Below are 106,371 nucleotides of genomic sequence, written 5' to 3' on the forward strand. Positions count from 1 at the left end.
TTAGGGGCGTCGCCAAGTGGTAAGGCACCGGGTTTTGATCTCGGCATCCGTTGGTTCGAATCCAGCCGCCCCTGCCATCTATTTAATTACATACCAACCGCCAAGGGTGCTTCATGCCCAATCTTGTCGTTTTTAGTGGAAATGCTCATCCACAGTTCGCTCAAAAAGTCGTAAGTCACTTACATATCCCTCTAGGTGCTGCATCAGTCGGTCACTTTTCTGATGGAGAAATTTCAGTAGAAATTACTGAAAATGTTCGTGGTAAAGACGTATTTATCGTTCAGCCTACTTGTGCCCCTACCAATGATAACCTTATGGAAATCTTGGTTATGGCAGACGCTTTGCGTCGTGCAAGTGCTGGTCGTATTACCGCTGTTATCCCTTATTTTGGTTATGCTCGCCAAGACCGTCGTCCACGTTCTGCACGTGTACCGATTACAGCTAAAGTTGTTGCAGACATGCTTACCACTGTTGGTATTGATCGTGTCGTAATGATTGACTTACATGCTGACCAAATTCAGGGTTTCTTCGATATTCCAGTCGACAACATCTACGGTACTCCTGCTTTGCTTGCTGACTTACGTCAACAACAGCATGACAACCTTATGGTGGTTTCTCCTGACGTTGGTGGTGTAGTACGTGCTCGTGCCGTTGCCAAACAGATGGGTGACATCGATTTAGCAATTATTGACAAACGTCGTCAAAAAGCCAATGAGTCGCAAGTTATGCACTTAATTGGTGACGTTAAAGATCGTGATTGCGTTATCGTAGATGACATGGTTGATACTGCCGGTACATTGTGCAAAGCAGCTGATGCGCTTAAGCAATTTGGTGCACGCCGTGTAGTTGCATACGCAACTCATCCTGTACTTTCTGGCAAGGCTATTGAAAACTTACGTAATTCAGTTATTGATGAATTGGTTGTCACTGACACTATTCCTCTTTCTGAAGAAGCATTAACCTTGGGCAAAATCCGTCAGGTTTCTGTTGCTAGCATGGTTGCTGAAACGATTCGTCGTATTAATAACGAAGAATCTATCAGTGCGATGTTCGATAGTTTATAATACCGCAGCTTTTATGAACCCTGGCCTTGGCTGGGGTTTTCTATCACTAAACTGGTCGCAAGTTTAGTATATTTAAACTTTAATGAGGATTTACTCATGGCAAACTTCGTATTAAACGCTCAAGCGCGTGCTGAAGACAAACAAGGGAAAGGTGCGAGCCGCCGCCTTCGTCACGAAGCATTAATTCCAGCTATCATTTATGGTGGCAATGCTGAGCCTGTAGCTATTACTTTAGAACTTCGTGAGCTTGTAAAAGCTTTAGAAAACAATGCTTTCTTTGAAGAAGTTGTAGAAATCAAAGTGGGCGATAAAGTTGAAAACGTTAAAATCCAAGCGTTACAACGTCACCCATCTAAAAACACTCCTATGCACGCTGACTTTAAACGCGCATAAGTGTTGAAAGGCGTAGATTAGTGTCAAATATTTCGCTAATTGTTGGTTTGGGCAATCCTGGTTCAGAATATGCTCAAACCCGCCATAATGCAGGCTTTTGGTTCATTGAACAGCTTGCTAATAAATATGGCATTACATTAAAAAATGATCCGAAATTTCACGGAATTAGTGGACGTGGTAATATAGAAGGACACGATGTCCGTCTACTTCTACCTACTACATTTATGAACCGTTCTGGACAAAGTGTAGTTCCATTTGCAAAATTTTATCAAATTGCTCCCGAAGCAATTTTGATTGCTCACGATGAACTTGATATGAACCCTGGTGTAATTCGTCTTAAAACAGGCGGTGGACATGGTGGTCATAACGGTTTACGTGACATTGTCCCTCATATTGGTCCAAATTTTCATCGTTTACGTATTGGTATCGGACATCCTGGCTCAAAAGAAAGAGTTTCAGGTCACGTACTTGGAAAAGCACCAAGTAGTGAACAAAATCTGATGGATGCAGCAATTGATCATGCCCTTTCTAAAGTGAAACTACTTGTTCAAGGACAAGTTCCACAGGCCATGAATCAAATTAATGCATATAAACCCACTTAAATTGTTGAACAATCATGCTTGCTATCTTGCTTTTTTAGGAGCAAAATGCGCATCAGCCACTTTGCCAACCGCAAAAGCTAAAGATTTCACCATAAGATCTACATCTTAGGTCTACTCAGGAGACGCTAGCCATGCTATCTCGTTTATTAAAATGCAAAATTCACCGTGCAGTTGTAACCCATGCTGAACTTCACTATGAAGGTTCTTGTGCAATTGATGGCGTATTGATGGACTTAGCTGGTATTCGTGAATATGAAGAAATTCATGTTTGGAATGTAACCAATGGCAAACGCTTCACGACTTATGCGATTCGTGGTGAAGATAACTCTGGAATTATTTCAGTAAACGGCGGTGCTGCACATCAAGCAGACGTTGGTGATCTAGTCATTATTGCTACATTTGGTGATTTTACTGAAGCTGAAGCAAACATTCATAAACCACGTTTGGTCTATGCAAACCCAAATAATACAGTCAACCACACAGCGAATTGTATCCCTGTTCAAGTTGCCTAACTTCTTCTAAGAATAAAAAAGCCCGCATTGACGGGCTTTTATAATTTTATAAATCCTAAATCGTTCCTTTCCACCAGTTCTTTTGCTGTTTGCAGTTTAATGGTTGAAGCCCCTCTCCTCGCAAATCAAACAGAATCGCCTCTCCTTTTGTATTTACCTTAAATTCAGCATACTTTGCTTTCTGATAGCATTGAGCTAGACCTTCGGCAAACAAAAAACTTCGTGAAGCAGGATATAAAGCCTGTAAACGATTTTCAGGATTTTTTAAAATTAAACTTTGCCCAACAAATGAATTGTTATTATCCAAAATTGTACGAACTACTCGATTTTGTGAATCCAAAATAACTTTTGCTGGAACAGAAGGATGATTAAAAATTACCTGCTCTAGAGCCTCACTCTCACTTCCTGCAAGAGCTTTAAGAGACTGTAAATTTAACTCATAAGCCAGTGCCATATAGTCACCTTGTAAAATTGAACGCGGGTCGACTGGTCTAAGCTCAATAAAAATACTTTTACTATGATGCAAATGCCATTCGTTTTTTGCCACTAATCCTACAAAGATTAATATGGTGGTTAATGCAAGAATAAGAGAAAAATACTTTTTCATTCTTTCTCTCCTTCAACAAGACCATCTTTATTTTCACGATGAAGTAGCCATGACAGAGCCAAGAGAACAGCACCAGAAATAAAAATTGAGGCACTTTTGGCTAGAAAAGTTATTTGTAAGTTGTAGTAGAGCTGCCAGAACACTAAAACTAATACAGCCAAGCTAACTCCATAAACAATATAATCTTTCTTTTTTAATGCCCACGTTAAAATAATGAACAGGATAAAAATTTCAAAATAACCAAGTGTAATAAGCAATATGCCAAAAATTAAAAAAGCGAAAAAAGTGATTCCCTGAAGTTGTCTATATAAATGAAAAACACTAAAGCAAAGTAACCAAACACTAGGCAGAAAATATAGAACCCACCTATGTTGATCTATCGAATTTTCTGGAACAAGTCCCATAAAAGTATCGAAAAAAGAAGCGACTAGAATGATGACTAGCACACATAAAAAAATACTACGCTCATATAGAGCTAGTGACTTTCTCTTAGGTAAGAGCACCAAACTAAAAACAAAATAATTGAGCAAAGTTAAATTTAAATAGGTTTGAGTAGAATGTATTGACCACAACGAATGGTCTAGTTGTAGCAAATAGACAAAAGCGATGCCATATGTAGCAAGCATTTGAATTAAAATGAAGAACCAATGCGGTTTAAGAAAATAACTGATACATAGAATAAAAATCTGTGCAATTAAAACCCATAGAATTTGATCTGTTTCTGAACCAAGATGAAATAAGAAAGCAGTCTGTCCACTAATAAATAAACAATAAGCAAATTGTCGAAAGAAATAGCTTTGTGATTTCTTTAAAAGAATAAAAGCTAATCCAACAAAAATAATTCCAATGACTAAAGAAATGGCCTCCCAAAACACGAGTGTAAATGCTGCAAGTGCTAAACCAGCAAGCCAAGCACCAATTGCTAAAGGAATGACATAAAAACGGCTTTGGCGAAAAATTCTTATTAAGAAATAACTAATAAGTGCAAACCAAGTAAAAATAATGCCCGCAATCAGTAAAAAAATGAACTCATTAGAATCTTTAAATAAATGATTAATCCCATCTACAAGCCATATTGTTGCAGTCACGCCAAGAACAGCAGCCATTAAACTGGCACATAATTGATCATTTTTTTTGAAGAAATAATAAAAAGCGATTATTCCTAAAAAGAAAGCCGAGATCAGATAAGGAATGTTTGTATTCGATAAATATTGAATCATTCCAATGATTGAAATAACGGCTAACCAAGCGATAAAGACAAACCTTAAAGCACGATATTTCTTTATACATATCCAAAATTCTATAAGGCTTAATAAATTTAGAATGAATAGGTATAAATACGGAAATTTTTCTAACCAAAAAGTCTGCTTAAAAAATAAAAAAAGTGTAAGTTGGCTGGTAATACAAATTAAAGCGAAGATGCCAATATTCGGGCGGTATAACCACGGTAATAAAAGCAATGTCCAAATTAAAAAAAGCAAATAACTGTCTGCCCCAGTTTGATAAACTTGTCCAATTACAGCCAGACTTAGGCCTATCATCAAACCACAAACGCTATGTAAGGTCTGCCTAACCCCATCACTTAAAGTATCTTTTATGCTAAACCAAGCTGTGACAACTAATATAGCGGGCGGGATAGCGAGTTGAATACTGTCTGGAAGCATCAACCAGTTAGCAGCAATTAAGTACAGAATACTTACCGCCATAAATACATAACTGAAAATATGGAGATGCTGAATAAATGAGCTACTGGTAAGAGGGTAATCATCTCTTATCTGCATGAAACACCTATTTTATTTATAATTTTCTATAAAAAACATAGCATTCCATTTTCATATCAACAAGTAAGCTCTTGTTAAAAAGCCTAATTCTATTTATGAAAATACTTATTCATAAAGAAACTTAGCATTCTATAAAAGCATCTAGCCAATTTTATCAAGCGCGCTATAATAAAACCCATCGCTTCAGGGCGGGGTGTAATTCCCCACCGGTGGTAAAGTTAATTTTTATAAATAGATTAACAAGCCCACGAGCTTAAATTGTGTAATTTGAGCAGATTTGGTGAAACTCCAAAGCCGACGGTATAGTCCGGATGAAAGAAGACGACGAACTGGGATAAATCCGTTTTATGTCAGTGCCAGCCTGTTTTTACATCAGTCCTGAAATGTTCAACCGTATTTTTACGAGAGCGTTTCATTATGTCTAGCTTAATTCAACCAGAACTTTTTTTCTCAGCCCTCTCTCCTGCTGAACAACGTATTCAACAAGCATTAGAAGATATCCGTCAAGGCAAACCTGTCTTGGTTATGGATGACTTTGACCGCGAAAATGAAGCAGATTTAATTATTGCAGCCGAAACTTTAACAGTAGAAACAATGGCACGTATGATCCGTGATGGCTCGGGTATCGTATGCTTATGCCTTACAGAAGAGCTAGCAGACCACCTAGAACTACCACCAATGGTTTCTCAAAACTCCAGCCAGTTTCATACCGCTTTCACAGTAACCATTGAAGCAACTCAAGGTGTTACTACAGGTGTTTCTGCTAAAGACCGTGTTACTACCATTCAAACTGCAATTAAAGATGGTGCTGTCGCAAGTGATCTTAATCGTCCAGGTCACGTTTTCCCATTACGCGCACGTAATGGTGGCGTGCTTACTCGACGCGGTCATACTGAAGGAACAATTGATCTCGCAAGATTAGCCGGTTTAAAACCTGCTGGTGTGTTATGTGAATTGACTAACCCAGATGGCACTATGGCATCTGGCATTCAAGTTTTGGCTTATGCGCAAACTCATCACTTAACTGTGATTACCATTGAAGAACTTGTTCAATACCGCCAACAACATGGTGTTTAAATAAAAAAAGGTTTGGCTTTATATCAAAGCCAAACCTACAAATTAGAATTTAATAATATTTAAGAAACTTTCTTTTGTGCTGCTACTTCTTCAACATAGTCCAAGAGTTCAGAGAATTGATTAATCATTGCTTTTGGCTGTGCTTGAGCAAGCTCCTCTGCTGTTCCATAACCATAAGTCACAGCGACTGCCTCAATACCATTATGACGTGCACCTAAAACATCATATTGACGGTCACCTACCATTAAGCATTCTTCTGGGTTTAATTGCTCATGCTCAAGAATATAATGAATGAGTTCAGCTTTATTGGTGCGCTCACCTGTCAATTCACTGCCATAAATATGTACAAAATATTGGCTTAATTCAAAATGATCTAAAATTCTTTTCGCATAAATCGTTGGTTTAGCAGTGGCAACAAATAAACGATACCCTTCCTCTTTTAACGCTTTGAGTGTCTGTACAACAGAAGGATATACTTCATTTTCAAATAAACCAATCACCGAGAAACGCTCACGATAAGCAAGCAGAGCTTGTTCAGCTAACGCATCATCTTGAGTAGCTAATAATTTTGCGAGTGATGGCTTTAAAGGAGGGCCAATTGTCCAATCAATATCTAAATCGGCAGCCAATGGATAGCCTAATTTCTCCATTGCATAGCGAATTGAAGTATGGATTCCAACTTTTGGGTCTGTTAAGGTTCCATCTAAATCAATCAAAATATGTTTTATAGCCATTCAATCACTAACCCAGTAAAGTATTTAATTCAATTGGTCGAGAGTTTAATCAAACTCTCTTATACTAACGTAAATTTAAATTGAAAAGGAAATAACCGTGCGTCCAACCGTACTTTGTTTCTCGGGTTTAGACCCTTCAGGTGGTGCAGGTTTACAAGCCGATATCGAAGCAATTGGACAAAGTGGTGCCCATGCAGCAATTGCATGTACTGCCCTCACCATTCAGAACTCACAACAAGTATTTGGCTTCGAAGCAACCTCAAAAGAACTCTTATTAGCACAAGCAAATGCAGTTGTAGGTGACTTACCCATTAAATGTGTTAAGTCAGGCATGCTTGGCACGACAGATAATATTGCTGCATTAGCTGAATTTTTACGTGCTCATCCTGACTATCAATATGTACTTGATCCTGTTTTAGTCGCAAACAGTGGTGGCTCTTTAGGTGATCAAGCAACTCTCGTTAAAGCGTTCGTTGAACTTATCCCCCTAGCCACAATTATTACTCCAAATACCGTTGAATTACGTGCTCTAACAGGTATTACTGATTTAGATCAAGCCACTCAAAAGCTTTTTGAAATGGGTGCTAAAGCTGTTCTAGTGAAAGGTGGACACGAAGATACACCAGATCATATTAAAAATAGTTTATATATCGATGGTGAACTAGTAGCGAGTAGTAGCTGTCCTCGCCTTGAAGGTGAATATCACGGCTCAGGTTGTTCTTTAGCTAGCTTTATCGCTGGCCGTTTAGCTTTAGGTGATTCCTTAAAAATTGCAGTACAGCATGCTGAAACATGGTTATTCGGTGTTTTAAAAAATGCAGACACCCCTGTACCAAACGGACAAAAGATTCCAAAGCGTTTTTAAAAGCACAAAAAAGGCGCTTAAAGCGCCTTTTTTATTACCCTCAATTATTGAGGAATACGTAAAACCTGTCCAGGGAAGATCTCATCTGGATCTTTTAGCATTGGCTTATTTGCTTCAAAGATTTTTGGATACTGATTTGCATCACCGTACAACTCTTTCGCAATTTTTGAAAGATTGTCACCAGATTTCACTGTATAGAACTTACTTTCTGGTTCAGGAGTTGCAACAGTCATCTGGTCATCTACTTGCGCCACATGATCAATGTTTCCAACAATAAGAATAATTTTCTCTTTATCTGCTTGGCTTTTTACCTGCCCTTTAATAATTGCAGTATCTGTAGCACCATTATAGGTTACAGATAAGCCTTCTACCCCTAAGCCTAAACTTTTAATTAAACCTAATAATTTATTTGCAACTTCTTGTGCAGAAGGTTCTGCTGGTGTTGCCGGAGCTGGTTGTGGTTCTGCAGGAGCGGTATTTTTCTTACCAATACCTTTTACAAAATCAAAAAGACCCATCTTTTAGTCCTCATATTATTGTTTATAGTAAAGTCATTAAACTGACCTTTATTGTTATACTTCAAAAAAGTTATGCCTCTGCTATCAATTGAGGTTGATCTTGTAAAAATATGTATCTCTTAAATTTTTTCACAAATAAAAAAAGCCACCTTACGGTGGCCTTCTTTTATTCAGCAATATGCGAATTAACCAAGTTTTTTAGTTACATAGTCAATTGCAGATTGAACTGTAGTGATTTCGTTAGAATCTTCATCAGGGATAGTGATGTCGAAGTCATTTTCGAAAGACATTACAAGCTCAACTAAATCTAAAGAGTCAGCACCTAAGTCATCCATAAAAGATGCTTCGTTTTTAATCTCTTCAGCTTTAAGACCAAGTTGTTCTGCAACCGCTTGTTTAACGCGTAGTTCGATATCGCTCACAGGAATTCTCCTCATTGCTTGTGGCGTTTGATTTGCCACTAGTTTAATTGAATATAAAAATTTTTAAAAGTTTATACATCAGCCTTAGGCCATGTATAAACCACCATTTACATGTAATACCGTACCGGTAATGTAACCTGCTTTATCACTTGCAAGGAAACTCACCGCATTTGCGATATCTTGTGGCTCACCTAAGCGATTTAAAGCCACTTGATCACTCATTTTTTTGCGAATGTCTTCACTAAGTGCATCTGTCATTTCTGTTGCGATGAAACCTGGTGCCACACTGTTCACAGTGATTTGGCGGCTACCCATCTCTTTTGCAAGACTACGGCTAAATGCTTCAATACCTGCTTTTGCAGCAGAGTAGTTCGCTTGGCCTGGGTTTGCAAAGTGCGCAACAACAGAACTAATATTAATAATGCGGCCAAAGCGCGCTTTTGTCATACCTTTAAGCACACGTTTAGATAAACGATATACAGCTTTAAGGTGAATGTTGAGAATGTCATCCCAATCATCTTCTGACATGCGTAGCAATAGATTGTCTTTCGTGATACCCGCATTATTAACCAAAACAAGCACTGGGCCATAGTTCTGTTCAATATGAGAAACAACTGCTTCAATCTCATCGAGATTACGCACATCGAGAGCTAAACCTGCACCTTGCTCACCAAAGCTTTCACTTAACTTTTGTGCACCAGATTCAGATGTCGCAGTACCTACAACAAAATAACCGTCTTGAATAAGTTGCTGGGCAATTGCAGCGCCAATGCCCCGACTCGCGCCCGTTACTAATGCAACTTTGCGTTCTTGTGTCATGCAATTTTTCCTTCTGCCACTAAAACAGCATTTAGGGCATCTTCCATTTTACTCTTGCTATCAATCGCAAAAGCTTTTTCTATATTTGGTAAACGCTTCGCGAGATTACTCAATACTGTACCAGGGCCACACTCAACAACGTAGTGAATACCTTGGTCTTGTAAGAACTGCATCGTGTCTGTCCATTGTACAGATTGGTACAATTGAGCAGTCAACGCCTGACGCAATTGAGCAACATCGGTAGCTATTCCCGCGTTGACATTTTGTATTACAGGTATGGTAGGCAGCTCAATGGCAGTTTGTTCCAAAGCTTCTGCAAATTTTTCAGCAGCAGGCTTCATCAATGAACAATGCGAAGGAACTGACACAGGTAAAGCAATTGCCTTAGCAGATTGCTCTTTTGCCAAAGCCATTACTTGTTGTACAGATGCTGTACTTCCAGCAATTACGACTTGGCCTTGTGAATTATAGTTTGCAGCTTCTACTGAGCCTTCACCTGACGCACTCACAGTTTGGCAAAGTTCAACCACTTTTTCATCAGCCAAACCAAGGATTGCAGCCATAGCTCCTTCCCCTTGAGGAACAGCGCTTTGCATGAGTTTGCCACGCAAATTCACGAGTTTCACTGCATCTGCCAAGCTCATAGATCCTGCAGCAACCAAAGCGCTGTATTCACCTAGAGAATGTCCTGCAAGGTACTTAGGTGCCAGACCACCTAAATCAAGCCATACACGCCATAAAGCGATACTGGCAGTTAATAACACAGGTTGGGTATTTTCTGTTTGGTTGAGACCTTCACCACTTTGCGCGATATGCCACAGATCGAATCCAAGCGCATCTGAAGCTTCCGCAAAGGTTTGCCCAACCCCACTAAACTGTTCTGCTAGTTCAGCAAGCATACCGACTTTTTGTGAACCTTGACCTGGAAACACAAACGCAGTTTTTGTGGCTAAAGCTACTTGTTCAAGACGTTTAGCAGACATAAGAAATCCTTTTTTGGGTTTTCACTCATTTCTGGAGCGGAAATTTAACATGTTATTTATATTTTTATAATTGCGAAAAACAACAAAAAAAGGGAGCTTTCGCTCCCATTTTTTCTATACTTAAGCATCACGCTTAATGCATATCATACAATTATTCAGCATCAGCTGCTTTAGCGAATAATTGACGACCACGGTAGAAACCGTCTTTAGTCACGTGGTGACGACGATGAGTTTCACCAGTTGCTTGGTCTACTGTTAATGCATTCTCGGTTAAAGCGTCATGTGAACGGCGCATGTCACGGCGAGAGCGACTTTTACGGTTTTGCTGAACGGCCATGATGGCTCCTTACAAAGATCGAAAAAATGGATCAGAACAAATTCAGTTGTCTTATCTCACAATTATATCACAAATTATGAGTTAAGTTTACCCTTCAAACCTGCCAAAACATCAAACGGGTTATCCCGTTTTTCTTCAACAACATTTTGAATGGTAGGTTGATGTTTATTTTCACAAGCATCATGCTTGGGAGATAAAGGCATCAACAATAACAGTTCATCTTCTAGTAATGCGAGCAAGTTAATCGAGGCTGGCGTATCATAATCGCCTTTCGTCGAAGACTCACTTTCACCTAAAACGATGAAATCAGCATCCTCATCCAAGCGCTCTATCAGTGACTCATCATCCACTAATGCAATATGAAAGTCTAAGACAAGAGGCATTTCAACAGGTTCCAAACAACGTTGGCACTCCATTGGAACTATCGTGTCCATATGACCATCCATCCACACAATGCGATGATATGCATCCATTGATAGCTTACAGTCTATGTTGATCAATTGGTTATCAATTGATCCAACAGCTTCACGAGCGATACGAGCAAAGCGAGACAAGGGCAGTTGACCTGACCATGTAAAGCCTTGTTCAGCCCATTTAAACGGCTCAATCTGTGCCGGAAAGGTATTTGCTGACATAATTAAGGCGGCAATTCTACAAATTCATCGGTACTCTGTCAAAGATTAAGATACAATTTTGCACTTCTTTAGACAGAACTCGGGGTAAATTAAGCAATGCACCTGTTGCAGCCGCAACCTGAAGTTAACACTTCATTACTCGTTTGCACCCATTCAACCCATCAGAACACTCTTGTACCTGACATAGTGCAACTCTCACCATGGTCAAGCTCAAAATCGGAGTCTGAGCAAGTTGATTGGCTTATTTTACACTTTAATCACTGGTTTTCCCACCATAATGTGACATTAGTTCGTGGAGATTTTGAACCAGAATATTTCCCTGCAACAAATAAAGAACCTGCCAAGATTCAATTTGCCCATGGTTTCTTTAATAGTGCCTTGCATGAAATTAGTCATTGGTCTATTGCAGGTGAAAAAAGACGTCTATTACCAGATCTAGGATATTGGTACGCTCCCGATGGCCGTACGCAAGAACAGCAAAGTCTATTTGAACAAGTCGAAGTTAAGCCCCAGGCAATTGAATGGTTGTTTGCACAGTCTTTTGGTAGAAAATTTAGAGTCTCGCTTGATAACCTGACAGGTGATGGCGGAGATGGCAAAATATTTAAAGATAATGTCTATGCTCAAGTACAACGTTACTTTTCAGGTGAAGCCAAGTTGCCACGTGATGCAGCAGCATTTATTGGTTTTATTTGCCAATGTACACGTTCAGGCCTAGCATTACAATTAAATGAATTTAAACGTGAACTCCTTGATTAATTGACAAAAAAACCACGTTAATTACTTGCATAGGTTACTTAAAAAGCCTAATAATTATTTTAACACTGGCGTGATGGAGTCTCTAAAATATGATGCATTTACATGTACATCCTGAAAATCCACAGCAACGCCTTATTAGCCAAGCGGTTGAACGCATTCGTGCCGGAGATGTTGTGGTTTATCCTACCGATGCAGCCTACGCAATTGGGTGCCAAATCGGTAATAAAAATGCCATGGAACGTATTGCGCAGATTCGCGGTTTAGGACCTAAACATCAATATGCCATTATGTGCTGTGACTTATCAGATATTGCAACGTATGCAAAAGTTGATAATGCAACATATCGTTTATTGAAAGCGAATACCCCTGCTATAACGACATTCATTTTACCTGCAACAAGTGAAGTTCCTCGTAGGTTAATGCATCCTAAAAAGAAAACGATTGGCTTACGCATTCCAAGTAATCCAATTTGTCAGGCTTTATTACAAGAGCTTGGCGAACCTCTACTCACTAGTACATTAATTTTACCGGGCCAAGAAGACCCTCTAGATGATCCTTACGATATTGAAAATCAGCTAGATAAACGAATCGATGTATTTATTGATGGTGGTTTCGGTACTTTAACAAGCACAAGTATTGTCGACTTATCGGGTGAACATCCTGAAATTATCCGTCGTGGTATTGGCGATGTAAGTGCTTTTGAATAAGCACTTACAATTTTTACCAATAGTTTTAAAAAAAGTATTATCACTCAAAAAAATACTCTTTATTTATTTTGGATTTTTTTTACACTTTAGTCGTTAAGTAATTTATTAAAAGGCACAATTCATTTAGAATGATTTTCACTATCTGCTGTTCTTCTGTTTACAGCTCTCTTTGACTTGAATAACAAGTCTCATGCTTTTGAAAATTCGCGTGGCTTATAATCGTAATGAATCAATCACTTCATCAATCCATGGAAGACGCTCCACACATCCGTGTTTTAGATGAGTGGCATGACAAGCTTCCTGAAGATCTCTATATCCCTCCTGCTGCATTTGAGATTTTGCTCGAACAGTTTGAAGGTCCACTAGATTTTTTAATTTATCTGATTCAAAAAAACGGTTTTGATTTAATTCACGTCGATATTGCGCCTATAGCAACTCAATATTTAACTTATATGGATAGTATGAAATCTTTAAATATTGAGCTAACCGCTGATTATATGGTGATGGCAGCTTTATTGGCAGATTTAAAATCTCGCCTACTTTTACCAAAGCCAACAATCATCAGTATTGAAAAAGACCCTAAACAAGAACTTATTGACCGACTTGAAACCTATCTACGTATCAAGCAAGCGGCTGAACGTTTGGGTCAAATGCCAATTCTTGAGCGTGATACATTCAGTGCAAATGTGAGCTTAGGTCATATTGCTCCTGTTTATGAAGGCTATGATATTTCAGCACTACATGACGCATTGTTCTGTGTGTTTAACCGACCAGAACCTATTACACATGTTGTGGCTCAAGAGCCTGTCTTACTAGAAGAACGCATTGCATATATTGAAGAGAAATTAGAGTCTGGTGACGTGTTAAGTTTTAAAGAATTACTCAATCCTCTGCAAGGTCGCATGGGAATGGTTGTTACATTTATGGCTGTTTTAGAGTTAACCCGACAACAGCGAATTAAAATTATTGCCTCAGGTATTGAAGCTCCGTTAGCAATTCAAGGATCTTCAATATGAGCTTTGAACAAAATAATACGGATTTGTCATTAGCTGACATTCACCACGAAGTCTTATTACAACTTGAAGCTATTATTTTTGCCAGTGAAGCACCCGTTTCAATTGCCCGTTTAAAAGAAGCATTTAATAATCAATATAATAAACAACAGCTTCGTCAACTTTTACAACAGCTCGCGCTATTACAACATGGCCGATCTATTGAGTTGATTGAAACAGCGCAAGGGTTTCGCTTTCAGGTACGATCTAAATATCGTAGTATTATTGCTCAAATTTGGCCAGAGCGACCAACAAAACTGTCGCCTTCATTACTAGAAACCCTGGCTGTCATTGCTTATCATCAACCGGTTACCCGCGCTGATATTGAACAAATTCGTGGTGTGTCTAATAATAGTCAGATTCTTAGAACACTATTTGACTGGAACTGGATTAAAGAAGCCGGTTTTAGAGATTTACCCGGAAGACCCGCGTTGCTAATTACAACGCCTCAGTTTCTGAATGCTTTTGGTCTAGCATCGCTAGGCCAATTGCCTCCCCTACAGAACGCCAAGGAAGCCTTTATGGCTCTCGATGCAAATGCACCGAAATCATAAAGAGGTGGACTGTTGATCATTATGTCTAAGGTTGTGCTGTCATGAGTGAAAAATTGCAAAAAGTATTAGCGCGAATCGGATTAGGTTCCCGCCGATATATGGAAGAGGTTATTGCCGCAGGACGCGTGAGTGTAAACGGTCGTGTTGCCCAAGTGGGTGAGCGCATTGAACCAGGCGATGAATTACGCATTGATGGCCGTAAAGTTCAGTTTCAAATTGAAGACGAAATTCGTCGCCGTGTATTGATTTACTATAAGCCAGAAGGCGAAATCTGTTCACGTAATGATCCTGAAAAACGCCCGACTGTATTTGATCATTTGCCACAAATTGCGAATGACCGCTGGGTAATGGTAGGTCGTCTAGATATTAACAGTACTGGTTTATTACTATTTACAAATGATGGTGAGCTTGCTAACCGCTTAATGCACCCGTCAAATGAGGTTGAACGTGAATATGCTGTTCGAGTTATGGGTGAAGTAACACCTAAAATACGCCAAAACATGGTCAATGGTGTAGAACTTGAAGATGGTCCTGCTAAATTTGAATCTTTCTCGGAAATTGGCGGTGAAGGTATTAACCGCTGGTACCAAGTTGTGGTGAAAGAAGGCCGTAACCGTGAGGTTCGTCGTATTTTTGAATCACAAGAACTTAAAGTAAGCCGCTTATTGCGTACGCGCTACGGTACAGTTATTTTACCACGCGAATTACGTACTGGCCGCTGGATGGAACTCGATAAAACTGACATCGATAATCTAGCAAAATCTGTTGAGTTAAAACCACGCCAAGGTACAGGTTTATTTGGTATGGCAAAACGTCGTACTGACCGTATGACTGAAAAGCCAATGGCTGCTCGTCGTGGCGGTTACTTACGCCAACAACGTCGTGATGAAGAAAAAGAAGCTCCGGCTAACACGGGTAACCAACGTAAATCGACTGGTTTTAACCGTGGTTCTAAGAAGTTCTAAGATTTATTGATATAAAAAAACCGCTCAAATCAGAGCGGTTTTTTTATATCATTTTTTAACTTAATTCATTTTTTCCAGTTCAATCCATTCAGCTTCAGGGAAATGAACTGCTAAATAATCTTTCAGATAATTTGAAGTATCTTGAGAAATTAATGGATCTTTTGATTCATCTTTTAGGTTATAAACCAAAGCCTTTAATTTCAATCCACGAGACTTAAGTGCTTCAAGACTAAGTAAAGTATGGTTAATACTTCCTAAACGGCCTGATGTTACTAAAATAACGGGGAACTGGTGCTGAGCCACATAATCAATTGTGAGTAGACTGGTAGTTAATGGCACCATTAAACCACCTGCACCTTCTAACAATACAATTTCAAAACGCTCTGCCAATGTTTGCATCGCATTTTCAATTTTTTGAAAATCAATTTCTCGGTTATCTAGGCGTGTTGCAAGGTGAGGCGAAGCAGGATAGCTAAAAATTTCAGGCATGGTGAGCTTGTCATGATCTTCTTGAAACCAACCTTGCCCCATAATTTCACGATGTTTTTCAATATCTTCAGAAATATCAGCATTACCTGTTTGAATGAGTTTTTGGGTAATTACTTTTTCACCTTGTTCAGTCCATAATTTTGCTAAAAATCCTGTTGCGTAAGTTTTACCAATTTCGGTATCAATCCCGCTCACAAAATAGATCTGGCCACTCATTTACTTCACTCTCCGGGCAATACAATAAATTGGATGATATGTTAGGGAATATCCTTCGGCATGCTTAAACCGATCATAATCTTGATAAAATTGTTGTAACGTTTGCTTAGTCCAACGGTGCTGAGCAGTTGCCGTTACACCTGTTGCTTTTAAATGCTGCAACACGGCTTTAGGCGAATCAAAATAGAGTTGAGTTTCTGACTCTGACAAATGAAAAATCTCAAAACCAGCCTGAATTAAGGCACTATTCCAATTTTCAACTGACCAATAACTTAAACCCTGTCCTGTTAGCTCTTTAATTTCTCTTAAATTCTGAGAGCCGAATGTTGAAAAGCATAACCAGCCTTGATCAACTAAAGCCTCATTACTATGCTTAAGCAAAAGCGGCAAATCTTGCATCCACTGTAAAGCTGAACCTGAAACAATCATATCGAGCTGCTGGGGAAACTCTAAAGTTTCAATATCCCCAATTAACCATTTCAAATTTTCTTGATGATTAAAGTGCTGCTGCACATCTGCATACAGGTCATTTAAAATTAACTCTTCAATCTGAAAAGATGCGGAAATAAGATGCGTTAAATTGCCAGAACCACAACCGATTTCAAAGACACGTAACATCTTACTCGGACAAAATTGCTGGAGTAAACTCATTAAATTTTGGCAAATTTGTTTTTGAACAATTGCATGCTCTGAATAGCTTTGCCCTGCTTTGGCAAAACGCTGGGCAACCAAGTTTTTATTCAAACTCACAGAAAACTCACCAATTCTTCAAGCTCATGTTGCTGCACCATTGACGTTAAAGAAATACGCAAACGGGAACTGTTTTTAGGGACTGTAGGTGGACGTACAGGCATCGCATAAAAACCACTTTCCTGAACTTGCTTCGCTTTATCAATCGCAGCCTGACTCTCTCCAACAATGACAGGAATAATATGGCTGGTCGATGGGCTTACATAACCCTTTTGCACAACAGCTTGTTGAAGATATTGGCTAATATTTTTTAAATGTTCACGCTGAGGTTGAGCAAGTAATACTTTTTGAAAAATAAAGTTTGCCCATGCCATCGCAATCGGGGGCTGTGCAGTACTAAAAATAAGTGGGCGCATTTTATTAATGAGATAATCTTTAATAATTGGATCACAAATAATGTAACCACCAACTGCTGCTAACGCTTTACCTAATGTGCCAACTAAAAAATCAATTTCTTGAATGACATTATATTGTTCAGCACATCCTAAGCCTTGCTGACCTCGCACACCAATTGAGTGTGCTTCATCGACATATAGCATGGTTTTAGCAAAATGTTTTTTGAGCTGGACTAATGCAGCTAAATCCGTTTCATCACCATCCATACTAAAAATGCTTTCTGTGACCACAATGATACGTTCAATCTTTTCATCATCATGATATTTTTGGAGAAGTTGTTCCAAATGCTGTAAATCGTTATGTCTATAACGCACATACTGCGCACCAGATAAACGTATACCGTCAATCATGCTCGCATGGACTAACTTATCTGCCAAAATTAAAGTTTTGCTATCAGCAACAGCAGGCAAAATACCAATATTCATGTGATAGCCACTATTAAATAGCAGAGCCGACCGACCACCAAATGCTTGGCTTAGGCTATTTTCTAATTGTTCATATTCTTCAAAATTGCCCGTTAATAAACGTGAAGATGACGAACTAAAATAGCTTCTTTCTAGTGGATAGTTATCTAGAAATTCTTGGCGAAGATTGATATCAGCCGCCAACCCAAGATAATCATTTGAAGCCAAGTTAAGCATCGTTTTATTTTGAATCGTAATAAAACGGTCATGCTGCACATTTTGAGTAAAGTGTCTAAAGTTACCTTGTTGTTTTAACTCATCTAACTCGGCAGCAAAATGATTGAGCAATGACATCTTAATACGCTCCCTGCATCGTTTGAACAACCTCAACCAATTGTTCAAGCAAATCATTTAACTCTTGATGAGTGATGACATACGGTGGCATCACATAAACCAATTTTCCAAAAGGACGAATCCAGATTCCGCGGTCTACAAATTGTTGCTGTAAAGTTTTCATATCAACATCAAAGGTGAGTTCTACTACACCAATTGCACCGAGCACTCGCACATCAGCAACATAATCAAGCTGACTTAAAGGCGTTAAATATTGGCTAAGCTGTTGCTCAATTCGCTCAATATTGGCCTGCCAATCTTGTTCAATTAACAATTGCGTACTTTTTAAAGCAACCGCACAGGCAAGTGGATTGGCCATAAAAGTTGGGCCGTGCATAAATACCCCAGCCTCACCGCGACTAATGGTTTCTGCAACATGCTTTGTGGTTAAGGTAGCAGATAAGGTCATATAGCCGCCTGTTAAGCCTTTACCTATACACATAATGTCTGGCTCAACTTGGGCATGCTCCCACGCAAAGAGCTTACCAGTACGGCCAAAACCAGTGGCAATTTCATCAAAAATTAAAAGCAGGTTATATTTTTCACAAAGCACTTTAGCCTGACGTAAATATTCAGGATGATAAAAACGCATGCCCCCTGCACCTTGTACAATTGGCTCAATAATCAGTGCAGCAAGGTTTTCATGATTTTGCTGAATAGCCTGTTCTAGTTCGGCAATATCTTCTTGGTTCCACTCTTGATGAAATTTGGTTTGCGGTGCTGCTACAAAAAGACGGTTTGGTAAACTTGTACCAAAAATCTGATGCATGCCTGTTACTGGATCACAAACAGACATCGCATTCCATGTATCACCGTGATAACCAGAACGTGTAGTAATAAAATTTGTTTTTTGTGGTTGGCCTTGTGCTGTCCAAAATTGCACAGCCATTTTCAAAGCAACTTCAACAGCAACCGAACCCGAATCTGCATAAAAAATTTTGTCGAGACTTGGCGGCGTAATTTTTAAAAGAATTTTACCAAGTTCAATCGCAGGATCATGGGTTAACCCACCAAACATAATATGTGACATGTTTTGTAATTGATCTGTCACTGCTTGATTGAGTTCAGGGTGGTTATAGCCGTGAATTGCACACCACCAAGATGACATACCATCAATTAAAGTCTTACCATCGTCGAGTTCAATCGTTGCTCCATAGGCACGTTTAACTTTAAAGGTCGGTAACGGTTGGGTCATTGAAGTATAAGGATGCCAAATATGTTCTAAATCAAAATTATCGGTCATCCTATTTACCCTTTTACAGCAATTAAATCTCTCATTTAGCACATGTTAAACCTGTTAAGAATGAAAGAAAATTGCGAGATCAATCAAAGCTTATTAACTTTACTGATGAATTGTTAAAAATTGGCAGATTTCTTCAATTGTTCGGTCTACTTCGAGGTATGGAAAAGCATGAGTAGCACCTTTTAGCACTTTATAATTCATGTTTTCTGTCACGATCTCCTCAAATTTTTCGATAATTTTGCAAGGAATGACATTATCTTGCTCAGCAAAGAGGTGAAGTTGTCGGCCAGAATAGTTTTTTAAGTTATCTACCAAGTTTAGTTGTTCAAGCATTTGCAAACCTTCTATTAAAAGTTCATTTGAAGGCGGGCTTGCTATATTTTGTACGCTTATCCAATCTTGTTTAGCTTGGGTTGAGCCAAGTGTAATCAAATAATAAAAGCGCTTTAAAGTGGCTTGCGGGTTCTGTAAAAAAAACGCTTTAAATTGACTAAATACATCAGTAGGCATTGCTGTTTGCCAATTGTGATTGGCAACGAAACAAGGGTTTGAAGCGAGCGTAATTAAAGTTTTTGTTTGCCCTGTTTGCTTGTAAAAAATATCAACCAGTTGAGTGGCTAACTGTCCACCTAAAGACCAGCCTATTACCACATCAACTTCATCCACTAAATCAAGCTGCGCTTGAAAGTTACACTCTAAAACATTAAAAATATTAATAAGTTGAGTTTCAAAACCCTCTTTTTCCAAATGCAATTTTAGAGATTGCAAAGGTTCCACGCCTACTCCCCAACCCGTAATTAATAAAATTTTATTTTGTAACTTCATATGCCTATCCAAAGCCGATTTTATAAAGATTATATAATAATATTGATTTAAAATATCCTTTAAAATCAATATTAAAAACAATTTACAAGTCACAAAATCAAGTATTTATAATACATTAATATTCTGAAATATATTGATAAATAAGACCGGCATTATTCATATTAAATATACAAAACTTTAATTAACTAAACCTTGAAGCCAATCAAAAAACAACATACTCCACACTTCGCCTATAAATCCATTATGCAATGTAATTAATGTTAATACTTATGTTTTTTTATTAAAAGAAATGACTCATCAATTCATTTTAATGTTAGAAGAATAATTATTGATCAAAAAATATTGGGAAGGCTAATATGAAAAGTCAAAATACAATATCTGATGGGAGAGAAAAAGATACATATTTTGTTACACCCAATCATATTATAAGTAATTTATCTTTAGATAAAAATTATTGTTTATTTTTGGATATTGATGGGACATTAGCACCCTTTCAAATTAATCCTGAGCATAGTTTTATTCCAAACACCACACTTGAAATTATAAAAAAAATTATTCAATTAAATATACCTGTTATTGCTGTAACAGGTCGTGATGTCAATACAGCTAGTAAACTCTTATATCCTATTGAAGTTCCAATTGCGGGCTTGCATGGTTTAGATATTTGTCTTGATTCAGATCATTATATTCGGCCAGATTTAACTCAGATTAATTTTAAACAATTAAAACAAGATATTCAAGAATCTTGTGAAAAATATCCCGATTTATTAATTGAGGACAAAGGTTATTCTATTGCTGTACATTATCGTAAAAAACCAGATTTAGAAAATCACGCTATTAATATTATGCAACAGATTAGCTCTGATTATCCTCAATTAAAATTAAATAAGGGGAAATTTGTTATTGAATTAATACCTCATCAAGCTGATAAAGGTAAAGCCATTAAAACCATATTAAATCATCTTAATTTACCTTCTGTTTTACCTATTTTTATAGGCGATGATTTAACAGATGAATCTGGTTTTGTATTTATTAATCAACAATCTGGTCTCACGATTAAAGTGGGTTGTGGTGAAACACAAGCTGAATATAGATTAAAAGATATTGATAGTGTCGCGAATTTTCTTTTTTTATTTCAAAACAGAATAAAAAGCTTATATGTCAAAAATAGCCAAAATCAGAATGGAGAAAAAATATGTCTAAATTAATCGTATTATCGAACCGGATAAGTATGCCTTCAGGTAAAGCTTCAGCTGGTGGTCTCGCCGTGGCTGTACAAGATGCTTTGAATGATAGTAATGGCATTTGGTTAGGCTGGAATGGCCAGCAAATTACCGATAGCGAAGCGCCAGAGTTTGAACAAGCCTCTTCTCAGGGAATTGATTACATTACCTGCCCTCTTACTCATCAACAATATGCGCAATATTACTGTGGTTTTGCAAATAAGGTTCTCTGGCCAGCAATGCATAGTCGCGAAGATCTAATTGAATATGATGCGCAAGAATATAGCACCTACCAAAAGGTCAACCGTTTGTTTGCTGAAAAGTTAAAACAGCTTGCTCAACCTGAAGATCTTATTTGGATACACGATTATCACTTTTTTAGTGTAGCGCGTTACTGCCGTGAATTAGGCATGCAAAATAAAATTGGTTTCTTTTTACATATTCCTTTTGCTAGCCTAAATATCTGGCACAAAATTCCAGTAGCTCGAGAATTAATTCAAGACTTGAGTCAATATGATGTTATTGGTTTACAAACCCAAATCGATCAAAATGCATGTATGCAAACTTGTCTAAATTTACTCGAAGCTCAGAAAATTCAAAGCAATAGTATTAGCTATAAAAAACGTCAAATATTAATTAAGTCGTACCCAATTGGTGTTCAGCCAGAGATTATACAAACGCAAGCACAACAAGATTTGGCGACCTCTTCTGTGTTTAATTTTGAAGAAATCCCACGCCAAAGAACAATTATTGGGGTTGATCGTATTGATTACTCAAAAGGTTTACTCGAAAGATTTAATGCATTTGCAACCTTTTTGGAAACCAGCCCCGAATATCATGGTTTAGTTCGACATCTTCAAGTTGCAATACCATCTCGTACCGATATTCCAGCTTATCAGCGTTTATTCCAACGTTTTAAAACCAAGCTCGAGTTAATTAACGAAGAGTTTGCACATGAAGACTGGCGACCTGTAGATTGCTGCTATGACACGGTTCAACACCATAATCTCATGCACATTTACCGCCATTCAGATATTTGCTGGATCAGTTCACTACGCGATGGTATGAACTTGGTCGCTAAAGAATATATTGCAGCCCAAGACCCAGAAAATCCAGGGGTACTCATTTTATCTAAATATGCTGGAGCTGCTGAGCAGATGTCTCAAGCCTTGATTGTTGATCCGCAAGATAGAGCGGCAATGATGGATACTTTAAAAATGGCTTTAGAAATGTCTAAAACTGAGCGTATTAATCGTTATCAGCAATTGATAGAGGGATTAACAACTTCTGATCTTACCCATTGGCGAAATAACTTCTTGGATGATTTAGAAAAGACACCGACTCTACTGATGAAGCCTCAGCGATTATTACAAGATAATTATCAATCGATCTATCAGGTTTTATAAATCTAAATAAAAGAACATCGAGGAATTAAATTTCTCGATGTTCTTTGAGGATCTCTAATATTTATAAATTAATTTGTCTTGATTAATGTAAAACGGTTAAGTAAAGCAATGACAAATAGCAATACAGCTACGCCTGTTAAAACAGTACTTAAACCCGTCCATTCACCAATTAAACCAATTAAAGCTGGGCCGCTTAAAGACCCCGTATAGGCAATCGTTGATACTAAAGAAAGTGCAGCTGCTTTTGGCATATTGTTTTGTCGACCAACCCGAGAAAACATCACTGGTACAATATTAGAACAGCCTAGTCCTAACAGTGCATAACCTAATATAACTACTTGCCAGACTGGCGCAGTCACAATAATAGCCATACCAATCGCAGCCACAATTGCACTATAAGTTACAATATTCTTTTCGCCCCATTGCTTAAGCAACACATGACCTGCAAAACGTCCAGTGGTCATGCTAAGTGCAAAGAAAGTATATGCGAGACCAGCAAAAGCAGGGTTAAGCTGATATTTACTTGTTAAATAAATACCACCCCAGTCCATTGCCGCACCTTCAGATAAGAAGGCAATAAAACACATCATACCAATAAGCAAAATAATGCCATCGGGACGATAGAATTTTTTCGGTGCTTGCGTTGTATCTTCATGTGTCTTTTCATCCTGTTCAAAAGACGTTAAACAAGATGGAATCGCAACACCACCAATAACAAGTAAAATCATAACAACTGATAATGTACTCATTAATGGAGAAAGGCCCACTGCCAATAATGCAGTCACAAGCATAGCGCCTGTTAAGCCACCTAAACTACACATTCCATGGAAGCTAGACATAAGAGCTCGCAAGCTATGCTTTTCTACAACCACTGCTTGTAAATTGATGGCCACTCCAAGACATCCTGCTGCCGATCCAAAGACAAACAATGCTACAGCCATAGTCACAATGCTGCTCCACATCGTAAGACTAGGCAATAAGACCATTAACAGCATCAATGCTAAAGCAATTAATGGACGACATCCCCAGCGCTTGACTAAAGCACCTGTCGCAGGCATAGCAATCATTGAGCCAATACCCATACACAGCAAAAGTAAACCAAAATCGGCATGATTTAAGTTTAAACGCTGCTGCGCAAAAGGAATGAGAGGTGCCCAAGCTGCGGTCGCAAAACCTAAGCTAAAAAAGCTTAGTCGTGTTGCAAGACGCTGTGTGCTTAAGAGAGTAGCTGTGTCTAAAACAGCAGGTTTGGTAAATAACATATTTCGCGAACTCACCATAAAATCATTGGCGATCCATACCAACCGATTTTCCATAGAAAAACCCTTGCCTCATTAAATTTCTAGGCAAGGGTTTTGTTGGCGAAATTATATCCAATTCCATAAAAAAAACAGGGGGTGTGATACAATTTTTCTGACTTTTTTGTAACTGCCAAAGCCTTATATAGTAAGGCTTTGAATATATTCAATTTGACAAAATTAACATTTAAGCGATGAGTTAGTTTTATTAAAATAAGCCCATAAAAAACCCAGCTTAAGCTGGGTTTTTTTATTAAATTTGAGATTGAATATAATTTTGTAAGCCAATCAACTCAATTAAACGTAATTGCTTTTCTAACCAGTATGTATGGTCTTCTTCAGTATCTGATAATTGTTGACGTAACATATCACGGCTAATGTAATCGCCCTTCTCTTCACAAAGTTTGATACCTGTCGCTAACTTTTCACGAACATGATATTCAAGCGCCAAATCAGCTTTTAAACAAGTTACAACGTCTGTACCGACATTGATATCTTCACGATGCATGTTTGGTTTAGCGCCTAGGAACAATACACGGCGAATGATCGCATCAGCATGAGAAGCTTCTTCTTGCATCTCATGATCAATACGTTCATAAATTTTATTTAGGCCCCAATCCTCATACATACGAGAATGGATTAGATATTGATCACGGGCAGCCAATTCTCCGCCAATGAGCATATTTAAATAGTCTATGACTTCTGGATTGCCACGCATAATAAATCTCCTATCGTATGAAGACTATTATGGGCAATCTTAAAAATGATTGCAAAATAAAAAATAGTTAAGTTTATGATTTTTATCAAATTAAAATGAGAAACATACGCATTTGCAGTTTAAGTTATTTAAATTTCCTGTGCAAAAAGAAACGCTTGTCTGATTTATAAGTTCAAACAAGCGTTAAAATATAACTTAAACCATCAATTTATAAATTTGTAACTAAAATCAATGGTTCTTATTTCGGTAGACCTATTCGCTTAAAGTCTGCCCGTAGCTCGCCATAAGTGATAAGAAATCAGTCTCATTCATAACAGCAATACCAAGTTTTGCTGCTTTTTCTAATTTCGAACCAGCCTTCTCGCCCGCAACCACACATTTAGTTTTGCTTGATACACTACCGCTTACACGCGCACCTAATGCTTGTAGCATTTGAGTCGCCTGATCACGGGTCATTTGCTCTAATGTGCCTGTTAACACCCAGCTTTCGCCATTTAATGGCTGGCGTGTTGGTGCAGTCGGTGCATCCCAATGAATTCCTGCTGCAATTAAGCGATCAAGCACTTCAATGTTGTGCGGTGCCAAGAAAAAGTCAGCAATCCACTCTGCGGTAATATCACCAACATCTGGGGTTTTCTTTAAAGCTTCAACATCCGCAGCTTTAAGCGCTTCTAAAGTTTGGAAAGTATTGGCCAACATTCTAGCTGTTGTTTCACCCACCCCACGAATACCTAAAGCATAAATAAAACGAGCAAGCGTTGTCTTCTTACTGGCTTCAATGGCATCAATCAGATTTTGTACCGATTTCTCACCCATTTTTTCAATACCGAGCAAAGTTTCTCGGTGCTCATGCAAATGGTAAATGTCAGCAACATCTTTAAGTAAATCGAGATGCAATAAAGACTCTACCCAGCGTTCACCAAGACCTTCAATATCGAGAGCTTTACGTGATACGAAGTGACGAATGGCTTCAATGCGCTGCGCAGCACAATAAAGTCCACCGGAACAACGTGCTAAAGCTTCTCCTTCAGGCATTACAACTGGTGAGGCACAAACAGGACAGTTTTCAGGTAAATGTACAACTTCGGCATCAACAGGACGGAACTCTGGCCAAACTTTTTCTACTTTAGGAATAACATCGCCTGTACGATAAACACTCACCGTGTCACCAACACGTACATCTAGGCGATGGATCTCACCAATGTTGTGTAAAGTTACATTGGAAACCGTAACTCCCCCTACAAATACAGGGTTTAAACGCGCTACAGGGGTTAAAGTACCTGTACGCCCTACTTGCCAATCAATCTGATCAACTGTAGTTAATGCAGCTTGTGCAGGGAATTTATAGGCCGTTGCCCAACGTGGCTCACGACTTAAGAAACCAAGTTGTTGTTGTTGTTTTAAATCATCAACCTTTACGACCATTCCATCAATTTCAACTTGTAGATCTGGACGCTCTTGCTGAATTTGCTCATAACGCTGCTGTACTTCTTGAATCGAATTACAAAGATATTGACGCTCAGCAATTTCAAAGCCAAGTTGTGTGAGCCATTGTAGGCTGTCGTGCATGGTCGTTAAGTTATGATTTGGTTCGCACTGGGCAATACCATACGCATAAAATGCTAAAGGTCTACTAGCAGCAATATTCGGGTCGAGCTGTCTTAAACTACCTGCTGCGGCATTACGTGGGTTCGCAAATGTTTTATCACCTTTTGCTTCCTGATCAGCATTAAGTTTTTCAAAGCCAGACTTTGGCATGAGCACTTCACCGCGGACTTCAAGCAAACGTGGAATTTCAAAATGATGTGAATGCAACACTTTAGGCAAGTTACGAATCGTTTTAACGTTTTGAGTAATGTCTTCTCCAGTTTCGCCGTCACCACGTGTAACACCACGTATTAACACACCGTTTTCATACCAAAGCGAAATCGCAAGACCATCAAGTTTTAATTCTACTTCGTACTGTACTTTTTGGTTAGGCAAACGCTCTTCAACACGGCGAGCAAATGCAAATAAGTCTTCCTGATTAAAAACATTCCCCAAAGAAAGCATCGGAACGACATGAGTCACGCTTTGAAATTTAGAGAGTGCTTGGCCGCCTACCTTTGTCGTTGGAGAATCTGATTGAACCTGATCAGGATATTGCTCTTCTAAAGCTTTTAACTGGTGAAATAAATGATCATATTCACTGTCCGAGATTGTCGGCTGATCCATCACATAATAGGCGTGGTTATGCTTTGCAATCAGTTGAATAAGCTGACGCATCTGTTCGATCACGGAAGTTGTTGCCATTATGTTATTCACCATAAAAAAGGGTGGAAATTTCTCCACCCTGAGCTGCGACTAGATATATTGCAATTATCGCAACGAACGTAAAAAATTAAAACTAGGCAGTCGCATGTGCCGGACGATAATCAATCACATGATGACGCCAATGCTCTTTTAACTGTGGTGTAAATTCAAGATTATTTTCATCATAAACTTTGCCATCAATTTCACGAGCAATTAAACCAGCAATACTTGCCATCATGTCAAAACCAGTTACGGCTTTACTGTTTGGAAGCGCAAGGAAAAATGCCAGCCCTTGAACTTGTTCACTAGATAAGGTTTCAAGATCAAACCCAGCTGGTCCATTGTCTGTCATACGTAGTACTGAAAACATCAGTACGCTCGGCTCATCCGTATTTTCATAACGATGGAAACATGACATTTCGCCATAACGTAAACCGTATTTTAACAATACTTTAAGTGCTTTATCGCCAGACAACGCGCGACGCGGGTTCGGATAGACATTTAAAGCAATAATCTGTTCAGCCATAGCTAATGCACTTTCATCATCATAGCGTTGCTGTTCATGCAAATGTACATCCAGAATATTACTCTCGCCTTCAAATTCAGCAATTTCGGCAGTTTCAATATTTGGGTTTAGACTCAACTCAGGCTCAGTTTTTTCACTTTCAGATTTCAAGTTTTCTTCTGATAAAGCTTCAATTTCTGATTTAACAGAAACCGTATCAACTAACTCAGCTGAACTGTCTGTGTTAATGGTAGAGCTTGCTACAGTTTCTTCAGATTGAATTTCTTCTATTACAGAAGTATTTTCAACAGAAGTTTGAGTTTGCTCAGATGAAGTCGTTGGAGCAGACTCTGTACCGAATGTCTTTTCTTGAGCTGTTTCACTAACTTGCGGTTCTACCGATTCATTTAAGGTTGGCTCTACTCGCGCTACCACAGCCTCTACTTCTGCTTCAGGTTGCTCAAGCTGATTTCGCACGTGACGAGGTATAACCGGTTGATTACTATCAGGATTAATATGCAAATCACTATCTAATGAGGGTTCAGCATGGTTTGGCTTTTTTAAAATCATTTTTAAGCCAATTAGCATAATAATAATGGCGACAACGATGCCAATAATCGTATTGATTTCCATTCTATGACTCCGAAACTAACCCGTATTCTTTTGCCTGTTCTAAATCGACAGTGACTAATTTTGATGTACCCGGTTCAGGCATGGTCACACCCAACAAATCAGTTGCCATGGTCATCGCCAGCTTATTATGTGTAATGTAAATGAATTGTACATGTTCAGAAAGCTCTTTTACCAAATTACAATATCTCTGAACATTCGCATCATCAAGTGGTGCGTCCACTTCATCTAATACACAGAACGGTGCTGGATTTAATCTAAAAATCGCAAATACTAATGCTAACGCTGTTAATGCCTTTTCTCCACCGGAAAGTAATGCCAGAGAACTATTTTTCTTACCCGGTGGTCTTGCCATCAGTTTAACACCAGATTGCCAATCATCTTCAAGGCTTAAACTCGCTTCACCACCATTAAAGACCTTTGGAAACAGATTTTGCAACTCTTGATTAATCTGATCAAACGTTGTCATAAACAACTTACGGGTTTCCTGATCAATGCTTTTCATCGCATCTTTCAGTTGAGTTACCGTATTTTCCAAATCTTGGATCTGGTGACTCAACTCATCAAAACGCTGAGAAACCTCTTCAAATTCTTGTGAAGCAGCAAGGTTCACCGCTCCGATTTTTTCAAACTGTTTCTGTACTTTTTCCAGTTTTTGCTGGTGCTCAGTTAAATCGATTTGTAAGCCATTTTGGACTTCGGCATTTAGCTCTTTAAGCTGATCTTGGTAATGTTCACGATCTGACTTAGCCGCTTGCCATGCTAAACGCTTCTCTTCAAGCTGTTCTCTGAGTTGTTCATCTTTTTGTTGATATTGATGACGCTGATCTGTCAGGGTTTGTTGTTTTTCCTGCACACTATTGAGTTCAAGCTGCCATTCATTCCAGTTCTTTTGCAACTTTTCAGTTTGAGCAAATTGTTGCTGAAACTCCGACTCAAGATTTGGTAACTCTAACTGAATAGGGTCAACAAATTTTTTCGCTTGTTCCATTTGAGCATTAATTTGCTGATATTGACTCTGCAAGAACGAGATATCTTTTTCAAGCAACTCGATTTGTTGAGTGGTTTGCGTACTACTACGGCGTAAAATCTCACGTTCTTGTTGCTGATGCTGTAGAGCTTGTTGCTGTTCTTCTAACTGCTCCGTTAACTCTTCTACCCGAAATTGCATAGTTTTATAATCAGGTAAAATAGTTTCAAGTTTGATTGCTAGAGCATGCAAATCAATTTCCAGATCGTCTTTTTGCATTGCATCTTCTTCAAGCTGCATGTCTAGCTGAGCTAACTGATCTTTCAATTGTTGTTTTTGCAGTAAAAATGCTTGTGCTGCGGTTTGCTGTTTAGCAATTTGCACATCAAGCTGTTGTAAGTCTTTTTGTTTTTGTTTAACAACTTGCTGTTTCTGCTGCAAGTCAGACTGCAACTGCCCTAGTTCATCTTTTTGCTGAACTAAAATTTGATCTAATGCTTGTAATTCAGGTTGTTGCTTTTCAAGGGCTTGTTCAATTTCATCTAGACGAATGCGATGGCTCAGCATACCTTGTGCACTTTGACTTTCATCATCATACATAAGGGCAATCACCCAATCCTGCCCGACATGATAACCATCTAAAGTCAAAATAGACTGACCATGTTGTAATTGCTTTTGCTCATTTAAAGCAACTGTCAAATCTTGTGCAATCGCTACATTCGAAAAGATTGATAGTTGCGGAGATGCAATCCAGTCATTTAAACAGGCTAAATTACCTTTAAATTGACTTGTTTGCTCTGAAGGTTTTAACTGACGAGCAATTCCTTCCTGAAAGACTTGTTCAGTTTCAACAATATGAGCTTGTAACCATTTTGCTAAAAACTTCTCAACAATCTGCGCATGCGGTTTGCCTTGCTCGGTTAACTGTAGAGCCTGCATTAAACGTAGCGCATTTTGATGTTGCTTTGGGCTTTGCTTTGCAACCAGTTGGCTTAAATTTTTCTGCTCTGATAATAAAACCTGAATTTCGGTTTTTAGCGTTTGTTGTTGATTTTTGCTTAACTGATGTTGCTGTTGAGATTGCTCTAAACTTAGCAATTGTTGCTCAATTTCAGTCTCTAACGTCGAGATTTCACGACGTAATTGCTGCTGTAATTGCTCAAACTCACCCTGCTCATCTTCATGAACATGCGATTGAATCTGACTTGCTTGATGTTGCAACGTTTCTTTTTGCTGTTCAATGCGTTGAACATTTTTGCCTAACTGCTCAATTTGAGCAGACATTTGCATTTTTTGCTGCTGTTGTTTTTCAACCTGAGCTTTTACTTGTTCAAACTGTTGCTGTGTTTGTTTTTGCTGAGATTGTAAATCAGCAAAGTTTTGTTCAGCTTCCGTTGCAGTATGCTCAATTCCATTTAATGATTCAGTTTGTTCATCTAACTGATTATTCAGTGTTTCAAGTTGCAATTCAGAAAGTTGTAAACGTTCTTTAGTTTGGAATTTTTGCTGTTCTAACTGAACGAGAGTCATACTATTTTGCTGGTATAAACTCTGTTTTTGTTCCAGAGTCATTTTCAGTTCAGATAGTTTTTTCTCAGCTTGTTGCCATTCTTGTTGTAGTGGTGAAGATTGCTGAATGAGGCGCTGAAATAAAGCACTGGTTGCTTCTAAATCATGTTCAATCGTACTTAACTCTGAGCGAACCAATTTAAAAGTTTCACCCAGCTCATTCATGTGAACTGTATATTCTTCTTGAAGGCGTACGCTTTTATCTGCCTGAAAAGACAAAATTTCAATTTTTAGGGTCCGAATCTGGCTTTCCAGAGTTTTATATTGAACCGCTGCTTCTGATTGACGTTTAAGCGTCTTCAGCTGTGATTTTAACTCAAGGGCAATATCTTCTAAACGTGAAAGATTTTGCTCAGTATGTTCAAGATGTTGCAAAGTCTCACGTCGACGAGCTTGATAGCGTGAAACGCCTGCTGCCTCTTCAATAAAGATGCGCATTTCTTCAGGTTTGGCATCAACCAGACGGTTAATCATGCCTTGTTCAATCACTGCATAAGAACGCGGCCCTAACCCCGTCCCTAAGAAAATATCGGTAATATCACGACGGCGGCAACGTGTGCCATTTAAGAAATATTCGGACTTACCTTCACGCGTGACCTGACGACGAACGGCCAATTCATTATAAGCATTATAAGATCCGCCCAATTTGCCATAGGTATTATCAAAACGTAGCTCAACACTCGCTACGCCCACTGGCTTACGCTTGGATGTTCCTGTGAAAATAACATCTTGCATGCTACCACCACGTAGCTGACGAGCATTTGATTCACCCATCACCCAACGAATGGCATCAATTACATTTGATTTGCCACAACCATTTGGACCAACCACTGCTGTGCGGTTCGCCTTAAAATTTAAAGTTGTACTATCTGCAAAAGATTTAAAGCCGGAAAGTTTTAAACTGCTTAAACGCATAATGCCCTAACTAGCGGCGTGAGCGTCTTGCCCAGGCCAATTCAATCTGTTTCATTCGTGTCAGCGATTCCAACACAAGGTTACGTAAGTGTCGACAAAAATCTTCCATAAATAAAGCGGCTTGTTGTGATTTTCGGATCAAAATTGCATCAGTCACGAGTTTAAATAATGCAAATGCTTCTTGTAGTTCCCGCTTAGAGGTATTTAAAGTCAAAAAATAACTGCGACGTAGTGAAGGTAGTAACTCTTTATAAAACTTCATTAGGTAAGGATTACCCACCATATCTTGTTGTTCAGCGAGATATTGAAAAACACCATCATAAAATTTTTCGATATCTCCTGCTTTTACATGCTCAAGAAGTTGTTCCAACAATAGCTGCAATTGATCTGCTTCATGTGCGCGCCATGTTTCACTGATGCGTTGAACAATATGCCCCAATAACATCACGTTTGTGTCAAACAGTGCTTTAACCTGCTGTGCAGACATTTCTGAAACAATTGCCCCGCGGCGTGGAAATATCTCAATTAAATGAGTACGCTCTAATAATAACAATGCTTCGCGAACTGATCCTCGGCTTACATCCAGCTCTTTGGCAATACGTAATTCTTGAATACGCTCGCCTTCAACCAGCTCACCACTAATGATCTGTTCGCTAATATATTTGACAATTTGCTCAGAAAGACTTTCTGTCTCTTCGAGATTCATAAATCACCCGCTACTTTTTATATGCATTAATCCATGCTTTTCTTTCGCATCCTTGTTTTTAACTGATCGTACCGATTAAAAACTATGTCATTGTCTGACAATTTTATTGCATTTTAAGCCAACCCATTTAAAAACAACACCAAAATCGGATGAATAAAAGCCCCGAATGTTCTTATCTTACTAAATAAAAAAAGCTCGAATTTCTAAAAACTCAAGCTCTTAAATCGTAGTTCTAGCAAGATTAATATTTTATTCTCTAGTGCATAATCCCTTTATAAATAAAATAACTACCCACCACAACTAACAAACAGGCAAAGCATTTTTTCAACATTTGTGGTGACAATGCATGAGCAACTTTAGCGCCAAACTTCGCTGTAACAAAACTCATGACACTAATGCCAATAAATGCATAGATGTGCACATAACCAATCGTGTTAGGTACAGAGATGTGTTCTTTAGCACCAAACCACATAAAACCAATTGCACCCGCAATAGCGATTGGCAAACCACAAGCAGCAGAAGTCGCGACTGCTTTTTGCATGACAACGCCATGACGGTTTAAATACGGAACAGTTAAGCTACCGCCTCCAATACCAAAAATTGCAGAGGCAATACCAATGCCACCACCTGCCATAAATTGCATAGGTGTTGAAGGAAGCTGACGTGTTGGGTCGACAACCACATTTGCCCCTTTAAACATACGGTAGGCCATCACAACCGCAAAAACACCAATAAGGAGCTGTAAATGCTGACCAGACATCAAATCGGCAATACCCGCTCCTAAAAATGAACCAATCACCAGTCCAGGTGCTAAATTACGAAAAACAGGCCAAAGAACTGCACCCTTTTTATGGTGGGCCGAAACTGAACTAAAAGACGTCACAATAATGGTTGCAAGCGATGTTCCGACTGCAATATGCATGATTACAGCTGGGTCATAATGCAATTGGGTAAAAACGACATAGAGGATTGGTACAATAATTAGTCCACCACCAACTCCAAACAATCCGGCAGTAAAACCAGCAATTGCGCCAATGAGTAAATATATGATTAACTCCATAAATGTTTTACCACTCTGCTCATATTCAACATGGATTTAGAGACTCGCCAACTACAACAACTTTTAAGCGCAAAAAACCAGCTTCCAGAAGTGGTTTTATTAAAAGCAACCACAACTTCGACCAATGATGATATTCGTGAAATTGCCCAAAAGGGCATTACAACAGGCTTGGTTTGTAGTGCTCAACAAACTCAAGGGCGAGGTCAACATCAACGGCAATGGATTTCACCTGAAGGAAACATTTATTTAAGCACATTGGTGCAAACTCGAACACCCTTAGATGGTCGCTTAGCACTTGAAGTTGCTCTAAATATTTTGCAAATCCTGCAGTTACAACCTCTGAATTTGCAAGTGAAATGGCCAAATGATTTATATAGTACGCATGGAAAATGGGGTGGAATTTTGGTCGAGCCGCTTTCCCAGCATCAGGCTATTGTGGGCGTAGGTATTAATTTAAAAACACCACCAGTAACTGATAGTGATCAACCGATTACCTCTCTGGAGGATTTAGGTCTAGAACAAATGAGTCGTCTTGAACTCATTTCAGAGCTTTATGTGGCGATTCAAAATGCAGCTCGTTGGTTTGATCATGGTTGCTACAACTTGGCTGGACGTTTTAACCACCACGCTGCATGGCTTAATCAGTTGGTACAGTTCGAGCATAGTCAGGGAATGGTACATGGTCGTTTCGTTGGAATTTCCAATGAAGGTGCAGTAATTCTTGAGACTCCTGAACCTCAGCAGTTTTATCAAGGTCGCTTAAGACCACAAGTGAATCAATAAACAGGTGTTCTTCCATGAAAAGTTTATGGCTTGATATCGGGAACACCCGTTTAAAGTATTGGATTACTGAAAATCAGCAAATTATTGAACATGCAGCTGAGCTACATTTACAGTCCCCTGCCGATTTATTATTAGGTTTAATTCAACACTTTAAACATCAAGGTCTGCATCGCATTGGGATTTCTTCAGTACTCGATACTGAGAACAATCAACGTATTCAGCAGATTTTAAAATGGCTTGAAATTCCTGTTGTTTTTGCCAAAGTACATGCTGAATATGCTGAGTTAAAATGCGGCTATGAAATTCCAAGTCAGCTCGGGATTGACCGTTGGCTACAAGTACTCGCTGTAGCTCAAACAGATGAAAATTATTGCATTATTGGATGTGGAACAGCCTTAACGATTGATTTAACGCAAGGTAAACAGCATTTAGGTGGTTATATTCTGCCAAATCTTTATTTACAGCGCGATGCACTCATTCAAAATACTAAAGGTATTAAAATTCCAGACTCAGCTTTTGATAATTTAAACCCCGGCAATAACACAGTCGATGCAGTACACCACGGTATTTTGCTAGGCCTCATTAGCACAATTGAAAGCATCATGCAGCAATCTCCTAAAAAATTACTTCTTACAGGTGGAGATGCTCCTCTTTTCGCCAAGTTCTTGAAAAAATATGATCCAGTTGTAGAAACTGATCTTTTGCTCAAAGGACTACAACAATATATTGCTCATTATCCTAAAGACTAAAATACAGAACAAAATAAAAGGCGCTATCTGCGCCTTTTATTTTATAAGTTTATTTCTTTTGGTCATTGTTGCCAAACAGTGGGCCCATTCCGCCACCACCGCCGCCACCAAATTGTTTTTGCATATTGCCTAATGAACGCATCATTTTGCTCATACCAGATGGATTCGCAAATTTCTTCATCATTTTAGCCATTTGTGCTTGTTGCTTAATAAGTTTATTCACTTCAGCAACATCCATACCACAACCCGCGGCAATACGTTTTTTACGACTTGGATTCATCAAGTCTGGATTACGGCGTTCTTTAACGGTCATTGACTGGATAATAGCTTCCATTTTCTTGACCTGCTTTTCAGGATTTGCTTGCTCAATCGCCTGCTGAATTCCTGCACCGCTCATGCCAGGCAACTTATCTAAGAAGCCCATCATTCCGCCCATACTTTTCATTTGCTCAAATTGCATCAGCATATCTTCAAAGTTGAAGCTGCCGCCTTTTTGCAATTTTTTAGCCATTTTTTCGGCTTTTTCTTTGTCGATTTTACGTTCAACTTCCTCGACTAAAGAAAGTACGTCACCCATGCCTAAAATACGTTGAGCAACACGATCTGGATGGAATGGTTCTAAAGCATCAAGCTTCTCACCCATACCCAAGAACTTAATTGGCTTACCTGTAATTGCACGTACAGAAAGCGCAGCGCCACCACGTGCATCACCATCAGTTTTAGTAAGAATCACACCCGTAAGTGCTAATGCATCATTAAACGCCTTAGCTGTATTTGCAGCATCCTGACCTGTCATGGCATCAACCACAAACAAGGTTTCAGTCGGCTTAACGGCAGCATGTAATTCTTTAATTTCGTCCATCATGTCTTCATCGACATGTAAACGACCTGCGGTATCAACAATTAACACGTCAGCAAACTGGATTTTTGCCTGTTCAATTGCACGATTAACGATATCAATTGGCTTTTCAGAAGCATCTGATGCAATAAAACCTGCACCAACTTCTGCTGACACAGTTTCTAACTGTTTAATTGCTGCTGGACGGTAAACGTCCGCAGAAACCGTCATTACTTTTTTCTTTTGACGTTCTTTTAAGAAACGTGCCAACTTAGCGGCAGTTGTTGTTTTACCCGCACCTTGTAAACCAGCAAGTAATACAACAACGGGAGGCTTAGCACTTAAATCAAGTGTTTCATTCGCCTCACCCATCATCTTGGTGAGTTCGTCATAGACAATTTTTACAAATGCCTGGCCTGGTGATAACTGAGTCATCACTTCTTGGCCCAATGCCTCTTCCTTAACTTTCGCGATAAATTCACGAGTTACAGGTAACGCGACATCGGCTTCAAGAAGTGCCATACGTACTTCACGTAAGGTATCTTTAATATTGTCTTCGGTCAGCTGCCCTGAGCCAGTAACATTTCTTAAACTCTGTGTGAGTCGTTCTGTTAAGGTATCAAACATTGCAAAATCCGCTTAAAATGGCTAGTTGCAAAAAAATCTTTCTCGAAATAGAAAATTTATGCATAGAATGCTATAGGATACTTTAGTTCGCAGCGAATTTATATCTTATATAGATGAATTAATCCTGAAAAAGGTTTGACATGATTAGCCTCCCCTTGGTTTACACAATTTTGGCACTCATCGCATATACCACTTCTTTCTGGTATCTGTTTATTCGTTTAATGTCAAAACGTGAACCAAACCCATGGTTATTTGCTTTTGTTGTGACTTTAGCGCTCCTGTTGCACGGTACAGTTTTATGTCACGCCATGCTTACACCAGCCGGAATTAACTACGATGTTTTTAACTTAGTATCGTTTACATCGTGGCTTATGCTGTTGTTAAGTTTAATTTTTAGTATTTTCCGTCCTATTGTACCGTTAAACTTATTAGGCATTCCTGTAGCGGCTATTGGTCTAATTTTAGGTTTTGGATTCAGTCGACCAGATCAATTTATTGAGCAGCATTCGTTAGGCTTAGATACTCATATTATTCTTTCACTTTCTGCCTATGCAGTTTTATTGATGGCAACCATTCACGCTATTTTGCTATGGTTCCAAAATCGTGAACTCAAAAAGAAACAAAAAAAACGCTTTTGGGTCAATTTACTTCCGCCAATTCAGGCGATGGAGTCTTTGTTATTTGACCTAATTATTACTGGATTTATTTTATTAACAATTGCTCTCACTTTTGGTTTCTTGACGATCGATAGCTTCTTTGCACAGCATCTTGCTCATAAAACCGTATTTAGTATTATTTCTTGGTTTATCTATGGTTCACTCTTGATTGGCCATTACAAACTCGGATGGCGAGGTCAAAAAGCGATTCGTTTTACCCTAATCGGTTTTGTGCTTTTAGCCATTGGTTTTATTGGTAGTAAATTTGTGCTTGAGATGATCTTGGGCCGTTAAGTAAATTAAAATTTTAGCAATACTAGACAGCGTTATACATATCCCGTATAACGCTGTTTTCTTTTTGCTCAGGTGACACAGACTGTGAAACTCATACTCGCTCCAATGGAAGGTTTAACTGACCCGATCATGCGGGATACACTCACATCTGTTGGTCATTTCGACTGGTGTGTGACCGAGTTTATTCGTGTTACAGACAGCATTTTGCCAGACCATATTTACTATAGTTTTTGTCCAGAATTAAAAAATGAAGGTAAAACAGCTGCGGGAACGCCTGTCCATGTCCAGTTCTTAGGTAACAATCCAGATATGCTGGCAGCAAATGCTGCAAAAGTGGTTGAATTAGGTGCTCCTGCAATCGACCTTAATTTTGGTTGTCCTGCAAAAACCGTTAATCGACATCGTGGTGGTTCAGTCCTTCTTGATGAACCTGATGTTGTACATATGCTCATTAAAGCCGTGAGAGATGCGGTACCTGCACACATTCCTGTTTCAGCAAAAATGCGTTTAGGTTATCTCGATGAAAATCACACCATGGAAAATGCTCATGCTGTTGAAGATGCTGGTGCAAGCTGGTTAACGGTTCATGCTCGAACTAAAGCAGATGGCTATACGCCCCCAGCTTATTGGGAAAAAATTCTACCCATTCAAGAAGCTTTAAAAATTAATGTCATTGCGAATGGTGAAATCTGGAACAATGCTGATGCTAGAGCCTGTCAGCAACAATCTGGCTGTGAAGATTTAATGATTGGGCGTGGTGCTGTGACGACCCCAGATTTAACCCAATGCATTCGCCAAAACATGGATGAAGCATTATTCAGTTGGGAACAACTGGTTGATTTACAAATACGTTTTTTAAACGGTCAGGCAAAGACAGAAATTGGTATGGTGGGTCGTTATAAGCAATGGTTAGGAATGATGACGAAAGCCTATCCACAAGCGAAAAACCTATGGGACCAAGTAAAACGTATTAAAGCTTTGGATGAAATTGTCCAACAATTAGAACATACCAGATTAGAAAACGTTTAAGGCATTATAGTCAAAAAAAGAGGGCGATTGTTTTTTACAACTGCCCTCTTTCGTTTTTCAGGTTAAGTAATTATTTAAAAACCGCTTACTTTCATTTTAAAGTCGGTTACAGAAACGCCAGTGACACCAAAACTCCCCATTGAGCCATTCGGTAAATTATTAAACGTTGTTGTATTTTGGGTACCCATATTTCCTAAAGTGACATTATTAAGTGAAGCATCAAATTTACTTGATACGCCTGTATTTCCAAAAGTTAATCCTGTTGGATCAACCCCAGCATAGAAACCATCAAGTACAAAACCTGTTGAGGTATTTGTGCCAGCAAATTTAAACCCGAATGTAGCACCCGTATTATCAGACACTAAAGTAATTGGACAACCTGCAGCAGCAGAACAAATAGATTGAATTGCCCCTCCAAATTTAACCATAACTGATTGGGCAGCATGGCCAAGCTGAATATTTAAACGAGGTTTATTGGTTTGTACAAAGTTAATATCTAAATTGCCAGTAGAACGGATCAGTTCTTTTACACCCGTATTTACTGTCGTTCCCGAACTAAAAATTGATTTTGGTGCATAACTTGTTAATGCATAATCGGATGGAGTAGATAAAGATGCACTTGGGGCTAAATAAATTGAGAAAGGTAAAAGTCGAATACCGTTTACATCATTCCCCATCGATATAGCTAAATTTAAAAACGGATTTCCACCACCCGCGTCGGTATCCATAGCAATATTAAAAGAAGGATTACCAGATACGGCAGCTTTAATAAACTCTATGCCAGGAACCGGATTAGTAGAGTTTCCTGCAATGACAAAACCAGCCTTACTGTTATAAGACGTTGAAGCAATACCATTAGTATCAATGAGCGCGACTTGATTAAATTTAACTTTATCAGCCTGAATACCTAAGGTTAAACCATTTTGGCCCGTCGCTGCTGCAAGGCTTTGGTCATCCAAAGGCTGCATTGCAAAAACACTTGAACTACTGGCAAGTAGCAGCCAGAACCCTATATTTTTATTCTTCATGTCGCTCTAATCCTTAAGAGACAAACGTTTATTATTTGTTCAGACTATCAGAATAATATTCAACTACAAAACAATTATCCCTATAACCCGACGAATGCAAATCTAATCACATTCAAAATAAATTTTTATATAAGTGGCAATGGCTGCCACTTTTTTTGATTAATTAAAAGCACCATTTCTAGGCACAATACTAAAGCTACTATTTAAACGTCCACCAGTAATTGCAAGCTCACCTAAACGTGCACCGGCACCAGTTGATGGAGGATAGAAGTTAATATCTTTAACACGTAATGCGCCATCAATACTCTTATCAGGATTAAAATAAACCGCCGTATTTACGCCAACTTTACCTAAACCACTTGAACTGTCTTTACCCACAACTAAAGCAGTATTAAACGCGAGCTTTCCAGTAATGTTATCAAAGCCAATTGCAGAACCATCGATCGGGTCACTAATTTGAACCGTATTTCCAGTTGCTGTGGCAGGCATGGTGAAATCGCCCAGTACAGTTAAAGCACTACCATCTGCAATTGAACTGTTTGGAACGATCGATAAGTTAAGATCTCCGCCCAAACGCAGTTTTAGACCAAATAAGACATCATTATTTCTGGCAAAGTTATCAATTGGTGAGGTACATGACCCAGTAGCTGGACAAGTTTTATATTTCGCCCCTGGTAAATAACCTGCTGCAATTTCAGTTGATAAAGCAAGTAGCATCTCTTTTAAACTAATATTAAGACTGCCATTTTCTAAGCCTATGCTTCCATTGCCTTTGACGAACATATCAATGTTACGTAACCCCATATAATAATCAGTCGGGTTACCCGCATTATTGGCATTTGGAGAACCATCAATTAATAAAATTGAGGTCGTTTTAGTTCCAGTCGCATCACGTCCTGTAGTTCCAGCTGCAATACCAAAACCTAAACGCGAAGTCGTTCCAGAGGTCGCCACGACATTTCGAACAGGCTTACCATTGGCATCTTTTGTATAGTAATAAGCACTATTTGCTGGCGCGTCTAAACCATATACAGCAGCATTAGCATTTAAGTTATAAAAAGGTAAGGCTAAGCCCCACTGGTTATTTGCACCATTATCTGCAAACTGATTGGCAGCCGCGACATTCGCACTTGTCGTAAAACGACCGCGTCTTGAAAATGCCTGAAACTCTGCTCCACGCATCGCAAGAATTAAACTAAATGGATTAGTCACCGTATCACGGTGAATATTATGCTGATAATCAGCAGCTGTCGTTAAAGTACCGCTACCTAAACGAATTGCATTTAAGGTTGCGTTGTTTGGCATTAATAATGTTTTCGTATCAGCAAGATTTAGATAAATATTTCCGCTGTCGAAATAACCACGCGTAGCTGAGTTAAGACCTGTTAAATTGCCAAACTCGAAACCATAAGCATTTAAACCTGCTCCACCAATTTCTAAAGTTGTCGCTTTGCCATCTGCACCTAGCATTGAATCATTATCTTTGGTGAATTCACCTTTCATACGAAAGGCAATGCCAGAATTACCTAAAATACTATTACTTGAACCTGTACCCCCAGCTGTATTTGCAGTGCCTAAAGTGGTGGTATCCGCTGTACCATCCATACCACGGACTTGTAAATAACTATTTACCATACGTCCGCTAGCACCTAAACGAATCAAACCTTTCGCATTTTGTGGGCTATTGGTTGCATCTAAAGCATAAGGGTTAGTCTTATCAACATTAGAGCTAAGCATCACCTCAATATTTAGGCCTGAATTGGTTACTTTGCCACTACTGTCAACATATGTACCTGCGGTTAAACCAGAAGCTGAATCTGCTACACGGTTAAAATCAACATACCCATAGGTAGTATTCGGAGTTTGTCCTACACCAGCAACATTAGTTCCAGTATTTGTCTGTAAAACTAAGCCACGAGTTGGGTCAATCAACATGGCCCCTTTACCAACAAAATTAAAGTTAAAATTTCTTAAAATTAACTGATTTAGCTGGCTGCGAGCATCCAATTGCCCTAGATAAATATTGGCATTATTAATACCAAGTGTCATGCTTGACTGGCTATTTGCATTAAATAACCCATCTTGGGTTGTAAGTGCCAAATTTAGAGGAGAGGTCGTTTGAATAGCCAACTGCCCTAAAGTTGGCGAGCATGTAGCAGAGCTATTACAAACTTTAACGCTATTTACGGTAATAAGTGATGGACTACTTTGCATAGAAAAGTCGAGTCCAGTTTTACCCGTAGTTGGGTTACTCCCTACATCTAAACGGTAATTAGTGCTTAAAGTTTGGCTAGATGCATTACTTTTTTGGACTTTTACACCACTTGCTTGAGCTCTTAATACCTGATCAGCACTTGTTGGTGTGCCTGCATGGTCATCCCAATAGGCATTATCAATATTAATTTCATTAAACGTAGTTTGAATCGAGATCCCATCTTGTCCATTGACGGCACTCAAATCAGCATCTGTTAAAGCTTCTAAAGCATAAATTTGACCACTCACTAACAACATGCTGGTTGCTAATGTATTTAAAATAAACTTTGAGCTGTGATTTTCTTTATTTTTTTTCATCACTTCAGTTCCTTTGAAATCTACATTAACCCTTAACAACGAGGATGGCTACCATCACAGCTAAAGACCATGACTTTTCCTTGAATAGCCAAATTCCCATTCATCATTAAACCCATGAAACCAGTTTCACGTCCATAGTCATAGGCCGACGGAGTTGCTGTAGCAACTTGCTGTGCTGCACTATTAGCAGTCGCAGCATATGTCGGTTTTTTGAAATATGCATAATCATACATATTTGCACTCGAGCCTTGCGTTGTTGTTGAGCTAGTAAAATTATCTTGCTCAATTGATAAAGCATTGAAACCAAAATTACGCAATAAAATCGGTTGAGCTGAGCTAAAACTAAGCTGAATAGCAGGCTTAATAATTTCAGTATTACTTTTATCAAGATATTTTAAATCAACGCCATCCAAGCCCATTTTTTGAATATTTAAAGTTCCTTGTACACCTTTAAACACGAGCCAAAGTTTATTACCACTATCGCTATTTTCAGTCCAACCACTTGGCTTAGTTGCATCTGCTTGTACAAAACGTTTGTTAATCGCTAAACCTATATGACAGAACTCAACGTTTTCACAGACACCACCACTACCATTGTCAAAGACACCGTTAGCTGTCTGGTTTAAATTAAGCATTAAAGATAAATCAGCACCAGCCTGACCATTAATCGCCTGCAATGCATCATTATCTAAAGTTTGTAGCTCTGCATGAGTAACTGTTGCACAAAGAGCGAGGATTAAAGTACTTATTTTTTTCATATTACGCTCCTCCTCTTATAGGCCTTTAGTTGTCAGTTTTAAATGCTGGATTAAAACACCGTCAATAACAGCAGAACCCATGTTATTACTAATCGAAGAACTAATTTGTGAACTAGATAGTTTATATGTGTTCAGATCCGCGTTTGGGGTAGTAGTAGACCAACGTCCACCGTTATAGAGTGCATCTGGTAAAGGTGTGCCAGCTGGTACAACAAACTGTGTTCCATTACCCGCATCTGTTGTTGAGTAACCCGTATTATTTACTGTTGGGTTATAATAAGAAGTACTGTCAATATTAGCCCAATTCGCGCCTTGGGAATCAAATTTTAAACCTGAGCCCGCATTACCAGTCCAGCCTGTTGCAGTACGGTATTGCCAAGTGTCATAACAAGTAAAAATTAAACTACACGTGTAACTACCAGCTCGACGTTCTTGGTTTTGTAATTGATAAAAGTTTTTAGTTTGCGTTACACCAACAGTACCCGTAGGTAATTTACCAAATGAAATACCGACTGCATCTTGCGTACTGTTCCCTTTAAATGCCTCTAGAGTATTAGTCGCAGCATTATATACAGTAGACCCTATTGAGATACTACTATGAGTTGCACTAGAGCCTTGGTAAGTTTTACCACCCAAAGTTACACTAGTACCACATTGGTAAATATTACAGGTAGAACCGAGATAACTGTTGTTAGTTCCACTGTAATCAGTATAAATTTTCTTATAAATTTCTGGTTTGTTTGGAATGCGTGCTAACTCCAAACTAAAATTTTTGCCGTCTGAGCTTAAAACAAGAGGTTGATATAAAGACCCTAATACAAGATTGATATTTGGGTTATAGAGATATAAACCTTCATTTGCATCAAAAGTAGGAGCAAGCCCACCATTAATTGCCGGTGTTACTAAATTACCTTGCCCTGTCCCAGACTCACGTGTACTCAAACGTAATACGTTATTCATAGCGTTATCAGTTGGGGCAGTCCATGAACCTGTTGAAGTAACCGTCGTAGTTTGGCTACGAATTCGATATAACCAATCCGAGCTAGGTGAATTATTACTTGGAGCGCCAGTATATTGAGTACTATAGCGATTTACCCACGCCCCTACTGAGGACGTTGGAGTATTTGAAGTAATTGTTGCTCTTAAATTAGAGGCATCCCCACTGTTTAAACGTACAACTCCAGCAAAACCTAAAGTATCATTATAAAAAGGACTCATTCCACCAGCAGATGTTGCCCCTCCTAATGTTTGGAAAAGCTGCAAACGGCTGCCATTTAAACTAAAGTTATTCCAAACACCTTGTAAACGTAAACGATTTGCCCGGCTTGCATCAGTGCTTGTACCAATCAAACCATTTGAATCACCGTAATTAAATTGATCTGCTGCACCATTTATTTTATTTGGATTGCGGACAAAAATATCTGTCCATAAACCTAGTTTTAACTTATAAGCATCTATACCTACCGAGTCTTTCGTTCCGACTTCATATAAAGGAGCTTCTAGAGCTAAATAAGTTACTTGACAAGATGGATCTGTCGCACCACTACAATTTGTTGCACTAAAGTTCGGTACCGAGTTTTCAGTTGCAACTTTAAATATCCAAGGGTTAACAGCTGTTCCCCAGCTTGAGATTGCAGCGGCTGTATCAGTAGAAGCAATACGGGTATTTGTATCATTATCAGATTTAGATAGTGCTAAGCCATAAAGAAAAATATCAGCTTTACCTACCGCCCGGTCACCAGAATCAATCGAGCCATTTTTATTGGTATCAGCGGCTGTCATACTTAAAGGACCAACAGGTACATAATTAATATAACCTGTATCTTTAGTACGATCAGTCAATATCTGGTTTGAGGTTTCATTTGCACCTGCACCACGAAATACCATATAAGTATTCTGTGGCAAGATAGCAATACCTTCACCTGTAGTTTCACTCAAGCCCGCATCAGAAAGTTCTTCAAGAGCAAAACTTGATTGACTTACGCAAAGTCCGATTAAACTTGCCAAAACGGTTTTTCGAAACCTTACCGTATAATTAAGTGTAGTCATCTTGACCTTCCTGTTTTATACGATGCCGCGCACCATATTTCATTTATTTTTCTTTAACAATCCTTGATGGCAGGTGAATATTTCCTTTTCACCTTAGACCAGAAGACAAATCTAAATAGATATTGCCAACTTTTCCACATTCCCATTATGCGCAATATTTGCACAAATGCAAAAAAAAGACCTTAAAAACTAAATTTTCCGATGAATGAACCAATTTAGTTTTTTAACAGAATTTTACATCTGCTCCATGGCAATTAGGTGCAAAACTTTGATTTTTTAAAACCAAATTACTTAAAGACATTTGTACAGGAGTTGCACCCGCTAAATTTAAGTTACCAATGTTAATAGTACTACCACCAATACAACTTAAAAGACCTAAAGCACCACAGTCAACTTTTGTGTCGCCTCTCGTACCAGTACTTAATTTCTGACTTACTAGTGCCAAAGTATCTTCAATTGTTTTATTTGCAATACTTACAGAATCAACTGGAGTAATATCTCCAATATCAATCGGATTCGAGAGCTCTAACCACCAACCTCGTTGTGCTATAGATTTAGAACCAGGCCAACGTATATCATTTCCTTGAAGTGATAATGAAACAGGTGAACCATTTAAATTAGCCTTATGAAAGAAGCCAAGATCTTCTGAAATATCTACATTTACAGTTAAATTATTAATAGACCCTGTGACAGATTTATCTAAATTTAAAAGTCCTGCCGCCATAGCTTTAATATTGCCAGAAACATTAATACCACTTACTGTTGCTGAAGCTTTTAATGGAGCTACAGAAATACGTTTACCCGTAATTGTTTGCTGTGGAAGAAATAAAGTTCCGGTCAGTTTGTCAGTTGAGTTGCCAGCCGCATCCGTCGTTAAATTCAACGTATAATCATAGGTTTGGAAAGGTACACATGCCAAATATCCACAAGCTTCACCAGAGATTTGAGCATTATTAACATCTGCTGGTCTCAAACCATTTACAGGATTTACTTTAACTGTGCCCCCTGCTTGTGCAACCTCCATATAACCACTTAAAGAATTAATACCACTTTTAGTTGGTCCATTTTCAGTACCAAAAGTTAGTAAACCTTCGATAGCCTCTGCACTTACTCGCATCCCTGTGACCTCGCGTAATGCAGTGCTATTAGGATTTTTAATTGCAAACTCAATAAATGGATTAGTTATTTTTGCAGAGGAACTAGCACGACCATCATTTGTATCAGAGATACCACTTAAACTTAAGTTATCAATATCAATATCACAGGCTCCTGTACCATTTACGCCACCACAGCCTAGTTGAAGCTTACGGATATTAGTATTAAGTTCAACTTCAGCATCTAGGCCTAATTTATAGAAGCCTATATTGCTACTATTGTCACGTAGCTTTTCCAAATTTGCAGAATCCGTAGGCGCAATATAAGACATACTCATTAAGGCTTGGCCGCGAGTTGCAGATAGTTCAGCATCTGACATTGCGACTAATGTAGAAGCAGCATAAGCTGAAGAAAAGCATAAGCTTCCGAGTGTCAAAAGTGCTACTCGAAGAGACGTAAACTGTCGCATGGCCGACCTCCGTATCCGTGGGGGCATAATCCTGTTTAATTTCTTTTTATTTGGTTTGCCTAAATTTAGTAGATATCTAAACAATTACTACCAAATAGACAACCTATATCCAATACATTTGCTTTTAAATTCTGTGATGCAGAACAAAAAAACAAATCAATTATTGATCATATTATATTATTTTTTACAAAAGGAAACTGTCATTTATCACTATTCCGATAAACGCATCTCATGTAAATTTTACCCATAAAATTGGGCCACCTGAGTGACCCACAAATTTTAATACTATTCTCAATATCAAAAGAATTAGGTTTTAGGTAGTGTTACACCTGTTTGACCTTGGTATTTACCACCACGATCTTTATAAGATGTTTCACAGACTTCATCACTTTCAAAAAATAGCATTTGTGCTACACCTTCCCCTGCATAAATACGGGCAGGTAAATTAGTAGTGTTTGAAAATTCTAAAGTTACGTGACCTTCCCATTCAGGTTCTAACGGCGTCACGTTCACAATAATACCGCAACGAGCGTAGGTAGATTTACCTAAACATACGGTCAATACATTACGAGGAATACGGAAATATTCAATTGTACGTGCTAAAGCAAATGAGTTTGGCGGAATAATGCAAACATCAGACTCAATGTCGATAAAACTTTTATCATCAAAATTCTTTGGGTCGACAATTGCAGAATGTACGTTAGTAAAAACCTTGAATTCACGGGCACAGCGTACATCATAACCATAGCTAGAGACCCCGTAGGAAATCAACTTTTCACCATTTTGATCAAAACGGACTTGATTCTCTGCATAAGGTTCAATCATGCCGTGTTTTTCGCTCATCTCGCGAATCCAACGATCAGACTTAATAGCCATGTATTTTCTATCCAAAAGGTAATTTCATTGATTGCGACGTACTTTAACGTAAAAAAGCAATTATGAAAACAACGCTTGAGCTACTCTTCTCGATAAGAATAGCTCAGCAGTACTTTTATAGGCTAAGTAAAGCAGAATAACTGATAGGAATTGAAAAACTGACTAAAACGAGTGAAGCAGTTTTTTGCAAATTGGTCTGATTTAACCACGCAACCTTCTTAGAAGCTAAAAGTGATCCCAGGAAAATCCAGAATAAGGCAATTGGCGTAATAAGCGCTAAGTAAGCCATCATATGAATAAAATAAATATGAAAATCACTCCATGCAGCCACAGGAAAAATTGCTGAAGCAAAGAGCAAGGCTTTAGGATTCAATAAGGTTGCGCAAAATAATTCACGAGTACGGATCGTAGGCTGATTTAATTCAACCTCTTGATTTGCCGTATGCCACAACTTAATGGCTAAGAAAATAATATAGCAAGCACTCAATAGCTTAAGAATAGGCGGTAGCAATGGCAATGTGGTGGACACTTTCCCAATCAGCATTCCCCATGCAGAAATAGAGATCACATAGCCCAAAACTTCTGCTGGAATAAGTTTTACTGACTTCCGTAATCCTACTTGCACGCCTGAAGAAGCAAGCAAAGTGTTAGTTGGACCAGGGGTAAGTAAAATTGTGGCTACTAAGCCAATAAAAAGCCATGAAATCATTGAATGACCTCACAATATAGTCATCTCAGATTAATAGATATCCTGTTACATGGCAAAAGGTAATTGTAAGACAAAGTTTTTAAAATCATTTTTAAAATCTAAATAAAAATATTAAAAACATATACTTATAAAATTATCACAAAAAGCGATAAAGAAAACTTTACGGTCAGTTGTTATGCTTTTCAAATCACTTCTTACTTAAGTAACATAAGTATTTTTATTTTAAGTCTATTTTTCCATCAAAAGCCTTTATAATAAAAAATATATAGTGATGGTAAGTTTAAATTTTAAGCTTTTAATAAGTTTCAATTCATATATTGTTTCTGATTTTTTTATATAGAGCACCGCGCTCTACTACTTTAATGATTATGGCAAAGCACTTTTTTCAATCTTGGCTTCCCTCGCCCGAGAAAGTTTCAAATATGAAATTTCTAAGGATTTTTGGTAAAAAGACCTTGAATCCTGTGCTTTGGTATGTCAATCGAAAATCAATTACTCGAGCTGTTTTTGTTGGGACTTTTTTTGGTTTACTGCCTATCCCTTTTCACAGTGTATTTATTGTGATGGCAGTCTTACTATTCGAAGTCAATTTACCAATTAGCTTGATGCTAGCTTGGCTTAGTAATCCACTTACTCTAGTTCCTATTCTGTATATTGGTTTTTGGTTTGGCGCACATATTTTTCATGTGCATATGATCAACAAAGAAATGTTACTAGGTGTATTACACCAAATTTCCCGCTGGATTACTCATTTCGGACATGGACACATTGATTTTAGTCTCGCAAAAATTTTGATGACGGGTCTGGTTGTCGAAGCTTTTGTATTTGCCGTTATTTTATATCTATCTACAGAAATTTTCTGGCGTTGGATGGTTATTAAGAACTGGAAAAGTAGACATCGTCATAAAAAGCAAGAAGAAGAAGTTTTATAAAGCTCCAATAATCTTCTTGCTTAAATTTAAATCATTATTTTGGTAGTTTTGATTTCATATACTCTTCGGCGACATTGAGTACATACTCTTGGCAAGCCTCTCCCGTACCTGGGTCATAAGCTCCGTTATTGGTAATATTATTAGATAAAATTCGAATTCCTAGAAAAGGAACATTCAACTGACTTGCAATTTGTGCAACTGATGCCGCTTCCATTTCCTCAACTGAAGTGCCATAACGCTGATGGAAAAATTGAATACGATCAAGTTCGTTATTCCAAACATCTGCTGAACCAATTGTTCCCTCAACCACCTCACCTTTGTCATAACGGACTTTATGTGCCGCTATTAATAGCTCTTGATCACCTTCAAATTTGCGTATTGCAATCGGTTCCGGATTAGATTCATCTGTTGGCAAAACATCAAAAGCTTCAACCCAAGTGAGTGAGTTTGACCCAGCACCCAATGGCTGTTTAGGAGTTCTAAATGCACCAATATTGGTCGCATATTTTCCTAAAACAATATCGTAAACGTGTAGATCGGGGTCGTGCCCACCTGCTGTTCCCTGATTAATGATCGCAATCGGTTTATAACGCTCAATAGCTAAAGCAGTTGCAGCAGCAGAGTTGCTCATCCCCATACGGGTTTTAGAAATAATCATTGGATAACCGTTATAGGTGCCCTTCCAGAATTTCCACCCACCAATTTCTTCAACAGTCTTATTCTCTAATTTTGAAGCCATTCTTTCCGATTCTACTGGTAAAGCACCTTGAATAATAATCGGCTGTAATTTCTGTTTTTGGTCCTGAACTGTTGGTGTTTGTGAAACAGAAGAGTCGTCATTATTGCATCCGACTAAAAATAAAGCGCTACATAAACTGATTACGCCAAAAGCACATTTAAATTGCATTTTTTACCCTTTCTTTTTAAAAAGTGTAAAGTAGCAATCTATATGCCAATTTCAAGTTTAGCTTTGTTATTAAGATTCAGTACTTTAAATTTTTCTTTTAACCAAACAATAAAAAACCCGACTTTACGTCGGGTTTTAATAAGTTAAAAAATACGTTTATCATCACGTGTGCGTTGAGGGATTTTTTCAATCTGTTCCCACATCGCTTTAGCAATATCAATATAACTATCAGCTGCATCATCCATTGCTACAACGCTAGGTTTACCCTGATCAGCATGCTCACGAATCTGAGCATTTAGAGGCAAGCGACCTAATAATGGAATATGGTATTGCTCAGAGAGCTTGTCACCGCCACCAATACCAAAAATTTGTTCTTCATGACCACAGTTAGAGCAAATATGGGTCGACATGTTCTCAACGACACCTAATACAGGGATGCCAACTTTATTAAATAACTCAATCCCTTTTGTAGCATCCAGTAAGGCAACATTTTGTGGTGTAGTCACAATGATTGAACCAGTAACTGGAATACGCTGTGCAAGCGTGAGTTGAATATCACCAGTGCCTGGTGGCATATCAATCATCAATACATCTAAATCAGGCCAAAGAGTTTGATTAAATAACTGCATTAAAGCACCTGTTGCCTTTGGTCCACGCCACGCGACAGGTGTGTTGTTATCACCAGTTAAATGTCCAATCGATAACACTGCCATTCCATAGGCATCTAAAGGCACGAAATTTTCACTTTCTATAAGAGGTGTTTTGCCTGCATTACCTAGCATTGTCGGAATACTTGGGCCATAGATATCAGCGTCCAAAACCCCAACCTTAAGTCCCATTTTTTGCAAGGCAAGTGCTAAATTGACCGTAGTTGTCGATTTACCAACACCACCCTTACCAGATGAAACTAAAATAACATGCTTAATGCGTGGATGAAGCGGAACATCTCTTTGTTGGGGAGCAGCTTTTTGAATAGGGGGATTATTCGGATCTGGTTCTGATTTAGGTGAAGCATCAAGCACAGGAGGTAAGTTTGAACTTTCTTGTGTAGGGCGCTTCTGTTGCACCACATGCAGGTTTAATTCTTCAATACCACACTTTTCTAAAGCCATTGCTAAATCATCATGAATTTGCTGCAAGTGCTCTTTTTCATCAGGAAAGGTATTAATCGTAAGTTGTAATACACGCCCCTGAACTTGGAGCTGACTAATGCGATCTTTTAAAGCATCTTTTGAATGGGGTAGTAAATAATTTTGGAGTACGGTTTGGATTTCATCTTCTTTCACTTCTTGTGCGGGTGAAAAAACAGACTTTAGTGAAGAAAGCCAAGACATATTGTTTACTCCAAAAACAGATCATTACAGCTTAATGGAGATAGTGTAACAGTATTGGTCCGCACTCGCTCACCTTGGGATGAATAATTACTCACTTACAATCTCATCTTTTAGGTGAGGAGTGCAGATTTTAGTTTAGATCAGCTTATTCAGCAGAATCATGGTTTTTCAATTTATTTAACTTATCAGTTGCTGTTTTCTTTAACTCGTCAAATTTTGCTGTTGCTTGAGTTTTTAACTCATCAAATTTTGTTGCAGCCTCATCTTTTAGCTCTGCTGCCTTAGCTTTGGCATCATCAAGTTTATGACTTGCCTCAGTACGTAAATGATCGAACTTATCTTGCAGAGTATGCTGAGCATCTTCAAGTTTGCCTTTCAAATCACTTGCTTTATCTTCAACCGCCTCTTTACCAGCAGCTTGCTTCTCTTTTACATTTTCCTTTAAATCATCCAAAGCTTTTTCACCTTGAACTTTTGCATCTGCCGCTTTTGCCTTTAAATCATCTAATTTATTTTCAGTAGTCATCGTTGTTATCCTCGTAGTTAATTAAAAAATTACCTGAATAAGTTATTAGTTATACATCGTTATGGCTTGTTTTCTGACCGTAACTGCAATTTGAAACAAAGACAATACAGGAAGATTCAAATATTTTTCGATTTGTTTATCTGTTCTAAAGAGAAATAACTGCACAATTAAAAAACCGATTTTTACGAATACTCATTGTTGCCCAACAAAGATATTATTCCGCCACTCAAGCACAGCTCTCGCCTTGCGCTTGGGCAAAAATATTAACCTTTGCTTATCCCACCACTCAAGCACAGCTCTCGTCTTGCAGTCGGACAAAGCGTTGCTTTGTTTTTCCTCCTTCATCAGTTAAAATCTTCCACCTTATAAATACGAATGAGAGAATGAAATCCGTGCGTAAAATTTTAGTCACTAATGCCCTTCCTTACGCTAATGGTCCAATTCATATGGGTCATTTACTCGGTTACATCCAGGCAGATATCTGGGTTCGTGCCATGCGGGCAATGGGTCATGATGTGACTTATGTATGTGCGGATGATGCTCATGGTACTGCCATCATGCTACGTGCTGAGGCAAACGGTATTAGCCCTGAGGAGCAAATTGCGAACGTTCAGAAAGAACATATTCGTGATTTTGATGGCTTCGGTGTACATTTCGATCACTATGATTCAACGCATAGCGATGCCAATAAAGCACGTTCAACAGATATCTATATTAAAAACCGTGAAGCTGGAAATATTGCAGTTCGCCCTGTAACTCAATTATTTGATCCAGAAAAAGGCATGTTTTTGTCTGACCGCTTCATTAAGGGTACATGCCCAAAATGTAAATCAGAAGATCAATACGGCGACTCATGTGAAGTTTGCGGTACAACTTATAATGCGACCGAGTTACTTAACCCTCGTTCGACTTTAAGTGGTGCAACACCAGTTGAAAAATCATCAGATCACTACTTCTTCAAACTACCGAACTTTGCTGAGTATTTACAGAAATGGACCCGTGATGAAGGTCGCTTACCTGTCTCGATTGCAAACAAACTTGATGAATGGTTTGAAGCAGGTTTAACCGATTGGGATATTTCTCGTGATGCGCCTTATTTTGGTTTTGAAATTCCAGAGGCACCAAATAAATATTTCTATGTTTGGGTAGATGCGCCAATTGGTTATATGTCTAGTTTTGAAAATTACATCAAAACTAAACGCCCAGATTTAAGTTTTGATGATTTTTGGAAAAAAGACAGTCAAAACGATGTTTACCATTTTATTGGTAAAGATATTGTTTATTTCCATGCATTGTTCTGGCCTGCAATGTTAGATGGCGCAAACTATCGCACTCCAACTGGTCTTTTTGTAAATGGTTTCTTGACTGTGAACGGACAAAAAATGTCTAAGTCTCGCGGTACATTTATTAAAGCAGAGACTTATTTACAGCATTTGAATCCAGAATATTTACGTTACTACTTTGCATCTAAACTTTCAGATAAAGTTGAAGATTCTGACTTAAACCTTGATGATTTTATTCAAAAAGTAAATTCTGACTTAGTCGGTAAAGTAGTCAATATTGCTAGCCGTTGCGCCAAATTTATCAACAGTAGCTTTAACAATACTTTATCTGCTAAATGTGCAGAACCTGAGTTGGTACAAACTTTTATTGATGCAGGTGATTCAATCGCTAGCGCGTATGAAGCACGTGAATTCTCAATGGCTATTCGTGAAATTATGGCGCTTGCTGATCGTGCAAACCAATATATTGACGAGAAAAAACCGTGGGCACTTGCTAAACAAGAAGGCCAAGAACAGCAAGTTCTTGATGTATGCTCGGTTGGTATCAATTTATTCCGTCAATTAGCAGTATACTTAGCTCCTGTTCTTCCAACTTTGGCTGAGCAAGTTCAAGGTTTCTTAAAACTTGAAAGTTTTAATTTCGAATCACGTAAACAAATTCTTGTAAACCACGAGATTGCACAGTTCCAACCTCTCATGCAGCGCGTTGATCCAAAAGCTGTTACCGCAATGGTGGATGCATCTAAAGAGTCTTTAGGTACTCCTGCTCCAGAAGCAACTAAAGCAACGGCGAAAAAGGACAAAGCTGCCGAGAAAAAAACTGCCCCTGCTCCAGCAGTGGGTGAAGCTGAAATTATCGGTATCGAAGACTTCTTAAAAGTTGACTTGCGTGTTGCTCAGGTCATAGAAGCAGGTACAGTTGAAGGTTCAGATAAGTTACTTCAACTGACGTTAGACGTTGGTGAAGCTGAACCACGCAATGTATTTAGTGGTATTCGTAGCCAATATGCACCAGAAGATTTAAAAGGTAAATTGGTTGTCATGGTTGCTAACCTTGCACCACGTAAAATGCGTTTTGGCATTTCAAATGGAATGGTACTTGCTGCTGGAAAAGGTGAAGGTATTTTCATTATTTCTCCAGATAGCGGTGCAAAACCAGGCGATAAAGTTTCTTAATCTGCCTTAATAAAAAAGCTTCCTGAATTGGAAGCTTTTTTATTTTAGGAATATCAAAACTGAGTGAATTAAAATATTAAATAAATTTAGAAAGCGAGTACTTTCAAATTATGACCACGGCCACCCTTCACAAGGGTTATTAAATAAAACATGTATGTTTCCTAACTCCTCATTTGTTAAATAACCGTTCTTATTTTCATCTAGATAATGAAATAGCTCTGTTTGCTTATTTTCACCTTGAAAACGTTTATCACTGGGCCAGTTGTAAGGATAGAAATCTTCAACACGTTGAAATTCTTTTAGGCTATACATGCCATCATGATTTAAATCATATTTTTCCTGAAAAAGCTTCCAATCTAAAGAAGCAGGCTCACATGCATTTACCATATTCAAAATACAGTAAGTTGCACATCCAGCAAGTAACTTAATAGTTAGCTTGCTCATGATTATTCACTTGTATATCGGAAATTTTATAATCCTTTTCATGAACCGGAGTACCCACAATACTCATGGTCCGCTCACTTGCTGGCTGTTGCTTGCTCATTGTTCTCATCTCACATCCTGTAGTTAAGATGAGAAAAACTACAGAAATGCTCACCATTAGTTTTTTCATAACGTGATCCTCATTTCTTTTTGTTTTATTTATTAAGTTACCACTTTTAAAGTGTTTAAGTGCTAAAAAAGATATTTCAATTTGTATATATTTTACGCAAAAATAAAGCCAGACTATAAATAGCTGGCTTTGGATTTTTTAGATATTTTAATTAAAGACTTATCATTTGAAGAAAATTAACTTTAAGCCTAATACACTCACAATACTTCCAGCTACTCGGTCAACACCAGTTTTTGCTTTTAAGTACATTGTTCTAGGCTTCTCTGAAGAGAGCAGCATTGCCACACATGAGTACCAACCAGCATCAATCATAAAACAAATCACTGGTAATGCGACGTAGTAATAATTTGGGATTTCTTTTGGTAACAAAGCAGTAAATACACTCGCTAGCACGACTGCAATTTTCGGATTACTTAACTGCGTAATAAGACCATAACGATATGCCTGTTTATAGGTCATTTTTGATTTGCCATCATTTTCCATGGCAATTGGTTCTTTAGCATGTTTAATAATTTTAAAAGCCAGCCACAGCAAATACAGCCCACCACCAATTTTTAAAATCAAATAAGCAGAAGGCACTGCCAATAACACGGCTTGTAACCCCATAACAGCTAACAGGCCAAACAGAGCTGCGCCTGTCCCCGTCCCTAATGCTGTAAACAACCCATGTTTACGTGATTTAGAAATTGAATTTTGTGCCACATAAATAAAGCTTGGCCCAGGACTTATTGCTCCAAGCATCAATGCCATCGCAATTGAAAAAAGAGGAATAAGGGACTCCAACATTGTATTGACCTAGCATCACGCAATTGCGCGGTATTCTAACAGCTTTTTATGACGCATATAAAAATGCAGAAGATATAAATGCTGAAAATTGAATTTTCATGTTTTTACAATTTATACCTTCACAACGGACAAAAATGTCCGTTAAATATATAACCTTTGAAACTCCCCAATCGATGACATGAGTAGACGTCAAAAAATTGCTGCCCATAATCGGGATGAATTACTCAATGCAGCCGAAGAATGTTTTCGTATTCATGGTATTAATGTTCCCTTACAAGTTGTAATTGACCACGCTGGTGTCGGCAGAGCAACTTTTTACCGCAACTTTTGTGATCGCAAGGCTTTAATTAGCGCGCTTTTAGAGCGTGCGATTACACAGCTAGAGCAAAAAGCAGCTCATTTTCAACAATTCGAGGACGGTTTATTTCGTTTAATTGAAGGACACATTGGGCAACTTCCCAAGCTCGCAATTTTGCAAGATTTTTGGAGAGTAATTGATCGACAAGACCCAATTATGTTAAAAATTTATGAACGGCGGAATAATGCACTTAACCCACTGATTGAAAATGCGATAGAACAAAAATTATGCCGAGCTGATTTCACTGCTGATGACTATGCAATGGTCACTGCTATGTTGGGTTCTTCATTTCAAGGACATGAACCAGAAGAACAGACTCGCTTAGCAAAACGAGCAATTGAATTACTATTTCATGGTATTCAAGTACAAAAAATTCGAGGGATAGAATGAATAAAACGCCTCGTTATTTAGAAACACCACCCGACTGGACGCCAGAAGAGCAACCGACTCTACCTGGTTCACCGGCAGCTATTGCTCACTCTGTACCTAAGCGATTTATTTACTTTTTTATTGGTTTATTTATCGCGCTTTCGGCAAGCTTAAGTAATGGTTTTATTACGGCAAATTTACCTTTAATTCAAGGTGAATATGGACTAACCCCTTCTGAAGCTGCTTGGCTGCCTGCGGCATATGTCATGGCAAATGTCAGCTCAAACCTGATTTTATTTAAAGCCAGACAACAATATGGTCTGAGAGTATTTTCAGAAATAGGGCTGGTTATTTTTATTGCCGTGCTGGTTTTACATATTTTTGTACATACCTATGAAATGGCTTTATTTGCACGGGTTGTGGCAGGTTTAGCTGGCGCGCCACTGAGCTCATTAGGCATGTATTACACCATGCAAGCCTTTAAAAAAGCAGACATGGCAAAAGGAATATATATCGCTTTCGGCTTTCAACAACTTGGCGTCCCGTTAGCTTGGATTATTTCTCCATTTCTTGTCAGTACAGACAGTTGGTCTGTTCTTTACACCTTTGAGCTTGGTTTAGCACTTTGTTGCTTAGCCATGGTTGTTTCATTGAAATTACCGCGTAGCTTACGAATCTATGTTTTTGAGAAGCAAGATTTCTTTACCTTTGCTTTATTGGCTCCAGGTTTTGCCTGCTTGTGTATTGTGCTCACGCAAGGCCCAATTTTATGGTGGTTTAATAGCGAATGGCTTGCTTACGTCTTAATTGCAGGTTTTAGCTTAGTTGTTTTAGGTTTACTTTATGAACACTATCGCGCCAATCCATTAATTATGACGCGTTGGTTAGGTGCCTCTTCGACCCTACGTTTCATTTTTGGTGCTTTTGCTATTCGACTTTTAATGTCTGAACAAAGCTATGCTGCTGTTAACTTCTTAAAAACAATGGGAATGGGCCCTGACCAATTTGTGCCCCTCTATGTTGTCATATTAGTCGGGATTTTAAGCGGAACACTTTTTAGTGCACTGACTTTTTCACGCGAACGAATTATCTTCCACTTACTTTTTGCAGAGTTCCTCATTCTAGTTGCTTGTGGACTAGATTATCACTTAACCAGTGATGTTCGACCTGTGAATTTCTTTGCAAGTCAGTTTTTAGTCGGTTTTGCTGGTGGTCTATTTATTGGTCCATTACTTCTGATTGGCTTTGCGCAAACACTTGCTAAAGGCCCATCTTATGTAGTGACCTTTATCGTATTATTTTCAGCTACCCAAACTTTCGGTGGTCTTGTTGGGTCTTCTTTCTTCTCGACCTATCAACAACATCGTACGCAAAACTATCAGGCAGAGATTATTAAAGATTTAGAACAAGCAGACCCTCTAGTCGCTCAAAGGCTCTCTACTTATCAACGCAGCGCATCAATCACCACTACTGACCCAGCATTACAAACAGCTCAATCTATGCGTTCACTTAATCAAGTGGTCACTCGTGAAGCCCAGGTTCGTGCCTACAATGACGTTATTGCTTTAAACGGTATTTTTGCCGTCGCACTACTCTTATGGGGTGGATTTAATATTGCACGTAGTAAATATCTACAACGCAGAGGAATTAGCCGTCCTTAATGGCTTTCGTATTTGATGAAATAGAAATTGAGATTGATATATGTCAGATGATCAAAACAAACCGGAACCAACACCAGCTCAGGCACCCGCCAACGAGCCAACACCTGCACCTGCACCTGCACCTGCACCTGCAAGTAAACTGATTCCAACAAAACGCTCAACACTGTTATGGATGTTAGGTGTTCTTATTGTCGGTATTTTAGTGATTTTATGGGCATGGAGAATCGGGCCATTTGCAACGAGTGTTCAGCAAACTGACAATAGTTATGTCAAAGGTAAAACCACGATTTTATCGTCACAAATTAATGGTTACGTTAAAGATGTAGTCGTTAAAGACTTTGATCATGTCAAAAAAGGTCAAGTGCTCATGCATATTGATGCAACCACTTACGACCAAAAAGTAACACAAGCAGCATCAGGTGTTGAGCAAGCTAAAAATACTTTAGCCAATCAAACGCAATCCATTGCCCAAAAACAAGCTGATATTGTTGCAGCGCAAGCTAAAGTGGATCAAGCCAAAGCTCAATACGAACTTTCTTTAGCCCAGCTTAGACGCTATCAACAGCTAGGAAATAGTGGCGCAGCTTCTAAAACTGAGCAAGATAAAGCCGCAGCAGATGCTGAAAATAACCTTGCAGCGCTTAAACAGGCCGAGGCAAATGTGCTAGTTGCAAATGAAGCACTTAAAACAGCACAAGTTGCAAAAACTGGTTTAGAAGCACAAGTTTCAAGTGCTAAAGCACAGTTAGACCAAGCACAAACCACCAAAGACTATAGCGTTATTGTTGCTCCGATGGATGGACAACTTGGTGAAGTTAACCCTCGTGTTGGGCAATATGTAGCAGCAGGCTCACAGTTACTCTACCTCATTCCACAGCAAACTTGGGTGATTGCCAATTTCAAAGAAACCCAAATTGCCAATATGCGAATAGGTCAGAAAGCATGGTTTACAGTCGATGCGATGAAACACAAAAAATTTACAGGACATGTTGAGCAGATCTCACCTGCTGCGGGTTCCGAGTTCAGTGTATTAAAACCTGACAATGCGACAGGTAACTTTACCAAAGTTGTGCAACGAATTGCCGTACGCATTACTATTGATCCAAATCAGGAAGGAATGGAACATTTACGTCCTGGCATGTCAGTGGTTACTTCTGTCGATACTAATTCGTAAACAGCTTTTTAAAGTTCTATCTAAAAAGTTACAATGTGATCAATCATTATTTTCTCAATTTCTAATGTTTGATCACATTGCTCAATCAGTTCCTTATCAACATATTCAACTACCCTATCCACTGCATCTCGACATTAAGCGGTTAGATTTAATTCACCCTCAAATTTCGGGTAATAAGTTTTTCAAACTAAAATACAATCTGCTTGCCGCAAAACAACAAGCATTATCAGGCGTTTTGACTTTTGGTGGGGCTTATTCAAACCATATTGCCGCAACTGCGTATGCAGCTCATCTTTTCGGCTTTAAAAGTGTAGGCATTATTCGTGGGGAAGAATTAGCAACCCAGCCTCTTAACCCAACCTTGGCAAAAGCTCAAAGTTTAGGAATGCATCTACATTTTGTCTCGCGCACTGAATATCGCTTGAGGGATGACGCAAACTACCTTCAACAATTACACAATCAATTTCCTGAAACTTTCATTATTCCTGAAGGTGGTTCTAATGAGCTAGCAGTACAAGGATGTCAGGAAATTCTCAGTCAAAGCGATTTACAAAACTATGATGTCATTTGCTGTGCAGTTGGAACTGGAGGAACGGTTTCAGGACTCATTGAACGAAGCACACCGCATCAAAAGGTTCTAGGATTTTCAGCATTAAAAGGCGACTTTCTACAACAAGATATTATGCAGTGGACTAAAAAACAGAATTGGTCGCTGACAGATGCTTATTGCTGCGGTGGTTATGCGAAAACTTCATCTGATTTACTGGCATTTATAGAAAATTTCGAAGAACAATACGCTGTACCCCTTGAACCGATCTATACGGGAAAAATGATGTTCGGTCTGTTTGACCTTATCAAAAACAATTACTTCTCTGCAGGAACTCGTATTCTGGCAATTCATTCTGGTGGTTTACAGGCAGATATAAGAAATAAACCAAGCTACTGACTCACAAATATTTAGGGAGCCTTATTCACCAGAGCTGTAAATGTCTTTAGCATGACTAAGGCTCGGCATGATAGTATATGCCCCTTTTTAATTTTCAAGATTAATCGAGAATCTCTTATGTCTAACAGTCATGTCGATGTCATTGTCTTAGGTGCAGGTGCTTCTGGACTCATGTTGGCTGCACATGCTGCTAAACGCGGACGCTCGGTTTTAATTTTAGAAAAAGCCAATAAAATTGGTAAAAAGATTTTAATGTCAGGTGGTGGTAAGTGTAACTTTACCAATCTGTATGTCGAACCTGATAACTATATTTCTCATAATCCACACTTCGTTATTTCTGCCTTGTCACGCTATAGCAACTGGGACTTTATCGGTTTGGTATGTGACTACAAAATTGCCTATGAAGAACGTAAACATGGACAATTATTTACACTAAACGGCGCTAAAGAAATTTTAGAAATGCTTGTGAGCGAGTGTAATAAAACCCAAAATGTGGATATTCAAACCCATTGCGAAGTTGGCCAAATTACGCCCTTAGAAAAAGGTGGGTTTTCACTAAACACCAATCAAGGACATTACACTTGTGATTCTTTAGTTATTGCTACAGGCGGCTTATCCATTCCGACTTTGGGTGGTTCTGGATTTGGCTATGAACTAGCACAAAAATTTGGACATCAAGTTTTCCCAACCCGTGCTGGTTTAGTTCCATTTACTTTTTCAGATCACATTAAAGAAGTAACCACACGTTTAAGTGGTAATGCTTTGGATGTGACGTTAAGTAACTCAAAAAATAGCTTTACTGAAGCGTTATTATTTACCCACCGTGGCTTGAGTGGGCCAAGTTCTTTGCAGCTTTCAAACTATTGGAACTCAGGAGAAAGTTTTAAAATTGACTTCTTCCCTAGCCAAGATTTAGCGACCTATTTAAAAGATAAAAAGAAAGCACAGCCAAAAGTTTTATTACGTACCCTTCTTAATGAGTTTACTGCCAAAAGTATTATCCAAGAATTACAACAACTCATATGGCCAGAACAGAGCGAAACAGCGATTGGCAATATCAGTGATGCACAGCTAGATCATATTGCCGAGCAGCTACATGGCTTTGCAGTTAAACCATCTGGCACAGAAGGATATCGTACCGCTGAAGTTACTTTAGGCGGAATAGATACAACAGAAGTATCTTCTAAGACCATGGAGAGTAAAAAGCAGAAAGGACTGTTTTTTGTTGGCGAGGTACTCGATGTCACTGGACATTTAGGGGGCTACAACTTCCAGTGGGCATGGTCTTCTGCCTATGCTGCTGCCCAATATGTATAAACTAATTTGAGTTTTTCGAACTACTTGATGCGTTCGATGAATCTTGTGGCTGAGAAGTAGTCTGTTTTGAGCTTTCCGACTTACTAAATACAAATTTATAAGCACTTGCTAAAAACCCTACCGTAATTCCGGCAATGACAATCGGTGCTAAAAAACGACCTGGTTTCTTCATCGTATTTTCCTCACTTATTTGTTTTTATAACGGCCAAAAAAGAACGACCACTCGGTATAGAGTGGTCGAACTTATCACAAAAATCAAAGATTTTTTGTACTGTTTATCTGAAATTTAATTTAATTCCCTTAAATTTCATCATTTTCGCCTGTTGACCCAAACGGTTTATTCACTGGCGGTTGTGCTGGATTCACCTGTACAGAATCCGCTGGTTTTGCATCAGATGGAGCTGTTGATGGTGGCGTTGTTGGTGTAGATGGACTTGTTGACGTAGTTGTAGCTGGAGTTGAACTACTCGTACTTGAAGGCGGTTGATAAAGAGGATTTGGTTGATTCGCTTCTTTTTTCGCTTTATCAAGTAAATCAGTTAAAAGTCGTTCTGCTGGTTGGCGACCACCTAAACCGAATGCAAGAGCGAAAGCTACGGCAACCGCGCCTAGAGTCAAACCAAATGCAAGGTTAACAATTGAATCTGCAATACCCATTGCTCTTAAACCAAGCGCAAGTACCAGACCAATAATTAAAACACGAACTAAACTAGCTAACCAACGCGAACTATTATATTCACCACGTTGCACCACATTCGCTACAACATTCGCTAGCCAGAAACCAATTACTAAAATTACAGCACCCAATAGAATGTTTGCACCGAAATGGATAAACATTGCAATTAGACCACTGATTTGATCGAAACCAAGACGGTCCGCTGCTTCAGATACTGCAAACAGCATAGTAAAGAATACAATTAGCCAGCCAACTGCATTAGAAACTTTAGTTTGACCTAAAAAGCGTTGTACATCTAATTTTGCAGGAATTTCATCAACACCTGTACCTGCAATGAGTTCAGCTACTAAGCGGCCAACAAAACGAGAAACAATATAAGCAACCAGTAAAATTAAACCAGCCGCAATAATGTTTGGAATTGCTTGCAAGATTTCATTTAGCATTGCTGTCGCAGGTTGAGAAATTGTCTCAATACCTAACGCTTCGAACGCTACAATTAATGTAGTAATAATGATGATGGCAAAAACAAATGAACCTAAGAATTTGCCTACATTAGAGCTTTTGAAAAGACCAATTTTTTCAGCTTGAGCCTGAACACCTAAGCTATTTACTAGACCTTCAACAATACCGCGTACAATTTTTGCCAAGATATAACCAACAAAAACGATAACGCCCGCAATAAAGATATTTGGTAAGAAAGCTACGGCATCATTTACCATATTTTGAACTGGAATGAGTAAGCCTGTAAGTCCTAATATTGACAGAACAATCGGAAGGAAAAGTAACAATACAAGCCAGTAAAGAATTTCACCAATGTTCTGGCTAATTCCACCTACACCCACTTCACTGCTTAACTTATCATCGAGTTGGGTTCTGGATAAAACATTGGTAATGCCTGCCCGCACCAGTCGAGCAACGATCCAACCAATAAAACCCACCACCACAGCAGCAATAATATTTGGAATGTAGACCAGTACCTGATTCACCATATTGCTGAATGGGCCACTCACTCCACTAATGTTGAGCACATTTAGAGCCGCTACAACAGCTAAAATCAGAATAAACCAGAATACAACCTTGGAGATCAGACCTTCAATATTTGGCGCTCGACCAGTAGCAGAAGATAGTTTGGCATTGGTATTTACTTTTTGTAGAAGCTTTTTCACACCGGCTGCTACTAATAAAGCAATTATCCAACCAACCAATAAGATCACTACTGCAGCCAGGATAGGATGAAACTGATCCCAGTAATACATCGCATCAAATTGAGCGCCGCGAGGCCCATCAAAAAATTCATTCATATTGTTATGTCCTCAATTGTTATGTTCTTTTCAGTGTTATCTCTAGGAAACACCATTCGTTGTAAAAAATGACGATGAATGCGGTCTATCTCACATTATGTTTTGAATATTTTCTAATCAACACACTTCTGCACAAATACAACAAATTGATGCAAAAGGTTGCAAAAAAGCCTTCAGGTTTACACCTAAAGGCTTGATATCAAGTTAAACTGATTCGCTTATTACCCCTCATAGGTCTTTAAATTCAAATCAGAACTACCTTTAATTACATGTGGCGTAGTCTCATTTTGAAAAGCTCCTTCTTCTTTAGGAGTCTGGCTGTGGTCAGCAACCATATAAACAATAAGCGCAATAAGAAAAAGCCCAACAATAATTAAAATGTAAACTGGCAATCTTCTTTTTTTCGCAGTTTCTTCAGGACTCGTCACATGAGGTGGTTTTGAAAAGTCATGCATCTTCTTTCCCCTCTTCTATTATCATTAACTTTATATTCATCATAGCAATTCGCTTTGTTGCATTGTGTGAAAAAGCATTACTCTAAGGTGTCTGTAGTTGCAAAACTCTACTTTTAAAATAATAAAAATAGTATAAAATTTGCACACCTTAATTTAGACAATTAAAAATAATTTCTCGTTATTCACGAACTTCTTCTATTCCCCATTTGTAATACAATATGTTTTAGCGCTTACTTTTTATAAAATAGGCTATAATAAGCCCCCTTGTTTTAAAGCTGCTCTATTTTATGATGTATCGTCAGCAAAACGTAACTCTTGATCTCGACACTGACGTCACACATCAATGTTATATACACCAGACGAGAGATGAACATCTCATTGGTATTATTGAATTTAATAAACCAAGTTATGAACTCAAATGGGGTGATCTGGAGTATTTTCGTCGTCGTACGGAAGAGTTTTCAGTGATGCCATTTCCTGACTGCATTAACGCCATGATTGTTGATATTCGTAATATCAATATTTTTCTGGACAATGAAGTTCCAATTTTACCTTGGCGTTTACTTGAAGAAGACTGCCCTGTTCGCTTAGTTGTTCCTCAAGATCGTTTAGAACATTATGCAGGCCTTTTTGAACCGACTTGGCTTTCAAGCGATGTAGACAGTGCAATTGCAGAAATTCGTGAATTTATGGATATGTTTGTCCATTAATAAACATATCCATAAAAATAATTTTAAAGTTCTTTTAATTGTTGTTTGTTACCAGTAATTTTCTACTGCAATATTTCCCTCACCTCGACGATTCATCGTCAAACCACGGCGCTTTAAAGCATCTTTCGTGTCATCTACCATTTCTGGGTTTCCACAAAGCATGACATGGCTTGTTGCAGGGCTCAGTTCTATACCAGCAACTTCTTCTAATTCACCGTTCTCAATCAAAACTGGTAAACGATCATGTAACTGTGCTGATGGGTCACGAGTGATAATTGAAATAAATTTAAAACCGATGTGCCCTTCCCCAAAAGTTTCAGCAATTTCTTGAATACGATCGACATAAGCTAATTCAGCTGCGGTACGGACACTGTAGACCAGATTAATCTTTTGATATTTAGACCATGTATCGAAATCTTGTAGCATCGACAAAAACGGCGCTAAACCCGTACCCGTTGCCAATAACCATAAATCGTGCGGTAAAGGTTGTTGATAGCGAGCTAGAGTAAGATAACCATAAGGGATTTTTTCTAAGTAAAGCTCATCACCCACCTTCAAATGTTGAAGATTAGAGGTAAATGCACCGTCAGGCACTACAATCGAGAAAAATTCTAGCGTTTCATCAAATGGAGACGACACCACTGAATAGGCACGAACAACCAGTTCATCTCCAACTTTCAGTCCAATACGCGCAAATTGACCAGCCGTAAATTTAAAATGTGCAGGGCGAGTCATGGTGAAACTAAAAAGAGTTGGCGTCCAGCGGTGTACAGATAAAACTTTTTCTACGCTAAATTTTTCAATTGACATGATTTCAACGTGGCATGAAATAGTGCGCTCATGTTAGCATGACAGCCGAAATAATGAATACTTTTAAACGTTAAGGCTTTTTAAACATGCGCATGACATTACGCCAGTTGGCTGTTTTTGTAGCAGTCGCTCAAGAAGGAACTGTCACCAAAGCCAGTGATGCGGTCAGACTGACGCAAAGTGCAGCAAGTATGGCTTTAGCCGATTTAGAGGATGGTCTTGGTGCCCCTCTATTTGATCGTTTAGGTAAACGACTACAACTCAATGATCTTGGTCGGTTTTTATTGCCTCAAGCGCTAGAAATATTAGGTCGCTGTGAAGCTTTTGAGCAAGCTGCAAAAGGTGAGTTACAAAGCATTGATTTACGTATTGGGGCAACTCTAACGATCAGTGATTATCTCATGCCAGATTTAATGGCGAACTTTTTACAGTATCATCCCAAAGCCCACCTACAATTACAGGTAGGCAACACACGCCAAATGATTGAAGCAGTCAATCAGTTTCAGCTTGATTTGGCATTAATTGAAGGCTCATGTCACCTGCCTCAACTTCAATGTATTCACTGGCGAGATGATGAGCTTGCAGTATGTTGCTCCCCTAATCACCCTCTAGCACGTTTAAATCGACCTTTAACAGCAAATGATTTTTATCAAGTTGAATGGATTTTACGTGAGGAAGGTTCGGGAACTCGTGAAGTGTTTGATAATGCTATTTTGCAAGATCTCCCAGATGCCAATATTCGCCTAACCCTAGGTCACAATGAAGCAATCTTGAAAATTGTTGCTGGTGGTTTAGGAATGTCTTGTATCTCTAAACTCGCTATTGAGCCTTTAATTGAAAAAGGACAATTAGTGATTTTAGAAACACCATTCTGGCAACTTACTCGCCCACTTTATATGTTGGTACACCGTCAAAAATACCAAGGCCCTGGTCTTAAAGCATTCTTGCAATTCTGTGAAGATCAAGTTTAAGACCTGATCTTCTAGTACCGTCTTGAGTCATTCTCACATGGCTCACCATTTTATTATTTATTAGTTAAGACAATTAAGGGAAGCCAATACCTCCCTTAATTTTGCATTACTTATTCAAAACGTTATCAATAATCATCTCTGTCCGTCACGGCTAAACTCGGCAACAAGCTAGCCTTGAAGATTGAGAATCTATTAACGTCGAAAATGTGATAACAACTCTGACGTAATCGCTTTATTATGATCAGCGATTTTATTCTTTTTTGTTTTAGCCGGATTAGGATCAATACGCTCGATCTTGATAGCCTTAAATTTCCCCTGATTATCTGCGGCAAGAAATCTCACTTTTTCATTTCTTTTTGGCTCACCTTCGGATGCAGGGAAATCAGAAATATGAAAGAAAATATCTCCTTCAGTAGTCGAAATAAAACCAAATCCTTTATCAGGATCATATTGTTTAACTTTTCCGGTATAAAATTCTTGCTTCATGATCTTTACCTTACTTTTTCAATACTGTCATTACAGCAGAAAATTAAAAAGAGACTTTCAATCCGCCCTCAAAACTTTACGGTTTGATTAAGTCTCTTTTATCGTTATTTCAAAAATTAGTCTTTTTGGACACTACCAAAAATTTTATCGCCCGCATCACCTAAACCAGGAACAATATAACCTTGTTCATTTAAGCCATTATCAATAGATGCTGTATAAATCTGTACATCTGGATGAGCTGCTTCAACTTTAGCAACACCTTCCGGAGCAGCAACTAATACCATAACACGTATATCTTTACAGCCACTCGCCTTTAATACATCAATCGCAGCAACTAATGAATTACCTGTTGCCAACATTGGATCGATAATCATTGCAAGACGATTAGCGACATCTGGAACTAGTTTTTTATAATAAGTGCGAACTTCTAGTGTTTCTTCATTACGTTCAAGACCTAAAACACTTACTTTTGCACTTGGAATCAGATTAAGTACACCATCCAGCATACCAATTCCTGCACGTAGAATCGGTACAATCGTTATTTTTTTACCAGCAATACGCTGTGTAGTAACAGTTCCAGCCCATCCAGCAATTTCACAATCCACCACTGGTAAATCTTTTGTTGCTTCATACGTCAACAACATAGTCACTTCCTGAGCAAGCTCACGAAAATTCTTAGTACTGATGTCAGAACGACGCAACAAACCTAATTTATGACGAATAAGTGGGTGACGAATTTCTTGAATGGCCACAGATGTTACCTAAAAATATAAAAACGTATTTATTATAATCTTTTTTTAATGCTCAATAAAAAAAAGCCTCCAGATTTGGAGGCTTTTTTGTACACTAGAATTAGTGTTGTTGTGAAAGCATGAAATGTAATGGAGATAAAATTTCTGCTTTTAATGCTAAATTAATCATTGGATCTGGATATACACCCAAAATAATAACTAATGCAGCAGCAGCTAATACCATTAAACCACCTACTTTTTGACCCCAATGAGCGTCTGCATCAATACGAGGAGTTTCTGGTGGTGTCATATACATTACAACCATCACACGTAAGTAATAGTACAAACCAATACCACTACCCACAATAATCATTGCAGCCAAGAACCAGTGTTGAGTTGTTACAGCAGCCATTACAACCAAGAACTTACCAATGAAGCCTGCTGTTAATGGAATACCAGCCAAAGATAACATCATGACTGTTAAAGTTGCTGTAAGTACTGGACGACGCCAGAACAAACCACGGTAGTCTGCAAGACTTTGTGCTTCATCTACGTTGTTATATGGGCTAGACATTAACGCTACAGCACCAAAAGCACCGATAGTTGTTAATACGTAAGACACCACATATACAGTTACGCTACCCAAGCTCGCATAAGTCATGCTAATTAAAGCAATTAACAAATAACCAAAATGAGCAATAGATGAATAACCGAGAATACGTTTTAAGTTAACTTGACGAACAGCGAGCAAGTTACCAACTAAAATCGACAATACTGCAATGATTGTCAAAATAGTAACTAACGAGTCCACCATAATTGCGCCTGAAGCAAGCATATAGCGCACGAACAAACCAATGGTTGCAACTTTAGCAGCAGTCGCCAAGAAAGTTGCCATTGGCGCTGGCGCACCTGCATATACATCTGGTGTCCATTTATGGAACGGCGCAAGCGATAATTTAAACGCAACAGCAAAGATAATCAGTGCTAAACCTAATAACACCATTGGCTGTTTGATTGCGCCAAATAAAGCCTGTACAGAATCATAGAATGAAAGTGAACCAGTATATGCATAGATATATGCCATACCCATCAACAACATTGCAGAAGCTGTCGCTGAAAGTACAAGATATTTAATACCAGCTTCAAGTGAACTACTACGTTGATAAGTATAAGCAAGTAAGCCGTATACAGGGATCGACATTAACTCGAGGCTAATGAAGAACGATGCATAGTGAGAACTTGCAACCATCAACATTGCACCTGCTACCGAAGCAAGTAACAAAAGATAGAGTTCTTCGCGGTTATCTTTATAGGTTTCGATGTAAGCGTGAGACAAAGTACAACAAGCCAAAGCTGCAATCAAAATCATAAATTGATAGAACATGGTAAATGGATCAACCATAAACATGCCCATCACATTTGCCGGTACAAACTTACCGCCAAATACCGCAAATAAAATATAAAGTGCAGCGAGGTTTAAACCAACAACAGAAGCTGTTGCGATTAAATTATGATTACGCTTAATTGAAATTAACAGCATGACGACGATTGTTGTTAAAGCAACAATCATCACCGGAGCTAAAGGCATAAGTGTAGCGAATGATACTGTGAAGTTCATGATTATTGGATCTCCACATGGTCAAGTTGAGTAGCTGTTTGCTGAACAGTGTCAACGACTTCTTGAACTGGCACATAACTATTAACGAACCACTGCATGCTTGAATGAGATACATCCAAGAATGTTTGTGGGTAGATACCAAGCCAAACGAGACCAATCGCACAAATCATCAAAATACCAACTTCACGAGCAGATAAGTCTTTTAGTGGACTAGTGTAGTGTTGCTTTTGTTCAGGATTTGGTTCACCAAACAAAGCGCGGTGAATCAAAATCAAGCCGTATAAGCCTGCAAATACAAGGCTGATAGAAGCAAGAATCGTGAATACAGGATATTTATTAAATGAACCCATCAAAATCAGGAATTCACCAATAAAGTTACCTAAACCTGGCACACCAACAAGAGCAGCAACGAAGAACATCAAGAAAAATGGCAAGTACTGAAGCTGGCCACGAAGACCACCCATTAAACGCAAGTCACGTGTATGTAAACGTTCGTAGATTTGACCAGACATAATGAACAATGCAGCTGATGACAAACCATGTGCCAACATCATGATCATTAAACCTTGGAAGGTCAAAATGTTACCTGCGTAGATCGCAAGTAAAATAAAGCCCATGTGTGAAATTGACGTATACGCAAGTAAACGTTTCATGTCAGTTTGCTGATAAGCACACCATGCGCCGTAGAAAATACCAATCAAACCGAAAATAATCGCAATGTCTGCAAACTGAGCAGAAGCTGTCGGGAAGAATGGAATAACGAAACGAAGCAAGCCATACGCAGCTGTTTTAATCAAGATACCCGCTAAGTCTACAGAACCTGCTGTAGGTGCTTGAGCGTGCGCATCTGGTAACCAACCGTGTAATGGAAACACTGGTAACTTCACGGCAAAACCGATGAAGAAACAGATCATGAAACCGTACGCTAAGCCAGGCGGTAAGTGGTTAGCTACAGCTAATAAATAGTTGTAATCGAAACCGATCATTCCGGTCATCATGTAGCCATAAACTACAAGACCAAGAATACCGATTAACATCACTAAACCAGCGATTTGCGTGTAAAGGAAGAACTTAGTAGCTGCGTAAACACGTGAACGACCGTTTGAACCTTTATGACCCCATAACGCAATCAGGAAGTAGATTGGTACAAGCATCATCTCCCAGAAGAAGAAGAACAAGAACAGGTCAATCGCTAAGAATACACCGATAACGCCACCTAAACTCCATAAAAGGTTTAAGTGGAAGAAACCAACGTTCTTTTGAATTTCGCCCCATGAACAACCAACAGCAAGTACACCAAGTAACGCTGTTAATAACACCATGAGTAAAGATAAGCCATCCACAGCTAAGTGAATGCCGATACCGAGTGATTGAATCCACGGTAAATAGAACTCAGCAGACCAAGTTGGGATTTTTGAACCCATCTCATAGCTATAAGTTCCATTTTGCCAAAGTGCAAGACCTAAGCCCAAAGTAATGAGCATACCAATTAAGGCAATCCAGCGTGGCAAGGTTTTGTCGAGCTTATCGACTAACCAACAAATAAAACCAGCAATGAACGGAACAAGGATCAGCGCGGGTAAAATTAAATTGTTTTCCATTTTATTTCCCCACTACCTGAATAACGATCAAGATCATCAATAACACCACTACACCGAGTGACATACTTGATGCGTATTCACGCAATGAACCGGTTTGACGTGAGCTTGTAAAACTGTTTCCGCCTTTAACAAGTGCAGGAAGAACTAACCACAAACTGTCAATCGGGTCACGGCCAAAGATTTTGGCGAAGAATAAATAAGGTTTAACAAAAACGATGTCATACAATGCATCAAAACCAAAAGCGGTACGGCAAATATGTGCCAAACCTGAACCCAAACTTGTTTGAGCAAATGATTTCACTGCACCATAAGCAAATGTAAATAATGCTATACCAACAACTAAACCAACTAGCGCAATTCCTACTGCTAAATGCTCTGCCCCATGCATGCCTTCAACGAATTGTTCAGCCACATGGAATTCAGGAATTTTTGCAGTATTAAGAATACCAGCTACAGGTGCTTTTAATACGGCACCAACAAAAGTAGACAGTACAGCTAAAATGCCCAATGGAGCCCAGTAAGTTGCACCTTTAATTTCATGGTAAGGCGTGTTTTCTTGACCAAAGAATACAACCCAGATTAAACGGAATGTATAGATTGAAGTCAGGAATGCACCTGCTACACCCACCCAATATAAAGTGTGATATAGAGCAACTGATTGACCTTGTACCCAAACTTCACCAAGAATCGCATCTTTAGAGAAGAAGCCAATGGTCAAGAATGGAATCGCTGCTAATGCACCGCCACCAATCGCGAAACAAGCAAACAGGAATTTGTTACGTTTGAACAAACCACCCATTTTGAAGATGTTTTGCTCGTGGTGGTAAGCCAAAATCACCGCGCCAGAAGACAAGAACAATAATGCCTTAAAGAATGCGTGAGCCAACATGTGGAATAAGCCAGCTTGATACGCTTCCGCACCTACAGCCATAAACATATAACCTAACTGACTCATTGTTGAGTAAGCCAAAATACGTTTGATGTCTGTTTGAACGAGTGCAGCAAAACCTGCAACTAACAAAGTTACCGCGCCAGTTACTGAAATGAATTGCATCACTTCAGGAGCAAGTTCAAATACGCTGAATAGACGACAGCATAAGTACACACCAGCCGTTACCATTGTTGCAGCGTGGATCAATGCTGAAACAGGTGTTGGACCTGCCATTGCATCTGCCAACCATGTTTGCAATGGAATTTGCGCAGATTTACCAGCAGCCCCCAAGAACAACATTAATGCAGTCCAGATCGTAAGAGACGAACTCTTCGTCATTACTTCTGCTGCGTGTTCAACGATGTACTGAGTATTCAGCGTGCCAAATTGTTGGTAAAGCAAGAATAAAGCGATAAGTAAGAATACGTCACCTACGCGGGTAACTGTAAATGCTTTGATCGCAGCCCAACCATTTGCAGGGTTTGCATAATAGAAACCGATCAGCAAATAAGAGCAAAGACCTACACCTTCCCAACCTAAGAATAACAACGCTAAGTTGTCGCCCAATACAAGCACAAGCATGCTGGCAACAAACAGGTTGAAATAAGAGAAGAAACGCGCATAACCTTCTTCACCACGCATGTACCATGATGCAAAGATATGGATTAAGAAACCAACACCTGTCACCATGCCCATCATGAGTAAAGATAAGCCATCTAAATGTAAGCTAATGCCTGGTGCAAAACCACCAACATTGAACCATGTCCACAGATTTTGAACAAAAACTTGCTGACCACTTGTGGTAAATGCCATTCCAGCAATCAATGCAAATAATGCAGATAAACCTACAGAACCTACACCAATAATTGCTGCAACATTTTCAGAGAGTTTGTCTCGTCCCGCCGCCAATAAAATAAAACCGATTAGCGGAAATAATACTGTTAGATATAAATAACTCATCCGCGCATCTCACTAGCAGCATCCACATCCAAATGATGGAAGCGATGATAGAACTGAAGGACAATCGCAAGACCGATACATGCCTCTGCTGCTGCAAGGGTCAAAATCAGGATGAACATCACTTGTCCATCTGGTTGTGCCCATACGCTACCCGCAAGAACAAATGCCAATGCTGCAGCATTCATCATGATCTCAAGGCTCATTAACATAAATAATAGGTTGCGTCGCACCATTACACCGTAAAAACCGAGTGCAAAAAGGATGGTTGCAACAATCAAACCATGTTCTAAAGGAATCTGGCCCATTATTCTTTTTCCTCTTCTGCACCTGGTTCACGTTTACCTAAGTGGTATGCTGCAACAAGGGCTGCTAGCAATAACATCGCGGCAACTTCAACCAATAATAAATAGTGAGTAAAGAGTGCTTGACCAACTACTTTTGGTCCAATCACTTGTGCCCCAAGCGGTGCTGAAATAGTAGTGTATTCACCACCAAGCATCCAAACTAAAAGCAAGCCGAGTAAGAAACTCATGAGTGCTGGATATGCCCAAGCATCTGAAGAAAGCCATTTACGTTCTTGTTCAACAGTGTGTTGACCTAAGTTAAGCATCATCACAACGAATACGAACAGAACCATAATTGCTCCGGCATAGACGATGATTTCAAGAGCACCTGCAAAAGGCGCCCCCACGATCATGAAAATACCAGCAACAGCAAGCAATGAAACAATTAGACTAAGTAAAGCGTGTACAGGGTTCGTGTTAGTCACTACACGAACCGTAGAAACGATGGCCACGAGTGCCATCAAATAAAACGGCCACATCATGGTAATAGACTCCGTACATCGATTGGTGCACTTTCTTTTTGTGCTTGACCTTTCTCTTTACCGTTAATCGCCATACCCGTTACACGGTAGAAGTTGTAGTCTGGGTATTTTCCCGGACCTGAAATGAGTAAGTTTTCTTTCTCATAAACAAGGTCTTGACGTACGTATTCGCCTAACTCGAAGTCTGGTGTGAGCTGAATTGCAGTGGTTGGACAAGCTTCTTCACACATACCGCAGAAAATACAACGTGAAAAGTTGATGCGGAAAAATTCCGGATACCAACGTCCATCTTCTGTTTCTGCTTTTTGTAGTGAGATACAGCCAACTGGACACGCAACCGCACATAGGTTACATGCCACACAACGCTCTTCCCCATCTGGGTCACGCGTTAACACAATACGACCACGAAAGCGTGGCGGCACAATCTGTTCAGCCGGTACTTCTGGATATAAAATCGTGTCACGTTTACGCGTTACATGGCTAAATACCATAAACAACGAACGTACAATCGATCCGAATCCAGCTAGAAATTTATACATTTTGTACTCCCTGCTGTCCTAGGCCTGATTCATCAGAATCACAGCACCAGTCACTAACAAGTTGACCAACGCCAATGGCAAACAAATTTTCCAACCAAAGTTCATGACTTGGTCATAACGTGGACGCATTAAAGAACCACGAGCCAAAACAAACATCATTACAAAAAATGCTGTTTTAATCACGAACCAGAATACTGGCGGAACAAATGGAATTTCTAAATTGAATGGTGCTAACCAACCACCGAAGAATAAAGTTACGATCAATGCAGAAATAAGTACCACGTTGACATATTCAGCAACGAAGAACATACCCCATTTCATACCACCATATTCAACATGGTAACCTTCAGCCAATTCTTGTTCTGCTTCTGGTTGGTCAAATGGATGACGGTGAGTTACCGCAACACCAGCAACCACAAAAATCAAGAAACCTAAGAATTGTGGAATAACGAACCAAACATCGCGTTGTGCTTCAACAATTTCACGAAGGTTAAATGAGCCTGCAATTGCAACCACACCCATTAATGAGATACCCAAGAACACTTCATAAGAAATGGTTTGAGCAGCCGAACGTAAACCACCAAGCAATGAGTATTTGTTATTTGAAGCCCAGCCACCAAACAATACTGCATAGACTGCAATACCAGCCATTGCCATGAAGAACAACAAACCGATACTCATGTCGGCAACACCCAGTGAAGGACTCACCGGGATTACCATGAATGAAAGAACCGCTGTTGCCATTGCAACAGCTGGTGCTAAACGGAATGTAAGTTTGTCAGCAAATTTTGGTGTCCAGTCTTCTTTGAACATGATCTTAAGCATGTCGGCAACGATCTGGAACATACCACCAGGACCAACACGGTTCGGACCATAACGGTCTTGCCACCAAGCAAGTAAACGACGTTCAATAAAAGACATCAACGCTGCAACTAAAACAACAACAAGCAAAATCACAACTGCTTGAACTACAGCGTAGGCGATTGGCCAGCTCTCAGCCCAAAGTGGCGTTTGACGTATAATTTCTTGATTCATGAATTACACTCCTAAAGCCACTGAAACAGGCTCAGCTAGTGACACCATTGGAGCTAAACCAACTGGGTAACCAATATAACCTGTAGGTAAATATTCAATTACTTGTACAGGCAAGCTCACACTGGTTTCGCCTGCTTTTACAGTAATGCGTTGACCTTCTTGAAGGTTCAAACGAGTTGCATCTTGTTCGCCCACTGCAAACATAGCTTCTGGAATACGAGTTTCCATTGCAGGTGTTTTAATAGTGAATTCACCAGAACCAAAAATATGATGCATAGGTACTAAGCGGAAACTTTCAGGGTTTGCAACTACCGCTACTGGAGCTACATAGCTACGTGCAGGGCGTTTTGCCAAGCGATCGAATAAACGAACACCTGAATCACCACCTTTTAAGTGACCACCTACTTCATCTTGGTATTTGTTCCAAGATTGTGGAGAGTTCCAGCCCGGAGCCCATGCAAACGGTACTAATGATGATGCTTTTTGCGGACCAACATAACCTTCCATTGAGAATGTTAATGCTGAATCTGGATCGGTAGGCTGTTTCGGTTCATGAACTGATAACGGCGCACGCATCGCTGTACGACCTGAATAACGACGTGGTTCACGCGCAATTTTCAAACCATGTACACGGTAACCAGCATCAGGTGCCACATCTTGAATTGCTTCAAGTACTGGTACATTTTTCACAATGCTTTCAATCACATCATCAAGCAATGTCCAATCTACAGCTTTACCTTTAATGCCAGTTTCAATGGCATGTAACCAGCGCCATGATTCTTTAATTGCATATTCAGGCTTGTAGTAACTTGGATCGTAAACTTGATAGAAGCGCTGTGCACGACCTTCTTGGCTTACAACAGTACCGTCACCTTCTGCAAAGCTTGCTGCTGAAAGAACGATATCAGCCTGTTTCACAGTTTCAGTTTCACTGTGATCAAGCACGATTACTGTTTCAGCTTTATCTAGTGCAGCTTTTACTTGAGCAGCAGGTAAACGACGGAACAAGTCATTTTCAACAATAACAAGTGTGTCGTAGTCTTGAGCAAATGCTTGTTCAAGGCTTAAGCCACCAAACAATGCCAAGCCCATAGAGTTCACTTCAGGAACCACAAGACTTAAACCAGCTTTAGAACCTAAGTTCTGAGTCAACTCAGCCGCAGCTTCCATAATAGAAGCATCTTGTAAACTTGTGCCCGCAATGATTAATGGTTTGTTTGCTGTTTTTAAAGTGTCAGCAATAGTTTGAGCGAATGCTTTTGCATCGTCATCCAGACCAATTAATACATCACCTTTCACTGCTGCTGCTACGGCAAAGCCTAAACGTGCAATATCATTTGGAGAAGCAACAACTTCACCAGTTGCGACGTCGGCAAGACGAGTTTGAGTTGCAGCCAAGATATAGATCGGAGATTTTGCTTCTTGACCAATACGTTGTACAGGTTCAGCCAACCAATCTGGAGTACGTGTTTTCGCAGCCATTTCGCGAGCTTTGTTTTTCGCAGCTTGGCGAACAGACAATGCCATACGTGGAGCAGTTTGAGTCAGGTCTTCACCTAAAATCAGAACAGCATCGTAGCTTTCAATTTCACGCATGTTCGGGTTGTAAATACCCTCGGTTTGCATGATAGATGCAGCAAGCTCAACAAGTTTTTGCTCTTTTTGTGCAACACCAGTTGAGTAATTTGCCTGACCTACAAGCTCACGTAATGCGTAGTTCGATTCCAAGCTTGCGCGAGGAGAACCAATACCCAAGACTTTTTTGCCTTGAAGTTTTGCAATCGTTTGATCTAAAGCTTGATCAACAGAAACAGTTGCAACAGTTTCACCGTTACGGAACTGAGGCTGACGTGGACGGTCTGCACGGTTTACATAACCTGTGCCAAAACGACCTTTATCACAAAGGAAGTACTGGTTAACCGAACCATTAAAACGGTTTTCTACGCGACGGATTTCACCATAACGTTCACCCGGAGAAATGTTACAACCAGAAGAACAGCCTTGACACACACTTGGTGCATATTGCATATCCCACTTACGGTTATAACGCTCTGAATGAGTCTTATCAGTGAATACACCTGTTGGACATACTTCAGTCAAGTTACCCGAGAATTCAGATTCTAAAGTACCTGATTCTGGACGACCAAAGTAAACACGAGATGCATTGGCATACACACCAAAGTCTGTCCCGCCCGCATAATCTTTGTAGTAACGAACACAACGGTAACAAGCAATACAGCGGTTCATTTCATGCGCAATGAATGAGCCGAGTTCTTGGTTGTAATGCGTACGTTTTGTGAAACGATAACGACGACGGTCATGACCCGTCATTACAGTCATATCTTGTAAGTGACAGTGACCACCCTCTTCACAGACTGGACAGTCGTGCGGGTGATTCGTCATCAAAAATTCAACAATAGATGCACGGAAATCCGTTGCTTCTTTGTCTTCAATTGAGATATAGGTATTGTCAGATGCTGGTGTCATGCAAGACATGACCAAACGACCACGCGTATCTTCTGGATTCGCATATTGCGTAACAGCACATTGACGGCAAGAACCAACCGAACCTAAGGATGGATGCCAACAAAAATATGGGATGTCGATGCCCAGACTCAAACATGCTTGTAGCAAGTTTTCCGAGCCGTTGACTTCATACGATTTTCCATCGACATGAATTGTAGCCATAGTCGAATTCCTTAAGCTTGTTCTACGTTGCTGGTTTGCACGACAGGACGAGTCGTCACTTTCGCTTCAAACTCACCACGGAAATGTTTGAGTGCGCCCATAAGCGGCTCCATCGCACCTGGTGCGTGGGCACAGAAAGTTTTACCAATCCATAATTTACGAGTCAATTCTTGTAAATGGTCGATATCTTCTTTCTTACCTTCGCCTGCTTCAAGTGCTTTAAGCGCTTTAACAGCCCATGGCAAACCATCACGACATGGTGTACAGAAACCACATGATTCACGCGCAAAGAACTCTTCTAAGTTACGAGTGAGCGATACCATGCACTGGGTTTCATCTACAACCATCAATAAACATGTTCCCAAACGAGAACCTGCTTTCATAATCGTGTCTGCATCCATTGGTAAATCAATAGTATCTGCTGGTAAAAAGTCAGTTGAAGCACCGCCCGGTAACCATGCTTTAAGCTTTAAGCCTTCTCGCATACCACCAGCATGATCTTCAATCACTTCACGTGCAGTTGTACCAAATGGCAATTCCCAAAGACCTGGGAATTTCACTTTACCTGACGCACCATAAATTTTAGTGCCTGGGTCTTTTGATTTACCTGCTGATAAACCGATATACCACTCTGGACCACGAAGCATAATTGCTGGCAAGTTGTTATAAGTTTCAACGTTGTTCACAATTGTTGGACGGCCCCATGCTCCTGCAACTTGCGGGAACGGTGGCTTAGTACGAGGGTTAGCACGACGACCTTCAAGCGAGTTAATCAATGCAGTTTCTTCACCACAGATATAACGCCCTGCACCCGTATGTACATGCAACTCAAAATTCCAGCCAGAACCTAAAATATTTTCGCCTAAATAACCTTTAGCACGAATCTGTTCTAACGCTTCATTTAGATATTGAGCAGCCTCGATGTATTCACCACGGATAAAGATATAACCTTGAGTTGCTTCTAAGGTATAACCCGCAATTAACATCCCTTCGATCAATTGATGTGGAAGTTTTTCCATCAACAAACGGTCTTTAAAGGTACCCGGTTCCATTTCATCGGCATTACAGATCAAGTAACGTGGACCACCATCATTTGGTGCCATTAATGACCATTTAATACCCGCTGGGAAACCCGCACCACCACGACCTTTTACGGTTGCAGCTTTAATCACGTCTAACACTTCAGCAGGTTTCATGCCTAATGCTTTTTTAAAGCCGGCATAGCCTTCAAGTGCTTCGTAATCATCAGCACCACGAACTTCGTCACGTTTACTTAAACGCCAAGTTAATGGATGAGTTTCTGGATTACCGTCGCCATAAATTGGTTTTGGTTCAGTATTCATACATACTTCTCCAATAACTGTTTGACTGATGTCACTTCAACTAAACCGTGAGTATCTTCATCAATCATTAAAGTTGGGCCTTTGTCGCAGTTGCCTAGGCAGCAAATTGGAAGCAGCGTAAAACGACCATCTGGCGTCGTTTGACCATACTGAATTCCTAATTCGCGCTGGAATGCTTCAGCAAGTGTTTCTGCACCCATCAAGAAGCAAGCAATTGAGTCACAAAGCAAAATCACGTGACGACCTACCGGATGGCGATAGATACGATTGTAAAATGTTGCAACGCCTTCCAAATCAGCAACGCTCATCGACAACAACTGTGCAATAGCATTCATCTGAGCGTCATCTACCCAACCATTACGGCGCTGTACACACTTCAATGCATCCAAAGAGGCTGCACGAGGGTATGGATAGTGACCAATGTGATGTTCGATATCGTGAATTTCGTCCGCAGTCAAAATTCCTTCAACATTCACACGTGGTTTTTTATCAGTCAAAATCATCATTATGTGTTACCTCTTAGCGATCCACGTCAGCCATAACCACGTCAATGGTCGCCAGATAAATGATTAAGTCAGATACCAAACTTCCGTTAATCACTGAAGGCATTTGCTGTAAGTGAGTAAACGTCGGTGTACGAATACGAGTACGATAACTCATCGTCGCTTTATCTGAAGTCAAGTAATAAGTACTTGCGCCTTTAACCACTTCAGTCATAAATGATGACTCGCCCGCTGGCATGACAGGACCCCATGAAACGCTCAAGAAGTGCGTAATCAAGGTTTCAATATCTTGTAATGTCTTATCTTTCGGTGGTGGAACAGCCAATGGATGATCCGCTTTATATGGACCAGAAGGCATGTTATCCAAACACTGTTGAATAATTTTTAACGACTCAGTAATTTCACGGAAGTGAACGAGTACACGTGCATATGCATCGCCTTCATACTCAACTGGCACATCAAAATCGAAGTTTTCATAGCCACTGTATGGACGATATTTACGAACGTCAAAATCAATACCTGTCGCACGCAAACCAGTACCAGTTACACCCCATGCGAGTGCAGATTTGGCATCGTATTGTGCCACGTTACGCGTACGACCAATAAACACAGAGTTTTTTAATGCTGCTGTGTAGTATTCGTTTAAGCGCTTAGGCATCCACTCTAGCAATTCTTTAACAAGCTTTTGCCAGTTGTTTGGAAGGTCATGTGCTGTACCACCAATACGGAACCATGCTGGATGCATACGGTAACCCGTGATTGCTTCAACAATGTCGTAAACTTTTTGACGGTCTGCGAACATATAGAATACTGGCGTCATACCACCGGCATCCTGAATTGCCGTACCACAGAACAATAAGTGGTTATTGATACGGAACAATTCGTTCAACATGACACGAATCACTTGCGCACGTTCAGGAACTTTAATACCGGCCATTTGCTCTACAGCCATTACATACGGCATGTTTTGAGCACAACCACCTAAGTAGTCGACACGGTCAGTATAAGGAATGAAAGAATGCCATGTTTGACGTTCAGCCATCTTTTCCACACCACGGTGGTGATAACCAATATCAGGAACACAGTCCTTCACTTCTTCGCCATCTAACTGCAATACAACACGGAACGCACCATGTGCAGATGGATGGTTAGGACCCAAGTTCAAGAACATGAAGTCTTCGTCAGCGTTACCACGCTTAAGACCCCAGTCTTCTGGCACAAAACGTAAGTGCTCTTGTTCAAAGTCTTGTTTCGCTTTGTCTTGCATGTACGGCGTATATTCTGTCGCACGTGCTGAATATTCTTTACGAAGCGGATGACCTTCCCAGTACGTTGGCAACAAGATACGACGGAGCATTGGATGCCCTTCGAAATTGATACCAAACATATCGTAAGCTTCACGTTCATACCAGTTGGCATTTGGCCAGATATTGGTCGCTGTCGGAAGGTTAAGATCATTTTCGTTCAAGGCAACCTTGATACGAATGTCACTATTACGCTCAAGCGATAATAAATGATAGAACACAGTGAAGTCAGATGCTGGCAAACCATCACGATGAACACGTAAACGCTCATCCATCGCAGATAAGTCAAACAGCATTACATATGGACGTTCCACTTTACGTAGGAACATAAGGACTTCTTGCACGCGTGCGCGCTCAACCCAGACTGTTGGAAACTCTTCAAAAGTCGCCTGCACGTAAAAGTTCTCACCAAATTTGGTTTTGAGTTCTTCTACGATTGCAAATGCTGGGCGTGAATCAACTGGTGTTGACTCTGGCATAGCAATGTCAGTTTCAGCCATTGGCTTGGCTTCCTATTTAATACAAATTCTGTCAATTTTCTCGATGAACATATCGGTTAGATATGTCAAAGCACCGTCAAAAAATTATTTAATCTCATCCATAGAGCGTAAGTTTTTAACGGCAATACGCTGCGCATTCTTACGGTCACGTTCTGGCATCATCTTTGGCTTATACACTGGCTGAAGATCATCACCGATCACGGCAGAAAGCGGGCGTCGCTCTAATTGAATCTGGTCTTGTAAAAGCATTAAAGCTTGAATTAATGCTTCAGGACGAGGCGGACAACCGGGGACGTACACGTCAACAGGAATAATTTTGTCTACACCTTGAACTACTGAATAGATGTCGTACATACCTCCAGAGTTTGCACAAGCACCCATCGAGATGACCCATTTAGGCTCTAACATCTGTTCATACAGACGCTGAATAACTGGTGCCATTTTTACGAAACAGGTTCCTGCAACAATCATCAAGTCAGCTTGACGAGGTGAAGCACGGATAACCTCTGCGCCGAAACGTGACAAGTCATGCACACCTGTTAAGGTCGTTGCATATTCAACGTAACAACAAGAGGTACCAAAGTTAAATGGCCACAAGGAGTTTTTACGCCCCCAGTTTACTGCTGTATGCAAGACATCCTCTAAACGAGTCATGAATACGTTTTTATTCACTTCCTCTTCTAGTGGATCTGTCACGATTTGACGTTCTTGCAATGGGTATTGATCAGCATCCGGATTCGCGCGGGTCAGAGTATATTTCATCCCGACTTACTCCTTTTCAGATGACAATGCAGGTGTAGTTTTTGACTTAACACGACCTGATGATTGAGCTGGAATCTGGCCTGTAGGGTCAGTTACGAGCTCTTCAATAGAGTTAAAGCGTGTAATTTCAGCAATGTTCATTGTTGGCGAACCGATTTTAATCGCCTCACCTGCTGATTTACGGCGATCTGCTGGTGACCAACTTAAAGCACCTACAGAGAAGGCATAAACAAGCGCAATCAATAAATCAACGACAAAGATCACGACAGTGGTATATCCCAACCACCCTACTTCACGCACAGAAGTAGACCATGCATAGAGGTAAAGTGCCTCTAAGTCGAAGACAACAAAGAAAATTGCAACTAAATAGAACTTTGCAGACAGGCGAATGCGAGCGCCACCAGCACTCACGACACCCGATTCAAACTGCTCTTGCTTAGCACGCCCCCACGATTTCCCCCCGAGGAGTAAGGGAACTGTGAGCATAAAGACGCAAAGAAATGTAACGCCGATCACGAAGGCGATAATCGCCCAGTCGTATGGAGTAATGGCACTCATGCGGGGATAACTCCTGGCAGGCCTATTATTTAACAAAGAATGTATGTATTGGCCTTCAAATACACCAAACACAAAATTAATCCCGCCAATTGTACCTGATTTCTAATTTCGCATGCTAGTTGAAGCGTCTTAGTCTTTCGGATGATTTTCTAAACAAAACTATTCTTCTATGGGTTGTAAGGGGGGTTTCACCGCACATAATCGGTTTATTTAATAGTTTTTTTGTTTATGATGATTTTTTTCATTTTTTAATTTTAGAATATTTACACAGTTCATCGACTATTAAGTTTTAATAACTTACTTTTTTATAATATTAGTTTGTTTTTTATTGTATTCAGCTTCTCCTCTGAATTATGATGAATGTTTAGTCATGCATAATATTTTATTACTCTTGGATAAGAGTATTTATCATTAAGGGCAGCTGATGCCATACTCACTTCGTGAATTTTCATTTTTCTCCTCTTTAAAAATTTTTCTCCTGTTTAGCTTCATTATTGCAGTATGTTGTTTTATTGGCATTGCATCTCGCCCTTTAAGCTTTCTCGCATTCTTTTGGCCTGCTAACTCGGTTTTGCTTGGTTTACTCATTCGCTTTCCAAGCACACGTCGATTAAGCTCATTTTTAGGTGCTTATAGCGGCTATGTCGTTGCCGATCTATTTCAGGGTACTCCATTTGCTCTTACACTCGTTTTAACAACGTCAAATTTTCTTTATGTTGTTACTACGTTCGCACTCTACATGTTTTTTAATCAGCATATTAAAGCGGCCTATCGAGGTTATTCTTACCTTTTTTTATTTGCTTTATGCGGAGTAGGAAGCGTAGCAGGTGGATTGTTTGCAGCAACTTTCGTGCCCATGTTTAATACTAAATTTATGCTGGGTGGTTTGTGGGATGAATTTGGCTACTGGTTCACTTCAGAATTGCAAAATGCTTTGCTTCTTTTACCGATCATATTGAACTTACCTCAATATAGTCAGGTAAAACATTATTTTTCAAGAAATCGTGGCTTACAAGCAACCGATCTTTTGCCTTTCGGGGCTGTCCTCATTTCTATTGCAGTCAGTTATTATGACTCTGGTCCCGGTTCGCTACTCTACCCAATTGCTGCACTGATTTGGTGTGCAATTCGCTACAAACCTATTATTGTTGCACTCATTACAAGTCTTACTAGTGCCTACATTATTTATCATGTTTCTGGACATTATCTTTTACTCTATCCAAATGACTATTTCAGCAATACGATTTCAATTCGTATTGGGTTAATCATGATGACGATTGCTCCTCTTACGGTTTCTAGTATTAGCGTTTTACACTCAGAATTAATTCAAAAGCTTCAACACGCGATTGCGCATGATGAGCTAACCTCAAGTCTCACTCGACGCCAATTTTTGCAGTCGGTCAGACTACTTCAAGAAAAAGTGTATAAAGAAAATAAAACCTCAGCCTTTTTCATGCTTGATGTAGACCATTTCAAACAAGTTAATGACAACTACGGTCATCAAATAGGTGATCGCGCCCTACAAACCTGTGTCACTACTATTCAAAATATTTTGCATCCTCATGATTTATTAGGACGATTTGGCGGTGAAGAATTTGCAATTTTCATTGCAGATACTACAAAAGAGAGTGCGTTTGACCTTGCAGAGCAAATACGAATTAAAATTAGTCAGCAACCGATTTATATTTATGGGAAATTACCAATTTTTATACAAGTCAGTATTGGTATAAGTTTATATTCCCCTTCATCACATAGAGCGATTGAAAATTTATTTAAAGAAGCAGATGACGCTTTATACCAAGCAAAACGCCAAGGGCGTAATCGGGTCTTTATATCTTTATAGGTTTTCATTTAATCATCTAGTGTAATGAATTTTATACAATAACCTGTGTTTTGCCATGTATGCTAATAACAGATAATAAGGAGAAAAATGCATGACTCTAGAATATACGCACAAACCAAACTACTACTTGTTTGCTCAGTTACTTGTGCGACATATAGAAAGCTATATTCACAAACATCCAGATGCGAACAATGCAATTTTTGACTTGCGAGATGTCTATGAAATATTTAGACAGGATTTTGCGTCAACGACAACAAACCTAGAAGGTATTTTGCATATTGCAGATGAATATAAAATAGAAACGCTTAATGGAGATCAACCTCTTATTCAAAAATACCAGATTGATGCAAAAAACAATTCATTACTGATCGACTTTAATTCCGATGCGTTGACCAGCTTAAGAAGCGGGAAACCTATTTTGGAACCAGATGCAACTCAATTATAAGTAATGCAATAAAAAAGCACCTTTATGAAGGTGCTTTTTTATTGGCTTTCAAAGGAGGTTGTTTAAAACGTTTCGCAGGCCATGTCATGATAAAGCGAGCTCCACCTAAGGTAGGACTTTCATCTACTTTAATCTCACCACCAAACCAGTAAGCAATACGACTTACAATAGACAATCCTAGGCCATATCCACCTGACGCACGCGTACGACTGTCATCTAAACGAGCAAAGGCTTCAAATACTCTTTGACGATCTTGCTCAGGAATTCCGGCACCATCATCTTCAACACAAACAAAGGCCATGCCATCACTGTGAACACCACCTGTAATACGAACTTTGTTATCACAATAACGAACGGCATTGCCCACCAAGTTTTGAACCACCCGATGTAAATAACGGCGCTCTGCATCCACTTTCAAATAAACAGGAGGAGCAACAAGTTCAATTTCTTTTTGCGTTTTTAAAGCTTCGGTTTCTACCGCAACCTGATCTAATACATCAAATAGCGTAATTTCAGCAAAATCTAATGAAGGTGTACCCTGCTCTAGCTTTGCATAAGTCATGATTTCATCAATTAAAGTATTGAGCGCTTCAATATCTTTATCAATCATATCGACCTGATGCATACGATGATTGTAATCGTCTTCCTCTGCCAACATCTCTGTACCAAAACGGATACGGGCAACCGGTGTTCTAAGCTCATGAGATACAGCTCTCATTAACTCACGCTGAGCCTCAATTAAACGCTGAATATGATCAGACATATTGTTATAACTTGACGCCAAGTTTGCCATTTCATCACTTCCCTCGATAGGAACACGCAATGACAAGTCTCCTGACTTCATACGGTTTAACGCATAACGTACTTGGCGAATTTTACGCTCTAACGGCAAGATCAGACCATAAACACCCAAACTCAATAAGAATAGGCTAAATAAGGTAATTCCGGCAGAAAGCTGTAAAGGCATCCAGTTAAACATTGGAACCGGTCCAAGAACCAGAACTTGTGTAGGATGATTTGGTATTGGAGATACGATTGAAATGGTTGTGCCAAGCATTGTTGCACTATCTTTATACAACATGACACTTTGATCTTGGCGTAAACGACCAATTTGCTCAGAGTCTAGATTAATATCTTGAATATTGTAGATATTAATTGGATATGAAAAATGTTTTTGAATCTTGGCAAGATATTCTTGCTCTTGCCCCGGATAAAACATTAGATAATCAAGTACAAAAATAGGGAGAGCCTTCATTTGGCGCTCACTAATTTTGTCTACTTTTATTGATAAAAAGTGCTGAGGATCGTCACGTAAACCAATAATGATATACGCAATACTATTACTAGCATCGTAACGGACAACAGACTTTTGAGCTTCGATCCGTTTTTTCTCGGTACGAGATAACTCTACCTTGCTTGCATCAGTATAATAAATTGGAAGTTCCAATAAATCTGATGCATCTGAAACCCAGTCTATTTTCTGTTGCTTCCCGGGTTGTCGAGCGACCCCCTCACTAATGACATAAGAAATCCCATCAGTTAAGGATTCACGGTATTCTTGAGCACGTTGATAATTGATAATTTGTACAAGCAAATAACCAAAAACCGCAACCAAAACAACAAGAATTACCAGTCCCGCATAGATTCGCAGGAATATACTGTGTTTAAACACTCGACCAACCTTATAGGAAGTTTATTCAGATCTTATAACCCATTGGTTTCTTTAACGAACAAGTAACCTTTACTACGTACTGTTTTAATACGTTTTGGATTTTCAGGATCATCACCAATTTTTGGACGAATACGTGAAATACGGACATCGATTGAACGGTCCTGACCATCGTATTCAATACCGCGTAAACGTTCGAAGATATCTTCACGCGATAAGATACGGCCAGCATTTGATGCAAGCAACCATAATAGGTCATATTCTGCGCTAGTGAAATCAACAAGCTCACCATGCAGTGTTACAGAACGGCCGCCATTATCAATTACAAGGTCATCAAATTCGATACGCTGTGCAACTTCATCTTCTACAGTTTTATCTGTGCGACGTAATAGTGCACGAATACGCGCTAATAGCACACGTGGTTGAACTGGTTTAGCAACATAGTCATCAGCACCCATTTCAAGACCAAGTACCTGATCCATATCTTCTGTACGTGCAGTTAACATCAAAATCGGTTGATGATAATGTGGACGAACTTCACGGCAAACAGTTAAGCCATCGGCACCCGGCAACATGACATCCAAGACCACTAGATCTGGTTGTTCACTAATAATACGACGAATTGCACGATTACCATCAGTTTCTACACCAACCTCTAAACCGTTGCGAATTAAATATTCTTGAGTTAATCGCGCTAAGCGCTCATCATCTTCAACGATCAGAATCTTTGGTAACTTTTCTTCTTGGCTCATATCATTGCCCCTATAAATCTCGTTTCAATGCATCTTAAAAATCTTGCAGATACATTCGTTTATCATTTGCAATATACACACGTTTACATTGTAAACAAGTAGGCGTTCACCAAACTGATACATGACAATCGTATTTTGTTGCATTTTATTAGCCTTTGAATTTTCACGTGTTTTTAACATTTATTTATTGTTATTAAATTTCATATTCTATTCATATTTCCAATGTATGAATATTAAACAAATTATTTCTCTGTTTAGTTTAAATTTATTTAAGTGTTTGTTTTTTGAGTTATCCACAAACTTATCTATAAGTGTTTTTTAACAGCTTTGCTATGCTATCTCCCATCAAATCATACAGATAAAAAATTACTAAAAAGTCAAGATTGATCTGCTATGAAAAATCCCGTATCTTGTGTTCAAAATAAACTTTAACTACTAAGTCTTGTGTTTATCCCTCAAACATCGTGGCATACTTTTTGCTCGGTTCAAACGGTCTATAAACATAACAAAAGTGACAATGGAGCTATGCTGGCATGAGCGTAATTACTTCGACTCCCGGTCAAATTCAGGTGATCAAACGCACTGGAGATGTTGCTGCATTTGATGCAGAGAAAATTTCTGTTGCGATTGGTAAAGCTTTTCTTGCTGTGGAAGGTCAACAGAGTTCGGATTCAAGCCGTATTCACGACCGTATTACCCAACTGACGGAAATGGTATTAAATACTTTCACTCGTCGTTTACCATCAGGCGGTACGATCCATATTGAAGAAATTCAAGATCAAGTTGAACTTGCTTTAATGCGTACCGGAGAACAGAAAGTTGCCCGCGCTTACGTGATTTACCGCGAACAACGTACTACTGCTCGTCAGCAAACAAACTCAAACCACCATCCTACGTTACAAGTGACCGATGCTAACGGTCAGCTTCAGCCACTTGATTTAAGTGCATTGCAAGCAACTGTAGCGAAAGCAGCTGAAGGTTTGGAAGGTATTGACGTTCAGGCTATTGTCGATGAAACCGTTAAAAACTTATATAACGGCGTAAAAGAGTCTGATATTGCCACTACAATGATGATGGCAACACGTACTCGTATTGAACAAGAACCAAACTATACTTACGTAACTGCACGTTTGCTTTCTAGTGAATTAGTGAGCACAGGTTTAGCATTCTTAGGCTTACCTACAGATACGCCTGAAAACAATGCACTCGAAGCCTTTTTGAAAAAAGGTGTAGAGCTTGACTTGCTTTCACCAGACTTGCTTGATTTCGATTTAGAGAAACTGGCAGCAGCAATTCAGCCAGAACGCTCTAATCAGTTTACCTACTTAGGTTTACAGACTCTATTTGACCGTTACTTCATTCACTCAAACGGCGTTCGCTTCGAATTACCACAATTATTCTTTATGCGTGTGTCGATGGGTCTTGCGTTAAATGAGCAAGATAAAGAAGAACGAGCAATCGAGTTCTATAACTTATTGTCTAGCTTCGACTACATGGCATCTACGCCTACCCTGTTTAACTCAGGTACGTTACGTCCACAGCTTTCTAGTTGTTACTTAACAACTATTGGTGATGACCTTTACGACATTTATGGCGCAATGCGTGACAACGCTATGCTTTCTAAATGGGCTGGTGGTTTAGGGAATGACTGGACACCTGTACGTGCATTGAACTCTTACATTAAGGGTACAAACGGTAAGTCTCAGGGTGTAGTTCCATTCTTGAAAGTTGCGAACGATACAGCTGTTGCCGTAAACCAAGGTGGTAAGCGTAAAGGTGCCGTGTGTGCATACTTAGAAACTTGGCACTTAGACATCGAAGAGTTTTTAGAACTTCGTAAAAACACTGGTGATGACCGTCGCCGTACACACGACATGAACACTGCGAACTGGGTTCCAGACTTGTTTATGCAACGTGTATTTGAAGATGGTGAATGGACACTATTTACCCCTTCTGAAACTCCAGACTTGCACGACTTAACTGGTGCTGAATTTGCTGAGCGTTATGCTTACTATGAGTCTGTAGCGAAAGAAACCAACATGCTACACAAGAAAGTACGTGCTAAAGACTTATGGCGCAAAATGCTTTCTATGTTGTTTGAAACTGGTCACCCGTGGATTACGTTCAAAGATGTATGTAACTTACGTTCACCACAACAACATGTTGGTGTAGTTCACTCATCTAACTTATGTACTGAAATTACCTTGAATACAAATCAAGACGAAATTGCAGTATGTAACTTGGGCTCAATCAACCTTGTACAACACGTTCAAGGTGGTGTGTTAGACCGTGAGAAGTTAGCTCGCACAATTAAAACAGCAGTACGCATGCTCGATAACGTTATCGACATTAACTACTACGCTGTACCACAAGCGAAAAACTCGAACTTGAAACACCGCCCAGTGGGTATGGGTATCATGGGCTTCCAAGATGCTCTATATGAAATGAACATCGCTTACGGTTCAGATGCTGCTATTGATTTTGCTGATGAATCAATGGAAGTGATTAGCTACTACGCGATTGAAACTTCAAGCAACTTGGCTGTTGAACGTGGTTCTTACTCAACATTTAAAGGTTCACTGTGGGATCAAGGTATCCTTCCAATCGACTCTTTAGAAATTGTTGCGAAATCTCGTCCAGAGCGCATGTTCGAAGTTGACCGTACTCAACGTTTAGACTGGGACACTTTACGTGCCAAAGTTCAAAAAGACGGTATGCGTAACTCAAACGTGATGGCGATTGCTCCTACTGCAACCATCTCTAACATTTGTGGTGTTTCTCAGTCTATTGAGCCAACATTCCAGAACTTATATGTGAAATCTAACTTGTCTGGTGAGTTCACTGTAATTAACCCATACCTCGTTCGTGCATTAAAAGATCGTGGTCTTTGGGACACAGTGATGGTTAATGACTTGAAACACTTTGAAGGTTCAGTACAAAAAATTGCTCGTATTCCTGAAGAATTAAAAGCAATCTTTGCTACTGCGTTTGAAGTAGATACACGTTGGATCGTTGATGCTGCATCACGCCGTCAAAAGTGGATTGATCAAGCTCAGTCTCTTAACCTTTACATCTCTGGTGCAAATGGTAAGAAACTTGACATCACTTACAAGATGGCATGGTTACGTGGTCTTAAGACGACTTATTACCTCCGAGCTTTAGGCGCAACTTCTGCTGAAAAATCTACAATCAACACAGGTGCTTTAAACGCAGTGAAACCTGCGACTGTTGAAGCAGCGGCAGTTGCTGCCCCTGTTGTAGAAGCGAAGAAACCAGAAGCTGTTGAAGAAGATGGTTTTACCCAAGCAGCTCCAGTTCCAATGGCTTGTTCAATCGACAACCCAGATTGTGAAGCTTGCCAATAACATTCAATAAAATTGCTCTTTTTCACTAAAGAGCAATTTTAAGAGGTAAAGATTATGCTTTTTCATCTCAGCCATAACTATATGCTTGGTGTTGGAGTTTTAATCTTTGCCTTTCTTTTCTTTTATATACCATTGATTTACGCATTTTTCACAATACGTAAGCAACAGCGTAAGCAAAATAAGTAGTTTTATAAAAAAGAATTACTCATTTTGATTATGTAGAAGTACACAATCAAATCTAAATTTAAAATTGTAGATGTTTATAGCAGTTTAGAATTTAGAAAGATTTGAGAAAAATGTTGGGGATATTGGCGTATCCCCCCCATCAATCTCAGATAACCGAGAATACGGTTGACTGATAGCTTTCTTGTCAGAAAGTAAAACGAATATTCGTTCACTTTGGGCTATGAGTCAACTGTTAATTTTCACCCATTAACTAACACTTTGTTTTAAGGAGCATTAAAGATGCAACTAGAAATAAGTAATAACTCCCCCCAATTTGAAGGAATATTTTATGCCTCTATGGTGTTTAAGCTACGATTTAAGAAATAAGCCTCGCTCTAATTATTCCAAAATATATCAATCACTTAGGAATTATGATTGCGAGAGATTACAACAATCGATTTGGTTGCTTCGTACTTCGAAATCGATTGATGAAATTACAAATGATTTTAGGCATTGTGTTGATCAGAGTGACCGTCTAGCGGTTTTTCCAATCGACCAAAATTTGTTAAACGTTTTAAAGGAGTAAATACCCCTACCATTCATTAGTGATAATAAATGGTTTTGAAATAAAGAGAGGATTATAATCTTCTCTTTATTTCAGGGGTTCATTACTTACTAAGTAGGAGAATCCCATGTCCATTTTAAGTTGGGACGATTTTGAAGATGATTCGCAAAAACCGGCTGCACCTGAACACAAGTCTGCGCCCATCCAACCGGAAAAAACGTCTGATTCGCAGAATGTATCTGCTGCGCAGTCATCATCGCAGAGCGTGGCAGCTTCACAATCCGCTGGAACCCATTCCGTGCGACCAACAGTTGCCTCCGATACGGTGGCTAGAGCCTCTGCAGCCTTAGAACACTTAGATGTTGCCCCTGGCCTTGAAGAGCTAGAAATGGGCGCGCAACGTGTTCAAGTTGACGACAAAGCAATGATTAACTGTCGTGCGGACTTGAACCAGCTTGTTCCATTTAAATATGAGTGGGCTTGGCAGAAGTATCTTGACGGGTGTGCAAACCACTGGATGCCGCAAGAAGTAAACATGAACCTAGACATCGCGCTTTGGAAGTCTGAAAACGGCTTAACTGAAGATGAGCGTACGATTGTTATGCGTTCTTTAGGTTTCTTCTCGACTGCGGACTCTTTGGTTGCAAACAACTTAGTATTGGCAATTTACCGCCACATTACTAACCCTGAATGCCGTCAGTACATTTTGCGTCAAGCATTTGAAGAAGCGATTCACACTCACGCTTACCAATACTGTATCGAATCTTTAGGTATGGATGAAGGCGAAGTCTTCAACATGTACCGTGAAGTTCCATCTGTTGCTCGTAAAGCAGCGTGGGGATTGAAATATACTCAATCTTTAACTGACCCTAATTTCCACACAGGTACACCTGAAAACGACCAACGTTTACTTCGTAACTTGATCGCGTTCTACTGTGTTCTTGAAGGGATCTTCTTCTATTGTGGCTTTACTCAAATTTTGAGTATGGGTCGTCGTAACAAGATGAACGGTGTTGCTGAGCAGTTCCAATACATCTTGCGTGATGAGTCTATGCACTTGAACTTTGGTATCGACATGATTAACCAAATCAAGATTGAGAACCCTCACCTTTGGAGTGCTGAATTCCAACAAGAAGTGGTTCAAATGATTGTTGAAGGCACAATGCTTGAAATCGAATATGCGCGTGACACTATGCCACGTGGCGTATTGGGTATGAACGCAAGCATGATGGAAGAATATTTGAAATTCATCTGTAACCGTCGTTTAGCTCAGTTAGGTTTACCAGAGCAGTTTGCTGGTGTAACTAACCCATTTGCGTGGATGTCTGAGATGATGGACTTGCGTAAAGAGAAGAACTTCTTTGAAACTCGCGTAACTGACTACCAAACTGGTGGTGCTTTAAGCTGGTAAGTTTAAGCATCTGCTGAATAAAAAACCGCTATCTATAGCGGTTTTTTTATTTAAGACATATTTCATTAAATTAGAAAAATAGCAGATAAAATAAATAACAAAATCAACAATATATAAATTTAAATTTATATTAATTTCAACTGGATAAAATAAGTATTTTTAATATTCAGACACTAACAACCACAAATCCAAAACATATTATAGACAATAAGAGCTGGAGCATTTACAGGATAAGTACCACTATCCAGCACCTTATATAACCTGCTCTTATATTTAATAGTTAATAATTTTTCCTTTCGACTAACCACTAGACCAACTCTATAAATAAAATAAATAGAATCATTATTAGTTATTCGTCTATATACAAACTGTACAGAATCTTCTTTTTGAATTTTTGAATGATCAACTACAATAAAACCATTACATCTAGAGCACTTCCATTTCTCTAAATCAATACTCTTATCCATATTTAATTTTACCAGATCATAAAAATCAACTAAATAGATAACTTTTAATAAATTAAAATTATTTTATACAACACATACAACAATATGAATAAAAAATAAAAATATCAATATGAATTTAATTTTAAAATTAATTTTTAATTTAATATGCATTAAATTAAAAATTAAAACACAATTTAATACGTAACAAAAAATAAATCATTTCAATCTATTATTAGATTTAATATTACTCACAAAATTAATCATTGGATTTTTCAATTACTCTTTGTATTACAGTCCTTGAAACAGCAAGATCCTTAGCTAAAGAATATACAGTAAATCCTTTTTTAAATTTATTAATAACATCCTGTTTTTGAGAATCCGTTAATTTTTCAGGTCTACCTACCTTTTTAGATAATCTATGATTTTTTTGTGTAACTTGATTAGATATAAAAAGCTTTTCAAAAGCAATGCAAATTTCTATAAAATGGATAAAGTTATTTTTAATATCTTCTTTCAATTCAAAATTCGCATAATCCAATATAATTAATTTAATTTTCATTTTCTCAATTAAGATAACTGTAGATAATATTTCTTGAAAACTATTCCCAAGACAATCAATCCCTTTAACAATGAGAAAATCACCTTCTTCCAAGGAATAGTTAATTAGATTAAAAAAAATATTCCTTATAGCAATAGATTTATCTACTGCTACCAATTCAAAAATTACTCTATTGGGATGAACTTTATGATTAAAGCTTTCTAGTAAGGAAATAAAAGATTCTTTTTCTTTTCCTAGATCTTCAATATTTGAATTTGTTCGTATATATGCATAAATACGCATAGCTCCCCCCTATCCCTTAGAGCGAAGTGAAGTATGTCTACTAAAGTAAATTAAAAATATACTCTTAGTTCTTCACTTATTGATTGTTATATAATTAGTTTATTAATTTCATAGTTTTATAGTAGTGTAATAATTTTCATATTTCTACTATTTTAAAAGCTCAACCATCACAACAATTAAAAATATAATATTTTAAAACATTATATAAATAACAAATTAGTAAAAAAGTACTTTAATATTTAAATTTAGATCTTATAAAGTAATATAAGAATATTATAAATAGAGACAAAACGAAAAAATAAATGATATAAATTTAAAAATTAAGAAAATTTAAAATTATAACTTTTCATAAATCATTATACGAAGATGTTTTAAAACCTGCATTTTATTTTAATAAATTTAAACATAAAGTAAAAATAAAAAACACTTATTTATCATAAAGATATTAAAAAAAATAACATTACATCATTAGCCATATGCTACTTTTTTATGTTATATATATTCAAATTAATCCAGTAAAAAAATAAAGCTAGATTTTAATATTAGATTAATATTAAATTTAGAAAGACTTAGTAACAAGGTAATTAAACATGAAAAAAAATACCCACAACAAACTCATAAAATTCATAACTAATATAATAATGATCAAAAAATCTGATGAACAGTGATGCTTTAACTATGCATTTAATTAATATGTTTTAAACACTGTATAGTACACTTTTGTGATTTAGTTCATGTTTTTTTTAAAAAAATAAGATGCTAAGATTTGTTTTGTTTTTGTTTAATTTTGGTGTTTTTAATATGCGTACATATGCCTATGTTAGAATAGAGCCTAATTTGCAATTTGAATTTTCTAGATATATCTCCTTTTTTAGTGAGTATGGTTATAAGATTCAAAAGAATAGATTAGTAGTAGAAGAAGTATCTGTTGATAAATCTATTATTTATAGAGATAAATTTCTTAACTTAATAAGTTATTCATTAGAAGAAGGCGATATTTTAGTGATAAAAAGCATGGATTGCTTGGGTAATAGTTTTGAAGAAATTTTAGGGATAGTTGATAAAATTGATCAAAAAAAAATCCGACTAATTTGCTTGGATTATTCTAAAAATGAAATTAATGGTGATTTGAAAATTTTCTTCCTCCATTTTCTCAAATTATCAGCCGAATTTGAGAAGTTGTTCAAGTCGGACAATAAGAGGTTGAAGGATCAAAAACCAACAAGAAAAGTTGGTCGGCCAGAAATATTAAATAATGAACAAAAAAATAGAGTAATTGAACTATTTAAGAAAGGTTATAGTGTCTATTCACTCGCTAAAGAATTTTCAGTTACAAGAACAGTAATTCAAAGGATTTTAAATAATGCAACGAAAGGTAATGCATTGTAATCATTAATTTTTTTAACTTTAGACTCTATTATATGCACATGGAATAATATAAAAAGGAAAGTAATGATTAATTTAGTTTTAATAAGTATTAGACTACCAAGTATACTTAATTCGAGATAATATTAAATTTCAAGCCCAGAAAAATATGTTCAACCCTTTGAAATTAAATAATATTTTACGATCTAAATTTAGAAATAGTTTATTATAAATTACTTTTTCCTATGATTTGTTAAAAGTAATTTTTAAACTTTCTATCATAATTATTTCCCTATAGAATAATTACTAAATAGAGGTGTGCTCAATAAGTACAAATAATACTTATTTTCAATATATTAAAAAAAATATTTTATATATTTACTATTGATTATGTTATATTTACATCGTAGAGTTATTTTGCATAAATTTAAATGATCCAATTATCAAGAAAATCTTGACAATCAAAATCAATTTAAAACACTGACTTAACAATTCAACCATTTGAAATTTATAAATTTTAGCTTTAAAAAAGCGATTTTATGCTTTTAAAGCATTTGTTATGAAAATTTATTTATTTTAAAATATGATAAATATTTAATATGAATGATATTTTTTTGAATTTTTTAATAGGCTCAACAACAGGTAAGATTTATATTCCCACAGGAATTGGACCTTTTCCAACAATTATTATTTTTGATACAGGTTTAATGAAAAGTACAAAAACTTATGCTAACTTCTATGCAAAAAGAATGAAAGAAATAGGTTTTTCTGTTTTTATAGTAAAATTAAATAAAAAAGATGAAATAGGTACTATAATAGAGTTTATTTTAAGTCATAATGAAGTAAATATTAATAAGCTATATTTAATAAAAATTGAAAAAAACAAACTAATAGATTCCAATATAGAATTATATAAAGATTATTTTCAAGCTATCGCATCAATCAATTGCTTTAGTTTAAATAGCTAATGGATTTAAAGACAAGATCTTAAAATTATTTGAATAATTCATAAAAAAACTAAGCTACCTAAAGCTTAGTCTACTTTTTTATACTTAGTTATCAAAAACCATGGCTGACAGATGATTTAGAAACGTAAATTGAATTTTGTGGGTTCGCATCTTCTACCCAACACGATTTAGAGACATTAATCTTCTCACCACTTACTAAAGTAATCTTTGTCTGTTTCACATCGCTACTAACATCACTCGCTGCATAGTAATGATGTTTATCACAAATCACTGTTTTCTTATGATTACTTGCATATTGAGTAGCTTTATCTGTTGTAACTTCACCAGTACCTAAGCTAGGATGGCCTGATTTTTCTGCTATCAAATACAATTTATGACTAGCAATGGTATTAATAGAAGCTGGCGAATAAACTGATTGATGCCCATATGGCTGATTAACACATCCTATCAAGATTAGTGTCAATGTAAGTACGAGCTGAGTTAGAATTAAATTCTTCATTAATTTTAATCCTCATGTTAAATATTTAAATATCCATTTTCATAAAATCCCTCTTAAAATAAATTTTATAGAATTAGGATTATCAACAATAGATATATCAATAAAATAATTTTAAGTGAAATTTAATCTTACCCTTTTAAATTAGGATAAAAGAAATCAATATAATTCCAAGTTCTCTATTAATTAAGAAGAGTCCACCTCCTAAAAGGCGGTGGACTTAGTGAACATCACTCAAACCTGAAATACGAGGATAGTTATATAATTAATACCCTCAAGATTATATTTACATGAGAATGCATCAGTATCAATTATGAATTAATTAAGTTCAAAATATTTTTCCCTATTAAAAAAAATATTCTTACTTTACATACACTAAAGCTACGCACATCTTAAAAAATGTTTTAAATACATGTTTTAAATACAAATAATTATTACTAAAATTTTAAGAAAAGAGTTCTAAAACTTGTAGTATGATTAAAGTTATAAATTTAAGAAGTCCTTCTCATCAGAATCTAGTTTTATGCCAGATTCTATTATTGTTTTTTTAAGACAATTAACAATTATTGAAGAATTATAAAAGTTATTATATTTATTTAAAGGAAGTAAAAGCTTCCTATCATTTGCTACTAATGATAAATTTGATAAAAAATTTCTCATAAATATATAACCAGAGAACGAATTATCTTTAAAAACTGGGCTCCCATCAACGTATTTTCGTTTTATTATACTGTCTGGCAAATTTAATTTAATGTCATTCATTTTATTAGACAAAAAAGCTAATCTATACCACAACTTATTGTAAGGTATTTGATAAATGTTATTTTGTAAACTACTAGTACTAGTTGGTAAAAGAATTCTACCCTTTCTATCAATATCATCTTTTCTTAATAATCTTTCCGACCAATTTGCCATACCTTCAAGATACCAACTTGGTTTTAATGGACTATATCCGTATTGATAAAGATGAAATATCTCATGAGCAACAACAGTCCAGTAATTTCCTGGAAAATTTTCTAATCTATTGTTTAATTTAATCAATAATGCTTTATCTTTTTTTATTCCATCAAAACTAGCTAGGTAAGGTTTATCGTAAGCAATACCGTTATAACTTATGCTAACCACATGAATATCAATATAATTCACTTGAGATTTATATCGAGGGCTATTAAGAGGATTAACAAAACCTAAATAGTCCAGTGCATCTATAGTTGCATTAGCTTGAATTGCAATATTTTCTACATAATCTGGAATATTATTTTTATTGATATCTGTCTGCTCTATCTCATTCAGGCTATAAATCACCCTAACTTTTGCAGATTTATAATATTTTTTTTCTTCATCGACCGTCATATTTTTTTTGTCCGCCGCTAAACAAGCCAAGCTCATTAATGAGACTCCAAAAAAGAAAATAATCTTTAAAATATTATTTAAAGATAATATTTTTCCATAACTTAAAATTATTTTCATCATTGAATCTCCATACAGATTTAGCGCAGTTCTTATGGAAGAAACTTATTTTCTCTCTGTTATTCAATAATTCTATAGTAGAGTTAATAAATTTCTCATTGTCATTATCTTCAATCAAATAGCCATTATAGTCATTAATAATCATTTCACTTGGACCATAATCAATATCAAAAGAAATTACTGGGCAACCATTTTTTAAAGAATCCAATATAGCCATACAGAATCCTTCAGATCCACTAGTAAATAACATTAGATCTGCATTTTTGAGTACAGAATTTACATCAGAAACGAAATCACATAGCCGTACTACACCTACCAAATTATTATTTTCTATAGTTTTTATTAAGTTTTCCTTTTCAGGTCCAAAACCATAAATATCTAGGGTTGCTTTAGGAACTTTTCTATGAATTTCACCAAACAATTCTATAAGTAGATCTAATCTTTTTACTTTATCAAACCGTGCTAAGCAAACACACTTATATTTTTGTCTGGAATTTAAGCTATTTTCGAATGTTGCTTTTTTATAAAAATGGGGAATAACAGTGTAGTTTGGATAGGAACCAAATCTTTCACTAAAATCATTTTTTTGTTTCTCTGTTAAAAATATGAGATGATCTATTTTCTCTAAGTTTTCAATATAACTCTTGTAGTGTGCATTAGTTTTTGAATCTTTTTCTCTAGCTTTTGAATAATGTGCGGCATGAATAATGCCAATAACAGTAGAGTTCTCCCTTTTATTCAATAATATATTTTTTGCAAAAACTATGGCTCTATCAATAATATAAATCTTATGCTCATTTGCATTAATTTTAGATAAAGTATATTCAAATAGTTCAATTTCCGAACTAAATTTTCGTGAAATTATGCCACCGTCTTCATACAAATATAGACTAACGACCTTCCCTTCCTTATTATAATTTCGTGATAGGACAAGATGATTATTAATATCATAGAAATCTTCAGCAAGAATTAATCTGTTACTATCTAAAACTTGTGATGAGCTTAAAATCCCTTTTTCATTAAATTTTAATCTTTTAACTATTTTGCCAGATTCAAAAATATTTATATGACTCAAAAGACCTTGCTTATTTTTAACATAATATTTGCAGAGTTTATTTCTTTCATCAAAAATTTTAATATTCCCTAAACTATCACTTTCAATATTTTTTTCTTCGATGGTAATTTTACTACTATCTTCTGGATTAAAATCAATTGAAAATTTGCTTTTTTGATAGTAAGAATATAAATTGAAAAAATTAATATTTTTACTTGCATCTAAATCTAACAATTTGCTTGTATACAAATCCTTATAAAGAAGATTAACCATAGGATTATAGGAAAGAGTACATATATTTACTTTAATTCCATTTCTACTAAATAAATCTGCTCTTTTAATTAGCGCAATTAATAGACCATTTTTTTCCTGCTTAATTGCAGGATAAAGCATATATATACCCTTTTCTTTTAACATTATAATTCTCTTATCTTAGATTTATAGGTAAAAAGTTATTCTTGAAAGGTGGTTTTGCATTTTCTTGCAACCATTCGTAATAATCAACCTGAGCTTTTGCTACCGGATAAGCCATAAATCCAATTCCTGGCCCTGCATTAACTTCAAATATAGCAATATTCCCTTCTTGATCGATACCTAAATCTAGACCTAATGAATCTAAGCGCCATGCATATTGCTTTTGAAAAGCGAGTGGAAATTTTTCGAAAATTTTCTTTATACTTTTATTAATTTTTTCAAATGAGTTTGGATAATATTGTTCTAAAAATAATTTTTCACGTGTTGTGATTAATGCTCCTTGCATACCATTCGTAATATCAATATTTTTATTAATATTTACATAAGGGAAAAATTTTATTAATTTCCACTTACCACCAGCCCCCCTACTAATTTGCATCCGGAAGACTGTGTTTAGTGCATTATTTGTAGAACTGTTGAAATATCTGCTTAGAGAATAGCCTTTATTCTTAATTTCTTTATCAAAAAAACTTCTCAATTCATTTTTATTAAACTCATTTTTTCTATCTAACTGTTTTACTATATATTTTTTATCTAAAAACTCGACGGAAAAAATTCCTTTCCCCTGATTACTTGATAAGGGCTTTAGTATAACTTTTTTATATTTTTGAATTGCACCCAAAAGATCCTCAAATTCTTTACAGTCCTCAACACTTATCAAAAATTCGTTAATATCTTCAATTTTCTGAAGTTTTAGATCAACATTCTTTTTTGTCCCAATTCTATTTGATGTAAAAGGAATTCTTTCTGCTAATTTTAAATATATTTCCTTATCTTCTGCCTTAACAGCGAGTCTATTTTGAATTACATTAGGAAAGTTAAATTCTTTTTCTAAAACTTTTCCATTTAATATAGTCTTGCCTATCACCTTTTCAGTTTCAAAACACACATCTTTTGCTTTAAAAACATAAGCTTCATGCCCACGGCTTTGAGCAACAATGATGAAGATTTCTTCTACATCAGTTAAATTTTTTGCTGGTTTTAAAATTCCAAATACAGACATTATATTACTCCAATTAAATCATTAATCATTTCTTGATCAATCAATCTAGTGTGATCATTTTTTGAATATCCTAGACAAGCAATAAGATAATTATTGCGTTTTTTTACTATCTGTACGCTATTAAATACATTAGGAAAAAGTGTTCCTGTTTTAATAAATATTCTTTCATTAGTATCAAAATCAATATTGACATAGCTTTTATTTCTTTGAACAACAATACTCTGATGACTATAAAATAGAAAAGACTCTATTTTTTTATTTTCTAATATATTAATAACTAATTTTAATAAGTCATCGACAGTTGTATATTGTTTACTTTTATATAAACCATGCGAATTTAAAATATTTGTAAGTTTCATCCCAATTCTATTTATTAATCTTTCTACATGTTCTTCATAAGAAATATTCGTTTTTTCTTCAATTACTTCTTTTAAGACTTCGGCACTCGTATTGCTTGATTTAAATATCATGTTTTTAAGTAAATCATTGATTGTTATAAGATCATTTTCAAATAAATTATAACCACTCCCAACTATTAAATTATTTTTTTTAACTGTTACAATTTCTCTTAAAGAAATATTTAAATCAAATACTAAAAATAATGTTAATAATTTTATAACTGAACCAGGTACAATTTTGATATTTTTATTCTTAGAATAAACTTCAATACTATGCTCATTATCAATAATAAAGATTGATAAAGATTTAGCAGAAATTCTCTCAATTTTTTTCATAATTGAATTAAATTCAGTTAATCCTATTACTTTCGTATCTGTACTTGTAATAGTGCTCATAGTTTACTCCATTATTAATTTTTCCAATTTCATTTTTTCTATATTATTTTTTTGAAAATCAAATTCATTTAGAAAACATTGAATATTATCTATTTCTAGATTTTGGATGTCTGAAAATCCATATTCCCACCATTTTGACTCTAATAATCTATCAATAGTATCTTCATCAAATCTGAATTTTATAATTTTGGCTGGATTACCACCCACAATTGCATAAGGTGGTACATCTTTTGTAACGACTGAATTTGCAGCAATTACTGCCCCATTTCCAATAGTTATTGTTGGTTTCAACAATGCCCTTGCCCCAATCCAAACATCATGTCCAATATCCAATACTTTTTGTTCAATATTATTTGGTAACCTTCGAGCATTTTGATCCATCTTATTAATTTCTAAATATTTTTGATAAATTATAAAATTTCGATCATATGTTGTTGCTGAAGTCGTTAGCCATTCGTGAGGATGCCTTAAACCAAGTACCCTTACTCCCTCTGCTATTGAGCAATACCGACCTACTTTAGTAGTAATTGGCAATAGAGACCAACTATAGGAAAATGCTCCCATATTCCAAATATTGTTACCGACTAAAAATGCGCAAAAGGGTTCAATTTCTACTTTTTCGAGAAAATTAATGTAATCTTCGTCGAGGAATCTTGAGTTACCATTACGAGTAAAATATATATGATATTCACTCATAACTTTTTTTAGCTCTTTATATTGTCTTTTCATATATCACTCAAAATAGTTATAAAAAGCTACTAAACCAGATAAATTATGCTCTTGATCATCTATTCGTGCTCTAAAACGATCATGTCTAACATAGAATGCATTCTTAATTTTATCTGGCCTAGCCATATACATTGCTAATTCAGGGTAAAAAAATCCTGTAGAACGCTGGAACTCAACTCTATATTTAATTAATTCTTTTAATTCATTAAACTTGGCTTCTTCAAACAACTCGAGATAATCATTATCTCTCATATATGAAACCATTTTATATGCTGACATCATCATTTCTAAAAATGTTGCATAAGCAGTTTTTCTATTTTTAATAAATTCCATATGATTAAGATAGTTATTCATTCCGAATCTAAAATACTTTTCTTCTGGACAGATTTTTGTTAATTCATTTGTACAATAACTCAACCAATGGTCATGATATTTATCATATTTTTTAGAAATAAAATTATCAAACATTAGCTTAACAGTATCAAGTAAGTCTTTATTTTTATTAATCTGATATAAACGTAGGAGCCCTAAAGCAGCTTCTCCATCGTAATATACAATTCTAAACTTTTCTTTTACGCATAATGACGGATAATTTAAAATATGGCTAGTTTGACCATATTCATCAATCATATATTGTATCCCTTTTGCTAGCATTTCAGCATTTTTCAAATACTTATCATTACCAGTTATTTCTTGATATTTAGCAAGCATAAAAATTGCAGTTGCATTTGATCCTAATTTTATTTCTAAATCTTGTTCACCATCAATCATAAATCCTTTTTCTTCTATAATTTTATAAAAATTATCAAAGGCATATTCAATAGATTTTTCAATTTTATTTAAATATTTTTTATTAAAAACTACTTCTAATGTTTCCAATAATGCATATATCGACGTACAATGTCGAACAGTATTATAACTCTTAATTTCTCGATCATAAGCTGGAAAATAACCATAAATAAAACGACCATCATCCAAAATTTGATTATATAAAAACTCGGAATTATTAATAATAAGTTCTTTTATTTCGTCCTTACAATTTTCAGACTTATATCTTATTCCGTTTACAACTCCTCCAGTCTGTAAATCAATAAACTTCTCATTTTCATAAAAAGCAGATACAGTATCAAAAACCCATACTTTTTTTATATCATCTAGTTTAAATACCTTAGTAATATTTTTATATTTAGATTTTATTGCATCATTAAGGTTTTTTTCATCAAAAAAATTAGGTTTATCAAAAGAAATACCTTTTATAATAGCTTTCCCATATATTTCTTGCTCTAGAAAACATATGTGAAATTTATCATCAAAGCTAATTCCTTTCCTGTAGTGATTATTATGTTCTTGATTTAAAACATCAAAGTCAACTTCACTCCAGCTCTCTTCACTAATATTACATGCAATATCTATTTTAAAAAACTCAGGTATTCTTCTGTTTTTAGAATATAACTTATCCAAAAATGAATATATTCTTTTTAACACTGTATTAAAATTTTTATCAAAAGTGTTCCATACTTCACATCTTTTTTTATTATCACCCATAGATAAAAAAATACACATACCATTCTCATATTCAGAATGAGTTTTCAATTGAATTAACAACCAGTTTTTTAATTTTTCTTTGAATTCCTCAAATTTACTATATGTATTAATTTCCATATTATCACTTCAAAAAATCTTTTAACTTATTATAACATATCACATTTAATTTCAAAATTATTTAAACAAAATAAAAAGAGGACCCGTAGATCCTCTTTTTATTCAAACAATCAAATTAAAATAATATTTGACTATTTTGTAGCAATTCATCAATCGTAGTATTAGTATTTTTAAGAGTTAAGATTTCTGTAGAATTATAAGAAGTTCCACTTCCATCTCTATCTATACTAATTACTGTGTCACCACCTACTTGTGTAGCAGTTACATATTGACCGATATTTGTATTATTAACAGACTGACCCGATAATAAACTACTTATATCGATTTTATCTCCTTGTGCTTTATTAAAATCACTCCAGGTATCTAAACCATTTCCACCTGTAGGATCCGTTGCATTAAGAAGCTTAAATATAACTGTATCTGCACCAGTACTAGTTGTATAAACATCATTTCCTGATGTGCCAGAAATTAAATCATTTCCAGCGCCAGTTTCATAATGTCTACCCAAATTAATTGTTAATGCAGCAACATTACTTTCATCACCATTCGCAGCTATAAGTTTATAATTAAAACTTGTAGTTTGGCTTCCATCTGCTGTGGCATTTGGAGTAAATGTATATGTGCCGTTTGCTGCAATATTTAATGTTCCATTACTGTAAACTAAAGTTTGACCAGTAGCTTCAACAAATACTCCAGCTGCATTTTCTACAAATAATTTAGTACCTATACCGCCTGTTACATCAGTACCATTACCGCTATCATCTGTAATTACATTACCTGTAGCTGGAGTAAATTCTCCAGAAGCAGTAAATGCATCATAATGTGTCAGTGTTGGTTGAACTGAAGTTTGAACTGAAGTTGAATTAGTACCATTAACAAGGAATGACTCATTACTTTCAGTACTTGTATAAATTACACGCCATTGTGTCGCCACACTATCCGCTGGTATCGAATAACTATTATCAATGATCGTAGCATTTGCCCCCCCTAGGAATGGATGACTATAAGTTGTAGTTGGTGAAACATATACAGTTTGCCAGCTACCACCTACCAATTTTTGTACGCTATAACCAAAGGTATCATTATTGGCGCCAGATGAATCAGTTGTAGTAACTTTAATAGATAAGACAGCTGACGCATTTTTATCTACAGTAATAACATCTGAAGTATCCGTGCCAGGATTACGCGTATAAGTATAACCACCAAATAAGCTACCAGTACGAGTAACGGAAGCAGTCATTGAACCAAGATCTGCCGATTTTGTTTCAACAAAGTTTTTATAATCTACTTGAGCTCCATTGCTGTCATTAGTAGCAACTAAGTCAACTGTGCCATCCAAAGTAGGATCAGTTGGCCAATTAATGTCTACTTGAGAACTATCAATTCGGATATTAAGATTAGCTGTTGCGGTATTTCCATCAACATCTTGAATTGTATAAGTAAACGTATCGACTTTGCCTACTGAGTTAGGAATTTCCGGATTTCGGATGTATTCATAATTCCCATCCTTATCAATATACAGGTCACCATAAGCACCTTCTATTTTTTGGAAACCATTAACAGATTGATCAACAGTTAACGTGTTACCCGTTTCAGAGATTACTTGCGTAACGACTAATGGCTGACCTTCAGGATCGACATCCGCTACATCCCCTGCTCCCTCAGGAACAATGACGTTACCACTTACAACAACCTCACCATAATCAGTTGCTACACCACCTGATGGGATTGTTAAAGTTGGGAACCCTAAACCTGTAAAGTTAAGTCCTTGGTCATTTGTCATGACGATGGCATATTGACCTTCAGGTAAATCATTAATCGTGGTGCCACCTGTATAGAATCCTACAAGTGCTGCAAAAGCAGTTCCAGCATTTGGAATATGCTCATAAAGCTCATACTGACCAGTGTTTTCATTCAAACGAAGAACATCGAGGCCTAAACTCACAATACCTGCACCCAAATACAAACCACTGATATCAATATTGAAATCTTGAAGTGTTCCTTGAGGAACTTCTACTTGCAAGGCATTGTTCACAGCCCATGTCCAATCGAGAATCAAACCATCATAAGAAGGTAAAACTACAGATGTCTTAGATTGTGTAGGTACTGGGCTTGTAGTTGGATCGATATTAGCATCAAGCGTTGCCAAGTCATCATTCGCAACCAGATCAGAGTCTGAGTCACTGTCGCTATCAGAGTCCGAATCCGAGTCACTGTCAGAATCAGAGTCGCTGTCAGA

General features: G+C 37.8%; 97 protein-coding genes, 1 tRNA gene, 2 pseudogenes and 1 riboswitch. Of the genes and pseudogenes, 34 read left to right on the forward strand and 66 right to left on the reverse strand.

What is annotated here, in order from left to right:
* Positions 1 to 2: 2 nt before the first annotated feature.
* The 5 genes from F968_RS14650 to panD all read left to right on the forward strand — a co-directional run bounded on the left by F968_RS14650 (position 3) and on the right by panD (position 2,571).
* A tRNA-Gln gene (locus F968_RS14650) sits at positions 3 to 77 on the forward strand.
* A 36-nt stretch (positions 78 to 113) separates the two neighbouring features.
* A complete protein-coding gene (locus F968_RS14655; RefSeq protein ID WP_002120445.1) occupies positions 114 to 1,064 on the forward strand; it encodes a ribose-phosphate pyrophosphokinase in 951 nt (316 codons plus the stop codon).
* A 96-nt stretch (positions 1,065 to 1,160) separates the two neighbouring features.
* Complete coding sequence (rplY, locus tag F968_RS14660) at positions 1,161 to 1,457, forward strand: 50S ribosomal protein L25 (protein ID WP_004794199.1); 297 nt, start codon at positions 1,161 to 1,163, stop codon at positions 1,455 to 1,457.
* Between the two features lie 20 nt (positions 1,458 to 1,477).
* Positions 1,478 to 2,059: an aminoacyl-tRNA hydrolase gene (pth, locus tag F968_RS14665; RefSeq protein WP_004794200.1), complete on the forward strand. Its 582-nt coding sequence runs from the start codon at positions 1,478 to 1,480 to the stop codon at positions 2,057 to 2,059.
* A gap of 131 nt (positions 2,060 to 2,190) precedes the next feature.
* Positions 2,191 to 2,571 carry an aspartate 1-decarboxylase gene (gene panD / locus F968_RS14670; protein WP_002120296.1) on the forward strand — a complete coding sequence of 127 codons (381 nt, stop codon included), beginning with the start codon at positions 2,191 to 2,193 and terminating at the stop codon, positions 2,569 to 2,571.
* A gap of 55 nt (positions 2,572 to 2,626) precedes the next feature.
* Here the strand turns inward: panD and F968_RS14675 are convergent, their stop codons facing one another.
* Both F968_RS14675 and F968_RS14680 read right to left on the reverse strand, forming a co-directional pair.
* Positions 2,627 to 3,178, reverse strand: a complete 552-nt coding sequence (locus F968_RS14675) for a GDYXXLXY domain-containing protein (protein WP_004794201.1) — start codon at positions 3,176 to 3,178, stop codon at positions 2,627 to 2,629.
* Positions 3,175 to 4,959 (reverse strand): DUF2157 domain-containing protein, encoded by a 1,785-nt coding sequence (locus F968_RS14680; RefSeq protein ID WP_004794202.1) that lies wholly within the window; start codon positions 4,957 to 4,959, stop codon positions 3,175 to 3,177. Before F968_RS14680 ends, F968_RS14675 begins: the two co-directional genes overlap by 4 nt.
* Positions 4,960 to 5,135: 176 nt before the next feature.
* Positions 5,136 to 5,286, forward strand: a riboswitch (FMN riboswitch).
* 90 nt (positions 5,287 to 5,376) lie between these two features.
* Between F968_RS14680 and ribB the strand changes: the two genes are divergently transcribed.
* Positions 5,377 to 6,036: a 3,4-dihydroxy-2-butanone-4-phosphate synthase gene (gene ribB / locus F968_RS14685; RefSeq protein WP_004794203.1), complete on the forward strand. Its 660-nt coding sequence runs from the start codon at positions 5,377 to 5,379 to the stop codon at positions 6,034 to 6,036.
* Between the two features lie 59 nt (positions 6,037 to 6,095).
* Here ribB and F968_RS14690 read toward each other — a convergent pair whose 3' ends face one another.
* Positions 6,096 to 6,770, reverse strand: a complete 675-nt coding sequence (locus tag F968_RS14690) for an HAD-IA family hydrolase (protein WP_004794206.1) — start codon at positions 6,768 to 6,770, stop codon at positions 6,096 to 6,098.
* A gap of 97 nt (positions 6,771 to 6,867) precedes the next feature.
* On the opposite strand from F968_RS14690, the gene F968_RS14695 reads away from it, so the two are divergent.
* The gene (locus F968_RS14695; protein WP_004794208.1) at positions 6,868 to 7,635 is read left to right on the forward strand and encodes a hydroxymethylpyrimidine/phosphomethylpyrimidine kinase; all 768 of its coding nucleotides are present in this window, start codon (positions 6,868 to 6,870) and stop codon (positions 7,633 to 7,635) included.
* Positions 7,636 to 7,679: 44 nt separating this feature from the next.
* Here F968_RS14695 and lysM read toward each other — a convergent pair whose 3' ends face one another.
* The 6 genes from lysM to F968_RS14725 form a co-directional block, all read right to left on the reverse strand.
* Entirely contained in the window at positions 7,680 to 8,153 is a 474-nt protein-coding gene (lysM, locus tag F968_RS14700) for a peptidoglycan-binding protein LysM (RefSeq protein WP_004794210.1), read from the reverse strand.
* 185 nt (positions 8,154 to 8,338) lie between these two features.
* Entirely contained in the window at positions 8,339 to 8,575 is a 237-nt protein-coding gene (gene acpP, locus F968_RS14705; protein ID WP_004641570.1) for an acyl carrier protein, read from the reverse strand.
* An 84-nt stretch (positions 8,576 to 8,659) separates the two neighbouring features.
* Positions 8,660 to 9,394, reverse strand: coding sequence for a 3-oxoacyl-ACP reductase FabG (gene fabG / locus F968_RS14710; RefSeq protein ID WP_004794212.1), 735 nt, complete (start codon positions 9,392 to 9,394; stop codon positions 8,660 to 8,662).
* A complete protein-coding gene (gene fabD / locus F968_RS14715) occupies positions 9,391 to 10,377 on the reverse strand; it encodes an ACP S-malonyltransferase (protein ID WP_004794214.1) in 987 nt (328 codons plus the stop codon). The genes fabG and fabD overlap by 4 nt, the downstream gene beginning before the upstream one ends.
* 151 nt (positions 10,378 to 10,528) lie before the next feature.
* Positions 10,529 to 10,714: a 50S ribosomal protein L32 gene (gene rpmF / locus F968_RS14720; protein ID WP_000290730.1), complete on the reverse strand. Its 186-nt coding sequence runs from the start codon at positions 10,712 to 10,714 to the stop codon at positions 10,529 to 10,531.
* Between the two features lie 74 nt (positions 10,715 to 10,788).
* Positions 10,789 to 11,349: a YceD family protein gene (locus tag F968_RS14725; RefSeq protein WP_004794216.1), complete on the reverse strand. Its 561-nt coding sequence runs from the start codon at positions 11,347 to 11,349 to the stop codon at positions 10,789 to 10,791.
* A gap of 96 nt (positions 11,350 to 11,445) precedes the next feature.
* Here F968_RS14725 and F968_RS14730 point away from each other — a divergent pair, with 96 nt between their 5' ends.
* The 5 genes from F968_RS14730 (at position 11,446) to rluB (ending at position 15,386) form a co-directional block, all read left to right on the forward strand.
* On the forward strand, positions 11,446 to 12,108 hold the full coding sequence (locus tag F968_RS14730) for an elongation factor P hydroxylase (protein WP_004794218.1): 663 nt from the start codon (positions 11,446 to 11,448) through the stop codon (positions 12,106 to 12,108).
* Between the two features lie 89 nt (positions 12,109 to 12,197).
* Entirely contained in the window at positions 12,198 to 12,815 is a 618-nt protein-coding gene (locus tag F968_RS14735; protein ID WP_004794219.1) for an L-threonylcarbamoyladenylate synthase, read from the forward strand.
* A 224-nt stretch (positions 12,816 to 13,039) separates the two neighbouring features.
* On the forward strand, positions 13,040 to 13,831 hold the full coding sequence (locus F968_RS14740; protein WP_034596365.1) for a segregation and condensation protein A: 792 nt from the start codon (positions 13,040 to 13,042) through the stop codon (positions 13,829 to 13,831).
* A complete protein-coding gene (gene scpB / locus F968_RS14745; protein ID WP_004794223.1) occupies positions 13,828 to 14,421 on the forward strand; it encodes an SMC-Scp complex subunit ScpB in 594 nt (197 codons plus the stop codon). Before F968_RS14740 ends, scpB begins: the two co-directional genes overlap by 4 nt.
* A 41-nt stretch (positions 14,422 to 14,462) precedes the next feature.
* Positions 14,463 to 15,386 (forward strand): 23S rRNA pseudouridine(2605) synthase RluB, encoded by a 924-nt coding sequence (rluB, locus tag F968_RS14750; protein ID WP_004794225.1) that lies wholly within the window; start codon positions 14,463 to 14,465, stop codon positions 15,384 to 15,386.
* Between the two features lie 60 nt (positions 15,387 to 15,446).
* Here the strand turns inward: rluB and bioD are convergent, their stop codons facing one another.
* From bioD to F968_RS14775, 5 genes are all read right to left on the reverse strand, one after another.
* Positions 15,447 to 16,091 (reverse strand): dethiobiotin synthase, encoded by a 645-nt coding sequence (bioD, locus tag F968_RS14755; protein ID WP_004794227.1) that lies wholly within the window; start codon positions 16,089 to 16,091, stop codon positions 15,447 to 15,449.
* Positions 16,092 to 16,841: a malonyl-ACP O-methyltransferase BioC gene (bioC, locus tag F968_RS14760; protein WP_004794229.1), complete on the reverse strand. Its 750-nt coding sequence runs from the start codon at positions 16,839 to 16,841 to the stop codon at positions 16,092 to 16,094.
* Positions 16,838 to 17,995 (reverse strand): 8-amino-7-oxononanoate synthase, encoded by a 1,158-nt coding sequence (locus F968_RS14765; RefSeq protein WP_004794231.1) that lies wholly within the window; start codon positions 17,993 to 17,995, stop codon positions 16,838 to 16,840. The genes bioC and F968_RS14765 overlap by 4 nt, the downstream gene beginning before the upstream one ends.
* A 1-nt stretch (position 17,996) precedes the next feature.
* Positions 17,997 to 19,277, reverse strand: a complete 1,281-nt coding sequence (gene bioA / locus F968_RS14770; RefSeq protein ID WP_004794232.1) for an adenosylmethionine--8-amino-7-oxononanoate transaminase — start codon at positions 19,275 to 19,277, stop codon at positions 17,997 to 17,999.
* Positions 19,278 to 19,376: 99 nt separating this feature from the next.
* On the reverse strand, positions 19,377 to 20,102 hold the full coding sequence (locus F968_RS14775; protein ID WP_004794234.1) for an alpha/beta hydrolase family protein: 726 nt from the start codon (positions 20,100 to 20,102) through the stop codon (positions 19,377 to 19,379).
* A 356-nt stretch (positions 20,103 to 20,458) separates the two neighbouring features.
* On the opposite strand from F968_RS14775, the gene otsB reads away from it, so the two are divergent.
* Positions 20,459 to 21,310 carry a trehalose-phosphatase gene (gene otsB / locus F968_RS14780; protein WP_004794235.1) on the forward strand — a complete coding sequence of 284 codons (852 nt, stop codon included), beginning with the start codon at positions 20,459 to 20,461 and terminating at the stop codon, positions 21,308 to 21,310.
* Positions 21,298 to 22,731 (forward strand): alpha,alpha-trehalose-phosphate synthase (UDP-forming), encoded by a 1,434-nt coding sequence (locus F968_RS14785; RefSeq protein WP_004794237.1) that lies wholly within the window; start codon positions 21,298 to 21,300, stop codon positions 22,729 to 22,731. The genes otsB and F968_RS14785 overlap by 13 nt, the downstream gene beginning before the upstream one ends.
* A 68-nt stretch (positions 22,732 to 22,799) precedes the next feature.
* On the opposite strand, the gene F968_RS14790 is transcribed toward F968_RS14785, so the two are convergent.
* From F968_RS14790 to F968_RS14820, 7 genes are all read right to left on the reverse strand, one after another.
* Entirely contained in the window at positions 22,800 to 23,993 is a 1,194-nt protein-coding gene (locus tag F968_RS14790) for an MFS transporter (RefSeq protein ID WP_081399688.1), read from the reverse strand.
* 289 nt (positions 23,994 to 24,282) lie between these two features.
* The gene (ftn, locus tag F968_RS14795; RefSeq protein ID WP_004794241.1) at positions 24,283 to 24,747 is read right to left on the reverse strand and encodes a heteropolymeric bacterioferritin subunit Ftn; all 465 of its coding nucleotides are present in this window, start codon (positions 24,745 to 24,747) and stop codon (positions 24,283 to 24,285) included.
* Between the two features lie 252 nt (positions 24,748 to 24,999).
* On the reverse strand, positions 25,000 to 27,039 hold the full coding sequence (gene ligA, locus F968_RS14800; RefSeq protein WP_004794244.1) for an NAD-dependent DNA ligase LigA: 2,040 nt from the start codon (positions 27,037 to 27,039) through the stop codon (positions 25,000 to 25,002).
* A gap of 94 nt (positions 27,040 to 27,133) precedes the next feature.
* Positions 27,134 to 28,177 (reverse strand): cell division protein ZipA C-terminal FtsZ-binding domain-containing protein, encoded by a 1,044-nt coding sequence (locus F968_RS14805; RefSeq protein WP_004794247.1) that lies wholly within the window; start codon positions 28,175 to 28,177, stop codon positions 27,134 to 27,136.
* A gap of 1 nt (position 28,178) precedes the next feature.
* The gene (smc, locus tag F968_RS14810; protein WP_004794248.1) at positions 28,179 to 31,628 is read right to left on the reverse strand and encodes a chromosome segregation protein SMC; all 3,450 of its coding nucleotides are present in this window, start codon (positions 31,626 to 31,628) and stop codon (positions 28,179 to 28,181) included.
* Positions 31,629 to 31,638: 10 nt separating this feature from the next.
* On the reverse strand, positions 31,639 to 32,334 hold the full coding sequence (locus F968_RS14815) for a GntR family transcriptional regulator (protein WP_004794249.1): 696 nt from the start codon (positions 32,332 to 32,334) through the stop codon (positions 31,639 to 31,641).
* 256 nt (positions 32,335 to 32,590) lie between these two features.
* Positions 32,591 to 33,394: a sulfite exporter TauE/SafE family protein gene (locus F968_RS14820; protein WP_004794252.1), complete on the reverse strand. Its 804-nt coding sequence runs from the start codon at positions 33,392 to 33,394 to the stop codon at positions 32,591 to 32,593.
* Between the two features lie 30 nt (positions 33,395 to 33,424).
* On the opposite strand from F968_RS14820, the gene F968_RS14825 reads away from it, so the two are divergent.
* Positions 33,425 to 34,177: a biotin--[acetyl-CoA-carboxylase] ligase gene (locus tag F968_RS14825; RefSeq protein WP_004794255.1), complete on the forward strand. Its 753-nt coding sequence runs from the start codon at positions 33,425 to 33,427 to the stop codon at positions 34,175 to 34,177.
* A 14-nt stretch (positions 34,178 to 34,191) separates the two neighbouring features.
* The gene (locus tag F968_RS14830; RefSeq protein WP_004794256.1) at positions 34,192 to 34,926 is read left to right on the forward strand and encodes a pantothenate kinase; all 735 of its coding nucleotides are present in this window, start codon (positions 34,192 to 34,194) and stop codon (positions 34,924 to 34,926) included.
* Between the two features lie 49 nt (positions 34,927 to 34,975).
* Here F968_RS14830 and ffh read toward each other — a convergent pair whose 3' ends face one another.
* The gene (ffh, locus tag F968_RS14835; protein ID WP_004794257.1) at positions 34,976 to 36,391 is read right to left on the reverse strand and encodes a signal recognition particle protein; all 1,416 of its coding nucleotides are present in this window, start codon (positions 36,389 to 36,391) and stop codon (positions 34,976 to 34,978) included.
* Between the two features lie 140 nt (positions 36,392 to 36,531).
* Between ffh and F968_RS14840 the strand changes: the two genes are divergently transcribed.
* Together F968_RS14840 and F968_RS14845 are read left to right on the forward strand one after the other, a co-directional pair.
* Positions 36,532 to 37,341, forward strand: a complete 810-nt coding sequence (locus F968_RS14840; RefSeq protein ID WP_004794258.1) for a cytochrome C assembly family protein — start codon at positions 36,532 to 36,534, stop codon at positions 37,339 to 37,341.
* 84 nt (positions 37,342 to 37,425) lie between these two features.
* Entirely contained in the window at positions 37,426 to 38,370 is a 945-nt protein-coding gene (locus tag F968_RS14845) for a tRNA-dihydrouridine synthase (RefSeq protein ID WP_004794259.1), read from the forward strand.
* A gap of 74 nt (positions 38,371 to 38,444) precedes the next feature.
* Here F968_RS14845 and F968_RS14850 read toward each other — a convergent pair whose 3' ends face one another.
* The 7 genes from F968_RS14850 to F968_RS14880 all read right to left on the reverse strand — a co-directional run bounded on the left by F968_RS14850 (position 38,445) and on the right by F968_RS14880 (position 47,925).
* Positions 38,445 to 39,398 carry a DUF6160 family protein gene (locus tag F968_RS14850; protein ID WP_004794261.1) on the reverse strand — a complete coding sequence of 318 codons (954 nt, stop codon included), beginning with the start codon at positions 39,396 to 39,398 and terminating at the stop codon, positions 38,445 to 38,447.
* Positions 39,399 to 39,557: 159 nt separating this feature from the next.
* Positions 39,558 to 41,969 (reverse strand): DUF6160 family protein, encoded by a 2,412-nt coding sequence (locus F968_RS14855; protein WP_004794263.1) that lies wholly within the window; start codon positions 41,967 to 41,969, stop codon positions 39,558 to 39,560.
* Between the two features lie 32 nt (positions 41,970 to 42,001).
* Positions 42,002 to 42,727 (reverse strand): DUF6160 family protein, encoded by a 726-nt coding sequence (locus F968_RS14860; RefSeq protein WP_004794264.1) that lies wholly within the window; start codon positions 42,725 to 42,727, stop codon positions 42,002 to 42,004.
* 15 nt (positions 42,728 to 42,742) lie between these two features.
* A complete protein-coding gene (locus F968_RS14865) occupies positions 42,743 to 44,776 on the reverse strand; it encodes a hypothetical protein (RefSeq protein ID WP_004794265.1) in 2,034 nt (677 codons plus the stop codon).
* Positions 44,777 to 44,999: 223 nt separating this feature from the next.
* Positions 45,000 to 46,340: a hypothetical protein gene (locus F968_RS14870; protein WP_004794268.1), complete on the reverse strand. Its 1,341-nt coding sequence runs from the start codon at positions 46,338 to 46,340 to the stop codon at positions 45,000 to 45,002.
* Between the two features lie 306 nt (positions 46,341 to 46,646).
* On the reverse strand, positions 46,647 to 47,216 hold the full coding sequence (gene dcd / locus F968_RS14875) for a dCTP deaminase (protein WP_004794269.1): 570 nt from the start codon (positions 47,214 to 47,216) through the stop codon (positions 46,647 to 46,649).
* 115 nt (positions 47,217 to 47,331) lie between these two features.
* Positions 47,332 to 47,925: a LysE family translocator gene (locus F968_RS14880; RefSeq protein ID WP_004794271.1), complete on the reverse strand. Its 594-nt coding sequence runs from the start codon at positions 47,923 to 47,925 to the stop codon at positions 47,332 to 47,334.
* A gap of 362 nt (positions 47,926 to 48,287) precedes the next feature.
* On the opposite strand from F968_RS14880, the gene F968_RS14885 reads away from it, so the two are divergent.
* A complete protein-coding gene (locus F968_RS14885; protein ID WP_003653419.1) occupies positions 48,288 to 48,857 on the forward strand; it encodes a DUF2062 domain-containing protein in 570 nt (189 codons plus the stop codon).
* A gap of 34 nt (positions 48,858 to 48,891) precedes the next feature.
* On the opposite strand, the gene F968_RS14890 is transcribed toward F968_RS14885, so the two are convergent.
* The 3 genes and pseudogenes from F968_RS14890 to F968_RS14900 all read right to left on the reverse strand — a co-directional run.
* Entirely contained in the window at positions 48,892 to 49,764 is an 873-nt protein-coding gene (locus F968_RS14890) for a 5'-methylthioadenosine/S-adenosylhomocysteine nucleosidase (RefSeq protein WP_004794273.1), read from the reverse strand.
* Positions 49,765 to 49,907: 143 nt separating this feature from the next.
* On the reverse strand, positions 49,908 to 51,098 hold the full coding sequence (gene apbC / locus F968_RS14895) for an iron-sulfur cluster carrier protein ApbC (protein ID WP_004794276.1): 1,191 nt from the start codon (positions 51,096 to 51,098) through the stop codon (positions 49,908 to 49,910).
* Positions 51,099 to 51,243: 145 nt separating this feature from the next.
* Positions 51,244 to 51,615: pseudogene (locus F968_RS14900) on the reverse strand (hypothetical protein); the annotation flags it as partial.
* Between the two features lie 401 nt (positions 51,616 to 52,016).
* Between F968_RS14900 and metG the strand changes: the two are divergent.
* Positions 52,017 to 54,083 carry a methionine--tRNA ligase gene (gene metG, locus F968_RS14905; RefSeq protein ID WP_004794279.1) on the forward strand — a complete coding sequence of 689 codons (2,067 nt, stop codon included), beginning with the start codon at positions 52,017 to 52,019 and terminating at the stop codon, positions 54,081 to 54,083.
* A 108-nt stretch (positions 54,084 to 54,191) separates the two neighbouring features.
* On the opposite strand, the gene F968_RS14910 is transcribed toward metG, so the two are convergent.
* The 3 genes from F968_RS14910 to F968_RS14920 all read right to left on the reverse strand — a co-directional run bounded on the left by F968_RS14910 (position 54,192) and on the right by F968_RS14920 (position 55,482).
* The gene (locus F968_RS14910; protein WP_004794282.1) at positions 54,192 to 54,527 is read right to left on the reverse strand and encodes an EF-hand domain-containing protein; all 336 of its coding nucleotides are present in this window, start codon (positions 54,525 to 54,527) and stop codon (positions 54,192 to 54,194) included.
* Positions 54,508 to 54,696 carry an NF038215 family lipoprotein gene (locus tag F968_RS20475; protein ID WP_004794284.1) on the reverse strand — a complete coding sequence of 63 codons (189 nt, stop codon included), beginning with the start codon at positions 54,694 to 54,696 and terminating at the stop codon, positions 54,508 to 54,510. Before F968_RS20475 ends, F968_RS14910 begins: the two co-directional genes overlap by 20 nt.
* Before the next feature lie 162 nt (positions 54,697 to 54,858).
* Positions 54,859 to 55,482 (reverse strand): LysE family translocator, encoded by a 624-nt coding sequence (locus F968_RS14920; protein ID WP_004794286.1) that lies wholly within the window; start codon positions 55,480 to 55,482, stop codon positions 54,859 to 54,861.
* 178 nt (positions 55,483 to 55,660) lie between these two features.
* Here F968_RS14920 and F968_RS14925 point away from each other — a divergent pair, with 178 nt between their 5' ends.
* The 5 genes from F968_RS14925 (at position 55,661) to F968_RS14945 (ending at position 61,307) form a co-directional block, all read left to right on the forward strand.
* Positions 55,661 to 56,230, forward strand: a complete 570-nt coding sequence (locus F968_RS14925; RefSeq protein WP_004794288.1) for a TetR/AcrR family transcriptional regulator — start codon at positions 55,661 to 55,663, stop codon at positions 56,228 to 56,230.
* A complete protein-coding gene (locus F968_RS14930; RefSeq protein ID WP_004794290.1) occupies positions 56,227 to 57,870 on the forward strand; it encodes an MFS transporter in 1,644 nt (547 codons plus the stop codon). Before F968_RS14925 ends, F968_RS14930 begins: the two co-directional genes overlap by 4 nt.
* Before the next feature lie 40 nt (positions 57,871 to 57,910).
* Positions 57,911 to 59,044 (forward strand): HlyD family secretion protein, encoded by a 1,134-nt coding sequence (locus F968_RS14935; RefSeq protein ID WP_004794291.1) that lies wholly within the window; start codon positions 57,911 to 57,913, stop codon positions 59,042 to 59,044.
* 64 nt (positions 59,045 to 59,108) lie between these two features.
* Positions 59,109 to 59,990 carry a 1-aminocyclopropane-1-carboxylate deaminase/D-cysteine desulfhydrase gene (locus F968_RS14940; protein WP_004794293.1) on the forward strand — a complete coding sequence of 294 codons (882 nt, stop codon included), beginning with the start codon at positions 59,109 to 59,111 and terminating at the stop codon, positions 59,988 to 59,990.
* A 117-nt stretch (positions 59,991 to 60,107) separates the two neighbouring features.
* A complete protein-coding gene (locus F968_RS14945; RefSeq protein ID WP_004794294.1) occupies positions 60,108 to 61,307 on the forward strand; it encodes a BaiN/RdsA family NAD(P)/FAD-dependent oxidoreductase in 1,200 nt (399 codons plus the stop codon).
* 1 nt (position 61,308) lies between these two features.
* Here F968_RS14945 and F968_RS19945 read toward each other — a convergent pair whose 3' ends face one another.
* The 3 genes from F968_RS19945 to F968_RS14955 form a co-directional block, all read right to left on the reverse strand.
* Positions 61,309 to 61,479 (reverse strand): hypothetical protein, encoded by a 171-nt coding sequence (locus F968_RS19945; protein WP_004794296.1) that lies wholly within the window; start codon positions 61,477 to 61,479, stop codon positions 61,309 to 61,311.
* A 128-nt stretch (positions 61,480 to 61,607) separates the two neighbouring features.
* A complete protein-coding gene (locus F968_RS14950; RefSeq protein WP_004794297.1) occupies positions 61,608 to 63,284 on the reverse strand; it encodes a mechanosensitive ion channel in 1,677 nt (558 codons plus the stop codon).
* 221 nt (positions 63,285 to 63,505) lie between these two features.
* The gene (locus F968_RS14955; protein ID WP_004794299.1) at positions 63,506 to 63,739 is read right to left on the reverse strand and encodes a hypothetical protein; all 234 of its coding nucleotides are present in this window, start codon (positions 63,737 to 63,739) and stop codon (positions 63,506 to 63,508) included.
* Between the two features lie 290 nt (positions 63,740 to 64,029).
* Between F968_RS14955 and F968_RS14960 the strand changes: the two genes are divergently transcribed.
* The gene (locus tag F968_RS14960) at positions 64,030 to 64,449 is read left to right on the forward strand and encodes a hypothetical protein (RefSeq protein ID WP_171065174.1); all 420 of its coding nucleotides are present in this window, start codon (positions 64,030 to 64,032) and stop codon (positions 64,447 to 64,449) included.
* 48 nt (positions 64,450 to 64,497) lie between these two features.
* Here the strand turns inward: F968_RS14960 and F968_RS14965 are convergent, their stop codons facing one another.
* A complete protein-coding gene (locus F968_RS14965) occupies positions 64,498 to 65,259 on the reverse strand; it encodes a ferredoxin--NADP reductase (protein ID WP_004794304.1) in 762 nt (253 codons plus the stop codon).
* Positions 65,260 to 65,345: 86 nt separating this feature from the next.
* Between F968_RS14965 and gigC the strand changes: the two genes are divergently transcribed.
* Entirely contained in the window at positions 65,346 to 66,230 is an 885-nt protein-coding gene (gigC, locus tag F968_RS14970) for a LysR family transcriptional regulator GigC (protein ID WP_004794306.1), read from the forward strand.
* Positions 66,231 to 66,422: 192 nt separating this feature from the next.
* Here the strand turns inward: gigC and F968_RS14975 are convergent, their stop codons facing one another.
* From F968_RS14975 to ndhC, 15 genes are all read right to left on the reverse strand, one after another.
* The gene (locus F968_RS14975; protein ID WP_004794308.1) at positions 66,423 to 66,716 is read right to left on the reverse strand and encodes a cold shock domain-containing protein; all 294 of its coding nucleotides are present in this window, start codon (positions 66,714 to 66,716) and stop codon (positions 66,423 to 66,425) included.
* Positions 66,717 to 66,832: 116 nt separating this feature from the next.
* Positions 66,833 to 67,468 (reverse strand): uracil phosphoribosyltransferase, encoded by a 636-nt coding sequence (gene upp / locus F968_RS14980; protein ID WP_004794310.1) that lies wholly within the window; start codon positions 67,466 to 67,468, stop codon positions 66,833 to 66,835.
* Between the two features lie 100 nt (positions 67,469 to 67,568).
* Entirely contained in the window at positions 67,569 to 69,065 is a 1,497-nt protein-coding gene (nuoN, locus tag F968_RS14985) for an NADH-quinone oxidoreductase subunit NuoN (protein WP_004794312.1), read from the reverse strand.
* 2 nt (positions 69,066 to 69,067) lie between these two features.
* Positions 69,068 to 70,666: an NADH-quinone oxidoreductase subunit M gene (nuoM, locus tag F968_RS14990; RefSeq protein ID WP_004794314.1), complete on the reverse strand. Its 1,599-nt coding sequence runs from the start codon at positions 70,664 to 70,666 to the stop codon at positions 69,068 to 69,070.
* A 1-nt stretch (position 70,667) separates the two neighbouring features.
* Positions 70,668 to 72,557 carry an NADH-quinone oxidoreductase subunit L gene (gene nuoL / locus F968_RS14995; protein ID WP_004794316.1) on the reverse strand — a complete coding sequence of 630 codons (1,890 nt, stop codon included), beginning with the start codon at positions 72,555 to 72,557 and terminating at the stop codon, positions 70,668 to 70,670.
* Entirely contained in the window at positions 72,554 to 72,862 is a 309-nt protein-coding gene (gene nuoK, locus F968_RS15000) for an NADH-quinone oxidoreductase subunit NuoK (protein ID WP_000529822.1), read from the reverse strand. The genes nuoL and nuoK overlap by 4 nt, the downstream gene beginning before the upstream one ends.
* Positions 72,862 to 73,380 carry an NADH-quinone oxidoreductase subunit J gene (gene nuoJ / locus F968_RS15005; RefSeq protein ID WP_014205902.1) on the reverse strand — a complete coding sequence of 173 codons (519 nt, stop codon included), beginning with the start codon at positions 73,378 to 73,380 and terminating at the stop codon, positions 72,862 to 72,864. The genes nuoK and nuoJ overlap by 1 nt, the downstream gene beginning before the upstream one ends.
* Positions 73,380 to 73,922, reverse strand: coding sequence for an NADH-quinone oxidoreductase subunit NuoI (gene nuoI / locus F968_RS15010; RefSeq protein ID WP_004794319.1), 543 nt, complete (start codon positions 73,920 to 73,922; stop codon positions 73,380 to 73,382). Before nuoI ends, nuoJ begins: the two co-directional genes overlap by 1 nt.
* Before the next feature lie 18 nt (positions 73,923 to 73,940).
* Positions 73,941 to 74,957, reverse strand: a complete 1,017-nt coding sequence (gene nuoH / locus F968_RS15015) for an NADH-quinone oxidoreductase subunit NuoH (protein WP_004794321.1) — start codon at positions 74,955 to 74,957, stop codon at positions 73,941 to 73,943.
* A 3-nt stretch (positions 74,958 to 74,960) separates the two neighbouring features.
* A complete protein-coding gene (gene nuoG, locus F968_RS15020) occupies positions 74,961 to 77,645 on the reverse strand; it encodes an NADH-quinone oxidoreductase subunit NuoG (RefSeq protein WP_004794324.1) in 2,685 nt (894 codons plus the stop codon).
* 11 nt (positions 77,646 to 77,656) lie between these two features.
* Positions 77,657 to 78,988, reverse strand: a complete 1,332-nt coding sequence (gene nuoF / locus F968_RS15025; RefSeq protein WP_004794326.1) for an NADH-quinone oxidoreductase subunit NuoF — start codon at positions 78,986 to 78,988, stop codon at positions 77,657 to 77,659.
* A complete protein-coding gene (nuoE, locus tag F968_RS15030) occupies positions 78,985 to 79,494 on the reverse strand; it encodes an NADH-quinone oxidoreductase subunit NuoE (protein WP_004794328.1) in 510 nt (169 codons plus the stop codon). The genes nuoF and nuoE overlap by 4 nt, the downstream gene beginning before the upstream one ends.
* Positions 79,495 to 79,507: 13 nt before the next feature.
* Positions 79,508 to 81,295 carry an NADH-quinone oxidoreductase subunit C/D gene (gene nuoC, locus F968_RS15035; RefSeq protein ID WP_004794331.1) on the reverse strand — a complete coding sequence of 596 codons (1,788 nt, stop codon included), beginning with the start codon at positions 81,293 to 81,295 and terminating at the stop codon, positions 79,508 to 79,510.
* Between the two features lie 84 nt (positions 81,296 to 81,379).
* Positions 81,380 to 82,057, reverse strand: coding sequence for a NuoB/complex I 20 kDa subunit family protein (locus F968_RS15040; RefSeq protein WP_002050353.1), 678 nt, complete (start codon positions 82,055 to 82,057; stop codon positions 81,380 to 81,382).
* A gap of 6 nt (positions 82,058 to 82,063) precedes the next feature.
* On the reverse strand, positions 82,064 to 82,615 hold the full coding sequence (gene ndhC, locus F968_RS15045; protein WP_003653481.1) for an NADH-quinone oxidoreductase subunit A: 552 nt from the start codon (positions 82,613 to 82,615) through the stop codon (positions 82,064 to 82,066).
* Positions 82,616 to 83,039: 424 nt separating this feature from the next.
* Between ndhC and F968_RS15050 the strand changes: the two genes are divergently transcribed.
* Both F968_RS15050 and F968_RS15055 read left to right on the forward strand, forming a co-directional pair.
* Entirely contained in the window at positions 83,040 to 84,458 is a 1,419-nt protein-coding gene (locus F968_RS15050) for a GGDEF domain-containing protein (RefSeq protein WP_004794333.1), read from the forward strand.
* A 91-nt stretch (positions 84,459 to 84,549) separates the two neighbouring features.
* Positions 84,550 to 84,903 (forward strand): hypothetical protein, encoded by a 354-nt coding sequence (locus tag F968_RS15055; protein ID WP_002120022.1) that lies wholly within the window; start codon positions 84,550 to 84,552, stop codon positions 84,901 to 84,903.
* 22 nt (positions 84,904 to 84,925) lie between these two features.
* Here F968_RS15055 and bfmS read toward each other — a convergent pair whose 3' ends face one another.
* The 3 genes and pseudogenes from bfmS to F968_RS20680 all read right to left on the reverse strand — a co-directional run bounded on the left by bfmS (position 84,926) and on the right by F968_RS20680 (position 87,504).
* Positions 84,926 to 86,575 (reverse strand): sensor histidine kinase BfmS, encoded by a 1,650-nt coding sequence (bfmS, locus tag F968_RS15060; protein ID WP_004794337.1) that lies wholly within the window; start codon positions 86,573 to 86,575, stop codon positions 84,926 to 84,928.
* A gap of 32 nt (positions 86,576 to 86,607) precedes the next feature.
* Complete coding sequence (gene bfmR, locus F968_RS15065; RefSeq protein WP_003653488.1) at positions 86,608 to 87,324, reverse strand: response regulator transcription factor BfmR; 717 nt, start codon at positions 87,322 to 87,324, stop codon at positions 86,608 to 86,610.
* Positions 87,321 to 87,504, reverse strand: a pseudogene (locus F968_RS20680) (hypothetical protein). Before F968_RS20680 ends, bfmR begins: the two are co-directional and overlap by 4 nt.
* 353 nt (positions 87,505 to 87,857) lie before the next feature.
* On the opposite strand from F968_RS20680, the gene F968_RS15070 reads away from it, so the two are divergent.
* From F968_RS15070 to F968_RS15075, 3 genes are all read left to right on the forward strand, one after another.
* Positions 87,858 to 90,689 (forward strand): ribonucleoside-diphosphate reductase subunit alpha, encoded by a 2,832-nt coding sequence (locus tag F968_RS15070; RefSeq protein WP_004794340.1) that lies wholly within the window; start codon positions 87,858 to 87,860, stop codon positions 90,687 to 90,689.
* Between the two features lie 54 nt (positions 90,690 to 90,743).
* Complete coding sequence (locus F968_RS19955) at positions 90,744 to 90,875, forward strand: preprotein translocase subunit YajC (RefSeq protein WP_081399559.1); 132 nt, start codon at positions 90,744 to 90,746, stop codon at positions 90,873 to 90,875.
* A gap of 671 nt (positions 90,876 to 91,546) precedes the next feature.
* On the forward strand, positions 91,547 to 92,830 hold the full coding sequence (locus F968_RS15075) for a ribonucleotide-diphosphate reductase subunit beta (RefSeq protein ID WP_004794344.1): 1,284 nt from the start codon (positions 91,547 to 91,549) through the stop codon (positions 92,828 to 92,830).
* A gap of 702 nt (positions 92,831 to 93,532) precedes the next feature.
* Here F968_RS15075 and F968_RS15085 read toward each other — a convergent pair.
* Positions 93,533 to 94,117 (reverse strand): recombinase family protein, encoded by a 585-nt coding sequence (locus F968_RS15085; RefSeq protein WP_004794350.1) that lies wholly within the window; start codon positions 94,115 to 94,117, stop codon positions 93,533 to 93,535.
* Positions 94,118 to 94,918: 801 nt separating this feature from the next.
* Between F968_RS15085 and F968_RS15090 the strand changes: the two genes are divergently transcribed.
* The gene (locus F968_RS15090) at positions 94,919 to 95,506 is read left to right on the forward strand and encodes a recombinase family protein (RefSeq protein ID WP_034596371.1); all 588 of its coding nucleotides are present in this window, start codon (positions 94,919 to 94,921) and stop codon (positions 95,504 to 95,506) included.
* 575 nt (positions 95,507 to 96,081) lie between these two features.
* The gene (locus tag F968_RS15095; protein ID WP_004794354.1) at positions 96,082 to 96,450 is read left to right on the forward strand and encodes a hypothetical protein; all 369 of its coding nucleotides are present in this window, start codon (positions 96,082 to 96,084) and stop codon (positions 96,448 to 96,450) included.
* A 91-nt stretch (positions 96,451 to 96,541) separates the two neighbouring features.
* Here the strand turns inward: F968_RS15095 and F968_RS15100 are convergent, their stop codons facing one another.
* The 8 genes from F968_RS15100 to F968_RS15135 form a co-directional block, all read right to left on the reverse strand.
* Entirely contained in the window at positions 96,542 to 96,949 is a 408-nt protein-coding gene (locus tag F968_RS15100) for a hypothetical protein (RefSeq protein WP_004794355.1), read from the reverse strand.
* A gap of 480 nt (positions 96,950 to 97,429) precedes the next feature.
* On the reverse strand, positions 97,430 to 98,419 hold the full coding sequence (locus F968_RS15105) for a hypothetical protein (protein WP_004794357.1): 990 nt from the start codon (positions 98,417 to 98,419) through the stop codon (positions 97,430 to 97,432).
* Positions 98,373 to 99,887, reverse strand: coding sequence for a glycosyltransferase (locus tag F968_RS15110; RefSeq protein ID WP_004794359.1), 1,515 nt, complete (start codon positions 99,885 to 99,887; stop codon positions 98,373 to 98,375). Before F968_RS15110 ends, F968_RS15105 begins: the two co-directional genes overlap by 47 nt.
* 10 nt (positions 99,888 to 99,897) lie before the next feature.
* Entirely contained in the window at positions 99,898 to 100,947 is a 1,050-nt protein-coding gene (locus F968_RS15115; RefSeq protein ID WP_004794362.1) for a YheC/YheD family protein, read from the reverse strand.
* Complete coding sequence (locus tag F968_RS15120; RefSeq protein ID WP_004794364.1) at positions 100,947 to 101,741, reverse strand: serine hydrolase; 795 nt, start codon at positions 101,739 to 101,741, stop codon at positions 100,947 to 100,949. The genes F968_RS15115 and F968_RS15120 overlap by 1 nt, the downstream gene beginning before the upstream one ends.
* Before the next feature lie 3 nt (positions 101,742 to 101,744).
* The gene (locus F968_RS15125) at positions 101,745 to 102,470 is read right to left on the reverse strand and encodes a CatB-related O-acetyltransferase (RefSeq protein ID WP_004794365.1); all 726 of its coding nucleotides are present in this window, start codon (positions 102,468 to 102,470) and stop codon (positions 101,745 to 101,747) included.
* Between the two features lie 3 nt (positions 102,471 to 102,473).
* Positions 102,474 to 104,132, reverse strand: a complete 1,659-nt coding sequence (locus F968_RS15130; RefSeq protein ID WP_004794366.1) for a glycoside hydrolase family protein — start codon at positions 104,130 to 104,132, stop codon at positions 102,474 to 102,476.
* A 115-nt stretch (positions 104,133 to 104,247) separates the two neighbouring features.
* On the reverse strand, positions 104,248 to 106,371 hold a 2,124-nt coding region (locus tag F968_RS15135; RefSeq protein WP_004794368.1), incomplete at its 5' end, for a type I secretion C-terminal target domain-containing protein.

Origin of the sequence: Acinetobacter sp. NIPH 817 (assembly GCF_000368405.1) — a bacterium.
Taxonomy (GTDB): domain Bacteria; phylum Pseudomonadota; class Gammaproteobacteria; order Pseudomonadales; family Moraxellaceae; genus Acinetobacter.

Coding starts and splice junctions, on each gene's coding strand:
- F968_RS14655 (WP_002120445.1), top strand. CDS start 114: ATGCCCAATCTTGTCGTTTTTAGTGGAAATGCTCATCCACAGTTCGCT.
- rplY (WP_004794199.1), top strand. CDS start 1,161: ATGGCAAACTTCGTATTAAACGCTCAAGCGCGTGCTGAAGACAAACAA.
- panD (WP_002120296.1), top strand. CDS start 2,191: ATGCTATCTCGTTTATTAAAATGCAAAATTCACCGTGCAGTTGTAACC.
- F968_RS14675 (WP_004794201.1), bottom strand. CDS start 3,178: ATGAAAAAGTATTTTTCTCTTATTCTTGCATTAACCACCATATTAATC.
- F968_RS14680 (WP_004794202.1), bottom strand. CDS start 4,959: ATGCAGATAAGAGATGATTACCCTCTTACCAGTAGCTCATTTATTCAG.
- ribB (WP_004794203.1), top strand. CDS start 5,377: ATGTCTAGCTTAATTCAACCAGAACTTTTTTTCTCAGCCCTCTCTCCT.
- F968_RS14690 (WP_004794206.1), bottom strand. CDS start 6,770: ATGGCTATAAAACATATTTTGATTGATTTAGATGGAACCTTAACAGAC.
- lysM (WP_004794210.1), bottom strand. CDS start 8,153: ATGGGTCTTTTTGATTTTGTAAAAGGTATTGGTAAGAAAAATACCGCT.
- fabG (WP_004794212.1), bottom strand. CDS start 9,394: ATGACACAAGAACGCAAAGTTGCATTAGTAACGGGCGCGAGTCGGGGC.
- fabD (WP_004794214.1), bottom strand. CDS start 10,377: ATGTCTGCTAAACGTCTTGAACAAGTAGCTTTAGCCACAAAAACTGCG.
- rpmF (WP_000290730.1), bottom strand. CDS start 10,714: ATGGCCGTTCAGCAAAACCGTAAAAGTCGCTCTCGCCGTGACATGCGC.
- F968_RS14725 (WP_004794216.1), bottom strand. CDS start 11,349: ATGTCAGCAAATACCTTTCCGGCACAGATTGAGCCGTTTAAATGGGCT.
- F968_RS14730 (WP_004794218.1), top strand. CDS start 11,446: ATGCACCTGTTGCAGCCGCAACCTGAAGTTAACACTTCATTACTCGTT.
- F968_RS14735 (WP_004794219.1), top strand. CDS start 12,198: ATGATGCATTTACATGTACATCCTGAAAATCCACAGCAACGCCTTATT.
- F968_RS14740 (WP_034596365.1), top strand. CDS start 13,040: ATGAATCAATCACTTCATCAATCCATGGAAGACGCTCCACACATCCGT.
- scpB (WP_004794223.1), top strand. CDS start 13,828: ATGAGCTTTGAACAAAATAATACGGATTTGTCATTAGCTGACATTCAC.
- rluB (WP_004794225.1), top strand. CDS start 14,463: ATGAGTGAAAAATTGCAAAAAGTATTAGCGCGAATCGGATTAGGTTCC.
- bioD (WP_004794227.1), bottom strand. CDS start 16,091: ATGAGTGGCCAGATCTATTTTGTGAGCGGGATTGATACCGAAATTGGT.
- F968_RS14765 (WP_004794231.1), bottom strand. CDS start 17,995: ATGTCATTGCTCAATCATTTTGCTGCCGAGTTAGATGAGTTAAAACAA.
- bioA (WP_004794232.1), bottom strand. CDS start 19,277: ATGACCGATAATTTTGATTTAGAACATATTTGGCATCCTTATACTTCA.
- F968_RS14775 (WP_004794234.1), bottom strand. CDS start 20,102: ATGAAGTTACAAAATAAAATTTTATTAATTACGGGTTGGGGAGTAGGC.
- otsB (WP_004794235.1), top strand. CDS start 20,459: ATGAAAAGTCAAAATACAATATCTGATGGGAGAGAAAAAGATACATAT.
- F968_RS14785 (WP_004794237.1), top strand. CDS start 21,298: ATGTCTAAATTAATCGTATTATCGAACCGGATAAGTATGCCTTCAGGT.
- F968_RS14790 (WP_081399688.1), bottom strand. CDS start 23,993: ATGTTATTTACCAAACCTGCTGTTTTAGACACAGCTACTCTCTTAAGC.
- ftn (WP_004794241.1), bottom strand. CDS start 24,747: ATGCGTGGCAATCCAGAAGTCATAGACTATTTAAATATGCTCATTGGC.
- ligA (WP_004794244.1), bottom strand. CDS start 27,039: ATGGCAACAACTTCCGTGATCGAACAGATGCGTCAGCTTATTCAACTG.
- F968_RS14805 (WP_004794247.1), bottom strand. CDS start 28,177: ATGGAAATCAATACGATTATTGGCATCGTTGTCGCCATTATTATTATG.
- smc (WP_004794248.1), bottom strand. CDS start 31,628: ATGCGTTTAAGCAGTTTAAAACTTTCCGGCTTTAAATCTTTTGCAGAT.
- F968_RS14815 (WP_004794249.1), bottom strand. CDS start 32,334: ATGAATCTCGAAGAGACAGAAAGTCTTTCTGAGCAAATTGTCAAATAT.
- F968_RS14820 (WP_004794252.1), bottom strand. CDS start 33,394: ATGGAGTTAATCATATATTTACTCATTGGCGCAATTGCTGGTTTTACT.
- F968_RS14825 (WP_004794255.1), top strand. CDS start 33,425: ATGGATTTAGAGACTCGCCAACTACAACAACTTTTAAGCGCAAAAAAC.
- F968_RS14830 (WP_004794256.1), top strand. CDS start 34,192: ATGAAAAGTTTATGGCTTGATATCGGGAACACCCGTTTAAAGTATTGG.
- ffh (WP_004794257.1), bottom strand. CDS start 36,391: ATGTTTGATACCTTAACAGAACGACTCACACAGAGTTTAAGAAATGTT.
- F968_RS14840 (WP_004794258.1), top strand. CDS start 36,532: ATGATTAGCCTCCCCTTGGTTTACACAATTTTGGCACTCATCGCATAT.
- F968_RS14850 (WP_004794261.1), bottom strand. CDS start 39,398: ATGAAGAATAAAAATATAGGGTTCTGGCTGCTACTTGCCAGTAGTTCA.
- F968_RS14855 (WP_004794263.1), bottom strand. CDS start 41,969: ATGAAAAAAAATAAAGAAAATCACAGCTCAAAGTTTATTTTAAATACA.
- F968_RS14860 (WP_004794264.1), bottom strand. CDS start 42,727: ATGAAAAAAATAAGTACTTTAATCCTCGCTCTTTGTGCAACAGTTACT.
- F968_RS14865 (WP_004794265.1), bottom strand. CDS start 44,776: ATGACTACACTTAATTATACGGTAAGGTTTCGAAAAACCGTTTTGGCA.
- F968_RS14870 (WP_004794268.1), bottom strand. CDS start 46,340: ATGCGACAGTTTACGTCTCTTCGAGTAGCACTTTTGACACTCGGAAGC.
- dcd (WP_004794269.1), bottom strand. CDS start 47,216: ATGGCTATTAAGTCTGATCGTTGGATTCGCGAGATGAGCGAAAAACAC.
- F968_RS14880 (WP_004794271.1), bottom strand. CDS start 47,925: ATGATTTCATGGCTTTTTATTGGCTTAGTAGCCACAATTTTACTTACC.
- F968_RS14885 (WP_003653419.1), top strand. CDS start 48,288: ATGATTATGGCAAAGCACTTTTTTCAATCTTGGCTTCCCTCGCCCGAG.
- F968_RS14890 (WP_004794273.1), bottom strand. CDS start 49,764: ATGCAATTTAAATGTGCTTTTGGCGTAATCAGTTTATGTAGCGCTTTA.
- apbC (WP_004794276.1), bottom strand. CDS start 51,098: ATGTCTTGGCTTTCTTCACTAAAGTCTGTTTTTTCACCCGCACAAGAA.
- F968_RS14910 (WP_004794282.1), bottom strand. CDS start 54,527: ATGAGCAAGCTAACTATTAAGTTACTTGCTGGATGTGCAACTTACTGT.
- F968_RS20475 (WP_004794284.1), bottom strand. CDS start 54,696: ATGAAAAAACTAATGGTGAGCATTTCTGTAGTTTTTCTCATCTTAACT.
- F968_RS14920 (WP_004794286.1), bottom strand. CDS start 55,482: ATGTTGGAGTCCCTTATTCCTCTTTTTTCAATTGCGATGGCATTGATG.
- F968_RS14925 (WP_004794288.1), top strand. CDS start 55,661: ATGAGTAGACGTCAAAAAATTGCTGCCCATAATCGGGATGAATTACTC.
- F968_RS14930 (WP_004794290.1), top strand. CDS start 56,227: ATGAATAAAACGCCTCGTTATTTAGAAACACCACCCGACTGGACGCCA.
- F968_RS14935 (WP_004794291.1), top strand. CDS start 57,911: ATGTCAGATGATCAAAACAAACCGGAACCAACACCAGCTCAGGCACCC.
- F968_RS14940 (WP_004794293.1), top strand. CDS start 59,109: ATGTTTGATCACATTGCTCAATCAGTTCCTTATCAACATATTCAACTA.
- F968_RS14945 (WP_004794294.1), top strand. CDS start 60,108: ATGTCTAACAGTCATGTCGATGTCATTGTCTTAGGTGCAGGTGCTTCT.
- F968_RS19945 (WP_004794296.1), bottom strand. CDS start 61,479: ATGAAGAAACCAGGTCGTTTTTTAGCACCGATTGTCATTGCCGGAATT.
- F968_RS14950 (WP_004794297.1), bottom strand. CDS start 63,284: ATGAATGAATTTTTTGATGGGCCTCGCGGCGCTCAATTTGATGCGATG.
- F968_RS14955 (WP_004794299.1), bottom strand. CDS start 63,739: ATGCATGACTTTTCAAAACCACCTCATGTGACGAGTCCTGAAGAAACT.
- F968_RS14960 (WP_171065174.1), top strand. CDS start 64,030: ATGTATCGTCAGCAAAACGTAACTCTTGATCTCGACACTGACGTCACA.
- F968_RS14965 (WP_004794304.1), bottom strand. CDS start 65,259: ATGTCAATTGAAAAATTTAGCGTAGAAAAAGTTTTATCTGTACACCGC.
- gigC (WP_004794306.1), top strand. CDS start 65,346: ATGCGCATGACATTACGCCAGTTGGCTGTTTTTGTAGCAGTCGCTCAA.
- F968_RS14975 (WP_004794308.1), bottom strand. CDS start 66,716: ATGAAGCAAGAATTTTATACCGGAAAAGTTAAACAATATGATCCTGAT.
- nuoN (WP_004794312.1), bottom strand. CDS start 69,065: ATGAACTTCACAGTATCATTCGCTACACTTATGCCTTTAGCTCCGGTG.
- nuoM (WP_004794314.1), bottom strand. CDS start 70,666: ATGGAAAACAATTTAATTTTACCCGCGCTGATCCTTGTTCCGTTCATT.
- nuoL (WP_004794316.1), bottom strand. CDS start 72,557: ATGAGTTATTTATATCTAACAGTATTATTTCCGCTAATCGGTTTTATT.
- nuoK (WP_000529822.1), bottom strand. CDS start 72,862: ATGGGCCAGATTCCTTTAGAACATGGTTTGATTGTTGCAACCATCCTT.
- nuoJ (WP_014205902.1), bottom strand. CDS start 73,380: ATGTGGCCGTTTTATTTGATGGCACTCGTGGCCATCGTTTCTACGGTT.
- nuoI (WP_004794319.1), bottom strand. CDS start 73,922: ATGTATAAATTTCTAGCTGGATTCGGATCGATTGTACGTTCGTTGTTT.
- nuoH (WP_004794321.1), bottom strand. CDS start 74,957: ATGAATCAAGAAATTATACGTCAAACGCCACTTTGGGCTGAGAGCTGG.
- nuoG (WP_004794324.1), bottom strand. CDS start 77,645: ATGGCTACAATTCATGTCGATGGAAAATCGTATGAAGTCAACGGCTCG.
- nuoF (WP_004794326.1), bottom strand. CDS start 78,988: ATGAATACTGAACCAAAACCAATTTATGGCGACGGTAATCCAGAAACT.
- nuoE (WP_004794328.1), bottom strand. CDS start 79,494: ATGATGATTTTGACTGATAAAAAACCACGTGTGAATGTTGAAGGAATT.
- nuoC (WP_004794331.1), bottom strand. CDS start 81,295: ATGGCTGAAACTGACATTGCTATGCCAGAGTCAACACCAGTTGATTCA.
- F968_RS15040 (WP_002050353.1), bottom strand. CDS start 82,057: ATGAAATATACTCTGACCCGCGCGAATCCGGATGCTGATCAATACCCA.
- ndhC (WP_003653481.1), bottom strand. CDS start 82,615: ATGAGTGCCATTACTCCATACGACTGGGCGATTATCGCCTTCGTGATC.
- F968_RS15050 (WP_004794333.1), top strand. CDS start 83,040: ATGCCATACTCACTTCGTGAATTTTCATTTTTCTCCTCTTTAAAAATT.
- F968_RS15055 (WP_002120022.1), top strand. CDS start 84,550: ATGACTCTAGAATATACGCACAAACCAAACTACTACTTGTTTGCTCAG.
- bfmR (WP_003653488.1), bottom strand. CDS start 87,324: ATGAGCCAAGAAGAAAAGTTACCAAAGATTCTGATCGTTGAAGATGAT.
- F968_RS15070 (WP_004794340.1), top strand. CDS start 87,858: ATGAGCGTAATTACTTCGACTCCCGGTCAAATTCAGGTGATCAAACGC.
- F968_RS19955 (WP_081399559.1), top strand. CDS start 90,744: ATGCTTTTTCATCTCAGCCATAACTATATGCTTGGTGTTGGAGTTTTA.
- F968_RS15075 (WP_004794344.1), top strand. CDS start 91,547: ATGTCCATTTTAAGTTGGGACGATTTTGAAGATGATTCGCAAAAACCG.
- F968_RS15085 (WP_004794350.1), bottom strand. CDS start 94,117: ATGCGTATTTATGCATATATACGAACAAATTCAAATATTGAAGATCTA.
- F968_RS15090 (WP_034596371.1), top strand. CDS start 94,919: ATGCGTACATATGCCTATGTTAGAATAGAGCCTAATTTGCAATTTGAA.
- F968_RS15095 (WP_004794354.1), top strand. CDS start 96,082: ATGAATGATATTTTTTTGAATTTTTTAATAGGCTCAACAACAGGTAAG.
- F968_RS15100 (WP_004794355.1), bottom strand. CDS start 96,949: ATGAAGAATTTAATTCTAACTCAGCTCGTACTTACATTGACACTAATC.
- F968_RS15105 (WP_004794357.1), bottom strand. CDS start 98,419: ATGATGAAAATAATTTTAAGTTATGGAAAAATATTATCTTTAAATAAT.
- F968_RS15110 (WP_004794359.1), bottom strand. CDS start 99,887: ATGTTAAAAGAAAAGGGTATATATATGCTTTATCCTGCAATTAAGCAG.
- F968_RS15115 (WP_004794362.1), bottom strand. CDS start 100,947: ATGTCTGTATTTGGAATTTTAAAACCAGCAAAAAATTTAACTGATGTA.
- F968_RS15120 (WP_004794364.1), bottom strand. CDS start 101,741: ATGAGCACTATTACAAGTACAGATACGAAAGTAATAGGATTAACTGAA.
- F968_RS15125 (WP_004794365.1), bottom strand. CDS start 102,470: ATGAAAAGACAATATAAAGAGCTAAAAAAAGTTATGAGTGAATATCAT.
- F968_RS15130 (WP_004794366.1), bottom strand. CDS start 104,132: ATGGAAATTAATACATATAGTAAATTTGAGGAATTCAAAGAAAAATTA.